The organism is Roseateles oligotrophus (assembly GCF_025717515.1).
In the GTDB taxonomy this organism is placed as follows: Bacteria; Pseudomonadota; Gammaproteobacteria; order Burkholderiales; family Burkholderiaceae_C; genus Paucibacter_A; species Paucibacter_A oligotrophus.
Map to the genome: position 1 here is coordinate 113,271 of NZ_JAJIRN010000007.1, position 114,084 is coordinate 227,354.

The window sequence follows — 114,084 nt, forward strand, 5'->3', positions numbered from 1 at the left end:
TGATGATGTCGGTGACCGACACGCATAGCAACTTCACCCTCGATACCAAGCTCAGCGCGCTTCTGCCTTCGTTCCAGGCCGTCGTCGACAAGCGCGACATCACCGTTCGCTAAGCATTCAGCCACACCTCGGGCTTGCCCAGCGACGAAGTCGGCTCGACCGCGATCAGAGATGCGGCAGACTTGCAGGCGGCCGCAGCGCTGATTTCGACGCAGCCTATGAGTAGCCTGCCCGGCAGCACATTCGCCTATGGTGCGCTCTCAATGCAAGCCGCCGGGGCGGCCGCAGAAATAGCGACGGGGCAGTCATTTTCGTCACTGTTGAACGACCGAATTCTGTCCCCATTGGCTATGAGCCACACCGGTTTCGTGGTGCCGAGCGCCAATTCCCTCAACCCGCGCGTGGCCGGTGGTCTCAGCTCCACAGCGGCCGATTACGGCAGCTTTATGGACATGCTGCTCAACAAGGGCGACGCCCGCAATGGGACCCATGTACTCAGTGCCGGCGCGGTGACGACAATGCTCACGCGCCAAGCCACCGATGGTGAGACTCAGCAGGATTACGGCATCGGCGTATGGTTAGGGCAGGCTGGAGAGGCTGATGTTCTTGCCGGCGGCGCAAGAGGTTTTCATAGCTGGATCGACATCGAACATAAATTGGTTTTTGTTTTTGCGACCGACAAGACCAGCATTGAAAACGTGATGCCTCTCACTTTGCAGATGCATCAAGCCATCCTGCAGGCAGTTGCGGTACCGGAGCCACAGACCTATGCGATGCTGCTTTTGGGCTTGGGCCTGATTGCCGGCCTCGCCCATCGCCGCTTGGGACCCCTGTAAATCCGGCCTAGGCTTGCACGCAGGACATCCAGCGATGCTCAAAGCCCCGGGACCGCGCCCAAGTCGCTGCGCGCGTTGTGCGGCAGGGGGGCGAAGTCGGGAAGAGCGGTTGTGCCGAGGCACTCCAGATCTTGCCGATAGATTCGTAATCAAATTGCGCATTCGACCCGATTACCCGCTGAATTTGGACGTCAGATATTTGCCCGTTGCAGTCGTCCGCCGCGCGAGATCGCCCGATGCTAGAAGGCTGGGTGCAGTCCTTTGATTTTGGCCAGCCAACGACTGCTGCTGGCGGCCGCTGCAATTGCGCATTTCGTTGCACGGTTGGTGGTCGGGGCCTCCGCATTAAGCGCTTGCCACGGCGGCATTAAGCCCAGCCAAGTGCATGCGCAAGAATCGGGTGGGCGAAGCGCGCCATAGTTCTGACAATGCAGACAGCCCAAGACTTTTGGCTGCCACAACATGTCACGCCCCTGATACCGGAAACCAAAAACCGGCTCGCGACCGTGGCTGCGGCTCTTCTTCGTGCCCGCCAATCAAGCGGGCGAACCCGAAACCCTGCGTGCCTGCTCAAACGCGCATCGCCGCTTCTATTGATAGGCAAACAGACATGCTTACCCCGAGCTACAAGATCCGACCTATTCGCGCTGAATTTCTGGATAAGGTCAGGACGCAAGGCCTTGACGACCTCGACCAGCCGGTGGAAAGACATATCGCCGTCGGCGGGGAACCCTGCCGAGATGTGTTGCGGGCGGCCTTGCCCGGTGAAGCCATCATTCTTGCCAGCTATTGCCCTTTCAGCATGCCGGGCCCCTACAAGGAATATGGGCCGGTCTATGTCCTTGCCGAGGCATCTACCGCCACGCCTGAGCTTGGCGTCCTGCCGATAGGCGCAGACACCGGCTACTTCGGCAAGGTCTTTGTACTGCGGGCCTATTCCAAAGCAGAGCGCATCGTCGATGCCTTGTTGACCACGCCAGAAGCAGCCGAAACCGGGTTGCGCCAGCTATTGGCCCAAGACCGTGTTGACTTTGTGTTGGCCAGATTCGCCGGCTACGGTTGCTATGGATGTCGGATCGAGCGGGCTTGATGACGGCCCGCCTATGTGTTTTTGCTGATGCGACTGTTGTACCTGCTGTACCTGCTACGCGCTGGTTTCATTGGGCATTTATCATATATTGCGAATCCCCCTCAAACTCCCGCAGGCCTCAACTGCTGCAGCTTCTCAAGTTCACTCTTCTCAAAGCCTGCGGGCCAACTCATTACTCGAGCCGGAATGAATATTCCGATCGATTACCTTGCCGTGCATGAAACGCCCTCGGTTCAGGCCTACCAGGCGCTGCGCCTAGGGTCTGGCCTCAGCGGCAAGACCGACGAGGCCGCAAGCCGAGGCCTGCCCAATACGCTCTTCGCGGTGCAGATTTTTCATGGAGCACAACCGGTCGGCATGGGGCGGGTGATCGGCGACGGGGGCTGTTTCTTTCAGGTCGTAGATATCGCAGTATTGAAGCCGCATCAGGGGCGCGGCCTGGGCAAACTCATCATGACCGAGATCCAGAAATACATCGAAACCCAGGTTCCCTTGAGCGGCTATGTCAGCCTGATGGCGGATGGCCGGGCGCAAGAACTGTATGCTCAATTTGGCTTCGTCAACACCGCGCCACGCTCTGTCGGCATGGCCTATAGGCGGCCCAAGCTCGGTGAGGCGAATACCGCTGCCTAACTCGGCATTTCGGCTGACACGCACCTCAGTCATTGCAGGGGTCCCATTTCCTCGCGGCCTTGCACGGGCCATTCACCACAAGCGCTCACTCAGAGCATGAGTCGCTTTCAATAAACATCACCGCCATGCACACAAAAGTCCAATCCATGTCCGATGGATACCTTGAACATGTCAACGTCACGGTCAAAAATCTGGATCAGACCACCAAATTTCTGCTCACCGCCATGCCCAATTGGCGCATTCGAGGTCGCGGAAAAATGGACTGGTTCGGGAAAGAAGTTCATTGGCTGCATGTCGGTACGCCGAGCAGCTACATCGCCTTGCAAAGTGGCGGGGAAGGCAGCGGCCTCAATTGGAAGGAGCCACAGGTCGGCATCAAGCACATAGGAATGGTCGTCCCCTCGCTCAGCGCGCTCATCGATCGCCTGAACGCTGCAGGGTATCAAGTTGATCACCTGGGCGCATCACACCCACATCGCAAAAGCGCCTATTTCATTGAGGCGGACGAGCTGCAGTTTGAGTTCATTGAGTATCTGTCCACCGTGGCAGAGGAGCGCAATGACTACACGCGATGATGCAGCTAGCCTGGAGTTGGCGTCAAAGTTCAATGACTGGGTATGCCCGGCGCCTCTTGATTGGGTGCCGAAGCTATGAGCAAAAGCCTCGTTTTCGCAAGGCCGGACGCTTCCCATCTGCGTGCAATGTTAGAAATACATTGCGACCCTAGGACCAATGCCCATAACCCATTTGGCCCACCCACGCCGGCAACTGCGCTTGCCCTCTTTGAAGGCTGGCTTGAACAGTGGGATCGAGAAGGCTTCGGCTATTGGGCCGTTTGCAGTTCCGCCACATCTCTTGAGGTGCTAGGTTTTGGCGGCATCATGCGCAAGCATATTGGGTCAAGGTTTGGTCTCAATTTGTACTTCCGCATTTCACCGCTTGTGTGGGGTCAAGGCCTAGCGTCGGCAATCGCCCAAGAGGCATTGTCACAAGCGTTCATCGGGCGCTGCGAACCGGAGGTGCTGGCTCTTGTTCGCCCCGCAAACACAATTTCTCGCCGTACGCTTGAGCGCGCAGGCCTTGGAGTGATTGACACGACGGACGATGTTCCTGGGCAGGAACCCAGCCTAATCTATCGAATCAGCCGGGAGGACTTTCAGCACAAGTACGACGCCAACCACTCGTCGGACCTGCCTCACAGCTCCGCTCAAATCTTGCGCGTCAGGCGATGAGTTCCCTCTCCTTCAGCGAAGGCTCCGGGCAACCTGCCGCTGCCCCCACTGCGCATCTGAATGGCAGAAACTGGTCGGGAGCATAAGGTCGCATCATCGCCTGCAAGCCGCGGTTGATCAAAACGGTCGGCGAACCGAACGGTTAGCTATGCGACGCTTGTTCGAACTGTCGGCATGGCTCAGGCCAGGACATCTCGCGGGCACTGACTGCGCGGCAACTCGGTGCCCATAGCGGGCATCCAGAATGCCTACCTCTAAGTCAACGATGCAGCGGTTGCTGGGCGTCATCGGCGCGCCACGCAGAACCTAGCACCAACCTATCGCTTTTCTGTCAGCGCAAGTACACCCCGTCCGTGCGGCAGTACTGTTGGCTGGGTGCAGCTTGCACCGTCGCAAACCAGAGTCCAACTGAAGAGCCTCCGACTCTGACCCCGCAAGCATTTGGTCATAAAGGAGATGCGGTACTCATCTCTTGATTTGATAATCTCCGCCGCAACTGGTTCATCGCTGAGCACACCGCGAGTTCCGCAGGCGTCATTCAGTTGTCGGCGGGCGCCCTGCACCGAGGTAATGCTGTTCAATCAGTGGCGGCTGGAGCAGGCGGTTCAATCAAGGGTGGATATTGGAGAAATCGAAACCGCTTGAAGCCTGCGCCGCACCCAAACCAAGGTCGCCGCGAGCCACAGTGCGGTAACGGCAGGTATCCATAAAGTGCTGGCGCTGTCGATCAATTCGAACCCCAACACCGGTTCCCAGCCAAGGCGTTGGGTCACCCATAGAGTCGCCGCGACCGCTGCGATAGCAGCGACGCCGTTGCGCAAGGCGGCATAGCCACGCGGCGCGAGCTGCGCAAGCAGCAGCAGCGGCGGCACGACGCCGAGCACAAGCAAGAGCTGCATCGCCTCGATGCCGAGATTGAAGGCCAGCAAGGCCTGCCCACGCTGGCTCCAGCTGAGACCAGCACCCGATAGGCTGATCGCAAACGCCAGGCCGTGCAGCAGACCAAAACCGCCCGCCATCAGCAGTTCGCCCTGCTTCAACAAAGGCCGCCATGCGTGCGCCGCAGCGACGATGATCGAAGCCGCCACGGCCACCTCGACCCAGGCCGTCGGCAATGCCAGCAAACCCGTGCTACCCAGCGCCAGGGTGAGCGTATGCCCCACAGTGAAGGCCGTCACCACGGCCGCCAGTTGCTTGACCGCTGGCCAGGGGCGACGCACACCGAGCCAGCGCCCGCCTGCCGCAGTCAATGGTGCGGCCAGTAGCAGGGTGAGCAAGAACAGCAGATGGTCGATGCCCTCGGCGATATGGCCGGCACCGCGCTTGAACAGGGCGACAAAGCTGGCCCCGGCGCGCTCGCGGCCAAGCACGACAGGCAGTGAGTTCTGGGCCGGGCCGAACTCGCCCAGCAGCAAGGGCGCTTGGCCAGACTGCCCCGCTTCAGCAACTTGCCCTGCCGCCCAGTCGTTACGCAAGTAAACCAGTGCGCGGTGCGTGCGCACCTCGTGAGTGATGGCGTCGTACAGCAGCGTGAATGAACGGGCGTCGCTGCCGGCGGGCGCACGCAGTTCTATCACGGCCTCCAGCTCTGCTGAGGCATCGTTGCCCACCACTGCCAAGCGCGGTCGCAGCACCTGCCAGCCTTGTTGACCGGAGCGCGCCCCTATATGGGCCAGCAGGTAGCGCGCCAAGCCATCACTCTGCTGGGCCAGCACCGTGCCGGGGGAGTCGACCAGCGGCTGGCCGTAGGCAAACTCCAGCCGGTTCAGCGGCAGTTGCAGCGTCAAGGTGACGCCCTGCGCCGTTGAATCGACCCAGAGGCGGCTCTCGGGCATCGGGTGTGCGGCAGCCAATGCGGCGCACACCCATAGCAGCAAGCCTATGACTTTACGAGCAGCAGCGGCCACCGTAATCCCCCGTCTTGTCACGCCAGATGGTGTGGAAGTGGATGTCATTGCTGACGATGATGCCGCGCTGCACAGAGAACTCTATCCATACGCGCGGCCCGTCCACGCGGAAATAGCTGCCCGAGGAGGTCACGTTGCCGCCGCCGGCGTAGGCCACATAGGTTTGCGCCAGCGCCGCGTCGCTGAGGTAAGCGCCGAGCAAGTCTTCGCTGTACTCGGATGCCTGGGTGTTCACATAGGACCGGATCAGCGTCTTGACCTTCTCCTGGTCAGCTGCCGACAAGGCGGTGTAGAGCAGGCCTCGGCCGCTGCTGCCGCTGGGGTAGGACTTCGGGTAGCTGCCGTCAATGCCGCCCGAACCATTGGCGCCGAACAGCAAGTCGGCATAGGTGCCGCTCAGCAAGGCTCCCGAGTAGGACGTCAACGTCGTGCCGAGACTGGCCGCTGCTGTGCGCTGGGCCAGCATCGGGTCGTAAGTCGCGCCGTTGATGGTGAACGATGCCTTGGGTTCGACGCCCAAAAACATGGGTGTCGGCGACTTGACGCTGCCGTTGAAGGCGAGGCTATAGGTCAGGTGGTGACCGGTCAGTTGCAATACCCAATAGCCAGTGGCCGAGGGCGTGCCAAGGAAGGCGATGTAGTAATTGCCGTTGCCATAGCCGCTGCCACCTCCAATCGATGCCAGGTAGTCGTCCGCCGCTTGCAGGCCTTGCCACAACGTGTTGCCGGTGCTGCCCAGAGCCGTGTTGATAAGGGCAGCTGCCGATGTCTTCTGCGCCGTGCTGAGGCTGCTCCAAGACACGCCGTTTCGCGCAGCAAAGCTGGCCGGCAGATTGGACCAGCGGCGCCCTGCGTCCAGACTCCAGCTTGCCTGCACCTTGGTTTGCTGCGTGCTGCTGAGCGTGGCGTAAAACGCCTGGGCTGCCGTGGTGACCACCGCGCTCAGTGCGCCGCTGGAGGTTGAACTGCTGCTGACCGTCAGCGTGGCGGCATTGCTCGTGGCCGAGCCGGCCGAGTTGCTGACCGTGACGGTGTACGGCCCTGCATGGCCTGCTGCAACGCTGGAATTGGTGTAGGTGCTGGCCGTGGCATTGGCAATCGCGCTGCCGTTGAGTGCCCACTGATAGCTCAGTGGCGCCGTGCCCGAGGCCGCCACGCTGAAGCTGGCGCCGCCGCCAAGCACCACCGTCTGGGAAACCGGCTGGGTGGTGATGGAAGGTGTGGTGGCGGTGCTGGCGGAGGTCACCGTCAAGGTGGCGGCCGAACTGGTCACACTGCCCGCCGAGTTGCTGACGACCACGTCATAGCTGCCCGCATCGGCCGTGCTCGCCGATGCCAGACTCAGGCTCGCCGCCGTCGCCCCGCCGATGGCACTGCCGCCCTTGCGCCATTGATAGGCCAGGGTGGCCGTGCCGGCTGCGGTGACCGAGAAGTTGACCGCCGCGCCCGCTTCAACCGTCAGCGATGCGGGCTGGGTGCTGATGCTGGGCGCCGTGTCGGCGTCGGCTGTCGTGCTTGCGCCGCCGCTGCCTCCACCACATGCGACCAGCGCGCTGACAAACACGGCGAGCAGCAAAGGCCAGCATCTCGCCAGGGGTCGGGGTACTTTTATCGAGACGGGAGAAAACATGGTGGACTCACTGACAACAAAGCGACCGCCGGATGGTGGTCGTGATGGATATACGCTCATCTCAACGGACTCGAAGAGTTGAGCAGTCTGAAACTGAGCCATCAATCGATGAAACGCAAGCCGGCCTGGATAAGTGGCACGCGCATCTCGTACATGTCCAGCCCGAGCAAGCCGGCGGCCAACTTGTCGCGCTTGCTGCTCTCAAGCGCTTCACGTGCAGTCGCCGCTTCCAGCGTCTTGGTGGCCAGCGCGGCGGGAACGCAGACCACCCCGTCGTCGTCGGCGACGATCACATCACCGGGGTTCACCAGCATGCCGGCGCAGACCACCGGAATGTTGACCGATCCAAGCGTCGCCTTGATCGTGCCCTTGGAGGAGATGGCCTTGCTCCAGACCGGGAAGCCCATCTCGGTCAGCGTCTTCACATCGCGAACGCCGGCGTCGATGATCAGCGCGCGGGCGCCACGGGCCATGAAAGAGGTCGCCAACAGATCGCCGAAATAGCCGTCCGAGCATTCGGAGGTGATCGCCGCGACGACGATGTCGCCCTCTTTGATCTGCTCGGCCGCGACATGCATCATCCAGTTGTCCCCCGGATGCAGCAGCACCGTGACCACGGTGCCGGAGACTTGGGCGCCGGCATAGATGGGCCGCATATAGGGCTTCAGCAGGCCGACACGCCCCATGGCCTCGTGGACCGTGGCCGAGCCGAGCTTGGCCAGCGCATCGGCGCTGCTGCGTTCTGCTCTGACGATATTGCGATAGACCACGCCGAGTTCGTACATCTCAAAGTCCTTTCTTTTTCAGTGCCGCGTCCAAGCGTGGGAAGACGCGGCGTGCATTGCCCTCGAACACCAACTGGCGCTCCGCATCCGTCAGGTTGGCCGTGGCCTCGACATAACGCCGGGTGTCGTCGTAGTAATGGCCGGTTTCGGGGTCGATGCCGCGCACGGCGCCGATCATCTCGCTGGCGAACAGGATGTTTTTGACCGGAATCACCTGGGTCAGCAGGTCGATGCCGGGTTGGTGGTAGACACAGGTGTCAAAGAAGATGTTGTTGAGCAGATGCTCTTGCAGCAGCGGCTTCTTCATCTCCTGCGCCAGACCGCGAAAGCGCCCCCAGTGGTAGGGCACGGCGCCGCCGCCGTGCGGGATCAGGAACTTCAAGCTTGGGAAATCCTTGAACAGATCGCTGGTCAGGCATTGCATGAAGGCCGTCGTGTCGGCATTCAGGTAATGCGCGCCGGTGGTGTGGAAACAGGCATTGCAGCTGGTCGAGACATGGATCATCGCGGGGATGTCGTACTCGACCATTTTTTCGTAGATCGGGTACCAGTGGCGGTCGCTCAGCGGCGGGCTGCTCCAGTGGCCGCCGGACGGGTCGGGGTTCAAATTGATGCCGACATTGCCGTACTGCTCAACGCATTTGACCAGTTCGGGGATGCAAGTCGCCGGGTCGACGCCGGGCGACTGCGGCAGCATGGCGGCCGGGATGAAATGGTCGGGAAACAGCTCAGCGACGCGCAAGCACAACTCGTTGCAAATCGCCGCCCAGGTGCTTGACGTCTGGAAGTCGCCGATGTGGTGGGCCATGAAGCTGGCGCGCGGGCTGAAGATGGTCAAGTCGGAGCCGCGTTGCTGCATCAGCTTGAGCTGGTTGTTAGCGATCGACTCGCGCAGCTCGTCGTCGCTGATTTTCAGCGAGCTGGCCTTGGGAGCCTGATCCTGATTCTTGAGGCAGGCGATCTGCAGATCGCGCCAGGCACCCAGGGCCGGCGGGGCGGTGGTGTAGTGGCCGTGTACGTCGATGATCATTTCGGAGGTCCTTGTTGCTTGAAAGGGCCTGCCAGGCCATCAATGTCCGGCAGGCCCGTCACGGTCAGAAGCTGTGGCGAATGCCGGCGCCAAGACCGGTCTGCGAATTGCCGGCTGCCGGACCGCTGCCCGCCGCTGCATTGCTGACCGACAAGGCCAGGGTGCCGTCGTTCGCCATCTGGCCGGCGGTCGCGTACAGCGCCGTGCGTTTGGACAGGCTGTAGGTGGCGCGCAGCGCATACAAAGTCGCCTGGTTGGGGCTGTTCTTGTAGTCCAGCTTGAAGACCTGGCCGTCGATGACCAGTTGCTGGTTGACCGTGTAGGAGGCGCCCAGATACCAGAGGTCGCTGCGCGGGGTGGTGAGGCTGGCATCGTTGTCGCGCGAGATCAGGCCGGCGCCGAGCTTGAGATCGGCCATCGGTTTGATCCAACCGGTCACGGTCGAGCGACGGTCCTTCATTGCGCTGCGGGTCAGGCCGGCAAAGGCGCCCGCGCCACCGCTGATCTCGTCGATCGCTGCGGTCAGGCCCCAGTTGCCGCCGTCATACTTGGCCAGCAGCGACCATTGGCGGCAGGCGCTGGTATCGGCGGCGTTCTCGCCCGCGCAATTGGTGCCCGCAGGGCTTGGGCCGGCGTTGACGGCATCGCGGCCGAAGCTGTAGGTGGCGCCGGCGGTGAAAGCGCCGAAAGTGCCGCGATAGGCGAGCACATTGTCAACGCGTGAATTGGGCAGATAGCTGTCCAGCGAGCCGGAGCCGAACATGGCGGGGCCGAGGATGTCGGCGTCGAGCTGCGACCAGAACAGCATCGAGTATTGGCGGCCCGCCGTTACGCTGCCCCAGGGCCCAGTAAGACCTACGAAGGCCTGCCGCCCAAAGGTCCGACCGCCTTGGTTGAGGGTGCCGGCGTCGACGCCGAAACCCTGCTCCAGAGTGAACACGGCCTTCAAGCCGTCGCCGAGATCCTCGCTGCCGCGAAAACCCAACCGCGACGGCGCCGAGCCGCCGGTCAGGCCGGGCATGCGGGTGATGCCGCTGCCCGTCGCTCCGACATTGCCGAGGTGTTCGACGGACGCGTCGATCAGGCCGTAGATGGTGACGCTCTGGGCTTGCGCGGCGCCGCCGGTCAGACCCAGCAGGGCCAGGGTGTAGAGGGATTTTTTCATCGGGTTGTCTCCTGTTTTAATATCAAGTGGTGAAGGGGGATTCGTGCTTATGTCGCGGATTTCTCGGGCTGATTCCAGTCCAGCGGGCCGGCATCCTTGCCGGCGACCGAGTACAGAGCCTTGGTGTTGCGACTGCGCTGGAAGACCTCCAAGGACTCGCCGCGCATCGCCGCGTAGATGTGCAGGTTGGAGACGCCGATGACGGCGCCCAGCTTCTCCAGCATGAAGAAGATCACGCCGTAATGAATCAGGCCGCGCCAGTCGCGGTTGCGCACCAGCGCACGCTCATCAACGGTCAGCCCGGCCTGCTCGAAGGCCAACTCCTGATCGGCCAAGAAGGCGGCGCGCACAGCGGGCTTGACCAGACCATGCAGAAATTGATTCAGCCGGTAGGCCTTGACGCTGCGTGCCAGCGTGAAAGGATGGGTTCCTTCCAGCGCCTCGGCACCCGCCAGCTGTGCCGCCATCTGCGCGCGGTGGCGTTGCAGCACGGCGGGCGGCAGCGCCTGTTCGACCGGTTCGTAGATCGCTGCAGCAATGCCGGTCATCGACGGCAAGTAGTAGGCGCGGTGCTGGCACCGCACCTGCGCCGCCAGCGCGCCGCGCATCACCAACCACATGATGACTTCGGCGCCCTCCAGGCCCCCCAGCGCGGCGTACTCGGCATGGCTGATATCGGCCAGCGACTCGGGGTCGGACTCGAACAGATCGAGAAAGCGCGCATCCCACTCTGGGTTGTTGAAGCCGGCGCGCTCGCCATGCACCTGGTGCGAGAGTCCGCCGGTGGCGACGATGGCGACCTTCAAGTCCTCGGGATAGCTCTCGATCGCGCGGCGCAGCGCTTGGCCGAGCTTGTAGCAGCGCCGGGCGCTAGGGATGGGAAACTGCAGCACGCCCATTTGCAGTGGCACCAGTTGCACCGGCCAGTCCGGCTCGTGCGGACACATCACGGAAAGTGGCGAGAAACAGCCGTGATCCAGCCCGCGGTCCTGAAAGAAGGACATGTCGAATTCTTCGCTCATCAGCGACTGCCCGATATGGGCGGCCAGCGCCGGATGCCCCTGGATGGGCGGCAGATCTCGCGCGCCGCCGCCCTCGTCGGCGACCGCCCATTGCTCGCCCACGCCCAGCGTGAAGGCCGAGTAATGATCAAAGAAAAAGGAGGTGACGTGGTCGTTGTAGATCAGCAGCAGCACATCGGGTTTGCGTTCCGCGATCCAGGCTTGTACCGGCTCGAAGGCCTCGAAGATGGGGGCCCAGACCGGGTCGTTGCGCTTGTCGCGGTCAAAGGCGAAGCCAATGGTCGGCGTGTGGGAGGCGGCAATGCCGCCAATGATTTGTGCCATGGTGGTGAGCTGAGGTAAAGCTTTAAACCAGCGGCTAGTACGAGACTGCTGCTGGGACTTCTATCGCTTATGGGTTGGCGTCCAATTTCGCCTTGATCCAGGCAAAAGCTTCCTGCACGTCGTAGTTGCCGCTGTGCCCAACCAGATATGGGAGCTTGAAGCTCAGGTCCTTGACGGAGGCGTCGCTCTTGATCGCGTAATAGAGCAGCGTTTGCATCGCGAACGCCGTGTCGCGGTCGACCATGCCGTGGCGCACATACCAGTAAGGCGCGCTATCGGCCGCCGTGTTCAGGTAGGCCAGCGGGTTGATCAGCTTGATCTGCTTGCCCAAGGTAGTGGAGCTCAGTGCCATGTACTGCGCGAAGCTCAGGCCGGTGTCGTCGGTGCCCGAGCCGTCGCCCAGTGCGGCGTTGTTGTTCCAGCTCCACTCGGAGTAGTTGGCGTAGCGCATGTCCGCCGGCCCGAACAGATTGGTCTCGCCGCTGATGTTCCAGATGCCAGTTGTAGCGTTCTTGTTGCCGGTGACGCCGACGGGGTCGAAGGCCACGGCGGTCTTCAGCGCCTGGTTGGCCGCCACATAGTTGACGAATTTGGCGTAGTCGATGCCGGCGACCGTCGCCGTCGTGCTTGAGCCGCTGAGCGTCAGCCAGTCATTGACGAGCGTGGTCGTGGTCGTCCCGCCGGGCCCGCCGCGCGTGGTGACGAAGTTGCCGCCGATTGCCGGCACGGTCGTGCCCTTGGCGATCTGACGCTCGATCTCTTGTTTGACGAAGGCTTGAGTGGCGTCTCGCAGGCCTTGTGCGGTCAGCGCCGAACCGTCGTCGGCCTTCAGGTTCAGGCTGCTGACGTAGGCGGCGAACTTGGCCGCGATCGCGGTCGAGGCAGCAGGCTGCTGGCCGGCCGAGTAGACCACGCCGCCCAGCGCACCGGTGTTCTTGTCGGATCGCACGGCGCTGTACTCGAACTCGTAGCCGATGTCCGCGTTGCCAAGGTTGTTGATCGGGCAGTAGGCGACGGCGGCAAACACATCGTCCTTGATCGTGCTGGTGGCTGCCGCGCCGCTGCCGGTGATGCCGGCGGCGCCGATTTCATCCAGAAAAGGCAGGAAGTCCGCGCTATTGCCGCTGGCCGAGACGGCCGCCGTCAAGCCGCCGCCGCCGCTGGTGCCGGTGACGACGATGCGCTCGGCGGAGCCGGGCATCAGCGTGTCATTCAAACGCAGGTAGCGAATGGCCGCCTTGGCGTCGACCACCGGCGCCGGCGCCTTGCCCATCCAGCGGCCGTCCTCTGCGACGATGCCGCGGCTGCGCGTACCGACGTTGATGAAGACGTAGCCTGCCTTCAAGGCCGCGCCGACGTTGTCGGTGTCGGTCGTGCTGACGAAGGCCTTGCCCTCGGTGATCGTGGTGGACACGGCGCTGGCCATCCAGCCGCTGTTGTTCACGAGAAAGTAGAGCGCGGCCTTCTGATCGCCGACCTTGTCCTCGGGCACCGAGACGATCATGGTCTGGTAGGCATTGGCATCGGTCAGGGTGCTGTTCGACTGTGTGAGCAGCGCCTTGATCGGCTTGGCGACGTAAACGATGCGGTACTGGCGCAGCTTGACGGCCAAGCCGTCGACCGTGATGTTGACCGTTGTGTACTTGGTCGCGTCGAACTTCAGCGCCAGGTCTTCGGCGTCGGTTGCAGCGACAACGACGGCGGGTTCCTCGGCGATGGCGTCCTTGCCGCCACAACCGACCAGCAGGCTGGCGGCAGCGAGCGCCAGGGCGTGGTGTTTGAAAGTGAGCTTGTTCATGGGTATCTCATGGCTTGGGTTCAGCGTGCAGCGGCTTGTTTGGCGATCAGCGCCTTGGCGTCTTCCAGCAACTTCGTGCCGTTCAGGCCCTTGCCGTCCATTTCCTTGGACCAGTCGGCCGAGAGCTTGTTGCCCAGCAGCTTCCAGTTCGCCAGCTCAGCGGCGGGGATGACGTTGGTGGTGTTGCGTGTGGTCAGCTTCTTGCCTTCGATGTCGGCCTGCAAAAAAGCCTTGCCGATCTGGCCCGACAGGGCTTGGCCGCTGTTGTTGTCGATGACCTTCTTCAGATCAGCAGGCAACGCCTCGTACTTGGCCTTGTTCATAGCGAAGACGAAGGTCGATGTATAGAAGGCCGGCTCGGCCGGATCGGTCTCGGAATGGAACTTGGCCAACTCTTGCAGCTTGACCGAGGGCACCACCTCGTAGGGCACGACGGCACCGTCGATCACACCCTTGGCCAGCGCATCGCCGACCTGCGGCACCGGCATGCTCACCGGCGTGGCGCCCAGCATGGCGATGAACTTGTTGGTCTGGCGGGTCGGCGCGCGTAGCTTCAGGCCGCGCAAATCGGCCATCGTGCGGATCGGCTTCGCTGCCATGTGGAAGACCCCGTCACCGTGCACATGAAAGGCCAGCGGCTTGACGTCCTTGAACTCGCTCTGGCCATGCAGTTGCATGTAGTCCCACAGCGCCCGGCTGGTGGCCTCGGGGCTCTGCATCATGAAGGGCAACTCGAAGGCTTCCAACGACGGAAAGCGGCCGGCGGTGTAGCCGGGCAGCGTCCACACCACATCGGCGACGCCGTCGCGCACTTGGTCGAACAGCTGCGGCGGCGTGCCGCCGAGCTGCATCGACGGATAGATCTGACACTTCATCCGATTGGTCGACTCGCGGGCGATCTTCTCGCACCAGGGCTGGATGAAGAGTGTGCTGGCGAACGAGGTGATGGGCAGGTGGAAGTGCAGCTTGAGCGTGACCTCCTGGGCCTGGGCGGGCAGAGCGGCGGCGGCGAGCAGGCCACCGGCAGCCAGGGCTTGGCGAAGCAATTTCATGGGGATGTCTCCTTGGTTTTTGGCTCTATGGCCGGGGGGTGTTCAGGTCAACAGATGCACCAGCCACAGCGTGGTGGCGGGGCAGGCGATCAACAGTGCCAGGCGCAGGCCGTCGGTGATCAGGAAGGGCACGACGCCCTTGTAGGTCTCGCTCATCGGCACGTCGCGAGCGAGGCCGTTCATGATGTAGACGTTCAGGCCCACCGGCGGGAAGATCATGCCGATCTCGCAGACGGTCAGGATCAGGATGCCGAACCAGAGCGCCTTGTCGGCAACGCCGAGACCGAAGAAGTCCATGCCCATGACGACCGGGAACAAGGTCGGCACGGTCAACAGGATCATGCTCATCTCGTCCATCACGCAGCCGAGCACGATGTAGAAAATCATGATGCCGGTCATCACCATTAGCGGAGGGAGCTGCAGATGGCCGACCAGATCGGATAGCTGGGCCGGCAGTTGCGACAGCGCCAGCGCCGCGTTGACCATGTCGGCACCAATGAAGATCAGAAAGATCATGCCGCTGGTCTGCGCCGTCGTGCGCATGGCAGCGACGAACTTGATGGCATTCATCTCGCCGCGCAGCAGCGTGATCACACAGGTCATCAGATTGCCGATGGCCGCGCCCTCGGTGGCGGTGAACAGGCCGCCGTAAATGCCACCGAACACCACCGCGAAGATGGCCAAGATGGGCCAGACCTTCAGCCCAGCTGCCAGCACCTCGGCGCGGGAGGCGGCCTGCGCCGTCGGCGCATGCTCGGGTTGCAGGCGCACGACGACGGCGATGGCCGCGATATAGCCGGCGGCGGCGATCAGTGCCGGCACATAGGCGGCCAGGAACATCTTGGTGATGTTCTGCTCGGTCAGGATGGCATAGACCATCAGCGTGACCGACGGCGGCAGCAGCACGCCCATGGTGCCGCCAGTGGCCAGCGCGGCGGTGGCGAGGCGCCCCGAGTAGCCGATGCGGCGCATCTGCGGATAGGCGACCTGGGCGATGGTTGCAGTGGTCGCCACCGTCGAGCCCGAGATCGAGCCGAAGGCCGCGCAGGCCAGCACGCCGGCCATCGCCATGCCGCCCCGAAAGCGCCCCAGCAGCGCGTTGGCAAAGTCGAACAGCGCCTTGGCCAGGCCGCCCTGCACGGCCACCGCGCCCATCAGCATGAAGAGCGGGATCACGGACAGGTCATACACCGCGACCCGCCCATACACCGCGCCACTCAAGTGGCCCAGCAGCGGGGACCAGCCGGACAGCACGATATAGCCCAGCGCGCCCGGGACAAACATCGCGATCGCGATCGGCACGCGCACGGCCATCAGCACCAGCATGGCGGCGAACATCGCCAAGCCTATCGACATCGTGCTCATTTCAGCACCTCACTCTTCGTGCTCAGCAAGTCCAGGCTCTGGACGGCGCCGATCGCCACGCACAAGGCCAACCCCGGCAGCATCAACACATAGGGGATCCACAGCGGCAGATCCATCAACATCGAGCGCTCGTGTGCCGCGTAGATGGATGCACCGCCGGCTGCCACGCGCCAAGTCACCAGCGCCATCACCCCGGTGTAGAGCAGCACGCCGAAGGCATCCATGCGGCGCTGGGTGCGGGCGCGGGCGCCGGCCGTGAAGAAATCGACGACGATGTTGGCGCGGCGGAACTGCGTGTAGGGCAAGAAGGAGGCCACCACCACCGCAGCACCGAGCTGCACCAGTTCCACGTCACCAAGGATGGGGTGGGAAAAAAAGGCCCGGCCGATCACGCTCACGCTCGTCATGCCGGCCACGGCGGTCAGTACCAGCGCGCCGATCGCGGCACTCGCATCGCACAGCCATTCCAGGCGGCGCATAACAGGCTTTTCGCCAGGCTTGTTTTGCATCAACATTGTCTCCTTCTTGTGCCGCCGCATGCCGGCCATTTGCAGGTGTTTGACTTCGGTCAAATCGCTTGGGATCGGAGTGTAGGAAGTGGGTCAAGCATCCGACAGATGCTGCACTCAGGGTCGCGATAACAGATGGTTATCATGGGTTGATGAAACTGACGAATCTGCGCGCCCTGGTGGCAGCCATAGAAGAAGGCAGCTTGCGCGCCGCCGCGAGGCGCATCGGCGTGTCGCAACCGGCGCTGACCAAGGCGATACGCGAGCTGGAACGCGAGTTGTCGACAACGCTGTTGTTGCGCTCGACCACCGGTGTTTTGGCCTCCGCCCAGGGCATGGTGCTCTATGAGCGGGCTCGCGCCGCCGAGCGCGAGCTGGCCCAAGCGGTGGAGCAGATCGAGCAGCTCGGCGGTCGCATGACCGGAACGCTGACCATCGGCGCGGTGCCGCTGGCGGTCATGCTGCTGGTGCCCGAAGCGCTACGAACTTTCGGCCGGGAATTCCCTCAGATTCAGCTGCGCATCTACGAAGAACTTTACATTGAGCAACTGACCCGGCTGCGCAAGGGCGAGGTCGATATCGCCCTGGGTCCGTTGCCCGAACATCTGCCGCCGGGCGAGTTCGCATCCGAGATCCTGATGCCTATTGACATGGTGGTCGTGGCCCGTCGGGGCAACCCACTGGCACGCTCCAGCTCGCTGGCCGAGCTGGCCGATGCTCCTTGGGTCTACACAGGTGCAAACGCCGATTCCGGTTATGCCAAGACCTTGTATGAGCGCCATGGCCTGAAGCCGCCGCCGGCTGGCGCACTTGTCAACTCGACCTTGGGTCTGCTGTCCATCGTCGCCAGCGGCAACTGCCTGGGCCTGCTGCCACGGCAGATTGCTACCCACCCCTTTGCCGGCCAGCATCTTGTGATCGTGCCGGTACGCGAAGGATCGCTGCAACTGACCTTGTGTGCCTTGGCGCGTACCGATGCTGCACTCAAGCCCAGCGTGCGGCATTTCCTCGCACATCTGCACCGGGCCGCCCATTTCCTCACCGGCGGATCAGTCACCACGCTGTAGCCTCGGCACGCGGGCAGAATACCGGTCATGACCTCAAAATCTCTGCGCGGCATCTGCTCAATGGCCACCCGTCAGTTGTTGACCGAACTTGGCGCATCCTTTTCAGAACACAGCGGCATGGTGATCGATATCGTCGCGGTAGGAGGCGTCGACGCGGCGCGACGTGTGCAGGCCGGCGAGCAGTTTGATGTCGTCGTGCTTGCCGCTGACGCACTCGATGGCCTGATAGCTGCCGGCCATCTGCGAGCCGATGGTCAGCGTGCACTGGTCGATTCGGCTGTGGCCATTGCCGTGCCGGCCGGCACGCCGCCGCCCGACATCGGCAGCGAGGAGGCACTGCGGCGCAGCCTGCTAACGGCTAATCGCATTGGCTACTCCACCGGCCCCAGTGGCACAGCGCTGCTGCGGTTGTTCGAGCGTTGGGGCCTGGCTGAGACCTTGGCTGGGCGACTGCTGCAGGCCCGGCCCGGCGTTCCGGTGGGCAGCTTGCTGGCCACCAGCCAGGTTGATATCGGCTTTCAACAATTGAGCGAATTGCAAGGTCTAGACGGCATCCACGTGCTGGGCGGTATGCCGCCAGGTCTGGAGATCGTCACCCGCTTCGTCGGCGCCGTCGGCAGCGCCAGCACGCAGGTTGACGCGGCGCAGGAGCTACTCGATTTCATGGCGGCACCGGCGCACACCGCGTTGAAACTGCGCCACGGCATGACGGCGCCAACACACTGATCAAAACGGTCATTGAACCGAGCATCAGCTACGCGGCGCGCGTTCGAATGCATTGCCCAGGGGTTCACCATGGCAGTTCGGTCGCGCAGGTCAATCGCAATAGTGCGCGACAGGTGACCGTCACCCCCGTAGTCGAACTTCGGCTTTGGGCACAAAGCTGACTTCCAAATTCATCGGGTAATCAGGTGGGCGGGGCGTTCTGGTTCGAAATCTTGGGCACCTCGGCGCAACTGCGCTACCCGCCCGATGCTGAGGGTCAGGCTTTGCCTATAGACTTGAGACCCCCGAGACCGCTCTCTGCAAGCTGGGTATCGAACATCAATCCGAAGACCTTGCGACTCTTGAATCCCATTCACTTTCGATTGTCGGCCGAGCTATGCTGGCAGACACTACGCTCGGGCCGCTGCGCCCGCTCATGCACCTCAACCAGGAGAACCCAATGACCGCAAATTCGAAAATGCTTGCTTTGCTTATTACCCTTGGCCTCGGTGCGGCTCAGGCGTCCGATGATCATGGCGGCCCGGTGCATCCGAAACCCTACACGCCCGGAGTCACGCTGAGCAAGGCCGTACAGGCCTCGATCACACCGGAACAATCGATCAAAATACTGCAAGCTGGCAATCAACGCTTCGCCGCTGGCCGCTCGCTGAAATACGACCACAAGCGCCATGTCCGTCAAACCGCGCTGGGCCAATTTCCTTTCGCCAGCGTGGTCGCTTGCATCGACTCGCGCTCGGCGCCCGAGCAGGTCTTCGACACCGGCGTTGGCGATATCTTCACTGCCCGCGTGGCCGGTTCCACCGTCAATGAAGACATGGTTGGCAGCCTGGAATATGCCGCCAAGGTCGGCGGTTCACGCGCCATCGTCGTGCTCGGTCATAGCAATTGCGGCGCTATCAAGGGGGCTTGCGACGATGTGCAGATGGGCAATCTGACCGGTTTGCTGGCCAAGCTGAAGCCGGCCGTCGAAGCTACATCAACATCGGGCGAGCGCAATTCCAAAAACTACAGCTTTGTGAACGACGTGAACGAGATGAACGTCAAACTCACCGTCGAGAAAATCCGCGCCACCAGCCCAATCCTGAAGGAGATGGAAGCCGCCGGGCAGATCAAGATCGTTGGCGCGGTGTACGACACCGCTACGGGCAAGGTGCACTGGCAATAAGCGGGCGGCCCCAAAACCTCGGCTTGCGTCCGGCTTATGAAGCCTCCGACGGGCCGCCGTCATTGGGGCCATTCGGGCGGGGCAAACGGCCCTTGCGCCGACCCTCTATGGCTGAAGCGGGCACATGGCCGTCAACTCAAGTTGAAAGCCATGGCCATGCCGCGTTTGCTCAGCCAAGCCGGGTCAATACATCTCTTTCGCCGCCGCCCTGACCTCCTTTAGCAGCAGCGCAGCTCCGGGCGACATCAGCTGGCTTTGGCGGGTGATGATGCCGAAGGCGTCCATCGTGCAGGGTAGCTCAATCGGCAAAATGCTCAGCACATTGAGTGAGGCGTAGTAACGTGCTACCTCTACGGGCATGACATGCAGCGAGTCGGTCTGTTGCAGCAGCGCGGTGATCAGGAGCAGTGCGGTGGTGTCGACCGCATTGGCCGGCGGCTCCAGCGCGGCGCGGCGGAACATCAGCTCCCAGCGGTGGCGCAATAAGCTGCCCGGCGGCGGCAATATCCAGGCCTGCGTGGCAAGGTCGGCCAGGGTGAGGTTCTTCTCGCCCAGCAGCGGGTGGCCATTGCGTGCCACCGCGCAGGCGGGCTCTATGGTCAACTCCTCATAGAGCAGACCGCTGGCCCCGTCTTCTTCAAGAATGCGCCCGATCATGAAGTCCAGGCTGCCGCGTTGCAGCAGGTCTAGCAAGACCTTGCTGGTCTCCATCTGCACGCCGATGCGAAGCAGCGGAGCGTCCAGTTTGGCGCGCGAGATCGCGCGCGGCAGCAGGCCCATCGCCGGCGTCATGATCACGCCCACCTCGACCTGACCGATCAGCCCGGCCTTCAGCGCCACGATGTCTTCATGCGCCAGCGACAGACTGGTCAAAGCCATGCGGGCGTGGCGGATCATCGTTTCGCCGTACAAGGTCGGCGTCATGCCGCGCGGCAAGCGCTCGAACAGCTTGACCTCCAGCATGTCCTCCAGGTCTTTCAGCTGCTTGGAGGCGGCCGGCTGCGTCATGCATAACTCTTCGGCCGCGCGGTGGATATTGCGTTGCTCGTCAAGCGCAATCAGCAACAGCAGTTGGCGCGTCTTCAGGCGGGCACGCAAAAACCAATTCGGGTTGGGGCTGGGGCTGGTGCTATCCATAAGGGTGGGCTCCAATTCAGGCCAGGTTGACGCGGTCCTTGGACAGAATCGTGGAAAGGTCATCGCCGGTTTCTTCCAGCTGCACGACGGTGGCCTGGCGCGCTCCGAGCGGGTCGCGGTTGCGCAAGGCGGTCAGGATGGCCTTGTGGCGCGGCAGCGAGAGCGCATGGGTATTGGGCATCTGGCTGCTCAAGATGATCGACTCGCGCAGGGCCAGCGACAGCATATTGCCGATATAGGCGAGCAGGTCGTTGCCGGTCGCCTCGGCAATGCGGCGGTGAAAGGCGAGATCTGGCTCCAGCAGCTCCTCGGTCGTGGTGGCGGCCTCCATGCCGGCATAGGCGGCGCCGATGGCCTGCAACTGCGCCTCGGTGGCGGCCTTGGCGGCCAGCGCGGCGGCGGCCGGCTCGAAGATGCGGCGCACTTCCAGCAAGGTGTTGACGAACTCCTGTTGCGGCTTGGCCTGGATCAACCAATACAGCACATCCGGGTCCAATAAATGCCATTCATTGCGCGGCCGCACGGTGGCGCCCGCGCGTTGCCTCGAGATCACCAGGCCCTTGGCCACCAGTACCCGGATCGCTTCCCGCAGCACCGGCCGGCTGACCTCGTAACGTTCCAGCAGAGCGGCCTCGGCCGGCAGCCGGTCGCCGGGCTTGAGCTCACCGCCGACGATGCTCAGACCCAGCTCGCCGACGATGCGGCCGTGCATGCTCTTGCCTTCGGGCTTGAGGCTGTAGGTGGAATGGTCGGCGCGGGATTTCATCATGGGCTGTTTTGATTTTCTCGGCGGCACGCTAACACATGGTCTCGGCGCTGCCTCTATTTGAAGACGGCGATGAAGCCGCCCTTGGCTTGAATCGTCAGCGCCAAGCCAGCCTTGGCCTGGACCGGCGCCTGCGCGAAGTCGCGCGCGCCTTCGCCATCGGTGATCATCAGCCCCTGGCGCTGCCCCAGAAAGCCCAGGTCCAACGTCAGCGTTTGCGGCAAGGCTTCGGCATTGATGCCGGCCACATACCAGCGCTTGCCGGCGCGCCTGGCGATCACCAGGCCCTTGCCCGGCTCACCCGTGATGAAACGGCTTTCGTCCCAGCGGCGCGGCAGCTGCTGCAAAAATTCCTTCACATAGGCCGGCACCGTCGCCATGCCTTCGGGCACTTCGGCGAAATGCTGGATGCCGGACAGCAGCAAGACCGCTTGGGCCAACTCGAAACCATTGCGGGTGGAGCGCTGGATATTGGGGATGTCGCCGAACACCATGGGCGTGAAATCCATCGGGTCGAACAGATTTCGCGCAAAGGGCAGCATCGCCAGATGGCGTGCGACAGCGTCCTGATCCTTTTGCTCGAAGGTGGTGAACTCGAAGCCCTTGACCGCCTCGGCCGTCATCAGATTCGGGTAGCTGCGGGCCCAGCCGCGCGGCAAGGTGGCGCCGTGGAAGTTGACCAGCAGGCCGTGCGCCGCCGCGTCGTTCAGGATGTCGACGTAGTACTGGATCATCGACCGGCCGTCGCCGGCGAAGAAGTCGATCTTCAGACCCTTGACGCCCATCGCGGCCAGGCGCGCGAATTCATGCCGGCGCTGCGCTGCGGTCAGCAAGGCGCTTTTGGGCGTGTACTCGGTTTTGTTCCAGGCGCCCGATGAGTTGTACCAAAGCAGGATGCCGACGCCCTTGCTGGCGCCGTAGTCGACCAGTTGCTGAATGCCCTCGTAGCCGATCTTGCGATCCCAGTCGGCGTCGATCAAGGCGTAGTTCCATTGCATCTCGGCGGCGTAATCGATAAAGCGCTTTTGCACCTCGAAGACGGTCGCGTCATCCTTCAGCAGCGCCCAGCTCCAGGCGGCATGGCCGGGCTGAATCTTGGCGGCGTCGAAGGCGATCGCCGGCGCGGCCAGGTCGGTGCCCAGCGTGGAGTCCATGACCGTACGCAACGGGCCGATGGCCAACACGCGCCAGGGCGTGGTCAGGGTGCAAGCAAACGCCGGGCCGTCCCAAGTTTGCTTACCCCCCTCGGGGGGCGGACGACGCTTTGCGTCGGCCTGGGGGCAGTCAGTTCCCACATCAGCCAGCAGGCCGCCGCCGGTGAAGACCTCGGCCGCCATCGGCTGGCCTAGCCGGTATTCGCCGCCCTCCGAGCTGGCCTGCAGGCGCGAGGCATGGAAGCTGCCGTCCATATGCGCCTCGGTCAGCGCAACCCAGTTGTCGCCGCTTTTGAACAGCGCCGGGAAGACCCAGCCCGCCGGTGAGGGCGAGGGCGTGCCGACGGCAATGTCCATCAGGTAATGCTCTTCATAGGCCGGGTTGACATTGGACCAGCCGGTCTGCGCGACCGACATCGGCTGCAGCCAGGCCCGCGTGTCCGGGGCAAAGCGAAAGCTGGTCGCCTCGGATTTGAAGCTCTTGCGGGCCAGACCCGCCTCGGCCACTCGGTAGCGAAAGGCGACGCCGTCGTTCGAGACCCGCGCCGTCAGCTCCATCTCTTGGCCGGCGGCATTGGCGACCCGCCAGTTCTGCTCATTGGCGCGGTAACTGATCTCGCTGCGCTTGCCCACCGCCAGCCGGTAATGCTCGGCATGTAGGCGCTGCGAGGAGCTTGAAAGCAGGCGCAGGCGCTGGCTTAGATCGGCACCTTCGAGTTGCAGGCCTAACTGTGATTCCAGGATGACAGGCTTGCCATCGCGCTGCACCGAATAGACCAGGCGCTGCTCGGGCGTGACGCGCAGCTGGAGGCTGAGGTGTTTGTCGGGGCTGCTGAGGGCGTTGGCCGCGATGGCGGGCGCCGACAGTACCAGGGCCAGCGACAGCAGGGCTGGGTGAAGCAAGGTGCGATTCATGAGTCCTTGGGGGGGGATTACGCTGCGTTCGCAGGGTCGTCGGCGAGGGGCTCGCCAAAATCAGGCAGGCCGTCGGCGCGCCAGCCGAAGGGCTGAACGCGGGCATGGCGGTTCGGGTCATTGAGCGGGTCGCCGACGATGTCGCGGTAGTTGCGCGCGTGGTAGACCAGCAGGTCGACGCTGCCGTCATGGCTGCTGCTGAAACTGTTATGGCCTGGGCCGAATTGGCCATTCGCCGACGCGAACACCGGCAGCGGCTCCTTTTGCCAGGCGGCCGGGTCGAGCAGATCGGCGTTCTCATCGGCCCACAGCAGACCCATGCAGTAATTGGCGTCGGTGGCGCTGGCAGAGTAGCTGATCAGCACGCGGCCATGGCGCTGCAGCACCGCCGGCCCTTCGTTGACCAGAAAGCCTATGCATTCCCAGCTCAACTCCGGTCGGCTCAACAGCACCGGCGCGCCCTTCAGCGTCCAGGGGTCGGCCAGCTCGCACAGATAGAGATTGGTGTTGCCGGCAATCGCCGGGTCTTTCTGCGCCCAGCTCAGGTAGCGGCGGCCCCGGTGGGCGAAGCTGGTGGCGTCGAGCGCAAAGCTGTCGATCGGCGTGATGAGCTGGCCGCGCTCGACCCATTCGCCTTGCAGCGGGTCGGCATGCAGGTTCTCCAGCACATAGATGCGCAGCTTCCAGATATCGTCCTTCTCGCTGGCCGCGAAGTAGATGATCCAGCGCCCGTCGATCCGGTGCAGCTCGGGCGCCCAAACATGCCAGCTCATTGGACCGGCCTCGTGCTTGCGCCAGATCAGCTGCGGCTGCGCGGCCGCCAGCGTCTCCAGGCTGTCGGCCGCCCGCAGCTCGATCGCATCAAAGCCGGGCAGCGACGCGGTGAAAAAGTAACGACCATCATGCAGTGACAGATGCGGGTCGGCGCGTTGCAGGATCAGGGGCTTGGTCCAGTTCATGATGAGGCGATGGCTTTCGTGACGATCACATTCCAAGAGGCGGCTTGCAGACGAACACGCAGCGTCTCGCCTTCGATGACGATGCCGGCGAGCGGCGCGGGCCGGACCTTGTCGGGCTCGGCCTCGGTATTGCAGGCTTGCAGGTCGGCGTGCTGCAACTGCTGGGCTTCGATCAGCCGCTGCTCGCCGCCCAGGCCGCGCAAGTTGACGGTCAAGGCCATCTCCTGCTCCAGATTGCGGTTGAGCAAAAAGATCGCCGTCTTGCCGCTGGCCGCCTCATGCACGACGCTGGCGCATAGATAGGGCAGCTCACCCTGCTTCGCATCGGTCCAGCCGGGCGAGCGAATCACCGCTCGCAGCACCATGCCATGGGCATGGCGCGCCGTCAGCGCAAAGGGGTGAAAGATGGTCTGGCGCCAGGCCGGCCCGCCGGGTGCGGTCATGATGGGCCCGATCACATTGACCAGCTGCGCCAGACAGGCAACTTTGACGCGGTCCGCATGGTTGATCATCATCGTCAGCATGCCGCCGATCAGCAGCGCATCCTCGACGTTATAGACCTCCTCCAGCAAACTCGGCGCCTGTGGCCAGCCTTCCTGCTTCATATGCTCGCCATGGCGGGCCCGGTACCAGACGTTCCACTCGTCGAAGCTCAGCATGATGCGCTTGGCGGAATGGCGGCGCGCCGCCACCGCGTCGACCACGGCAACCGTGGCCTCGATATAGCGCGCATTGCTTTCTATCTGCGCGAAGAAGCTCGCGGTGCTCGGGTCGTTCGGCGGTTTGACGAAATAGCTGTGCAGCGACAGATAGTCGACCACCTCGAAGCAATGCTCCAGCACCCGGTCTTCCCAGACGCCATAGCTCGGCATGTCGTAGGCGGACGAGCCGCAGGCGGCCAGTTCGATGCTGGCGTCGACCATCTTCATCAGCTTGCCCGTTTCCAGCGCCAGGCGGCCGTACTCATCCGGCGTCTTGCGGCAGATCTGCCAGGGCCCGTCCATCTCATTGCCCAGGCACCAGAGCTTGATCGCATGCGGCGCGTCCACGCCATGGCTGCGCCGCAGCTCGGAGCGCGTCGTGCCACCGGGATGGTTGCAATACTCCAGGTATTGACGCGCCTCGTCGGCGCCACGCGTGCCGAGGTTGACGCCGAACATCGGCTCCATGCCTTGCTGCTTGCACCAGCTCATGAACTCGTTGGTACCGACCTGGTTGGTCTCGGTCGAGAACCAGGCCAGGTCGAGCCGGGTCGGGCGCTGGTCATGGGGGCCGACGCCGTCCTCCCAGTCGTAGCCGGACATGAAGTTGCCGCCGGGGTAACGCACCAGGGTGGCACCGAGTTCCCGCGTTAGCCCGGCCACATCCTGGCGGAAGCCGTCGGCATCGGCGGTCGGGTGATCGGGCTCGTAGATGCCGGTGTAGACGCAGCGACCCAGATGCTCGACGAAAACGCCGAACAGGCGGCGGTCCAAGGGGCCGATTTCAAAATCGCGGTCTACGGTCAAATGCGCTTCAATCATCGTCTGGCCTTCTGCAGCGCCTTGTTGACGCGCTTTTCGATACTGGCCTGCACCTCGGCGATAGGCTTGCCCGAGACCATCAGATTGGCGATGTCCTCGCCGATCAGCAACTCGATTGCGCGCTGCGTTGGCACATTGCCTGGCATGCCGACGCCGGTCTCGGTGATCTCGGCCAGCTCGGCGCGCAGCGGCAGGGCGCGGAAGGCCTCGCTGCCCGCCACCGACCGGCGTACCGGCAGATGGCCGGTGCGTGACCATTCGGCGCTGTGCTCCCAGATGAATTTCAGCAGCTTGACGCCGGCGGCGCGGGTCTTCTCGTCGGCCGAACCGGCCTTGAACATCGCCCAGGCATGACCATCGGCGAACACTGCCTTGCGCTCGAATAACTGTGCAAACGGTCTGACCGCATAGCCGCCTTCGAAGGGCGATCCGGCGTTTCTGGATTCGCGCAGGTACTGGTCTATGGTCCAAGTGCCAACCACGCTGACGCCGGCCTCGCCGTTCAAAAACGCCTGGTTCGCGCCCGCATAGTCGAGATTGGGTTTGATATGACCCTCGGCATAGAGCTGCTGCATCAGGCTCAGCGCCTTGGTCACCGCCGGCTGATGCATATCGACCGACTTGCCGTTGGTGGCGAAGAGCCGGGCGTTTTGCTGCGCCAGCAGGGTCAGGAAGGTGCGATTGTTGGCGGCGGTCTCGTTGACCACGGCCCAGGCGAAGTAGGGCTTGCCGGTCTTGGCGCGGAACTGCCGCGCATGGGCCAGCAACTCCTCGGGCGAGCGCGGCAGCATGGGCTGCCCATCGGCGCCGAGCAGCTGGGCTTGGCCCATCAGCCGGGTGTTGATATGCCAGAGCCAGGCCCAGGTGTCGAAGGGCAAGGCATAACTGTCGCTTCCCGCGGGGCCGTCAAAACCGACGCCGCGGCGCGCATGGTCGGTGAAATCGGCAGTATCAATGCCGGCGGCCTTGAACTCGGCGTCGAGCGGCAGCAGCAGGCCGCGTCGTACATAGTCGCCTAGCGCCGACTCATGCATCACCGCCACCGTCGGCACATCCTTGGCGACCAGGCGGGCGGTCAGCTGGTCGTAATACGGCCCCCATTCGGCCACCTGCGTGCGCACATGGATGCCGTCGGTATTGGTGGCGTTGAACTGATTGACCAGGGTGGTGATGATGCCGCACTCGCCCAGGCCAAGGGCGGCGTCATTGACCGCGCCGTACTTGGCGTCGCAGCTGCCGAAGAAGCGCATCAGCGTGATCTCGGTCTTGGCTTCTTGCGTCTCGGTCTTGGCGCCGCAGGCTGCCAGCATCGTGAGCGTTAGCATGGCGAAAATTTTCAACAAGCTCATCATCATCAGCGCCCCGTGCCGGCCACGGCCGTGACCAGATATTTCTGGAAGAAGAAGTAGATGATCAAGACCGGCAGGCCGGCGAAGACCGCCTGCGACATCAAGAATCCCAGACCTTCGGACTGCGCGAAATTGGTCTGCGTGGACGCCAGGCCGCGGGTCAGCGTGTACATGTCCGGGTTGGTCGCGATCACCAGCGGCCACAGATAGTCGTTCCAGCAGCCGAGGAAGGTGAAGATGCCTAAAGTGGCCTGGGCCGGCAGCGTCAGCGGCAGGATCACGGTCAGAAAAGTCTTCAGCCGCGAGGCGTTGTCCAGCATCGCCGCTTCCTCCAGGTCCATCGGTATGGCCTTGAAATACTGCGTCATCAGATAGACGCCGAACGGTGCGGCCAGGCCCGGCAGGATCAGGCCGGCGAAGGTGTTCTGCAGATTCCAGTCCGAAAAAAGCCGGTGCAGCGGGATGAAGGTGGACTGCGGCGGCACCGCCAGGCCAAACATCACAATCGCGAATATCAGCTTGCGGCCCGGGAACTCGGTGCGAGCAAAACCGTAGCCCGCCAGCGAGGACAAGACCAGCACGCCCACCGTCTGGCACAGCGCCACCCAGGCGCTATTGCCCAGCCAGCGGAACACCTGCGAGCTTTGCACAATGTCCAAATAATTGGCCAGCGTATAGGGCGGCGCAAAGACCAGGTCGGTGCGGATCTGCAGCAGTTCATTGGGCTTGAAGGACAGGCCCAGCACCCACAGCAGCGGCAACATCCAGGCCAATGCCAGCAGGCACAGGCCCAGCATCAACAAGCGGTCAAACCAACCGCGTCGCAGCATGGCATTCATTGGCGAACTCCTTTGCGGTCACGCTCCAGCCAGAGCTGCAAGGACACGCCTATCAGCATCACCGCGAACAAGACCTGCGAGGCGGCGGTGGCGTAGCCCAGCGACAGCTGCATAAAGGCCTGTTCGTAGATGAATTGCACGATAGGCCGGGTGCTGTTGTTCGGCCCGCCATTGGTCATCAGCATGATTTGCGGAAAGACCTGGAACTCTCGTATCACCTCGATCACCGCAACCAGCACGATGGTACGGCTCAGGGACGGCAGGGTGATGCGGGTCAGCGTGCGCCAGCGGCTGGTGTTGTCCAGGGCGGCGGCCTCGTAGATATCACTCGGAATCTGCTGCAGCGCCGACAGGAACAGAATCATCGGCAGGCCGATGATCCACCACACCGTCACCAGGGCGATGGTCGGCAGCGCCAAGGCGTCGCTGCTCAGCAGCGCCATATCGGGCAGGCCCAGCTTGTTCAGAAATTGCGAGACCAGGCCACGCTCGGGCATCAGCGCTAACTTCCAGACCAGCGTGATTATGGTGACGGAGAACACCGAGGCGCAAAAAAAGGTGCCGCGCAAGAGCGCGCCGAGACGGCCGGGCCGGTTCAGCGCCAAGGCCAAGGCCAAGGACACGATGACGAAGATCGGCGTGCTGATCAAGACGAACTTGACGGTGTTCCACATCACCTGGTGGAAGACCTCGTCGCCGGCGAGCTGAACATAATTGTCCAAACCGACGTAGAAGCTGTCGTCGGACAAAAGGTCATGGTCATGCAGGCTGATCGCCATGCCCTTGGCCAGCGGCCACAGCACCAGCAGCGCATAGATGGCCACAAAGGGCAGCACGAACAAGCCGTTGGAAAGGCGCGAACGGCGCAGGCCGACGGCGCTCATGTCAAGTCGACGCGCGCATGATGGGCGCGGCCCTGGCTGTCGAACAGATGGGCCTCGGCCAGATCGACCGCGATGCCGATGCGCTCGCCGGGGGTTGGCTGGCTGCCGTTCAGGGTGATGGTTAGCGGGCTGCCGTCGTCCAGTTTCAGATGGGCCAAGGAGCGCTCGCCCAGAAACTCGACCATCTCGACCCGGCCGCTCATTGCGCTCTGGGCGCCGGCGGCGGCGGGGTGCAGGTTCTCGGGCCGCACGCCCAAGCTGAATCCGGCGTCGGCGGGCAGGCCCTGCAGCGGCACGCGGGTCGCGAGGCTGCCGCCGCCCGGGGTTTGCACGCGGCATAAGTCGCCTTCGCCGGCCACGCGCTGCACCGGGATGAAGTTCATGCCCGGCGTGCCGATGAAGCCGGCAACGAAGCGGGTAGCCGGGCGCCGGTAGACCTCGGCCGGCGTGCCGATCTGCTCGATCGCGCCGCCGTTCATTACCACGATGCGGGTGGCCAGCGTCATCGCTTCCAACTGGTCATGGGTAACGAAGATCATCGTGGCGCCGAGGCGCTGGTGCAGTTGCGCCAGCTCCAGCCTGGTGCGGCCACGCAAGGCCGCGTCCAGATTGGAGAGCGGCTCGTCGAACAAAAACAGGCCCGGCTCCTTGACCACCGCGCGGCCTATCGCCACCCGCTGGCGCTGGCCGCCGCTGAGCTGCCCCGGCTTGCGCGCCAGCAGCGGCGTCAGCTCCAGCATGCGGGCGGACTCGCTGATGCGGTCGTCGATTTCCGACGGCGGCAGGCCGATATTGCGCAGGCCGAAGGCGAGGTTGTCGCGCACCGTCATATGCGGGTAGAGCGCGTAGTGCTGGAACACCATGGCCAGATTGCGCTGGCCCGGCGCGGCATGGGTCACATCCTTGCCGCCAATCAGGATACGGCCGCCGCTGACTTCTTCCAGCCCGGCGACCATCCGCAGCAGACTGGTTTTGCCGCAACCGGACGGGCCCAGAAAGACGATGAATTCGCCCTGTTCGACGTCGAGCGATAGCTTGTCTATCACCTGCACGGCGCCGTAGCGCTTGCTGACTTGTTCTAATTTGAGTGCCGCCACTGTGTCTCCAAATCTTCTACTTGTGCTTTTAAAGCGAGGGCCAGCCGTCGGCGCTCCAGCGCAGCTCGTCGATGCGCAAATGCGGCCGGCCGCCGTCTTCGGCGTCATAGGCATGTCGGGCCAGCTTGTTGCCGAATACATCCTGGTGGCCGGGGCCCTTCCAGCGCGGCCCGCCGGCCTCGATCAGGCTGCCGCCACCGTCCAGCATAGGCCTGCCTTCGCGGTCCACAAAGGGGCCCATCGCCTGCTTGGAGCGGCCGACGCGGATGTTGTAGCTGCTGGCCACGCCGCGGCAGCATTTGTCATGCGAGACGAAGAGGTAGTACCAGTCGCCACGGCGGATCAGCGTCGGCGCTTCGATGCCGCCTGGGTGGTTCGCGATAAAGCGGGTTTCACCTTGCGGGCGCAGGCTGAGCGGGTCCAGGGCGGTGATGCGGATACCGCCCCAGAACGAGCCATAACTCAGCCAGACCCGGCCGTCGGTGTCGATCAAAACATCCGGGTCGATGGCGTTGAATTTGTCCGTTACGGCGCTGGCCAGCAAGATGCCTTCGTCCCGCCAGTCGCTGGCGTCGGCTGTGCCGGCGCTGGCTAGGCCGATGGCCGACACATTCTTGCCGAAGGTCGAAATCGAATACGCCAGCCAGAACTTGTCGCGATGCTGGAACAGCTTGGGTGCCCAGACGTCCAGGCCCTGGTGGGCCGGCACGGCGCTGTCCCACCAGGCGGGCCGATTCGCCGCGCTGAAGATGGGGGCCATGCGGCTCCAGTTCAGGCCGTCGGCGGAGCGCAGGCGCTGCAGCCCTTCGCCGGTGGCAAAAACATAATGCTCACCGCTGGCGGCTATCCACAGGCTCGGGTCGTGGGCCAGGGTGTCGCCCGTCAGCGGCTCGGCAGCAAGCTGCTGCAGCGTCAGCAACAGCAGCGTGGCCAGCCCGACGCGGGCCAGGCGTTTTTTCATTTGCCCCAACGCAGCACCATCGGGTCGAGCCGGCGGGCGGCGTCGAGCAGGCCGGCGCGGGTCTCGGCGCTCATTGCGGGGAAGGGGTGGCGCGGGGCGTCGCACTGGATCACGCCGCCCGCCAGCATCAAGGCCTTGGCGGCCAGAATGCCGGCCTGGCGGTTTTCGTAATTGATCAGCGGCAGCCAGCGGGCGTAATAGGCCACTGCCTCGTCGCGCCGGCCGGCGGCATAGGCGTCGACGATTTGCCGGATGCCGTCCGGGTAGGCGCCGCCCGTCATCGCGCCGGTCGCACCCGCGTCGAGGTCGGCCAGCAGCGTGATCGCTTCTTCGCCGTCCCAAGGGCCTTCGATGGCGGCTCCGCCGACGCGAATCAGCTCGCGCAGCTTGGCCGCAGCACCGGCGGTTTCGATCTTGAAATAGCAGACGTTCTCGATCTGCTGCGCCATCCGCGCCAGCAGCGCGACCGACAGCGGCGTGCCGGCGACCGGCGCGTCCTGGATCATGATGGGGATGTTGATCGCATCGGACAGGCGGGCGTAGAAGGATTCGATCTGCGGCTCGGCGACCCGGAAGGTGGCACCGTGGTAGGGAGGCATCACCATCACCATCGCCGCACCCATGTCCTGCGCCGAACGGCTACGCTCGGCGCAGATTTGCGTGCTGTAGTGGGTGGTGGTGACGATCACCGGCACGCGGCCGGCCACATGGGCAAGAATGGCGCGGGTCAGGGTCTGGCGCTCTTCGTCCGACAGCACAAACTGCTCGGAGAAATTGGCCAGGATGCACAGGCCGGTCGAGCCCGCGTCGATCATGAAATCAATGCAGCGCAATTGGCTGGGCAGGTCAAGGCCGCCGGCTTCGTTGAAGGTGGTCGGCACGACCGGGAATACGCCCTTGAAGCGTGGGGTGGGTGTGGATGTGATGGTCATTGGGTTGCTCGGGCGAAAGGTCTGTCAAAGCCGGTGTCGAATTAAAGTATGACTTTATATTTCAACAAATGGGTGAAAACCCCAATAAAACCGCTATTCAAGTGAAATAGTATTACTACTTTCGGCTTTGTGTCGGCCGGGTTCGGTGCGTCCCCTTTTGTTTTTGGAGTTCTTGATGTCCTCTTTCGCTCGCTATCCCAGCCTGCAAAATCGCAGCGTATTGATCACCGGTGGTGCGACCGGCATCGGCGCGACCTTGGTGGAACAGTTCACGCGCCAGGGCGCCCGCGTCGGCTTTGTCGACCTGGACGCCGCCAGCGGCGAGGCCTTGGCCGCCAAGCTGGCGGCAGGCTTGTCGGCGGACCAATTTGCGCCGCAGTTCCTGGCCGCCGACCTGACCGACATCGCCGCGCTGCGTGCCGCGGTCGAGCGCCTGCGCGCCGCGATCGGCCCGGTTACGGTGCTGCTGAACAATGCGGCCAATGACAAGCGGCAGGCCATCGAGCAGATCAGCCCCGAGTTTTGGGACGCCAGCCTGGCGGTCAATCTGCGCAGCCAGTTTTTCGCGGCCCAGGCGGTGATGGCCGATATGCGGGCGGCCGGCGGCGGCAGCATCATCAACTTTGGCTCCATCAGCTGGATGCTCAAGCAAGGCGGCATGCCGGCCTACACCACCTCGAAAGCAGCCATCCAGGGCTTGACCCGCTCGCTGGCGCGTGATCTGGGGGCGCATGGCGTCCGCGTCAACACGCTGGTGCCCGGCTGGGTGATGACCGAAAAGCAGATCAAGTTATGGGTTGACGAGGCCGCCAAGGCCGACATCGCCAAAGGTCAATGCATCAACAAGCCCTTGGAGGCCGAGCATATTGCCCATATGGCCTTGTTCCTGGCGGCCGACGACAGCGCGATGTGCACGGCGCAGGACTTCATCGTCGACGGGGGCTGGGCATGATGGCTGCGCAGCCGAGCGCCAGCCCGACCATCAGCCGGCGCGAGTTTGGGCAGATGCCTGACGGCCGCCCGGTGCATGAGTACACGCTGGACAACGGCGCCGGCCTGGTGCTCAGCGCCATCACCTATGGCGGCATCGTCACCGCGCTGTGGCTGCCGGACGGCGCCGGGCGGCGCGCCAATGTGGTGCTGGGTTTTGACAATCTGCGCGACTATCTGGAGCGCAATCCGCATTTCGGCGTGATCGTCGGCCGCTTCGGCAACCGCATTGCGCGGGGCCAATTCACGCTCGACGGCCACAGCCATCAACTGGATCTGAATGATGGGCCTAACTGCCTGCATGGCGGTGCGAGCGGCTTCGGCACGCGGCTATGGGAGGCCGAGATCGAGCCGGCTGGCCTTGCCGGCCATGGTCCGGCGCTGCTGCTGCGCTACACCAGCCCGGACGGCGAGGGCGGTTTCCCCGGGACGATGGCGGTCAAGGTGCGCTACAGCCTGACGGCCGAGCAGACCTGGCGCATCGACTACGAGGCAAGCTGCGACAAGCCGACCGTCGTCAATCTGACCCACCATGATTACTTCAATCTGGCCGGGCGCGGCTCGGCGATGAGTCAGCGCTTGATGATTGCCGCCAGCCGTTACACCGAGGTGGATGGGGGGCGCATTCCGACCGGCATCGCGTCGGTCGAGGGCACGCCCTTCGATTTCCGCCTGCCCTCCGAGATCGAGCCACGCCTGCGTCTGCCCCACCCGCAACTGCTCTCGGCTCGGGGCTTTGATCACAACTGGCTGCTTGATCACCCCTTCGATGGGGGCCTGCATTTGGCCGCCAGCCTGGAAGACCCGCTATCCGGCCGCAAGATGGAAATCCACAGCAGCGAGCCGGCGCTGCAGTTCTATTCCGGCAACTTCCTCGACGCCAGCTTGGTCGGCTCGGGCGGCGAGGCCTATAGACAGGGCGACGGCCTTTGTCTGGAAACTCAGCACAGCCCGGATTCTCCGAATCACGCCTCGACCGACCCGGACTGGCCGTCCACCTTGCTGCGGCTCGGCGAGGTCTATCGCAGTTGCACCGAGCATCGCTTTGGTGGTGGCAACATTGGCATTCCCGGCTGACGGTTTGGGCCCGAAACAAGAAGGTATTCACAATGACCGTACCCGTTCATGAATTGTCGATGACCGTGCTGATGACCCCCGACATGGCCAATTTCTCCGGCAATGTGCATGGCGGCACGGTGTTGAAGTTTCTGGATCAGGTCGCCTATGCCTGCGCGAGCCGCTACGCCGGCTGCTATGTGGTGACGCTGTCGGTCGATCAGGTGATGTTCCGCCAACCGATTCATGTCGGCGAGCTGGTGACATTTCTCGCCTCGGTCAACTACACCGGCTCTTCGTCGATGGAGGTCGGCATCAAGGTGCTGGCCGAGAACATCCGCAGCCAGCAGACGCGGCATGCGAATAGCTGCTTCTTCACCATGGTGGCGGTTGACGACGAGCGCAAGCCGGTGCCGGTGCGCGCGCTGCAGGTCGTGACGCCCGACCAGCAGCGGCGCCATGCCGCGGCCCTGGTGCGCAGGCAATTGCGCCAGGAGTTCAACGCCCGTTTCGAGGCCTTGCGCGCGCCCCCGGCCTGACTCGACGCCATTCGTTGCGGCCCGCCTCCGCTTGATCAAGCGCCCGAGGCTTGGGCGGGCTGGGGGTATTTTTCATCTGCGCATGAATTAGCTGGGCTAATCCATGCGCAAATATTTCTCGTTTGTCAGCGCGCCGGCGGCGGCGTGAAATGCGGGCTCGCCAACGATCACAGCAGCAGGCCCGCGAACATGACAAGCAAGCCCCAGGTCTACCCCTATATTCCGAACTCCGTGCCGGCCGTCAAGGCCGCGATGCTGGCCGCCACCGGCGCCGCCTCGGTCGAAGAGTTCTATGCCGATGTGCCGACCGAGTTGCGCATGGACCGGCCGCTGAATTTGCCGGCGCCGCTGCTGTCCGAGGCGCGCTTGAAGCGCCATGTGCAGGCCATCCTGGCGCGCAACCGGCATTGCGGCGAGGTCTTGAGCTTTTTGGGCGGCGGCTGCTACCAGCACCATGTGCCGGCCATCTGCGACGAGATCAACGGGCGCAGCGAATTCCTGACCGCCTATGCCGGCGAGCCCTATGACGACCATGGCCGCTTCCAGGCGCTGTGGGAATATTGCTCGATGATGGGCGAGCTGCTGAACCTGGACGTGGTCAGCGTGCCGACCTATGACGGCATGCAGGCCGCAGCCACCGCCTGCTGCATGGCGGCGCGCCACAGCGGGCGCCGCCTTGTGCTGCTGGCCGCCAACACCAGCGCCGACAAGCGCTCGCATATCAAGACCTATGGCCGCAGCGAGATCGACTTCGTCGAGGTCGCGTTTGATCCCATCACCGGCCTCTTGGACCGGGGCGACCTGCGCGCCAAGTTGAGCCAAGAGGTGGCGGCCCTTTATCTGGATGTACCGAATTACTTCGGCGGTATCGACGAGGGGCAGGCGATTGCCGGCTTGGTCAAGTCGGCCGGCGCGATGCTGATCGTCGGCGTTGATCCGCTCTCGCTTGGGGTGCTGACTCCCCCTGGAGACTATGGCGCGGACATCGTCTGCGGCGACATCCAGTCCCTGGGCATGCATATGAGCTATGGCGGCGGCCATGGCGGCTTCATCGCCAGCCGCGACGAGGAGGCCTTGCTGATGCAATACCCGTCGCGCCTGTTCGGCATCGCGCCGACCTCGGTGCCGGGTCAATACGGCTTTGGCGATGTCGCCTACCAGCGCACCTCTTTCGACAAGCGCGAGCAGGGCAACGAGTTTGTCGGCACGGCCGCGGCCCTGTGGGGCATCACCGCCGGGGTCTTCCTGGCCAGCCAGGGCCCGCAAGGCATGGTGGAGTTGGGCGAAGGCATCATGAAGCGCGTCGCCTATGCGCGCCAGCGCTTAAGCACCTTGCCCGGCCTGCGGCTGGCCCATCCCGGCGCTGTGCATTTCAAGGAGTTCGTGCTCGACTTTTCGGCCACCGGCAAGACGGTGGCCGAGGTGAACGCGGGCTTGCGCGAGCGTGCCATCTTCGGCGGCCATGATTTGTCCGAGGCCTTCCCCGCGCTCGGCCAGTCCGCGCTTTATGCCTTCACCGAGGTCCACAGTCAGGCCGATATCGATGCCTTGGTGGACGCCCTTCGCGAGGTCCTCGCTTCATGAATCCCGTCAATATGGAAAACATCTCCGCCCACCGCTTCACCGACGGCAAACCCAATCTGCGCCGCTACCAGCAAGCCCGCTGGGACGAGCCGGTGATCTTCGAACTCAGCCAGCCGGGTGAGCGCGCTTTGCTGACGCCCGAGCTGGAGCCGGCCATCGAAGCCGCCGCGCATGATGTGCTGTTCACGCTGCCGCCCGGCATGCGCCGCAAGCTGGCGCCCGCGCTGCCGGAGTTGAGCCAGAACCGCGTGCTGCGCCACTATCTGCGCTTGTCGCAGGAGACCTTGGGCGCCGACTTCAATGTCGACGTCGGCCAGGGCACTTGCACGATGAAGTACAACCCCAAGGTCAACGAACATCTGGCCCGCGATGCGCGCATGAGCGAGCTGCATCCGCTGCAAGACGAGAGCACGGTGCAGGGCATCTTGCATGTGATGCATGAGATGGAAGGCGTGTTGAAGGAGGTCTCCGGCATGGACGCGGTGAGCCTGCAGCCCCGCTCGGGCTCGCAGGCGATCTATGCCAATCTGGCGATGATCCGGGCCTGGTTCGAAGCGCGCGGCGAGGCTGGCGAGCGGGACGAGATCATCACGACCATCTTCAGTCACCCGTCCGACGCGGCCTGCGCCAAGGTCTTGGGCTACAAGGTCATCACGCTCTACCCGGATGCAGAGGGCTACCCCGATCTGGCAGCGATGCAGGCGGCGGTCGGCCCGCGCACCGCCGCGCTGATCATCACCAACCCGGAAGACACCGGCATCTTCAACGCCAAGATCCGCGAGTTCGTGGCCGCCGCCCATGGAGTCGGCGCGCTGGCTTGCTATGACCAGGCCAATGCAAACGGCCTTTTAGGCATCACCCGGGCGCGCGAGGCCGGTTTCGATCTCAGCCATTTCAATCTGCACAAGACTTTTTCAACCCCGCACGCCTGCGGCGGCCCTGCGGTCGGGGCCTGCGCGGTGACGGCGGCGCTGGCGCCGTTTCTCCCCCGACCCGTGATCGTCAAGGAGCCGGACGGTCGCTACCGCATAGAACAGGGCGGCGAGCGCTCGATCGGCAAGGTGGCGGCCTTTATGGGCACGGCCAGCATTGTCTTGCGCGCCTATGCCTGGGTGATGAATCTGGGCGCGGCGGGCCTGCGCGAGGTGGCCGAGATCGCGGTCTTGAACAACAACTACATGATGGCGCAATTGCTGAAGATTCGCGGCCTGTCGGCGCCTTATGCGCCGGGCAAGCGGCGTATCGAGCAGGTGCGCTACAGCTGGGCCGAGCTCTGCGCCGAGACCGGCGTGCACTCGGGTGATATCGGCCTGCGTGCCGCCGACTACGGCGTCCATTACTGGACCAGCCACCACCCCTATGTGGTGCCCGAGCCGGCCACCATCGAGCCGACCGAGTCTTACTCGCGTGCCGATCTGGATGAGTTCGCGCAGATCATGAGCCGCGTCGCCGACGAGGCCAGAGCCGACCCCGAGATGCTGCGCAGCGCCCCGCATAACTGCCCGACAAGGCGCATTGACGAATCCTGCCTGGATGACCCCAAGCGCTGGGCCATCACCTGGCGCGGCTGGCAGCGCAAGCTGGCCGAGCATGGCGTGGCCACGCCCACCGCGATGGACCGGGCATTTTGAGATGAACCCTCGCGTCGGCCTGATCATCAACCCGCTGGCGGGCGCCGGCGGCAAGCTGGGTTTGCACGGCAGCGATGGGCTGCACAGCGCAGCGGCCTCGGCCTGGTCCGGCGAGCGGGCCGCGCTGGCGCTGGCCGGCTTTGGCGCGGGCTTGGCGGTCGACTGGGTCAGCGGGCCGGGGGTGATGGGCGCGGATTTGTTGCGGGCCTTGGGAGCCGAACCGCAAGTGCTGAGTCTGGCGTCTGCCGGCTCCAGCAGCGCGGCGGACACGCGCGAGCTGGTGGCTCGGATGCAGCAAGTCGGCCTTGATCTGCTCTTGTTTGCCGGCGGTGACGGCACGGCGCGGGATGTGCTGGACGCGCTGGCCACCGACGCCGCGCTGCCGGTGCTGGGCATTCCGGCCGGGGTCAAAATGCAGTCGGCCTGTTTTGGCGTCAGTCCGGCGGCGGCCGGTCGGCTGGCGATGGGATTTCTGGCCACGCAGCGGCGCTGCACCGAGCCGCGTGAGGTGATGGATCTGGATGAGGGCGCGCTGCGCCAGGGTCGGGTCTTGCCTCGCTTGTACGGCTACCTGGCCACGCCGACCGACCCGCGCCTGTTGCAGGGACGCAAGACGCGCAGCGCGCCGGCCGACGCCGAGGCCGCAGCGGCCTTGGCGGCCAGCTTGTTGCCGCAACTGCAGCAGGGCTTGCATCTGATCGGGCCGGGCAGCACGACCTGGGCCTTGAAGTCGGCGCTGGGCCTGGCCGGTAGTTTGATTGGTGTCGATGTCGTCATTGACGGCCGCCTCTGGTTGCGCGATGCCAATGAGGCGCAGCTGTTGGAATTGCTGGCCGCCATGCCGGGGCGGGCGCGGCTGTGGCTGACGGCGATAGGTGGCCAGGGCCATGTGATCGGGCGCGGCAATGCGCCGCTCAGCGCCAGAGTCTTGCGCCAACTCGGCCCAGCGGCGTTGACGGTGTTGATGACGCCGACCAAGCTGCAAGCGATGGCGGGTCAAGGCGGCGGGGTGCTGCGCGTGGACAGCGGCTGCGCCGAGGTGGACGCCTTGTTCAGCGGCCCGGTGCGGGTGCTGACCGGGCCGCGTGATCGGGCGATCTTGAGATTGGTGGCAGAGTAGTCCCCGGCCCAAAGAATCAAACCGAAAAAATATCAAATTGGAGATGACGACGATGCAAGCAACAACACAAATGAGCGCCGGTGAACTGCGCGGCAAGGTGGCCTTGATCACCGGCGCCGGCTCCGGCATTGGCCGCGCCACCGCGCTGCTGTTCGCCGCGGAAGGCGCCCGCGTGGTGGTCTGCGATTTGAACGCCGAGGGCGCGGCGGCGACCGTGGGCGAGATCGAGGCGGCCGGCGGCGAGGCCTTGGCTGTGCAGGCGAATGTGGCGCTGGCCGCCGATTGCCAGCGCAGCGTGCAAGAGACGCTGGCCGCTTATGGCCGGCTCGATGTGCTGTTCAATAACGCCGGCATTACGCGGCGTGCGAATGTGGTGGACACCAGCGAGGCCGATTGGGACGCGGTGATGGCCGTCAACGTCAAGTCGATTTTCCTGATGAGCAAATACGCGGTGCCGGTGATGGTGAGCCAAGGCGGCGGCAGCATCATCAATTCGGGCTCCGGTTGGGGCCTGGTCGGCGGCAAGGACGCTGTTTCTTATTGCGCCTCCAAGGGGGCGGTGGTGAACATGACGCGGGCGATGGCGGTTGACCATGGGCCGCAGCAGATCCGCGTCAACAGCGTTTGCCCCGGCGACACCGACACCGCGATGCTGCGCAACGAGGCACAGCAACTCGGCCTGGCCGACATGGCGCTGGTCGAAGCCGGCAATGCAAGGCCGCTGATGCGGGTCGGGCAGGCGCGCGAGATTGCGCAGGTGGTGCTGTTTCTGGCCAGTGACCGCTCATCCTTTGTCACCGGCTCGGCCTATGTGGTGGACGGTGGCGGGCTGGCGGGTTCGGCCTGACGGGACTGCTCTGTGGCTTTGCATGACCTCAGACACAGCGGGTTTTCACTGCTGTTCTGAACGGCATGCCGGAAATATATTTGTCACATTCATAAATCATAACGTTTCAATTTACACATCATGCTCAATTGGGGAATCATCGGCGCCGGCAACATCTCGGGCGCTTTCGCACAGGGTTTGACGCAGACCGACAGTGGCGCGCTGGTGGCGGTGGCCAGCCGTGACGCCGTCAAGGCCCAGGCCTTTGCCGACAAACATGGCTCGCTGGCCTGTCCGCCACAGGCGCATGGCAGCTACGAGGCCTTACTGGCCGACCCGGCCGTGCAGGCGGTCTATATCGGCCTGCCGCACACCGAACATCTGCACTGGACGGTGCTGGCGTTGCGGGCCGGCAAGCATGTGCTGTGCGAGAAGCCGCTGGGCCTGAACCATGCCGAGGCGATGATCGCCTTCGACGAGGCCGAGCGGGCCGGCCGCCTGCTGATGGAAGCCTTTATGTACCGCTGCCTGCCGCAAACGGCCAAGCTGGTGGAACTGCTGCGCGCCGGCACCATCGGCGAGGTGCGCCACATCCAGGCCTCGTTTTGCTACAGCTCGACGCCGCGTGTCGGCTCGCGCACCTGGGAGGCCTCGCTGGCCGGCGGCGCGATTCTGGATGTCGGCTGCTATCCCGTCTCGATGGCGCGTTTGATTGCCGGCGTGGCGCAGGGCCAGCCCTTCGCCGAGCCGCTCAAGCTGACGGCGATGGGCAAGCTGCACGAGGGCGCCAGCGGTCCGGTCGATGAATGGGCCACCGCCACCCTGCTGTTCCCCGGCGACATCGTCGCGCAGCTGAGCACGGCGGTGCGCTTCGAGCAGGAGGAGTCGCTGCGCATTGGCGGCACGCAAGGTGCGCTGGTGGTGCCCAATCCCTGGTACGGTGCGGGCGCCGAAGCGGGCGAAAGCCGCATCGAGCTCTATGTGGACGAGGCGCTGGCGCAAAGCTGGACCATCCCAACCGATCGTGGCCTCTATGCCTACGAGGCCGATGCGTTTGCGCAGGCGGTGAAGGCGGCCGCTATTCCCCATCCGGCCATGAACTCTGCGGATTCGCTAGCCAATCTGGCCGTGATGGACCGCTGGCGTCAGGCCATCGGCCTGTCCTATCCCAAAGAAGCCGAAGCCGCCATGCAGGGCCGCCAAACGCTGGCCGGCCTGCGGCTCGCCCGCCGCGCCGATGCGCTGATGAGTTATGGCCAGGTGCCGGGGCTTGAGGGTAAGCCGGTGTCGCGCCTGATCATGGGTGTCGACAACCAGGAAAATCTCAGCCATGCGGCGGCGCTGTTCGATGACTACATCGAGCGCGGCGGCAATGCTTTCGACACCGCCTGGGTCTATGACTTCGAGGGTGGCCACAGCGAGGCGATTCTGGGTCAGTGGCTGCGAGCGCGCGGCATCCGCGACGAGATCGTCTTGATCGCCAAGGGCGCCCACACGCCTAACTGCACACCCGAAGGCATGCGCAGCGAGTTGGCCGAGAGCCTGGAGCGCCTGCAGACCGATCATGCCGACCTCTACATCCTGCACCGCGACAACCCCGAGGTGCCGGTGGGCGAGTTTGTCGAGGCGCTGAACGAGCAGCGCCGCCTCGGCCGCTTCAAGGCCTTTGGCGGCTCTAACTGGTCATTGGAGCGGGTGGCGCAGGCCAATGCCTACGCGGCGGCCAAGGGTCTGCAGGGTTTCTCTTTGCTCAATAACCAGCTCAGCCTTGCGCGCATGCAGGCGCCGATCTGGCGCGGTTGCGTGTCGGCCGGCGACCCGGCCTCGCGCCAGCGGCTGGCCGAGCAGGGGCTGGCCTTGTTCGCCTGGTCCTCGCAGGCGCGTGGCTTCTTCACCGACCGCGCCGGCCCGGATCGCCGTGAGGACGAAGAGCTGGTGCGTTGCTGGTATAGCGCCGCCAACTTCGAGCGTCGCGCCCGCGCCCAGAAATTGGCCGCCGAGAAAGGTGTGCAGGCGATCAATATCGCGCTGGCCTGGGTGCTGGCGCAGGCCTTCCCGGCCTTCAGCCTGATCGGTCCGCGCAGCATTGCCGAGACTGCCAGTTCGATGCGGGCCTTGAGCGTGCAGTTGACGGCCGAAGAAATGGCCTGGTTAGACCTCGCCGAGCAAGGATCACCGGCATGATGGCGGCATCTCAGATCAAGCCGACGGCTGTCGCCATCATCGGCGCCGGCGACATCTTCCCGGCCTATGCCAAGGGCCTGGCCCAGTTCGGCAATTTGCGTCTGATCGGCGTGGCCGACGCTAAGCCCGAGGCCGCGCAGAGTCGCGCCGCCGAGTTCGATCTGCCTTTGATGAGCCTGGATCAGTTGCTCGGCAGCGAGGCCGAAATCATCATCAACCTGACCCCGCCGCTTGCTCACCGGGCGGTTGGCGAGGCGGTTCTGAAGGCCGGCAAGCATCTCTATACCGAGAAACCGCTGGCAGGCAGTTTTGCCGACGGAGCCGCCTTGATGGAGAAGGCTGCTGCGCTTGGCCTGCGCATCGGCTGCGCGCCCGACACATTCCTGGGTGGTGCGGGCCAGGCCGCGCGCGCGCTGGTCGACGCAAACGGCATTGGCCGCATCGTCGCCGGCCAAGCCACGATGATGGAGCGCGGCCCCGATGACTGGCATCCCAACCCCGAGTTTTTCTACCGCCCTGGCGCCGGGCCGCTGATGGACATGGGCGTCTATTACCTGACGCAGCTGGTGCAACTGCTGGGCCCGATCACGCTCGTCAGCGGCTTGGCCCACACGAGTTGGCCGCTGCGGCAGATTCCGCGTGGCCCGCGCCAGGGCGAGCACATCAAGGTCGAAACGCCGACCCATCTGGTCGCCGGCCTGACGTTTGAGCAGGGCGCCTTCATCACGCTGAGCACCAGCTTCGATGTCTGGAAGCACAAGAGCAGCCATATCGAGTTGTTCGGCGAGCTGGGCAGCCTGGTGTTGCCGGACCCGAACCAGTTCGGCGGTGAGCTTGAGCTGTGTGTGGCCGATGGCGACTGGGCGGCGCAAGCGCCGCTGGCCTTCACCGGCCGGCACCGGGGCCTGGGCGTGGCCGAGATGGCCGATGCCTTGCGCAGCGGCCGGCCGCACCGCGCGAGCGGCGAGATGGCGTTGCATGTGCTTGAGGCGATGGACGCGATTCTGCGGTCGGCCGAGCAGCAGGCTCCGCTGGCGCTGCAGACCCGCTGCGCAAGACCCGACCCCGTCCCGGCCGGTTTTGCCGCCAGCCTTCAGATGCAGGAGCAATGCGCATGACTTCGAATCAAACCGGGGTTCGCATCGCCCTGCAGCTCTACACCGTGCGCGCCGTCGGCGATCTGGTGGCCCGACTGGAACTCGCGAAGCAGGTCGGCTATGCCTGGGTCGAGACCGAAGCCTTGCATGGCTTGAGCCGCAGCGACTTTGTTGCCGCGCTGCAGGCCTCGGGCCTGAGGCTGGCTTCCATGCATGTGGAAATGAGCGATCTGGCCGAGCGACTGGACGAGATCGTCGCCTCGCTCAAGGCCTGTGCCTGCACGCAGCTGGTGATGCCCTGGCTGGACGAGACCGAGCGGCCGCAGGACAGCGCCGGCTGGTTGGCCTTGGCAGCCACCTTGCAAGCCCATGCGCTGGTATTGCAGGGCCAGGGCATCACGCTGGCCTATCACAACCATGCCTTCGAGTTCGAGCGGCTTGGGCAAGACGGCCGCACGGTCTTGGAGACCTTGCTGGAGGCCGCGCCGAGCTTGCGCTGGCAAGCCGATGTGGCCTGGGTAGCCCGGGCGGGCGAGGCGCCGATGGCATGGCTGGAACGCTACGCCTTGCGCCTGCAGTCGGTGCATGTGAAGGACCTGGCCAAGCCTGGAGCCGAGTTGGGCGAGATCGAACAAGGCTGGGCCACGTTGGGCGAGGGGCGTCTGGATTGGCCGGCCTGGCTGCCTTGGCTGAGCCAGCGCGTGAACACCTTCATCGTCGAGCATGACCAGCCCAGCCAGCCGGCGCGCACCGCAGCGCAGGGCCTGCGCTATCTGGCCGGTCTTTTGGCCTAAAGAAGAATAGAAGAGGGCGACACCATGGCGAATCTTTCACTGCGCGGCCTGCGCAAAAGCTACGGAACGGTTGACGTGCTGAAGGGCATAGACCTGGAGATTGCCGACCGTGAATTCGTCTGCTTTCTGGGCCCCTCGGGTTGCGGCAAGTCGACGCTCTTGCGCTGCATTGCTGGCCTGGAAGCGATGCAGAGCGGTGAGCTGATGATTGGCGGCTTGCGCATGAACGAGGTGCCGCCGGCCGAGCGCGACCTCGCCATGGTGTTCCAGAACTACGCGCTCTATCCGCATATGACGGTGCGCAAGAACCTGTCGTTTGGGCTCTCGCTGCGGCGCTTCTCCAAGGCCGAAATCGACAGCCGCATCATCGAGGCGGCGCGCATGTTGCAGCTCGAAGCGCTGCTCGAGCGCAAGCCCAAACAGCTGTCCGGCGGCCAGCGTCAGCGGGTGGCGATAGGCCGCGCCATCGTGCGCAATCCGCGCGTGTTTTTGTTCGATGAGCCCTTGTCGAATCTGGACGCGGCGCTGCGCGAGAACACCCGCGCCGAGCTGGCGCGCCTGCACAAGGCGCTGCAGGCCACGATGATTTACGTCACGCATGATCAGGTCGAGGCGATGACGCTGGCCGACAAGGTGGTGGTCTTGAATCAGGGCCGCATCGCGCAGGTTGGTCGGCCCTTGGAGCTTTATCACAGCCCGGCCGATCTCTTTGTGGCCGGCTTCATCGGCACGCCAAGGATGAACTTTTTGCCGGCCCAAGCCTTGGCGACGTTGCAAGCCTTGTTGCAAGGCTTGTTACCACTGGAATTGCACGGCGCGGCGCAGACGCTTGGCATACGGCCCGAACATATTCGCCTGCTGGCCGCAGAAGACAGCGCCGCACACATCCAGGCTCGCGTTCACGGTGTCGAACGCCTGGGTGCGCAAAGCATGGTGCATCTGAGCGCGGGCCCGGATCAAAACCTGACGGTCTGTGTCGACGGTGGTCAACTGGTGCGCAGCGGTGATGCCGTCGGCCTGCAATTCGACTTGGAACACGTCCATGTGTTTGGCGCCGATGGTCGGGCCTTGCCGAGGCGCTTGAGCCCGGCCGTGCAAAGGGCGCTGGCGCAATGAATCTGTTGAACAGCCTTCGAGCCCTGCTGCTGTGCCTGTTCGGTGCCTGCACTGCTGCCGCCGCAGCCGAGTCGCAGTTGCTGCGTTTCGCGACCTGGGACGGCAGCGAAAGCCTCTTGATCCAGCAGCGCATTGCCGCCGCCTTCGAGGCCAGGCATCCGGGCGTGAAGGTGCAGATGGAAGCCTATGGCGGCGGCTACAACCAGAAGCTCTCGGCCGCTTTCGGCGCCAAGAACCCGCCCGATGTGATGTATATGTGGAACTTCCCGCAATACCAGCGGGTGCTGGAACCGCTGGATGACTATCTGGCCCGCGATGCCCGCATAGACCGCAGCGACTTCGTGCCGGGACTATTTCGCTTCGCGACGGTCGGCGATGCTGACGGCAAGACCCAGCGCATCTATGGAGTGCCGGCCGGCTTCACCGCTCAAGTGATCTATTACAACAAAGACATGTTTGACCACGCCGGCCTGGCCTATCCGCAGGAGGGTTGGAGTTGGGACGATCTGCGCCGCATGGCGATTCAGTTGCGCAAGCCGGCCACCAAGGCCTTCGGTTTCGGCCTCGATGTGAACCCCGACCCCTATGACTTTCAGAGTTATCTCTGGAGCGCCGGCGGCCGCATGTTGGGTCCGGACGGTGTGAGTGTGCAGGGCCATCTGAACGGCGCGCCGTCCAAGGCGATGTTCGCGATGCTGCTGGCGCTGCTGCAGCAGGATGTTGCGGCCACCTTGGGGCTGGGCGATGGCCGCAACCAGCGCCAGATGTTCACCTCCGACAAGGTCGCGATGCTGCTTGACGGCGCGGCTTTCCGGGTCGAGTTGGCACAGGACGGCAAGCGCTACGGCGTCGTCGGGTTGCCGAGCTTTCAGGGCCGGCCGGCGCAGAGCGTGGTCAGTGTGTCGGCGCTGGCGATGGCGCGTGAGTCCAAGCAAAAGGCACTGGCCTGGGACTTCATCCAATTCTTCAGCAGCGCCGAGGCGGTGCGTCTGCGCAGCAATGATCTGCCGGTGCTGCTGAGCGTGGCGGCGCAGCAGGGCTTGCAAGATGACCCTTTGGTGAGGCCTTTTTACGCGATGGTGGAAAGCATGAAGGAGACGCCCGCGCACTTGCTGAACCCACGTTGGATGCGTGCACAAGACGTGGTGCGCGACGCGATCCAGGAGGTTTTTCTCAGCAAGCAGGGCGACAGCGGCGCCATTCTCGACCGCGCCGCCATCAAGGCCGAGCGCAAGCTGCGCTGAGGGACAGGACCATGCATAAATCTCAATTGATGGACGCCCAGAGCGAGATGCTGATGCCGATCTCCGATCCGGTTCCTGGCAAGGCCAAAACGGCTGGCAAGCGGCGCGCCCGCTCCTGGTCGAGTTGGCTGCCCTATCTCTTCATCGCCCCCTGGCTGATCGGCTTTCTCGCCTTCACCGTCGGCCCCTTGCTGTACTCGCTCTATATGAGCTTTTTCGATTGGCCGCTGATGGGCGGCGAGCGTTTTGTCGGCCTGCAGAACTACCAGCGTGTGCTGTTCCAAGATGACGATTTCTGGGAGGCGCTGGGCGTGACGGCGCGCTTCGCGCTGCTCTATGTGCCGACCCATCTGGCCGCTTCCCTGGGCCTGGCGCTGCTCTTGAACCGGCGCTGCCTGGGCGAGGGTCTGTTCCGCACGATCTTCTATCTGCCCTCGATGCTGTCGGGGGTGGCGCTGGTCAGCATCTGGTCCTGGATCTATAGCCGCGAGTACGGGCTCTTGAACTATGCGCTGGCGCTGCTGGGCCTGCCGGCGGTTGATTGGCTGGGCAGCCCGGATTGGGCGATGAGCGCGGTGGTGATCGCCAGTCTGTGGAGTCTGGGCGGCACGATGCTGGTGTTTTTGGCCGGGCTGAAGGGCATCTCGGTCGAACTCTATGAGGCGGCCGAGATGAGCGGCGTCTCCAAGCTCAAGCAGTTCACTCACATCACCTTGCCGCTGCTCTCGCCGGTGATTCTGTTCAACCTGGTCACCACCTTGATCGCGGCCTTCCAGCAACTGACCATGGCCCTGCTCCTGACCGGCGGCGGCCCGATGAAATCGACCTATATGTTGGCCATGTATATCTACGACACCGCGTTCAAATACTTCGACATGGGCTATGCGGCGGCGATGTCCTGGCTGATGTTTGCGCTGATTCTGTTGCTGTCCGCCTCGGTGATGCGCTTCTCCAGCCTGTGGGTGTTTTACGAGAACGAAGTGAAGTCCGAGGCGCCCGCCGACAGGAGCGCAACATGATCAGCTTGGCCGCTCGCAGCCGCCGATTGGCCTTCTACAGCCTGATGCTGTTGCTGGTCTTGGCCTTCGCCGCACCGCTGTACTGGACCCTGCTGACCGCGCTGAAGGCCAAGAGCGAGCTCTATGCCTGGCCGCCGATTTGGTGGCCGGCCGAGCCGCGCTGGGGCAATTTTGTCGAGGCTTGGACAGCCCAGCCTTTTGCCGTCTTCCTGAGCAATTCGCTCTGGGTCGCGCTGCTGTCCACCATCGGCCAGATCTTTTCGTCCAGCCTGGTGGCCTATGGTTTTGCGCGCTTCGACTTCAAGGGCCGCAATGCCTTGTTCATGATCGTGCTCGGCTCGATGATGATTCCCTGGGATGTGAGCATGATCCCGCTCTATATGGAGTTCAACGCGCTGGGCTGGATCAACACGCTCAAGCCGCTGATCGTGCCGTCCTTCTTTGCCGCCCCGTTCTTCATCTTCTTGTTGCGTCAATTCATCTCGAGCATCCCGCGCGAGCTGGATGAGGCGGCGCGCATGGACGGCGCCAATGCCTGGCAGATCTACTGGCGCATTCACCTGCCGCTGATGGCGCCGGCGCTGGTGCTGGTCGGCACCTTCCAGTTCCTCGGCAGCTGGAACGACTATCTCGGCCCGCTGATCTTCTTGAATGATCAAAGCCTATACACGCTGGCCTTGGGCCTGGCCCAGTTCAAGGGCCTGCACTCGAACAATGTGACGGCGATCGCCGCGATGACGGTGCTTTTGTGCCTGCCGCCGCTGCTGTTGTTCTTCCTGGCCCAGCGCCACATCATGGACGGCGCCACCAGCGCGGCGGTCAAAGGTTGATTCGCGTGAACCTTCTATTGTTCGACCCCTACAAAGTTCCGTTCTCGCGCCGCGAGAGCTGGCTATGCGTTTCTTGGCTGGCCGAGGACGAGTCCTTTTGGCTGCGCAATCTGCGCGGCGGCGATGAGCATACCGATCTGGGTCGGCTGTTTCGCCTCAGCCCTATCGACGCTGCGGGCTTGCCGCTGCAAGGCGAGTGGACGCTGCGGCCCGAAGCCCTGAGCTTTCGCTGCGAGCAGGGCCGCCTCGAGCTGGCCTTCGCCGACGCCGACACGCTCGCGCTGACGGCCCAAGGCATCGGCCTGCGCCTGTCCCTGCAAAGCAAGCGTTATGACTATGCGCAGCGCTTGGCTGCTGCCGTGCATATCAGCTGCGCCACGCAAGACCTGTCGGCGCGCTTGATGCTGGGCGAGGGCGAGCTGCAGCTGGACGCGCCCTGGCAGGGCCAGCGCGCCGAGCGCATTGCCTGCGAGCTGCAGCCTAACCGGCAGGGCCGCATGACAGCGGCGCTGCATCTCTACCGGGTGCAGCCGCTGCGCCTGGACCTTGCCGAATTCGAGCCGGCGCAAGCCTCGGCCGCCGCCGACTTTGCCGACTGGCTGGCGCTGACCCTGGGCGTGACGCCGGAGCTTGAGGCGGCGCGCGAACTGGCCGCCTACATCACCTGGTCTTGCCTGGTGCCGGCCGAGGGTCAGCTGAAGCACCCGGCCATGTATATGTCCAAGAACTGGATGACGAATATCTGGAGCTGGGACCATTGCTTCAACGCCTTGGCGCTGGGTGCGGCACAGCCCGAGCTGGCTTGGCAGCAATTGGCGGTTTTGTTCGAACATCAACATGCCAGCGGTCGTTTGCCCGACTTCGTCAATGACCGCTATGCCTATTGGCGATTCACCAAGCCGCCGGTGCATGGCTGGACGGTCGCGCAGCTGCGCCGCATGGCGCCGGAGGCCTGGCCCGCTGAGCGCTGTGCGCAGGCCTATGGCTGGTTGGCCGCGCAGGCCGACAGCTGGTTGGATGGAACAGGGGAGGGCCTGCCCGCCTATGACCATGGCAACGACGCCGGCTGGGACAACGCCACCACCTTCCTCACCGGCACGCCGCTGCAAAGCCCCGATCTCAGCAGCTTTCTGATCTTGCAGATGGAGGAGTTGGTGGCGCTGGCTGACTTGCTTGATCGGCCCGAAGCCGCCGCGCAATGGCGCCAGCGCGCCGATGCCTTGTTTGAGCGTCTGATGGACAGGCTTTGGGACGGCGAGCGCTTTGTCGCGATCTGCGCAGGCGGCTTGCCGAGCGAGCCGGGCGCCGACAGCCTGATTGCCTTCATGCCGCTGCTCTTGGGCGAACGCTTGGGCCAGCGCCTGAGCGAGTCGCAGCGCCAATCCTTGCTGCAGCGCTTGTTCGAGCCGGGCCGTTTTTTCACCGCTCATGGTCTGGCGACCGAATCGCAGACCAGCCCCTTCTATCAGGCCGATGGCTATTGGCGCGGCCCGATCTGGGCACCGACCATGCTGCTGTTTGTCGACGCGATGGACCGCTGCGGCCGCGCCGATCTGGGCGACGAGCTGGCGCGGCGTTTCACCGCGATGGCGGCGCGTTCCGGCATGGCTGAAAACTACGACGCACAGACCGGCGCCGGTCTGCGCGACCCCGCCTTCACCTGGACCTCGAGCGTGTTCTTGCTGCTCGGCCATCGCCTTAAAGATTGCAGCCATGTCGAATCCCTTTGAGCTAACGCCAACGCCAACGCCGACCGTGACCCTGAAGACGCTGGTGCGCCACACCGGCCTCTCGCTGGGCACCGTGTCCAAAGCCTTGAAAAATGCGCCCGAGGTCAAGCCGGAGACGCGTGAACGCGTGCAGCGCGCCGCCGCCGAGTTGGGCTATAGCGTCAATCTGGCCGGCGTCAAGCTGCGCACCGGCAAGACCTACACGCTGTGCATCGTCTTGCCGGTCGAAGACGCCGAGCAGGACTTCAGCGACAGCGGCTATATGGCGCTGGTGTCGGGCCTGTATGCCGCGCTGGCCGGCAGTTACTACAGCCTGGTCGTGCACCCGCAGCTGCCCGGAGAAAGCCCGCTGGAAGGCCTGCGTCAGCTGGTCGAGTCGCGCCGCGTCGACGGGCTGATCCTGACGCAGACCCGCCCGCAGGACGAGCGCATCCGCTATCTGCTGCAGCAGGACATGCCTTTCGTCAGTTATGGCCGCAGCGAGTTGGCGCAGCCTCATCCCTGGTTCGACACCGATCACGAGGACATGGCCTATCAAGCCACGCGCCGGCTGATTGAGCGTGGCCACCGCCGCATCGCCATGCTCAACCCCAGCCCCGAGCTGATGTATGCGCGGCACCGCGAACAAGGCTACCGGCGTGCGCTGGCCTTGGCCGGGATTGAATTCGAGGCCGATCTGCTGCGCAGCTCGGGCCTGTCCGCCGGCGATGGGCGGCGCATCACGTTGGAGCTCAGCCAGCGAAAGCAGCGCCCGACGGCCTTTGTCTGCGCGAATGAATTCACCGCTTTAGGTGCCTTGTCGGCCTTTGCCGAACTGGGCTGGCAGGCCGGCCGCGAGGCGGCCGTGGTGGCCACCGACGACAGCAATATCAGCGCCTTTTTTGTGCCGCCGATCAGCACCTACTTTGCCTCCTTGCACCATGCGGGCCGCCAACTCGGCAGCCTCTTGCTGCGCCGCCTGGGCGGCGAGGCGGTGGAGCGTTTGCAAATCCTGGAATGCGCCGAATTGATCGAGCGCCAGAGCGACCTGGCGGTTGTGACCGGAGCCACAGAATGATGAAAACCATGCAAGGACCGGGGATCTTCCTGGCTCAGTTCGCCGGCGACGCGGCACCGTTCAACAGCCTGGACGGCATCGCCGCCTGGGCCGCCGGTCTGGGTTTCAAGGCCCTGCAAATTCCGAGCTGGGACGCGCGCCTGTTCGATCTGGCGCTGGCGGCCGAGAGCCAGAGTTATTGCGACGATCTGCGCGGGCGCTTGGCGGCTCATGGCTTGCAGATCAGCGAGCTGTCCAGCCATCTGCAAGGGCAGTTGCTGGCCGTGCATCCGGCCTATGACAGGCCGCTGGATGGCTTTGCCGCCGCTGCGGTGCGAGGCAATCCGGCCGCTCGTCAGGCCTGGGCGGCCGAGCAGCTGCGTCTGGCGGCCAAGGCCTCGGCCAGGCTGGGCCTGAAGGCGCACGCGACCTTTTCCGGCGCCTTGGCCTGGCCGTTTCTCTACCCCTGGCCGCCGCGTCCCCCTGGCCTCATCGATGAAGCCTTTGCCGAGTTGGCACGGCGTTGGACGCCGATTCTCAATGCTTTTGATGAGGCCGGCGTTGATGTCTGCTACGAGTTGCATCCGGGCGAAGACCTGTTCGACGGTGTGAGCTTCGAGCGCTTTCTGGACGCCGTGGGCCAGCACCCGCGCGCCTGCATTCTTTACGACCCCAGCCACTTCTTGCTGCAGCAGCTCGACTACCTGGCCTTCATCGACCTCTATCACCCGCGCATCCGCGCCTTCCACGTCAAGGATGCCGAGTTCCGCCCGAATGGCCGCCAAGGCGTTTACGGTGGTTATGCCGACTGGGCCGATAGAGCCGGGCGTTTCCGCTCGCTCGGCGATGGGCAGATCGACTTCGGCGCCATCTTCTCCAAGCTGACCCGCCATGGCTACCCCGGCTGGGCGGTGCTGGAATGGGAATGCTGCCTGAAGCACCCGGAGGACGGTGCGCGCGAGGGCGCGGCCTTTATTCAAAAGCAGATCATCCGTGTGGCCGAAAAGTCCTTTGATGATTTCGCTAACGCGGCAAGCGATCGCAGTGAGGTGCGCAGCATGCTGGGCCTACAAGCATGAGCGTCGATCAAAGTTACCAACGCCCTTTGCTGCTGGGCATGGTTGGCGGCGGCGAGGGCGCTTTCATCGGCGCGGTGCACCGGATTGCTGCGCGGCTGGACGGCGAGTTCGAGCTGGTGGCCGGCGCGCTGTCCAGCCAGCCGGAACGCGCCGCCGCCAGTGGCGCGGCGCTGGGTCTGGCGCCCGAGCGCTGCTACGCCGATTGGCGCGAGATGGCGCGCGTCGAGGCGGCAAGGCCGGACGGCATCGAGCTGGTCGCGATCGTCACGCCGAATCATCTGCATGCGCCGGTGGCGCGGGCTTTTCTGGAGGCCGGCATCGATGTGCTTTGCGACAAGCCGCTGGCCATCTCGGTGCAAGAGGGTCGCGAGCTGGCCGCCTTGGCGCAGGCCCGCAAGCGGCTGCTGGCGGTCAGCTACAACTACAGCGCCTATCCGATGCTGCGCCATGCGCGCGAGTTGGTGCGTGCCGGCGAACTCGGTGAGTTGCGCCTGATCCAGGTCGAATATGCGCAGGACTGGTTGGCCTTGCCAGTCGAGAAGGAGGGGCAAAAGCAAGCCAGCTGGCGCTGCGATCCGGCCTTGGCCGGGCCGGCCGGTGCGCTCGGTGATATCGGCACCCATGCCTATCAATTGGCCTGCTTTGTCAGCGGCCTGCGGGCGGTGGCCGTCTGTGCCGAGCTGAGCAGCTTTGTGCCGGGGCGGCGGCTCGATGACAACGCGCAGCTGATGCTGCGCTTTGCCGGCGGCGCCCGTGGTGCGCTGTGGGCCAGCCAGGTGGCGAGCGGTTGCGAGAACGCGCTGCGTCTGCGCATCTATGGCAGCAAGGCCGGGCTGGAGTTTGAGCAAGAGCAGCCCAATCGGCTGCGCCTGACCTGCCTGGGCGGCAGCAGCGAGTGGCTCAGCCGCGGCCGCGTCGACAGTGCGGCGGCCATTGCCGCCACGCGCCTGCCGCCCGGCCACCCCGAGGGCTATCTGGAAGCCTTCGCGCAGATCTACCGGGAGGCGGCCGAGCATATCCGCGCGCGCCAGCAGGGCCGCTCACCGGCCCCGCAAAGCCTGGCCTTGCCGCAAGTCGGCGATGGGCTGGCCGGTCTGCTCTTTGTCGACGCGGCGCTGCGCAGCCACCGCGCGGGCGGCATTTGGAGCCGGCTCGAAGCATCAATTGAGGAAGATGTGGGCCCCATGCCCACCCATGAGGAGATGGCGAAATGATTGAAATCGGGTGTAAACGCCAAGGCCAGTCCGGCCCCAGCCTGCTGGGCGATGTGGGCGGCAGCAATGTAAGGCTGGCCTGGCAGGGGGCGGCGGGCGCCGCGATCGAGCGGGTCAGGGTGACGCCTTGCGCCGACTTTCCCAATCTTACCGCTTGCATACAGGATTACCTGAACGGACTTTCTCGCGCCGGCCTGGCCGCACCGAGCCAGGCGGCCTTGGGGGTGGCCACGCCGGTGTTGCGGGACCGCATCAGCCTGACCAACCGCGACTGGAGCTTCTCCGCGCAAGCGCTGCGCGCCGAGCTGGACTTGAAGCGCCTGGTGGTGATGAATGACTTCACCGCCTTGGCGCTGGCCATACCGGCCTTGCCGGAGGCCGAGCTCTGGCATTGCGGCGGCCCCAAGCCGGGCGGCGCGGCTTGCGCCGGCGGCGCCATCGCCGTGCTGGGGCCGGGCACCGGCCTGGGCGTCTCGGGCTTGATCGCGACCGGCGAGCGCCAATGGACGGCGCTGCAGACCGAGGGTGGCCATGTCAGCCTGGCAGCGCAAAGCGAACGCGAGCATCGCTTGATCGGCCAATTGGCCAAGCGTTTCGGCCATGTGTCGGCCGAGCGGGTGTTGTCGGGGCCAGGCCTGCTCAATATGGTTGAGGCGCTGTGCGAGTTGGACGGCGTTGCGATGCCTCCCAAGCTGACGCCGGCGGCGGTGATTGCGGCGGCGCTGGGCTCAGATGCGCATCCCACGCAGCCGCAATGCGCCGAGGCGCTGGACATGTTCGGCGCGTTTTTGGGCGATGTGGCCGGAGACCTGGTGCTCTCGCTCGGCGCGCGCGGTGGTGTCTATATCGGCGGCGGCATGGTGCCGCGCCTCGGGCGTGAATGGTTGCAGGCCTCGCGCTTCAGGCTGCGTTTCGAGGCCAAGGGCCGCATGGCCGGCTATCTGGCCGATGTGCCCAGTTTGGTGATCGCCAGCCAGGAGCCGCCGGCCCTGCTGGGTGCGAGCCGCGCTTTATGAAGCCGCAGAGGCCGCCAGTGCCGCGCCGCCCAAAAAGCTTTTTGCCGCCTCCTCGGGGGGGCTGAGGCCTGAGCTCAACCCGGCGCGTCTGGACGAGGCGTGACCGTTCCCTTGAAAAGCCAATCAATCAAGCAAGCGCGCGGCCATCGCCGACCTGTGCTGGGTGGCTTTTTTCGTCCGTTTTTCCCTTCCTCTTCCCTTCCCAAAAGCAAAACATCTGGAGACATCATGATGAACAAGAGAAGCAAGACCGGTCTGTACCCAATCAATCCAATGCCGCAGCGCCTGCGCCTCAAGCAGGTCTGGATGGCTTGCGCGCTGCTGACGCTGAGTGCCTTGCCGGCGCTGGCTCAACAGGCCCCGGCAGCCGAAGACGCCAGCGCCGAGAAAAAGGACGCATCAAGCAGCCAGCTCGACCGCGTCGTCGTCACCGGCAGCACCGGCCTGAACCGCACCGTGCGCAACAGCTCGGTCGCCATCACCGTGGCCGACCGCGACGATCTGGACCGCAAGGCGCCGCGCTCGACCGCCGAGGCGATGGAGCTGATTCCGGGCATGTATGTGGAGGCCTCGGGCGGCGAGATGTCGAACAACTACTCGGTGCGCGGCATGTCGGGCGGCAACCAGCGTTGGGTGCAGCTGCAAGAAGACGGCCTGCCGGTTTTCTACTACCCGAGCTGGACTGCAGACGGCTTGGTCAAGCAGGAGATCGGCATCGACCGGCTGGAGGCGGTGCGCGGCGGCACCTCGGCGATTCTGACCACCAATGGCGCCGGTGCCACCGTCAACTTTCTGACCTATCGCAACAAGGCTGCGCCCGAGGGTGCCGTGCGCCTAACGACCTCGGACTACGGCACCAAGCGCATCGACCTGCGCTATGCGGGTGGCTTTGGCGACGGCTGGTTTGCCGGCGCCTCGGGCTTCTACCGCCGCGATGACGGCATCCGTAACCCCGAGTTCACCGCCAACTTCGGCGGCACGCTGCGCGCCCATCTGGGCAAGAAGATCGAAGGCGGCGAGTGGAGCATCAATGCCAAGCTGGTCGATGACCACAACACCTTCTATCTGCCGATTCCGGTTCAAGGCAAGGACAAGCCGCGCAGCCTGCCGGGCATCAATGCGAACTACGGCACCATGATCGGCCTGGACTCGGGCGTGCAGAACGTGCGCACCTCGCTGGTGCCGGGGACCTTCAGCCAACTGAACGATTCGCGCGACGGCTTTCACGTCAAGGCCAGCGCGATCGGTTACAGCTTCGAGAAGGCGCTCAGCAAGGAGCTGACGCTGCGCTCGAAGGGCCGCTACACCGACAGCGATGTGACGGCCAGCGTGGTGTTCTCCTCCAGCAACAACAGCCTGCGCCCGGCCGTCAACCGGCTCGATCCGAGCAAATTCGGCTATGTGGGCGAGATGCTTGACCGCTTTGCGGCGGCCTGCGGCGGTCAATGCACACCGGCGTTACGGGTGGTGTCGACGGGCGAGATTCTGTCCACACCGGCCCAGCTGAACGCCTTGAATGGCAATGGGCTTTTGTCCGACAACGTGCTGCAGGCCGACAAGCAGGCGCAGCGCGAGGCGGTCAACGATTTGTCGCTGAGCTGGAACACGGCGAGCAACAGCCTGACCGCAGGCCTGCTGGCCTTTGATACCCGCATCGGTCCGAACGGCAGCCCGGCCACCGCGCGCTTTGTCACCGATGTGCGCACGCATGCGCGGCGCATGGACATTGTGGCGCTGGACCCTTCCGGCAAGGTGGTCGGCGCGCATACCGAGAACGGCGTGCGGGAATATTCGACCTGGGGCGACGGTAACTCCACCATGCACAACCGCTCGACCTCGCTCTATCTGAATAACGAGTTCAAAGCGAGTGAGCGCCTGCGCCTGGACGCCGGTCTGCGCATCGAGCAGTACAAATACCGCGAGCAGCGCGCCGGTTACAACGAGTACACGGCGATTCCCGGCGCCTTCAAGCCCGGCTGCGATGTGGACAAGCTCGGCGACGCGGCCTGTGATGTGGACAACATCATCTCCAACAACCGCTGGGCCTACCCGACCAACGGCCAATACGAATCGATCCGCAACGATTGGCGCGAACCATCCTGGACCTTGGGCGGCAACTATCTGCTCAATGACAATATGGCGGTCTACGGCCGCTTCGCCAAGAGCTATCAGGCCACCGGCGATTTGCCGGTGACGAAAATTCAGTTCGCCGAGGCCGGCCTGCGCTACCAGGGCCATGGCTTCACCGGCACTTTCACCTTCTACAAGGCCGACTTCAAGGGCGACCCCAACTCGGCCGAGGTGGACAACGCACAGGTCGAGATGCGGCAAGGCGTGAAGTCGCATGGGCTGGAGTTCGAGCTGAACTGGCGCCCGGTCAAATGGGCGCAGCTGAACGCGGTCGGCGTGGTGCAACGCTCCAAGTTCAGCGTCAATGACCTGCGTGTGCTGCGCGGCTCGGGCACCGATCTGGAGGAACTGCGCAAGGAGGCGACCAGTTGGAACGGCAACCGCCCCGAGCGCACACCCGAGCTCAATTACACGATTGCCCCCAGTGTGTTCTTCAATGACAACAAGGGCGAGCTGACCTTGGGCTATCGCTACACCGGCATGCGTTTTGCCGATGTTTCAAATTCGGTGAAGCTGCCCGCCTACAGCACCTGGGACCTGAGCCTGCGCTATGAGCTGACGCCCAAGCTGACGCTCAATGCCAGCGTACAGAACCTCAGCAACGCGATCGGCCTGACCGAAGGCAATCCGCGTTCTGGCTTTGTGCAGGCGCCGGGCGGCAGCGACTATTACTATGCCCGCCCTATCTTGGGGCGTAACGCGCAGCTGTCACTGACCATGAACTTCTAAGGAGGATATCCATGTCGAATAAGCATTCAAGCACGCTTTGGGATCACCACAGCGCCGTGGCCGGTGCGCCGGCCGGCTTCACCATGCGCGGCTGTGTGCCGGCCCATCCGGACGGCGTCGAGGTGATGCTCGAGCGCTGGCAGGCCGGCAGCAGCGAGCCGCCGCACAGCCATCCCGGCAACGATATGACGGTGGTGGTGGAGGGGCAAATGCGCATCCAGTTCTTCAAGCGCGGCGAGGCTGGCGCCTTGCTGCCGGATGGTGCGCCGCTGACCCTCAATGCCGGCGAGACCGGCTATGTCGGCGCCGGGCGCATCCACGACGCCCAGTACTTGCAAGACTGCAAGCTGGTCTATGTGCATGAGCGAGCCTTCGGCTTCAAGCAAGAGGGCTGAGCTGATGCGCTCAGGGGGCCGGCGCTCAGTCTTGCTGGCTGGCAGCTTGGGCCTGGGCCTGTGATTGCAGAAAGGCCGCGAGCGCCTTGAATCGCGGCTGTTCGGCGGTCGCGCTGGAGGCGATCAACCAGTAGGCGCCGTCGGCTGCAATGGTCTGCGCAAAGGGCTGAATCAATCGGCCGCTGCGCAGATCATCTTCGATCAGGGCGAGCCGGCCCAGCGCCACGCCGCGGCCCGCCATCGCCGCCATCAGCAGTGCATTGCTGTCGTCGATGATGGGGCCACTTTGCACCTGCGCCTCGCTGACGTCGGCCGCCAGCATCCAGCGCCGCCAGTCGTCGACGCTGTCTTCATGCAGCAGCGGGTAATGCTTGAGTGCCTGCGGCTTGCTCAGCGGATGCTCGGGCCGTGCCAGCGAGGGGGAGCAGACCGGGCTCAGCTGCGTTCCGAACAGGCGCTGCGCCCACAGGCGCTCCGGCTTGTCGGGTTTGCCGCTGGTCCAGACGATGGCCGCATCGGCCGCGCCGCGTGCCAGGGCATCGCCTTGCGCCGTGTGATGCAGATGCAGCTCGATCTCGGGATGCGCGTCCCAGAACCGGGGCAGTCGCGGCATCAGCCAGCGGCTCGAAAAAGACGGCGTCACGGCCAGTTGAAGGCTGCTGCGGCTTTGCTGTTTGAGCTCGGCCAAGACTTGCTCGATGCGGTCAAAACTGCTCGACAACACGGCGAGCAGACGCGCCCCGGCGGCGGTCAAATGGACTTGGCGTGGCCGGCGCTCGAACAGTTGCAACTCCAATGCCTCCTCCAGCGCCCGCACCTGGTGGCTGACCGCCGCCTGCGTCACGCATAACTCCTGCGCCGCACGGGTAAAAGAAAGCTGACGTGCCGCGGCTTCGAAAAAGCGCAGGCCGCTGAGATGATGTTGGAGGTTTCGGCGCATGAGCGGCGATGCTAATGCATTGCCGCAAAAACTCTCAAATCAGACGTGTTTTGCCTGCTATCGAACAGATGCACGGCCGCCGCGGCCTATTGCTTGCTCAGATTTCATGCGCATGATGCCGGCCCGGTCGGCTTTGCGGCCAACTGATCATTCTTCAGGGTCAAGGCGTAGCCTCCGGCCGAGAAGCCCTGCCCGGGGCAGCCCAGCTATGGCTTGCCGCTGCTCTTCTTGCGCGCCGCCGTGAGCTTAGGCGTCGGTGAATGCGCAGGGGCCAGAAAGGCTGCACGCTGCTGGGCCTGCTGCTGGGCCTGTCGGCCGATGCTGCCGCAGACCAGATCACACAATTGGTAGACCGCAGGATCGGCGATGCGGTAGAAGGCGCTGGTGCCCCGGCTCTCTCTAGCCACCAGACCATGCTGCTGCAGAACGCTGAGGTGGCGCGACACATTGGCGGCGCTGAAGCCGCACAAATCGGCCAATTCACCCACCTTGCGCTCCTGCGTTCGCAAGAGATTGAGAATCTGCAAGCGTGTCGGCTCGGACAGCGCCTGAAAATAGGCTGCCACCTGCAGCAAGGCTTCCTGCGGTAGATCTTCCATCAGAGAACAGGCCCGGCCTGCGGCCGCAGCCAAGTTGTGATCGGCTTTCATTCTACTCAAGTAGTTGCGAATTGTTGTAGTTGACTATTTGCGTGATTACGCAAATAATGAAGTATGGATTGAATTTTGTCCACCCCCAATTCCTGTTTCTACCGAGTCGCCATGAGCCATAGCCGATACGCCTCAAACTTCCTGCATCGCATGCTGCTGGGCCTTGCCTTGTTATTTGCAATGACAGCACAGGCGCAGACGCAAGCACAGACCCCAGCGCTGGCCGGGCTCACCGTGCAGCCGGCCGCCAAGCTTCAAAGCGCCAGCTTCGACGCCGTGGTCGAGGCGGTGCGCCAGACCGTGGTGGCGGCCCAGGTGAGCGGGGCGATTCAACAACTCGAGGTCAAGGCCGGCGACCGCGTCAAGGTCGGTCAGGTTTTGTTGCGCATCGACGACCGCGCCGCCGCGCAGACCGCCGATGCGGCCGTGGCGCAGGGCGAGGCCTTGCGCGCCGCGCTGCATCTGGCCACGCGCGAATTCGAGCGCCAGCAATTGCTGTTCAAGCAGCAATTCATCAGCCAGGCGGCGCTGGATCAGGCCGAGAGCCAGTTCAAGGCCAGCCAGGCGCAGATGAAGGCGCAACTGGCTCAATTGGCGGTGGCGCGCACGCAAACCGGCTTGCATGTGGTGCGCAGCCCCTATGCCGGCGTGGTGGCCGAGTTGCCGGTGGCGGTCGGGGACATGGCGCTGCCGGGTCGCCCTTTGCTGACGCTTTATGACCCCGCGGCGCTGCGGGTCAGCGCCCATCTGCCGCAAAGTGCCGCCACCGCGCTGCGCCCCGACAGCGTGCTGGCGATCGAGATTCCCGGCTTGCCGGGGGGGGCGAAACAAAGGCTGACGCCCAGCCTTGTGCAGCTGCTGCCCAGCGTGGACGCCGCCACCCACACGATGGAGCTGCGCCTCGACTTGCCGGCCGGCATCGGCGGCGTCAGCCCCGGCATGTTCGCGCGGGTCTGGGTCGGCGATCGCCTGGGGGCAGAGCTCAGCGCAAGCGACTCAAGCCCATCAAGCGGCGCGGCACTGTGGGTGCCCCGCACGGCCCTGATCCGCCGCGCCGAGCTGGACGCGCTCTATGTGCTGGACAAAACCGGCAAGCCGCTGCTGCGCCAGGTGCGCCTGGGTGCCACGCAGGGCGAGCGGGTTGAAGTCCTCAGCGGCCTGAGTGCCGGCGAACGCATTGCCACCGACCCGGCCGCTGCGGCCCGGGTGCGCTGAAAGCCGATGATGGAATCAAATCGATTGGGTGTTTCCGGGCGCATCGCCGCCTTCTTCCAGGCCGCGCAGATCACGCCCTTGCTGGCCTTGCTGGCCTTGCTGCTGGGCGTCTTCGCGGTGCTGGTCACGCCGCGCGAGGAAGAGCCGCAGATCAATGTCACGATGGCCAATGTGCTGATCGCCTTCCCCGGCGCTGGCGTCGCTAATGTGGAGCAGATGGTCGCCACGCCGGCCGAGCAGGTGTTGTCGCAGATCGCCGGGGTCGAGCATGTGATGTCGGTCTCGCGGCCGGGCATGGCGATCCTGACGGTGCAATTCAAGGTCGGCGTGCCGCGCACCGAGGCGCTGGTGCGTCTCTATGACACCGTCAATTCCAACGCGGACTGGCTGCCCCAAGGCCTCGGCGTGCAGCCGCCGCTGATCAAACCGCGCGGCATCGACGATGTGCCCATCGTCAGCCTGACGCTGTTCAGCAAGAACCCCGAGATCGGCGCTTATGCGCTGGAGCGGGTGGCCCACAGCATGGAGATCGAACTCAAGCGCGTGCCCGGCACACGCGAGGTCAGCAGCATCGGCGGCCCCGGCCGGGCCATCACGATCGCGGTCGACCCGGCGCGGCTGAACGCTGCGGGCCTGACGATAGCCGACTTGCGCCAGTCCCTGCGCTCCGCCAATGCCGGCATGCCCCTGGGCGACTTGCTCGGTGCCAACCAGACGCTGGCCTTGGAAGCCGGGCCGTTTCTGCGTTCGGCCCAGGAGGTCGGAGAGTTGGTGGTCGGCATGCGCGATGCCAAACCGATACAGCTGCGCGATCTGGCCCAGATCAACGACGGACCCATCACGGCCTCGCGTTATGTCTGGCATGGTCTGGGCAAAGCGGCGGGTGCTGATGGCGGCGGCGACTATCCGGCCATCACGCTCGCGATCACCAAGAAGGCGGGTGAAAACGCGATCGATGTCGCCAATGCGGTGATGGCGCGGGTCGCGGATCTGCGCAACACCGTCATTCCGGCGGAGATTGAGGTTAGCGAGACCCGCAACTACGGCAGCAGCGCCAACGACAAGGCCATCAAGCTGATCCAGAAGCTGCTGTTCGCGACCTCGGCCGTGGTTGCCCTGGTCTTCATCGCGCTGGGCCGGCGCGAAGCGGCCATCGTCGGCGCGGCGGTGATCCTGACGCTGACCGTCACCTTGTTCGCCAGCTGGGCCTGGGGCTTCACGCTGAACCGGGTGTCGCTGTTTGCGCTGATTTTCTCGATCGGCATTCTGGTCGATGACGCCATCGTGGTGGTCGAGAACATCCATCGCCATCAGCAGTTATTCCCCGGCCGGGCCCTGAAGGACATCATTCCCGGTGCTGTGGATGAGGTCGGCGGGCCGACCATTCTGGCCACGCTGACCGTCATCGCGGCGCTGCTGCCGATGGCCTTTGTGTCCGGCCTGATGGGCCCGTACATGAGCCCGATTCCAATCAATGCCAGCATGGGCATGCTGCTGTCGCTGGCGATCGCCTTCATTGTCACGCCCTGGCTGGCGCGGATCTGGATGAAGGCTCATCCGCCCGGCAAGGCCGTCACAGCCGCCCCCGGCAAGGCGCCCGACTCGGAGGGCTTGCATGGCCTGAGCGCCAAGCTGGCGCCCTTGTTCGAGCGGATTTTCAAGCCGCTGCTGGACGCCCAGCGCGGCCAGCGCAGCCGTCGTTGGCTGGGTTTGGGCCTGGCCGCCTTGATCGGCTTTTCATTGCTGCTGCCGGCGCTCGGACTGGTGCGGCTGAAGATGCTGCCGTTTGACAACAAGTCCGAATTCCAGCTCGTCGTCGACATGCCGGCCGGCACGCCGCTGGAGCAGACCGCCGCGGTGATGCGCGAGCTCGGCGCCTATCTCGCCGAGGTGCCCGAGGTGGTTCACTACCAGGCCTATGTGGGCAGCGCCTCGCCGATCAACTTCAACGGACTTGTGCGTCAGTACTATCTGCGCGCGGGGCCGGAGCAGGGCGACATCCAGGTCAACCTGGTCGACAAGCACCAGCGCAACGAACAAAGCCATGCCATTGCGACGCGGCTGCGGCCCGCGCTGCAGCAAATCGGCCGCCGCCATGGCGCCAACGTCAAGGTCGTCGAGGTGCCGCCCGGGCCGCCGGTGCTGTCGCCCATCGTCGCCGAAATCTATGGGCCGGAAAGCGCCGGTCGCCAGCAGATGGCGGCCCGGGTGCGCGCGCTGTTCGAGCGCAGCGAGGGCCTGGTTGATGTGGACGACAGCAGCATCGCGGCCGCCCCCCGCAAGGTCTTGCTGGTGGACCGCCGCAAGGCCGCCCTGGCAGGGGTCACGCAAGAGGCGATCGTGACCACGCTGCGTACGGGGCTGGCCGGCGAGGCCGTCACCTATCTGCATGATCAGAGCAAATACCCGGCCGCCGTGCGGCTGCAACTGCCGGCCACGGCGCAAGGCGATTTGAACGCGCTGCTGTCGCTGACGGTGCGCTCGGACAAGGGCCGCTTGCTGCCGATCAAGGAACTCGTCACGATCAGCGACACGCTGCGCGAACAGCCCATCCATCACAAGGATTTGCTGCCGGTGAATTACGTCTTTGCCGACATGGCGGGTAAGGTCGACAGCCCGCTTTACGGCATGTTCGCGATGCGCAAGGGCCTGGCCGATATCGTCACGCCCGGTGGCGGCCGGCTGCTTGAATACTTCATCAGCCAGCCCAACGACGCCTACCGCGACTACGCGATCAAATGGGACGGCGAATGGCAGATCACCTTCGAGACCTTCCGCGATATGGGCTTGGCCTATGCGGTTGGGTTGGTGCTGATCTATCTGCTGGTGGTGGCGCAGTTCGGCTCCTACCTGACGCCGCTGATCATCATGGCGCCGATCCCGCTGACCATCATCGGCGTGATGCCTGGCCATGCCTTGCTGGGCGCGCAGTACACGGCCACCAGCATGATTGGCATGATCGCGCTGGCCGGCATCATCGTGCGCAACTCCATCCTGCTGGTCGACTTCATCAATCTGCAATTGCGCAATGGCATGCCGTTTGAGCGCGCCATCGTCAACTCGGCGATCACCCGTGCGCAACCGATCATGCTGACCGGGCTGGCCGCGATGTTGGGCGCCTTCTTCATCCTCGATGACCCGATCTTCAACGGCCTGGCGATCTCGCTGATCTTCGGCATCTTCGTGTCCACCGTGCTGACCCTGGTGGTGATTCCTCTGCTGTACTTCATCGCCTACCGCCATCGCCTCGACGCGCTGATCGATGGCGACAGTTCTTCCACACCCACCTCTTCTTCTCCCTCTTCACCTCAAGGAAATTGACATGAGCTCTTGGCAAATCGTACGCGTCGTCGCAGGCGCTTTCATTCTGTTGTCGCTCGCCCTGGGCGTGCCCGGCAGCCCGCTCTTCGTCTCGCAATGGTGGCTGGCCTTCACCGCCTTCGTCGGCCTCAACCTGCTGCAAAGCGGCATCACGCGCTGGTGCATGATGGAGACGCTGCTGCGCAAGCTGGGCGCACGCCCCGGGGCTTGAAGCCGGTCTTTGCTCACGCCCCGAAAAAAGCCTCCAGCAAGCCCAGATAGACCGCCACGCGGGTGCTCAGCAAGGGATTGCTTTCTGCGTTCAGCAGCAGCTCCGTGGTGATCACCGGTGTGCAGCCGCGTTTGCGGGCCAGCAGTTCGTCGATCGAGCCGTCCGCCGAATCGACAATCATGCCGCCATCCAGGCTCTCGCCGAAGCGGGTCTCGCCCTGCATCACCAAGGGCAGCGGGCAACGCTGCAGATAGGCCGCCACCCGCTGCGTGATCGGATGGGTGGCGGCGCCCGGCCCGGCCACGTAGAAATAGGACCCCTGCGCTTCAAAGCGGTAATCAGGCGCCTCGTAGACCGGATCTTCGTGCAGGTCCAGGACCGCCGCAGCCGGCGCCAGATCGGCCCGCTCCATCAGCCAGGCCGTGATGGCCTTGGCCTCGGGGCAGATGGCTGCCTCCGAGCGACCCAGCCAATGCTCGCTATCGGACACGCTTTGACCGGCCGGACCATAGCGCTGATGCTGCTGATAGCCCCAGGGATTGAGCAGCGGCAGCAGCAGGATGGGGCGCGTCGAGGCGTGAGCGATGAGGCGGTCGACATGCTCGGCCAAGGCGATCGCACCGGCCGGTTCGCGCCCGTGGATGCCGGCGATCAGCACCGTTTTCGCCTTGGCCCCGCTGGCATAGGCATGGATGGGCAGCGGCGCGCCGCTGTCCAGCGCCTGCTCGGCAATCTGATGCCTGGTCCAACCGGCCTCGACCAGGCGCTCATAGGCGGCGAGCAGTTCGGCCACGGTGGGGCGGCCGTCCTTGGCCAGCGGCCTCATGATTTTCTTCTCATCAATGTCGGCCTTCTCAATCGCTGAAATTAGTCGCCTGCGCAGCCTTCACGCGAACGATTTCGGCGGGCTTGAATCGATCACCAAAGGCCGCCGCCAGTTGTTCGCTGCGCTGGATAAAGCGCGGCAGGCCCATCGCATTGATGAACTGCAGCGCGCCGCCCTGGAAAGGCGCAAAGCCCCAGCCAAAGATCGACCCGATATTGGCATCCGCCACCGAGCGCAACACGCCTTCCTCCAGGCAACGCGCCGCCTCATTGGCCTGCGCGAACATCAGCCGGTCCATCAACTCGGCCTGCTCCGCTTGGCTAGCGGCCAGCGGGTAATGTTCGGCCAAGCCGGGCCACAGGGTCTTGTCGCCTTCGCGGTAGTCATAGAAGCCCAGTCCGGCCTTCTTGCCGATGCGGCCGAGCGCGCACATCTGCCGCAGCACGCTCTCACCGGGATGTTCGACATAACTTTGACCTTCCGCGGCCAGATCCTTGCGGGTCTGGTCGGCCACATGCAGGCCCAGGCTCAGCGACACCTCATCCTGCAGGGCCAGGGGCGGCATGGGCATGCCGGCCTGCAAGCCCGCTTGCTCAATGGCCCTGGGGTGCACGCCTTCCTTGAGCATGGCCAGGCCTTCCATTACATAGGTGGCGAAGACCCGCGAGGTATAGAAACCGCGGCTGTCGTTGACGACGATGGGCGTCTTGCCGATTTGCAGCACGAAGTCGAAGCTCCGCGCCAGGGTTTCGTCCGAGGTCTGCGCACCGACGATGATTTCCACCAAGGGCATCTTGTCCACCGGCGAAAAGAAATGCAGGCCGATGAAGTTCGCCGGCCGGCTGCTCGCCCGCGCCAGCCCGCTGATCGGCAGCGTCGAGGTGTTGGAGGCAAAGACCGCATCGGCGCTGATCACGGCCTCGGCCTGTTGCGTCACCTCGGCCTTGACCGCCCGGTCCTCGAAGACCGCCTCGATGAGCAGATCACAGCCGGCCAGCTTCGCGTAATCGGTGGTCGGCGTGATCAAGGCCAGCAGCGCCTCGCGCTTCTCGGGCGTGCTGCGGCCCTTTTTGACGGCCTTGTCGAGCAGGCCTTGGGAATAGGCCAGGCCGCGCAAGGCGGCGGCCTGCGTGCTGTCCAGCAGCACGACTTCGATGCCGGCCTTGGCAGCCGCATAGGCAATACCTGCTCCCATCATGCCGGCGCCCAAAATCCCCAGCTTGCCGACCTTGGTGGTGGCAAAACCAGCGGGGCGCGACTGGCCCTTTTTGATGGCGGCCAATTGATACCAGAGCGTGCCGATCAGATTGCGCGACTCGGGGCTGATCGCGCAGGCGGCAAAGTAGCGTGACTCGATCGCGAGGGCCGCGTCGAAACCGACCACGCCGCCTTCGAACACCGAGCTCATGATGTGGGTGACGGCCGGATAGTTGCCGAAGCTCTTGGCGCTGGCCATCGAGGGCGCGACCGCGAACAGCTGTGCCGCGGCCGGCGTGCGCGAGTCGCCGCCGGGGTAGCGGAACTTGGGTAGGTCCCAGGGCTGCTTGGGGCGCGGGTTGGCCAGGCACCAGGCCCTGGCTTGCTGCAATGCTTCGTCCTTGCTGGCCGCCAATTGGTTGACCAAGCCGCTGGCCAAGGCCTGGGCAGCGCGGACCTCGGTGCCCTCGGCCATCCATTGCAAGGCCTGCTGCATGCCGACCAAACGCGGCATCCGCACGGTGCCGCCGCCACCGGGCAAGAGGCCCAGCTTGACCTCGGGCAGCCCGAGCTGGGCCTTGCCGTCATCGACAACGATGCGCCAATGGCAGCCCATCGCGATCTCCAGGCCGCCGCCCAGACACATGCCGTGAATCGCGGCCACCACCGGCTTGCCGCATAGCTCGAGCCGGCGGATGAAGGCCTTCAGCTGCATCGATTCATCGAAGGCTTCTTGCGCGCTGCCGATGGCCCAGAGCCTGTCCACATCGGCGCCGGCCAGAAAGTCCTTCTTGGCCGAAGTCAGGATCAGGCCCTTGATGGCCGGGTCGGCCTCCAGGCGGTCGACGATTTCGGCCAGCGGGCCGGCCATCGCCTCATTGAGGATATTCATCGGCCGGCCGGCCGAGTCCATGGTGGCGACGAGGATGCCGTCGTCGCCGAGCAGGGTCGTGATGTCTGAAGTCATGTCGATGGCCTCCGTCAAACTCGTTCGATGATGGTCGCGATACCCATGCCGCCGCCGACGCACAGCGTCGCGCAACCGGTGGAGAGATCGCGCCGCTCCAACTCGTCGAGCAGGGTGCCGAGGATGATGGAACCGGTGGCACCGAGCGGGTGACCCATCGCAATTGCGCCGCCATTGACGTTGACCCGCTCGAGGTCAAGGCCCAGATCACGCGCCGTCTGCAGCGGCACGACGGCGAAGGCCTCGTTGATCTCCCACAGGTCGATGTCGGCCGCCACCATGCCGGCGCGGGCCAGCGCTTTGCGGCAGGCCGGCGTGGGGCCGGTCAACATGATGGTCGGCTCCGAGCCGACCACCGCCATGGCGCGAATCACCGCGCGGGGCTTCAGCCCGGCCTTGGTGCCGCCGGCGGCGTTGCCCATCAGCATCAGCGCCGCGCCGTCCACGATGCCCGAAGAATTGCCGGCATGGTGGACATGGTTGATGCGCTCGACGGTGGTGTATTTCCTCAGAGCGGTGGCATCAAAACCCATGCCGCCCATCATGGCGAAGGAGGGCTCCAGCTTGGCCAATGTGGCCGGCGTGGTGTCAGGGCGAATGGTCTCGTCTTCGGCCAGCATCAGCAGGCCGGCGATGTCGTACACCGCTTGCACCGAGCGGCCGAAGTAGCCGGCGGCGCGGGCGGCTGCGGCCAGCCGATGCGAGCGGGCCGCAAAAGCATCGACCGCGGCGCGGTCAAAACCGGCCAGCGTGGCGATCAGATCGGCGCCGACGCCTTGCGGCACGAAGCCGAGTTTCTGGTTGATGCGCGGGTCCATGAACCAGGCGCCGCCGTCGCTGCCCATCGCCCAGCGGCTCATCGATTCGACCCCTCCGCCGACGACCAGATCCTCGAAACCGCTGGCCACCTTGGCCGCCGCCAGATTGACCGACTCCAGGCCCGAGGCGCAAAAACGCGACTGTGTCATGCCGGCCACCGACTGCGCCCAATCGGCGTCGAGCACGGCGGTGCGGGCGATATCGGCGCCTTGCTCGCCCAACGGCGTCACGCAGCCGAGCACCAGGTCGTCGACCATTGCGGTGTCCAGCTCATTGCGCCGCTGCAGCGCTTTGAGCAAACCGCGCAGCAGCCAGACCGGCGTGGCTTGGTGCAGGCCGCCGTCTTTTTTGCCCTTGCCACGCGGCGTGCGCAGATGGTCGTAGATGAAGGCTTGGTTCATGGCTTTTTTTCACCCTGTAGATTCGCGGAAGCTCTCACATATAACGGGAGGCGAGTTCTTTCATGATCTCATTGGTGCCGCCGTAAATGCGCTGCACGCGCGCGTCGGCATACAGCTCGGCGATCGGGTACTCCATCATGTAGCCATAGCCGCCAAACAGCTGCAGGCATTCGTCCATCACCTTGCATTGCAGATCGGTCACCCAGGCCTTGACCAAGGCGGCCCGGGCGGGGTCCAGCGTGCCGCTCAAATGCGCCGTCATGCAGGCGTCGACAAAGGTACGCGCGGCCAGCACATGGGACTGCACCTCGGCGAGCTTGAAGCGGGTGTTCTGAAAGTTCCAGATCGGCTGGCCAAAGGCCATCCTCTGCTTGGTATAGGCCAAGGTATCGGCCAAGGCGCGCTCCATCGCGCCGATCGCGCTGACGGCGATGATCAGCCGCTCCTGCGGCAGCTCCTGCATCAGCTGTATGAAGCCCTGGCCCTCCTGGCCGTTTTCGCCGCCTAACAGGTTCTCCACCGGCACCCGCAGCTCATCAAAGAAAAGCTCCGAGGTGTCTTGCGCCTTCATGCCGATTTTTTCAAGATTGCGGCCGCGCTGGTAGCCGGGGCGCAATTTGCCGTCGGCGTCTTCCACCTCGACGACCAGCAGCGAGATGCCTTTGGCGCCTTGCGCCTTGTCGGTCTTGCAGACGACGATGAGCAGATTGGCCGTTTGCCCATTGGTGATGAAGACCTTCTGGCCCGACAAGACATAGTGATCGCCGTCGCGGCGGGCCAGCGTTCGCACGCTTTGCAGGTCGCTGCCGGTGCCGGGTTCGGTCATCGCGATGGCGCCGATCAACTCTCCGGTCGCCATCTTCGGCAGCCAGCGCTGCTTTTGCGCCTCGTTGCCGTGATGCAGGATATAGGGCGCCACGATGGCCGAATGCAGGCCGCCGCCAAAGCCCGACAAGTTGGCCCGACCCTGTTCCATCAGCATCACCGCGTCATGGCCGAAGTCGCCGCCGGCGCCGCCATAGGCCTCGGGCATGGACATGCACAGCAGGCCCTGGCGGCCGGCCTCGCGCCAGGCCTCCGCGCCCATCACGCCGGCGGCGCGGAACTCGGCCGCACGCGGCACCCAACGCTCGCGGAAAAAGCGCGCCGCCGATTCCTGCAGCATGCGGTGTTCTTCGGTGATCCAAGCGGACGGAAAGAGTTCGATGGCCATGATGATGCTGCCCTGGTTCGGGGTTGATGGGGTCGCTGCAAATTGTCTGTGCATGCTAAAGCGTTCTGCTTGCGCTTTGGCAGGACTTGATAACTTCGAGTTGCCGACCTCCGCGCAGTTCTAGCCGACGTATCTGAATTCAGGATATTTCCTCGGACATAAGTGATACGAAGCCGCATCGCTCTGTCCTTACATTGAATCCACCCGGCGGAACTCACAAGCGGTTCAGCAGTGGCGAGGACTTCTCGCCCAAGCGCTGCCGGTCAATATAAAAACGGACATTCCATGAGACAGAAAAAATTATCCTGGTTGATTCAAGCAATCTTCGTCATGCCGGCCATCGGCACTAACGCCTTGGCGCAGCAGGCAGCGCCCGCCGCTCCGAACAACCCGAGCGCGCCGAATGCGCCGAAAGCGGAATTGGAAGCAGTGGTCGTGACCGGCATCCGCGCCTCGGTGCGCAGCGCGCTGTCGACCAAAGAAATGTCTAACAGCATGGTGGAAGTGATCGCGTCGGAAGACATCGGCAAGCTGCCCGACACCACCATCGCCGAGTCGCTGGCCCGCCTGCCCGGCTTGTCCGCCGGCATCGACCGCGGCAATGCCAGCCAGATCGTGGCGCGTGGCCTCGGCCCGCGCTTCGTCGGCGCGACGCTCAATGGCCGCGAGTTCGCCTCCAGTGAGCCCGACCGCGCGGTGCGCTTCGAGATGTTCCCGTCCGAATCGGTGTCGGGTGCTACCGTCTACAAGACCCAGTCGGCCGAGCTGATCGAAGGCGGCATTGCCACCACCATTGACTTGCAGACCGTCCAGCCCTTGGCCTACAAGGAGCGCCAGTTGGCGCTGAAGGCCGACGCGCTGTTTTACCAAATGGGCAGCAAGATCGACGGCGCCAAGACCACGGCACCGCGCCTGGGCGGCATCTATGTCGACCAGTTTGCCAACCGCACCGTCGGCGTGGCGGTGGCCTTCAGCTACTACGACCAGCCGTCGCTGGAAGACCGGGTCGAGAGCTGGAGTTTCAATGAAGACCATTCCGCCGATATCACCGGCGACGGCAAGGTCGACAAGACCCGCTGGGGCTTCCAGACCGGCATGAAGAAGGGCAGCAACAAGCGTTCCAGCGCCACCGGCAAGCTTGAGTACAAGCCCAATGCCAACCTCGCCATCACCGGCGATGTCTATATGGCCAGGTCCAATATCGAAGAGCCGGCGTTGACCCATGTTCAAGACGGCATCGGCAACTGGGATGGCTGGCAAAGCGGCAATTTCAGCAATGTCAAGACCGATGGCGGCTACGTCACGGCGGCAACGGTCAAGGACGTCACCCTGCAGACGCTGAACTCGCTGTGGAAGCAGGACATGAAGAATTTCGCCACCGGTTTGAACGGCAAGTTCAAGACCGATGGCTGGCAGCTCGATGCCGATATTGCCCATTCAACCGCAAGCCGTGACACGCTGTGGTCGGCTGTTGAATTGAAGAACCTGAAGTCCGGCGCAACAACGTTTGACTTCGGCAAAGACCAATGGATGAGCTATTCGTCCAGCCAAGATACCGGCAATCCGGCCAACTATTCGAACCAGGTCAGTGAGACCTGGGGCCCGACCAAGGGCGGCCGACTGGACGACAAGTTGGACTCCCAGCAACTGAGCGCCAGCCGCCTGGTGAGCTGGGGCGATGTCAACAAGATCAAGTTCGGCGCGCGCGCCACGCAGCGCGAGAAGTCCTACGAAGCGATCTCCTGGAACCTCGGCTCGACGGCGACGATTCCCACTTCGGGCTTCCAGCGCGTGACGGTCGATGGCCGGCCCGACTTTGTCGAGTTGGTCGGCGGCTTCGCCGATGCCGTGGGCAAGTACTTCGGCCCAGCAGCCTTGAGCTCGGAGGGCCGCAGCTCGACCGATGCCAATCTGGTGCAAGACAATTGGCGGGCGAAAGAGAGCAATTCGGCCGTTTACGCCCAGGCCGATCTGGCCGGCCAGACCTTCGGCGGCATGAGCTACCGCGGCAACGCCGGCCTGCGCGCCATCCACAGCAGCCAGACCGGCTATGGCTATGAGCAGCGCAATGGCGGCAAGCCCAGCGCCGTCTCCGATGGCACCAGCTACACAAAGTTCCTGCCCAGCATGAACTTGATCCTGAATCTGGATGAAGAAGAAGTGAACCAGGTCCGCTTCGGACTGGCGCGTGCGATGTCGCGCGCACCGCTGGACGTGATGAACAACGCCCACACGGTCACCATCGATCCCAAGGGCATAGACCCGACCATCGTGAGCGGCGGCAACCCGCGACTCAAGCCGATGATGGCGGACCAGATCGACCTGACCTTTATGCGTTTCTTCGGCAAGGGCAGCTTGGTCTCGGCCGGTCTGTTCTACAAGGAGATCAGCGACTACATCGGCATCGCCTCGGTCAAGGGCAGCTTCGAAGGCAAGCCGGCCTATTTCACCCAACAGGTCAACCGCGACGGCGGCCATGTGCAGGGCTTCGAACTGGTCTATCAGCAGGCCTTCACCACCTTGCCGGCGCCGTTCAACGGCCTGGGCTTGCTGAGCAACTACACCTACTCCGACAGCAATATCAAGGAGAACGGTGACCGCAGCGGCCAGAGCTTCAGTCCCATCGCCACCAACGGTTTGATGAAGCACAACGGCGGCCTGACGCTCTGGTACGAGCATGACGGCTTCGAGGCACGCCTGGCGGCCAACTACCACTCGGCGTTCAACCGCGCCCCGACCTGGGACTCGACCGCCTTCCAGCTCAACGGTGCGGAAACCTGGGTGTCCTTGAACCTGTCCAAGCAGATCACGCAGCAGATGCAGGTTCGCTTCGGGGTCGAGAATTTGACCAATCAAAAGGTCATCTACACCGATCCGATGAATGCCTACCACCAGACTAACTTCCAGTTCGGTAGGCGCTTCAATGTGGGGCTTTCTTTCAAGCTCTAAGCCTTGCCGTGGCCCTCAGCGATATGAAATCCTTGGGGGCGCTTAGAAGGTGGCCCGCCTCCCAGCCACCTCCTGCAGCGCCTGCAGCATGGCGGCGGCGGCGGGGGATAACTGGCTGTTCTTGCGGGTCACGATGCCGTAGGAATCCATTCTTATGCCGAGATCGAAGGGCAGCACGGTCAGCAGGCCGGTATCCAGATAGGCCTGCACCAACTCGACCGGCAGGGCCACGACCATATCGCTGCCCATCAATAAATTCGCGACCACGGGCAGCGCCACGGTTTCCACCAACTCGGCCGGCGGATCCAAGCCTTGCGCCAGAAATAGCGCGGTCAGGCGGTCACGCAGGATGCTTCCGCTGGGCGGCAAGATCCAGCCCGTGCCGACCAGATCGCCAAGTTGCAGATCCGGATGCTTGGCCAAGGGATGGGCGGCGCGCGCGATCAATTGATGGGGCTCATCATTGAGGGGTTCGAAATTGAGTGCGGCGGCCGAATCGGCGTCAAGAATGCGGCCTATCACCAGGTCCAGCTCACCCGCACGCAAGCGCTGTATCAACAGCTTGCTGGCGTCCACCGTGATCGACACATTGACCCTGGTCTGCCGGGCCTTCAACAGCTTGACGGCCTCGGGCACCAGCGCGATCGAGGGCGTCATCACCGTGCCGACCGCCACCCGCCCGCTCATGCCCGACTGCAACTCCATCACCTCTTGATGGGCGGCATCCATCTCGGCCAGCGCGGCGCCTGCGCGGCGGATCATCACATCGCCATAAAGCGTTGGGGCGACACCGCGCGGCAAGCGCTCGAACAGCTGCACGCCCAGCGCATGCTCCAGCTCGGCCAGCAGCTTGGAGGCGGCCGGCTGAGTCAGGTTGGCGGCTTGCGCCGCGTGCAGGATGGACCCATGCCGGCCAAGTTCCACCAGCAGCACCATCTGCCGCAGTTTCAGGTGAGAACGAACGAAGCGGTCTGAGGGTTGGGTCAATCGGGGGGCGCTCATGGGGGCAGTGTAGGCCGTCGAGATTCGAAGGACCGAAGCGGCTAATCGTGATAAAGCTGACTGCGGCCGCCGTCGATCAAGATGTCGGCGGCGGTGATGAAACGGGCCTCATCGCTGGCCAGGAAGAGCGCGGTGTAGGCCACTTCGATCGGTTCGCCCAAGCGTTTGACCGGCAGCAGCTCGGCCTGGCGCTGGGCCTCGGCGTCCGGGTCGGCAAAGCCGGCCAGCCAGGCCTGGTTCGACTCGGTCATGATGAATCCGGGCGAAATCGAGTTGACCCGCACGCCGCGGCTCGCGTATTCGATGCCCAGCGACTTGGTCAAGCCCAGCAGCGCATGTTTGGCCACCGGGTAGGGGAAGCAGCCGGGAATGATGCGGTGGCCATGGACCGAGGCGATGTTGACGATGCTGCCCGCGCCCTGCATCAGCATATGCGGCAGGGCGGCGCGTGCGCAATGCCAGGCGCCGTCCAGGTCGACCGCAAAGCAGCGCTGCCATTGCTCGGGCGTCATCAAGAGCGGGTCGGCAAACACATTCATGCCGGCGTTGTTGATCAGGATGTCGAGCCGGCCGAAGCGCCGCACCGCCTGCGCCATCATTGCGTTGACGGCGCCGGCATCGGCCACATCGGCCTGCACGAACAGGCAGCGGCCGTCCGTCCGGTCAGCGCCCAGCTCGGCACGCAAGTCGGCAGCCGCTTCGTCATCGCGGTGGCTGTTGATGACGACAAAGGCACCTTCGGCCAGAAACAGTCGGGCGATGGCGCGGCCGATGCCGAGCGTGGAGCCGGTCACCAGCGCGACCTTGTTTTGCAGTCTGAGGGTCATGGTTTTTGTTGGATTGTTGCGTCACTCGGGGACAGCGCGCGCCAGGCATCGAGCACCGGCAAGGCCTGACCCTTGAAATCGAACAGGGTGGTATTGGATACGGCGTTAGGTCCGGCTTTGGCATCGCTCTCTCGTAGCGCCCAGCCGACGCCGGGCGTGGCGATCATCACCGGGTCCCAATAGAGCAGGCCCAGCACACGCGGCTCGCGTTTGAGCAGATCGAACAGCTCGCGCATGAAGTCGCGCTGGCCCTTGGGTGAGCTCATCAAAGGCGGATAGGGGCCGTTGTCGCTCAATTGGCCCGGGCTGCCGTCCGGCAGTGTCGGGCTCCAGTTGAAGCCGACTTCCATCAAGAGCAGGTCCTTGTCGTAATGAGTGCTGACCGCGCGGCTGAAGGCGGCCATTTGGGCGGCCGTCTTCCGGGTCCAGAAGGGGTAGTAGGACGAGCCAATGACGTCCCACTCGACGCCGTGCGCCTGGGCCTGATCAAACCAGTCGCGGTACTTGGCCAGATTGCCGCCGTCGTCCAGATGCAAGACGATCTTGCTCTTAGGCGCCACCGACTTGACCGCCGCGTGGCCGGCGCGCAAGAGCGCCGCCAAGCCGGGCCAGCCCTGCGCGCCGGGTGGCGATATCGCGCCGTAAGGGTAGAGCATGCCATGCTCGATCTCATTGCCCAGCGAGATGAACTCGGGGCTGGTGCCCTGGGCTTGCAGGGCCAGCATGACCTCGCGGGTGCGCTCGAACACCAGCTCGGCCAAGCGAGTGCGCCGCGCCGCTTCGTCCGCTAAGGGCTGCAACTCGGCGCGCCATTTTGTCGGCAGACCTTGTGTTTTGGAGTTGGTCCAGAAGTCGCTGTAATGCAGGGTCAGCTGAATCTGCATCTGCAGCGCCTTGGCGCGGCGCGCCATGCGCAGCAGATCGGGCAGATCCATCGAACCCTCGGGCCAGTAATAGCCTTCGGCGCCGCTGCCCGGGCCGGGGCTGTCGTAGAGCCGCAGGCGGGCGATGTTGTGTCCGTTGGCAGCCAGGATTGCGAGGGCATCGCCCTGCCGACCCTGGCGGTCAAAGTAGCGCGCGCCCTGCGCCTCCATCAGCGGCAGCACGGAAACATCGCCGCCGGCTAAAAAGGGCGCTGCCTGGGCCGCGGAGCAAAGCAGCAGCGCGGCCAGCAGGCAGTTTGGCCATTTACACACGCTTGCCACCGCGCGCTTTCAGCTGGTCCAGCAGCACGGCGGCCAGCAGGATCAGGCCGCGCATCAGATATTGGTAGAAGGCATCAACGTCGAGCAGGTTCATCACGTTCTCGACCGTGCCCATGATCAGCACGCCGATCAGCACGCCGAAGATGCGCGCCCGCCCGCCCTGCAGCGAGACGCCGCCCAGCACGCAGGCCGAGATCACATCGAGCTCGAATCCTTGGGCCGAATTGGGCTGGCCGCTGGTGATGCGCGAGGCCAGAATCAGGCCGGCCATCGCCGTCACCAGACCCTGCAGCAGGAAGATCCAGACGCGCAGCTTTTCGACCTTGACGCCGGCCAGCCTGGCTGCTTCCGGGTTACCGCCAATCGCCAGCGTGTTGCGCCCGAACACGGTGTGGTTCAGCAGCACGCCGAAGACCAGGAAGCAGGCGGCGCAGACCCAAATCGGCAGTGGCAGACCCAGCAGCCTTGCGTCGCCGAAGGCGATGAAGCCTTCGTCGGCAATGCCTACCGCCTGGCCCTTGGAGACGATGAAGGCGAGGCCGCGCACCATCAGCATGGTGGCCAGCGTGGCGATCAAGGCATTGACCTTCAAATAGGCGATCAGCACGCCATTGCCCGCGCCGATCAAGGCGCCCGCCAACAGGCCGCCGCCGACCGCCAGCGTCACGCTTTGGGTATGTTCCAGGATGATGGCGCCGAGCACGCCGGCGAAGGCGATGGTGGAGCCGACCGAGAGGTCGAAGTCACGCGAGGCCAGGCACAGCATCATGGTGCAGGCGACCATGCCGATCTGTGCCACCGACAGCATCAGGCCGACGATATTGGCGGCGGAGAAAAAGTTCTCGACGCTGAGGGCCAGCACGATGAACAAGAGGCCGTAGCCCAAGGTCATGCTGTGCTCGGTCAGCCAGGCGCGATTCAGGGACGATGTCTTCATGGGGGAGCTATTCCGTACAAATAAAGTGTTACTGAATCAGGCCAGGTCGGGCAGGGCAAGGCGAAGCACGGCGGTCTCGCTGGCGGCAGCTCGGTCCAGCTCGCCGCTGATGCGGCCTTCGCGCATCACGATCACGCGGTCGGCGATGCCCAGCACCTCGGGCAATTCGCTGGAGACCACGATCACGCAGCAGCCGCTCTCGGCCACCTCGTGGATCAGCTTGTAGATTTCATTCTTGGCGCCAACGTCGATGCCGCGGGTCGGCTCGTCCAGGATCAGCACCTTCAGGCCCGGCTCGGCCAGCCAGCGCGCCAGAATCACTTTTTGCTGGTTTCCGCCAGACAGCAGGCGGATCTCCTGCTCGCGGTTCGGGGTCTTGATGCGCAAGCGCTGGATGAAGGCATCGGCCAGCGCGGCCTCTCTGGCATGGCGCAGGAACAATCCGCCGAGCAGGTCATGGCGACGGCAGCTGATATTGATGTTCTCGGCCACCGAAGACTCCGCCAGGATGCCTTGCTCCTTGCGGTCCTCCGGGCACAGCACGATGCCGGCTTCGATCGCGGCCGACGGACCCTTGGCCGACACCGGCTGGCCGTCCAGCAAGACCTGACCCTGAGCGCGCGCATCGGCGCCGTAGAGCAGGCGCATCAGTTCGCTGCGGCCCGCGCCGACCAGGCCAAAAAAGCCCAGCACCTCGCCGCCGCGGACCGCAAAGTCCAAGGGCGCGGCGAGTCGCTCGCCCAGCATGCCGCGCACCTGCAGCCGCTCCTGACCCAACTGGCGCGGGCGGTAGTCATAGATGTCGTTGACCTCGCGGCCGACCATATCGCTGATCAGCCGCTCACGCGGCACCGCCGCCATCTCCGGGTGGGTGGCGACCTTGCGGCCGTCGCGGAAGATGGTGCAGCAGTCGCACAGCGCGTACAGCTCTTCCAGCCTGTGCGAGATATAGATGATGGTTTTGCCGGCGGCGCGCAAATCCTTGACCAGCCGGAACAAGACCTCGCTCTCGCGATGCGAGAGGCTGCTGGTCGGCTCGTCAAAGGCGATCACCTGCGCGTCTTGTAGCACCGCTTTGCAGATCTCGGCCATCTGGCGCTGCGCGATCGACAGATCGATCAGGCGCGCATTGGGGTCGAGCTCAACGCCGATTTCGGCCAGCCGCGCGGCCACCATCGCGCTTGCCGCGCGCTTGTTGACGAAGCCAAAGCGCTGCGGCAGGCGGCCCAGCAAGACGTTCTCGGCCACGGTCAGCTCGGGCACATATTGCAGCTCTTGATGGATGACGGCGATGCCGGCGGCGATCGCGTCGGCGGCGCAGGTGAAGCGGCATTCCTCGCCGTTCAACAGCAGGCGGCCACCGTCGGGCCGGTACTGGCCGCCGAGGATTTTCAACAGCGTTGATTTGCCGGCGCCGTTCTCGCCCAAGAGGCCATGGACCTGACCGGCGCGGGCCTCGAAGCTGACACCATTGAGTGCCTTGACGCCAGGGAAAATCTTGCTGACCTGATCGAACTGAAGGCTTGGAATTGCGGTGCTGGAGGGCATATTTCGTAGCAGAAAAGATGGGTACGAACTACAGGCCCAGCTGCTTGCGCAGTTCGACTTGATTCTGGCGGGTCATCAAGGTGCCGCTGGTCAGGGTGAGGGCGGCGGGCGCTTGATTGGTGGTGATCCACTGGTACATATTCGCGGCGGTCTCGTAGCCATGGCGCTTGGGGCTGATCAACACGGTACCGAAGAAGGCGGTGGCGACCGGCTTGGTGAATTCGTTCAACGCGGTCTGGCTGCCGCCGATGCCGATGCCGATCAAATCGTCCTTGCGGATGCCGCGGCCTTCGCCGGCACGCACGGCGCCCAACACCGCTTCGTCATTCAGGCCCACCGCCACCCAATGCTTGAATTTGGGGTTTTTGGTGAAGGCGATATTGGCGGCGTTGAACGCGTTTTCGGTGTCGGTCTTGGCCTGCGGCGCGGCTATCACATTGGCGGGGGGCAGGCCGGCGGCCATGAGCGCATCGACGGCGCCCATGGTGCGCTCGCGCCCGGTCGGCAGTTGGTCAAAGGCCACGCGCAGCGCGGCGACCTCGTTCAGGTTCCAGCCGCGTTTTTTGATTTCTTCCAGCAGACCAAGGCCCACCTGTTTGCCGATCTCGTAACCCGAGATACCCATATGCGGGATCGAGGCGATCGCTTTGCCGGCGCCGTCAAGCAATTGGTCGTCGACCGAGATGACCTTCAAATCATGGCGCTTGGCGGCGCGGGCGACTGCCGCACCCAGCTTCACATCGGGCGCGCAGATGACAAAGCCCTGGGCTTTTTGGGCCGCCAAATTGTCGATCGCGGCCATCATCTTCTCGCCATTGGGGATGCCGATCTTGACCAGGGTGAAGCCTTTGTCCTTGGCCGCCTGCTCGGCATATTTCCATTCGTCCTGGAACCAGGGCTCTTCGGCTTGCTTGACCAAAAAACCGATCTTGACCGGGTCGGCTGCCCGGGCCAGCGGCGCCAGCGTCAGCATTGCGGCAGCGGTCAACAGCGGCGTGGCCCAGGCCAGCAAGGTGTTCTTGTTTCTCATGTCATGTCTCCTATCGTTGTATTGGTTCCGCACCGGCCTTCAGGCGCCGGCGGGCTGGTCATCGAAGAGCGCGTCCGGCAGGCCGCGCACCAGCGGCAGGCGAAGACCGAACAAGCTGCCGGAGCCGGGTAGGCGCTCCAGCTCTTCGCGGCTTTGGTCGACTCTGGCGGTACTCACCATCAATTGATCCATCAACTCGCCGCCAAAGGCCGGGCAGGTGCTGTTGTTGGCGGCTACGCGAACGACGCGCATGACCTGACCCTCGGGCGAATACTGGACCACCCGGCCGGCACCCCATTGGGCGTTCCACAGGCTGGCGTCGCTGGCGATCACCGAACCGTCCGGCCAGGCATGGGCAGGCTCGACTTGGGCGAACGGGCGGACGCGGGCGACCTGTGCGCTCTCGGCGTCGTAGTCGCATTGCATGATGGTCTGGCTCAAGGTGTCGCAGAAGTACATCGTGCCGCCGTCGGGGCTGAAGCAAATGCTGTTGGCAATCGCCACCGCCGGCAGGGCCAAGCGGCGCAGGCCATGCTGCATTGAATATTGGTAAAAGCTGCCGATCGGCCGTTTGTCGCTGGCCTGGTTCATGGTGCCGAAGACAAAGTAGCCGCGCCGATCGGTGCGGCCATCATTGATGCGGGTGCGCGGCTCGGCCGGGTCCACGGGCACCAGCGACTGTATCGTTGGGCTGACGCTGCCGCTCGCCTGAGCATCCGCCAGGGTCGCCAAGCACAGGCGCTTGGCCAGTCCCAGCAGCAGGCGGCCCGAGCGGCAATGGGCGAAGCTGCCGAGCCGGTCCGGCAGTTTGGCCGTCAGGGTTTGCGAAGCGCCGGGTGTCCAGGCGTTCAGGGTCGAGGCCTCGATGTCGGTCCACCACCAACGCTGCGTTGGGGCATGCCATTGCAGGCCCTCGCCCAGCGTGGCGCTCTGGGCGAGCATGGGCTGGGCCAGATCGGCTTCGGCGGGGCGGTTCGGATCGATGGGTGTGTCGTTCGACATGGCGGCTGGCTGTTTCGAATTGCGGGCGAAAGAGGAGGGGGCGGGATCTTTGTCTTGCAACAAGGACGCCAAGTTAACGGGCTTCGCTATATTCAACAAATGCTTTATTCGTGAGGAGCTATACGAATATGCGTATGGCTACCCGGTTCAGGGCCGCAGGCTCCAACGGTAGACCGGAATCAGGCTGACTTGGCGCAACTCGGCCAATTGGGGCGCGCCTTTGAAGTCGGGCCGGTGCTCGCGGGGCAGGTAGATCGGGGCATCGGCGCGCAAGGGCAGCACGCTGAGATGGAGCGGGCCTTTTGCCTTGGCGTTCAAACTCTTCAAGCCAATTTGCCAGGCTTGGCCGTTGTAATACCAGTCATCCAGCATCTGGGTGCCGGCAAACAGGCGGGAGATATCGCCGACGAAGTCGATCTGCATCAGCACATCGTCGACGCCTTTCAACACCGCCTCGGGCAGTTCGATCTTCCAGGCCGCCGCCGCCTTGAAGCTCTCCGGGCTGGGCTGCAAGGCGGCTTTTGCGAGGCCGCCGATCTGTATCGGCGGGGCCGCCTGAGCTTCGCGCAGCGCGCTGATTCGGGCTTGGGGCTGACGCTCCAACTGCTCGGCTTCCAAGACCTGGAAGATGCCGTCACGGTGCACCGATTTGAGCGCCAGGCTGGACTTCGGCAGCTGGCTCAGCGCCGGGTAGACGGCGATGCGGAAATGCGGATCACCGGCGGACAAGAGCTCCAGCCCGGCGGCGGCGAAATGGCTGCTTTGCGCGCTGAGCAGCAAGCGGCGCTGGCCGGCCAGCTCGCCGATCGACAACTGCTGCGTCTGCTCCGGTGTCAACACCAGCAAGGTCACCAGACGGGCACCGGGGCGTTTGATGGTTAGGGCGGCGTCGCTGCCGGGCTGCAGCCGGTCCAGCACCAGCTTGCCGTCTATCACTTGGCTGCGGGCCTTGCTGGAATTGGCTGCCTTGATATGGGCAGCGCTGGCCGCATCAAAGCCCAGCTCGACCGGGATGCCGGCCTGGGCGGAGAACACATAGACCAGGCCGTCCTTGCCGGCGTCCAGCCTTGCCACCGGCTGCGCGGTGGCGTAGCGCAGGCGGGTGCCGGCCAGGTCCAGATTGATCGGCCAGAGAAAATAGGCGCCGTCGGCGACATCGACCGCCTGTTGCGGGAATTGCAAGGTTTCCGTCGTGAGTTTGACCGAGAAACGAATCTGCTTTTGTGTCGGCATCGCGTATTGCCGCACATGGTTGTTGAAGAACAGAAAGCCGCTGTCTCCATTGGCGCGCACCGCCCAGCGCGGCGTCTGCAGCTCGGCGGCGTTGGCCGGCGTCAGCGCCGGCTTGCGCACCGTCATGGTCGCTAGCTCGGCCCCAAAGTCCCGCAGAAAATAGTGAAAAGGGCGCAGCTTGGCCAGCACCGGGCGCTGCTGGCCGTCGGGCCCGAGCGGGGCGTTGAAGTCATAGTTGATCGCGGGCGTGTCGTTGTAGCCGCCGCTCAAGCTGCTTTCTTCCAGCGTGCTGACGCCGTTCACGCCGAGTGGATTGCGCCCACCGTGGAACATGTAATAGCCCATCAAATTGACGCCCGAGCCCAGCTGCACCGGCAGCATTGAGGCGATATCGTCAGGTGACACCAGCGTGCGGCGGCGGTACATGGCCGGCAGGCCGGCGCCGTATTCGGCGCCCAGAAAAGGCGTCAGGCCGATATCGCTTGCGGCGGTGCCCGGCGCGCTGGCGGCGGTCTGCGCGCCGAGGTCTCCCGAGACCCGGCTGTCGAAGCGAAAGGCATAGGTTTCCTTGGGCGGCAGCTCGGTGGTCGAGTTGCCCCAGGGCTCATCCGGGTAACCGCCGAAGACGGGCGTTACTTCGCCGGAGGGGTAGACCGTGTCGTCCCAGCCGGTGACGGTGTAGAGCGGCGCGTCCATGCCGGCTTGGCGCGCCAGCCGTTTGAGCTCGCTGATATGGGCCGCGCCCTGGCCGGGGCCGTTCAGGTTGTATTCGTTCTCCAGCTGAATGGCGATGACCGGGCCACCGTCTTTCCACAGCTGGCCCTTGAGCTGCTGGCCGATCTGGCCGTACAGGCGCTCGACCGCCTTCAGGTACTGCGCGTCGTTGCCGCGTGTGGGCATGGCCGCCACAACCCAGTCCGGGATGCCGCCGAAGCGTGCCTCGGCATGTGCCCAGGGGCCGACGCGCACCACCACATCAAGGCCGACCTTGTTGGCTAACTGCACAAAGCGACGCAGGTCGCGATTGCCGCTCCAGACAAAGTGCCCGTCTTGCTCTTCATGGTGATTCCAGATCACATAGCTGGCGACGATGTCGATGCCGGCCGACTTCATCTTGCGCAGCTCGGCCTCCCAGCTGTCGGCCGGGCTGCGGCTGTAATGGAACTCGCCCATCACCGGCAGCCAGGGTTTGCCATTGCGGGTCAGGTATTGGTTGTTGGCGCCCAGCGTCTCGCCCTTGGGAGAGACCGCGCTGCCAAGCTGGAGGTGACCGGTCAAGGGCACCGGAACCGGCGCGCTGGCGTCGATCTGCAGCAGCGTTTGGGCCGGGCTCAGGCCGCTGATCAGGGTGCTCAACAGGCCCACGGCCAGCGTCACGGCATTTTTTTGCTGCTTGTTCATGTTGTTGTCTCTGTATTTTTTGTTTTGTTGCCGACAAGGCGGTGCTTACAGCCCGCGCCAAGCCTGCACAAAGTCGCGCGCGCGTGCGGCCACGGTGGCGGCCGAGTAGCCCGGTGCGTACAGCGCCGAGCCGAGGCCGAAGCCGCTCGCGCCGGCCTGCACATAAGGGCTCATCGTCTGCGGCGTCACACCGCCAACCGGCAGCAAGCGCAGCGTCGGCGGCAGCACCGCGCGCATGGCCTTCAGGATTTGCGGCGTGACCAACTCGGCGGGGAACAGCTTGACCGCATCGGCGCCCGCATCGGCGCAGGCAAAGGCCTCGGTGGGTGTGGCCGCTCCGGGGACGCAGAACAGGCCGTCGGCCTTGGTTGCGCGGATCACGGCGGTGTCGGCATGCGGCATCACGATCAGGCGGCCGCCGGCGTCGCGCACCTTGCGCGCGGCGTCCACGCTCAAGACCGTGCCGGCGCCCAGCAAGGCGTCGTCGGGCAGGCAGCGCGAAAGCAAGGCGATCGAATCGAGCGCTTGCGGCGAATTCATCGGCACCTCGATCAGGCGGAAGCCTTCTTGATACAGCGCCAACGCGATCGCCTCGACCTCGGCAGGGCGCACACCGCGCAGTATGGCGACCAGGGGCAGGGCGGCAAAGGCGCGGTCAAACAGGGAGCAAGTCATGGTTCTATTTGGTCCAATTTATGGGGGGAGCCGCAGCCAACCGGCGCTTTGCGCGAGCCGCCACAGGCCGGCGGGTGCGGTGTTGTCCAGCGTCAAATCGGCGGCGCAATCAAAGGCGCGCAGGCCCTGGGCGTAGCGAGCGCAAAGACCGGGCTCGCCGATCAATAGCAGCGGCGCTTGCGCCAAGCCCCGCCGGTCGCGCCAGGCCAGACCGGCGCGCAATTCGTGGCCGATCAAAAGCCCGGACATATAGTCGGCCAGCGCAGCGGCCGCCAATTCGCCCGTCAGGCCGAGCGTGCGCACGGCAAACAATTGATGGCTCAGGCCCAGCTCGCCCTGCTCGCGGGCGGCCCGCAGGCCGGCGAGAAAGGCACTTGAGTCGCTCGCGACATCGACCGGGGGCATCAGTCGCCCTAACACCGAATGTTGACGCAGCAGGGCAAACAACTCGCCGGTCATATGGGTGGCGAAACCGCGCAGTTGGCTGTCTCGCAGCTCGGCCCATTTTGAATGCGTGCCCGGCATCACGATGCAGGCCGCATCGGCCAACTGCGGGTGCTGCTGCAAGGCGCCGAAGACCTGCGTCTCTTCGCCCCGCATCACATCTGGCGGCTGGCCAGCGGCTTGCTGGAGCAGGCCGGGCAGGATGCGCAGGCTGCGTCCCTGGCCGAACTCCACCGACACGGTCTGCGCGGCCAACGCGGCTTCGTTGGCCGGGCAGGCCGCATAAGGCGCCTCGCGCCAGCCATGTTTGGCGCCGACCATGCCGCAGGCCAGCAGCGGCAATCGCGGGTTGGCTTGCAGCCAGTCGCCGGCAATCTGCTGCAGCGCTTGCACATAGGCCAAGGCCCGGCCGTCCATCACGCTGGCGCCCATCGCGCTGCTGCGGCTGGCGAGGGTCAGGCCTTGCCCGTCGAGCAAAAAGGCGCGCAGGCCGCTGCTTCCCCAGTCGAGTGCGAGCAGGGCGGCCGATTCCATTGGGGCTTGGCTCACCACTCGGCCACGCTGCCGTCGGCATGGCGCCACAGCGGGTTGCGCCAATCGGGGGCGTTGCGGCTGGCCTCGATGACGCGGGCCTCGTCGATCTCGACGCCCAGGCCCGGCTTGGGCAGCGGCTTGATATAGCCGCCTTCGATCAGGAAGTCTTGCTTGTTCGACACATAGTCCAAGAGCTCGCCGCCCTTGTTGTAATGGATGCCCATGCTCTGCTCTTGCAGCACCGCGTTGTGCGAGACGAAGTCGACCGCCAGGCAGGCCGCCAAGGCGACCGGGCCGAGCGGGCAATGCGGCGCCAGCGCCACGTCATAGGCCTCGGCCATGGCGGCGATCTTCACGCATTCGCTGATGCCACCTGCATGCGAGAGGTCGGGCTGGACGATGGCGATGCCGCCCTGCTCGAACACCCGTTTGAATTCGAAGCGCGAGTACATGCGCTCGCCGGCGGCCAGCGGGATAGCCGTGTGTTCGGCCAAACGCGGGTAATGCTCGGCCTGCTCGGCCAAGACCGGCTCTTCAACAAACAGCGGCCGGTAAGGCTCCAGCGCGCGCAGCAAGACCTTGGCCATAGGCGCGGCGACGCGGCCATGGAAGTCGATGCCGAACTCGATTTCATTGCCGAAGGCGGCGCGGATTTCGGCGATGCGGCCGACCGCGGCATCGACGGCGGCGGCGCTGTCAATCATGCCGAACTCTTCGGTGCCGTTCATCTTGAAGGTATCGAAGCCACCGGCGCGCAGGCGCCGGATGTCATTGATCACATCGGCCGGGCGGTCGCCGCCGACCCAGGAATAGGTCTTCATGCGATCGCGCACCAGGCCACCCAGCAGCTGATAGACCGGCACGCCCAGCGCCTTGCCCTTGATGTCCCACAGCGCCTGGTCGATGCCGGCGATGGCGCTCATCAGAATGGCGCCGCCGCGGTAGAAGCTGCCGCGATACATCAGCTGCCAGAGGTCGTTGATGCGGGCCGGGTCCTGGCCGATCAGCAGTGGCGCGAACTCCTGGACGGCCGTCTCGACGGTACGGGCGCGGCCCTCGATCACCGGTTCGCCCCAGCCAACTATCCCTTCGTCGGTCTCGATCTTCAGAAGCATCCAGCGCGGAGGCACTCGGTACAGGGTGAGCTTGGTAATCTTCATGGAGCTGTGGGCAGTCAGGAAACAGCCTTCAGCTTAAGTCCGCGAGCTACATCGAAAGTATCATTTTTAAGCGTATATCTATGCTCTATCGAGATAGCTGCAAGGCGCTGGTCGCGCTCAAGAAAGAGCAGCGCCGCCCCGAGCTTTCAGTCTCTGACCTGCGGCGCCATCAAAGGCAGGGTGACGTGCACGCTCGTCCCCTCGCCCGGTGCGGACTCGACTTGCAATGAGCCACCCAGGGTTTTGTTGACCAGGTTGTCGATGATGGACATGCCTAGGCCGCTGCCACCTTTGCCGATCTTGGTGCTGAAGAAGGGAATGAAGAGCTTTTCCAAGGTTGCCGCGTCCATGCCTCGACCGTTATCCCGGCAACTGATACGCACATGATTGGGCCCGGCCGCCTCGGCGCTGATTTTCAATACGCCGCCTTGTTCCATGCCGTCAAATGCGTGCAGGTAGGCGTTATTGATCAGGTTGGTCAAAACTTGGCCAAGCGGGCCGGGATAACTGTCAAGTTCGATGCCGTTGGGGATGTTCAAGTCGATCCGGTGCGGCTGCAGGCTCAAGCTGGGTGCCAGCGCCTCCAGCAACTCTTGGACTGAGGTACGCAGATCGAAACGGCGTCGCTGCTCGCTGGCTTGGTCGGTGGCCACTTGGCGGAAGCTTTGCATCAAGTCCAGTGCGCGTTCCAGGTTGCGCACCACCAACTCGCTCCCCTCGCTGACTCGGCCGACAAATCGTTCCAGCTCAATGCGTTTGAGCCCACCCGCTGCCATCGCCTGTGCAAACTCCTTGGCCAAGGCCGCGACGGTATTGGCGCTGATCAGGCTGTTGCTCATCGGCGTGCTCAGCTCATGCGAGACGCCGGCCGCCAGCGTGTTCAGCGTCGCCCGCGCTTGGCTGCGGGTCAATTCCTCCTGGGATTGGCGTAGTTTCAGCATTGCCTCCTCCAGCTCGGCCCCGCGCTGCGCGACGCGCTGCTCCAAGGTACTGTTGAGCTCCAACACGCGCGCCTCGGCCTCTTTGCGTTCACCGATCTCAACCATGGTGCAGGCGATCGTCAGCGCCCGACCCCGAGCGTCTCGGCGCAAGACCTTGCCGCGTGCCGAGACCCAAATCCAGCGCCCATCCACATGGCGGCGGCGGAACTCGACCTGATAATTCGCGCGCTCACCGCTCAGATGCTTCAGCAGCGTTTGTTTGAGCATCGCTACATCGTCCGGGTGGCAATCCGTTTGCCAGTCGTAGCCTGTTTTGACGGCGTAGGCCTTTGGATCGAGCCCGCCGATTTCGGCCCATCGTTCGTTGACCCGCATCTCATCGGTCTCGAAGTTATATTCCCAGCTGCCGGCGCCGGTGCCTTCGATGACGTTCTGCAGGCGTTGGCGTTCATCGAGCAAATTGTGCTGCGCCAGCAGCAGCGAACGCCTGCCCCGCTGCAAGTGGCGCGCGGCGAACATCAACAACAGCGTGCACAGCAAACCCGCCCCCAGTACCCAGTTGGCGTGGGCCTTGGGCAAGGCCGCAAAGTAGGCGGGCCGCGGATGCAGAACCACCTGCCATTTGCGCCCGGCAACCGCCAGCGACTTGATCCGGTCACCGGCCTGAGCCGCCAATTCAGCGACAGAACCGTCGGCGGTCAAGGCGCGCAAGTCACTGTCGGGGCCGATGCCGGTGTAGATCGGCTTACTCAAAGACATCGCCTGGTCATAGACCAGCAAGTCCAGATGTCCGTCGTTGGCGTGGCCGGCGGCGTGTTGCAACAGCAATGGCAATTCGATCACCACCGCCAAATAAGCTCGAGCCTTGACTGACCCGGTGCCGTCGGGCTCGCCCAAGACTGCCGCTGTGATGGCAAAGCCAAACGAGGCCGAGGCCTGTATGTCGCCGCGCAAGATCCGAAAGCTTTCCGACGCCACCGGCTCGGCAAGGCTGGCGGCCTTCAATTTGGAGGCCATGCGCAGCGGGTCGGCGCCCAGATTGAAGCCCAGGGCTGCCCCTTTCTCGGGCCAGGCATAGAGCACCGGAACATAGTCGTCGCGCGCGGGCGCCGTCAGCCAGGCGCCGGTCTTTTCGTCCGGCTCCACGATCCGGTAGTCCTGCAAACCCTGGGCTCGGGCGCTGGCTTCAAATTGGGTGCGCTCGGCGCCCATCACGACCGGCTGCCACTCCAGCACCTGCACGCTGGGCAATTGGCGGGTCAAACCCTGTGCGTAATGGTTGAAATCCTTGCGCTGCAATTGGGGCTGCAGTTCCAGCATCAGGCCGCCATTGCGAGCGACCTCGACGGCACGCGTCAACTCCAGCTCCACCGAGCTCAGCACCGTCTCGACCGTCGCGCTGAAAATTTCCTCCCGGCGCAGGGCCTCCGCCTTGCGCAGCGACTGGTAGCCCAGATAACTGATGGCGCTGCCGGCAAGGGCTATGGTCCCGATCAGCAGGACATCAAGCAGACCAGGGCGGAGGGTCTGGCCGCGGCTTGCGGTTTTGGCAATGGCTGAATTCTTCATGATTCAGCCGGAGTTTAGAGTGGCGGTCCGATCCTCTGCCGAAATTTTTGACTCAGCAAGCTACCGATTGCAGGCCATGCAGCGCCAGTTGCTGCCGCCTCAATCGCCGGGCAACTTGGGTATTTTCAGGCAGGGGTTGCTCGGCTCTTGGCGACTCTTCAGCCGGTAGATCACTTCGCGCTCGATGGCTTCCACATTGGCGGCCGGATCCAGTTGCACGGGCTGACCCTTGAGCACCTGTTCGAAGAAATGGCAAACATGCAATTGGCCGTTCATCGCCCCCTTACCGAACACCTCATGATCCTCATCCTTCTTGCCCAAGGGCCCCATCCGACTCAGGTCGACATAGGTCGCCAATGGCGCCAACGCATCTTCGGTGCCAAGGCCCAGCGCATGCCTGCCGGGTATGCGTCCATCGGTGGAACGCAAGAGCACATGGTCATCGGCGTTCAGCGTCACATAGACCTTCTCGCGCTGGGCCAGCCGGTTCAGCCAGACCGAATGGCCGACATCATCGGCATCCGGTTGCGAGAACAGCAGCGCCGAAAACAAACCCTTGACGCCCGGCCAATAGCCCTTCTCAACCGCCTTCTCGACCACGATGGAGCCCATGCTGTGCACCAGCAGCGCCATCTTCTTGGCTTTTGGTTGAGCGGTCTGGTGCTTGATCAAGGCCTCCAGCACCAGACCCAAAGCCTTCGCTGCCGCCTCGGTATGGCTGAGTGGCAATTCGCGGTCAAGAAAATGCAGCCCCTCGAACGCGGAATCCCAGTTGAACATCAAGACCTTGGCGTCATAGCCCAGTTCCAGCTTGTGAACCGCCAGGCCCTTGGTGAAAGTGCCGCCCTTGAGGCTCTTGCTCGGCTCCTTGCCGCGCCCATGCACGAACAGGATCACCGGTTTATTGGCGGCCTCCAGGTTGTGCAGCGCCGCGTCGAGTTGGTCGATCCGCCAGGCCTTCCCATCCGATGTGTACAAAGGCGTGTCGGCATTGAAATGAAGTTTGGACATGAGATCTCCTGCGCAGCAATGGTTTGAGAAGGACCTGGACTGACTCGGCGGACAAGGATAAGACCGGCAGCGACACAAACGAACCGAGGCAAACCCTGCCTTGCTTGGCGGTATGGCCAGGGCTTTTGATAAAGCCCAAGCAAGATGAACTATTGCCGTCGGGTTACGCTTGAGCCCAGTCAAGGAGTGGTCATGGACTATTTCGTACGCGATGAACATGTGCAGCGTTGGGACGCCGAACTGGCCGCCGAGCCGGCCGCCGCGCGTCGGCTGGACTTGCTCTTGTTTTTGAGCTGGCACCTGCGCCAACGTGATGGCAGGCGAGCGCTGTTGTTGGCCGAACAGGCGCGCCGACTCTTGAGCGACGAGCCGCCCACCGATCCGCCCGCCCAGCAGCCCGCATTGATGCGCCTGTTGCTGGTCGAAGCCGAGGTGGCGCTGTTCAGCCGTGGGCCGGTGGCGGCGCGCGCCACCGTCGAGCGGCTCGAACAGCGCTTGCAAGCCTGGCCCGAGCCCTTGATATCTATTGACCTGTGCATCTTGTCGGCCTTGTTGGCCAATGTGGAAGGCCAACCGCTGCAAAGCGACCTGATGTGGCGCATGGCCATCGACTTGGCCGGGCAAGCGCGGCAGCCATTGCGCGAGAAGCTGGCCGAAGTGGAGTGGCATCTGTCCATCAGCTACCGCAATCCGCTTGAGGGCAAGGCTCGCTTTGAGCAGATCCAGGTCGAAGCCGCCGCGCCGACGCTGGTGATGGCGCGATGGCTTGAATGGCAGGGCACGCTGGCGGCGCAGGCCAGCGAGTATGGGCGCGCGGCGGCGCTGCGCTTTCATGCCTTTGATGAAGCGATGGAGTTTGGGCAAATTCAATGGGCGGTGGCCGCCGCCAGCAATGCGGCGGATGCCTTGAATTGCCTGAACGAGCATGAATTGGCGCTGCAATGGGTGGAGCGGGCGATTGCCTTGGCCCGTAGCCGGCATTGGCTGATGTTCTTGGGCCATGGCTTGAGTCAGATGGGCGAAACCTTGCGGCGTCTGGGCAGGCTGGACGCGGCCGATGAATGTTTGCAGGAAGGCTTGCAATTGCTGGGCGAGTTTCCGCTGCAGCGCCGGCAGTTGATTGCGATCAAATACCGCGCCGACCTGCGCCTGGATCAAGCCAGGCCCGACCAAGCCCTGCTGGAATTTGCCGCGCTGCAGCAGGCCGCTGCGGCTCAGCAATATCCGGACATGCTCGTCCATGCGCATCGCGGCCAAGCTCAGGCTTTGGCGCTGTTGGGCCGTATTCAGGAGGCCGAGGCCGAGGCGCAAGAGGCGCTGAGCCTGGCGCAGCAGACCCGCCATCTGCTGCGCCAGGTTGAATGCCTGCGTGCGCTGGCCGGCCTGCATGCGCTATACCCGCAACTCGCCCCTCCGCCCGAGCTTCAAGCGGCCAGTGCGGGCCTGCACTATCTGCTGCAAGCGCTGGAACTGGCGCACAGTATTGAGGGCTATTGGGTGCCCGGCGAACTCTGGGAGGCCTTGGCCGAGGCGCATGCGCAGCTGGGGGATATGGGCCAGGCCTACACGCTGGCCCGGCAGGCGGCCAAGGCCAGGCGAAAGGCCCAGGACGATGGCGCCAATCAGCGTCTGACGGTGATGCAGGTGATGCACCAGACCGACCGGGCTCGTGCGGAGGCCGAGCATCAGCGCAGCCTGGTGCATGAGCAAAAGCAAAGGGCCGACGCGCTGGAGCAAAGTCAGGCCACCCTGGAGCGCCTGAGTGCGATGGGCTTGGACATCACCAGCAACCTTGAACAGCGCGCCGTGATGCGGGCGCTGGCAAGGCATATGAGCGGCCTGTTGACGCTCGACGCCTTGGTCTTGGCCCAGCTGCAAGAGGATGGCCAACAGCTGCGCCTGCTGCGGGTGACTCCGGGCGGGCAATGCAGCCCTATGCCCGACTTGGCCTTGAGCGATGCGGCCTCGCCGCTGGCACGCGCCGCACGCGAGGCCGAAAGCTGCGGCCGCTGCGCACCCCTGCTGGTGGGGCGGCGACTGTTGGGCGTCTTGGCGGTCGAATCCGGTGCCCGGACCGAGTTCGATGAGGCCGAACGCTTGCTGTTTCGCAGCCTTTGCGCCTATGCCTCGATTGCGCTCGATAACGCGCAGGCCTATCAGCGTCTGCGCGATGCCCAAGCGCAACTGGTGCAGCAGGCCAAGTTGGCGGCGCTGGGCAGCTTGGTGGCCGGCGTCGCGCATGAGTTGAACACCCCGATTGGCAATTGCCTGATGGCGGCCAGCACATTGCAACAGCGTACCGAAGCGATTGCCCAGCAGGTGGATGCTCAGGCGCTCAAGCGCAATGAGCTGACGCAATATTTGGATAGCGCGAGCCAGTCGTCCTTGCTCTTGATGCGCGGCCTTCACAAGGCCGCAGAGTTGGTACAGCGCTTCAAGCAGATTGCCATCGATCCCGGCAGCGAATCCCTGCAGGCCTTTGAATTGCTGCCGCAATGCGAGCTGCTGCTGAGCAGTCAGCGCGGCTTGTTCGAGGCGGCGGGCGTGCGACTGAATCTGCAAGTGCCCCCCGGCCTGCATGTGGTGAGCTACCCGGGCGTCTTGCTGCAGGTGCTGGGGCAGCTGCTTGAAAATGCCTTGCTGCATGGTTTTGCCGGGGGCAGAGCCGGCCAGCTGACGCTGCGGGCCCAAGGGCAGGGTGACGCGAAGCTGCTGCTGCAGGTCATCGACGACGGCATTGGCATCGCGCCCGAGCATCTTGACCGAATTTTCGAGCCCTTTTTCAGTACCCGCTTTGGCCAAGGCGGCAGTGGCCTGGGTTTGCATATCTGCCACAACCTTGTCACCGCCTTGCTGCAAGGCAGCATCAAGGCGGTGAGTGAAGCCGGCCAAGGCAGCCGCTTCGACATCACCCTGCCGCTACAGCCGCCGAGCGCGGCGGCGGCGGACCTTGCTCCGGATTGAAAATCGGTCAATTCCGCCCTTACGGGGCCAGATAGGCGGGCTTTTCGAGCGCTTGCGGAGCAATTTGCCCCTTATGCTGAGCGCCTTACCCAACCCTCTTCACGCTAGCCCCGACTCAGCATGAAACGAACGCCTTCGCCGACCGTCGAATTCAGCGTCTCGGATGAGCAACTCGCCGCCTTTGAGGCCGATTTGGCGGGGCTGCAGGGCGAAGCCAAATTGAGCGCCGAGGTCAAGCTGGCCTGGCATTTGCGTCTGCGTGACAGCCGCCGCGCGCTGGCGCTGGCCGAGGCGGCGCAGGCGCAATTGAATTTGCCCGGCGTCAAGCGCAGCCCAGCCCGGCAAAAGCGCGAGGCCGTTTTGCAGGCGCGTCTGCTGCTGGTGCAGGCCAAGGTCAGCATGCTGAATGCCGAACCGGCCCAGGCCAAAGCGCTGGCCCAGCAGGCCGAAAACATCTTTGCCCTGCAGGGCGACCATATCGGCGTCGGCGACGCGCTCTGGATCAGTTGCTACAGCCTGCTGACCGTGGCGAATGACGCGGCCGTCGACACCTGCCTGGCATGCGCCATGGAGCAATACCGCCTGGGCGGCGATACCGGGCGCGCCAGCGCCGCGCAGGCGCGCCAACTGCTCTGCGCGATCTTTCGCGACCCGGCCGGCAAGCGCGCGCAGTTTCTGCAGGAATTTCCGCTGGACGGCGACTATCCGGAGGTCGCTCGGCCCTGGATCTGCAGCGGCCGCAGCGTGATTGCGATGCTGACCGAAGACCCCGCTTCGGCGATCAAGAAGGCCCGCGATATGTACGCGGCCAGCGCCGTTTACGGCAATATCCGGCTGATGTTGCAGGCGCTGATAGACACCGCTAAGGCCTATGTGCAGCTGGGCGATCTGGACGGCGCCTTGGAGGCCAGCGAGCGCTCGCTGAGCCTGGCGCGCCCGACCGGCTGGCCGCATAGCCTGGGCTTTTGCCTGCTCGGGCTGGGCGAGTTGATGCGCAAGCTGGCGCGCCATGAGGAGGCCCTGCTCTATCTGCAGGAAGGCCTGCAGGTGATGAGTAACTTGAGCAGCACCCGCGATTACCGCCTGGGCCTGCGCTCGCTCGCCCAGCTCAGGCTGGACATGGGCGATCCGGCGGCGGCGCTGGAACAATTCGAGCGCTGCGAGCACCGCAGCAACGAGCCCGATCTCCTGATTTCGCTGTGCTGCGGACAGGCCGAGGCCTTGCTGCAGTTGGACCAGATCAGCTCCGCCAATGCCAAGGCCGAAAGGGCCTTGGCATTGGCGTGCCAGCACAGCAATGGCCTGGGTCAGATCGACGCCTTGAGCATGCTGGCGCGCCTGGCCATTGATCCCGCGGCGGCGCTGCAATGGCTGAATCAAGCGCTGACGCTGGCCGAGGGTCTCAGCGGCTATGTCATCACGCCGGAACTGCTCAGACAGGCCGCCGCTGCCCATGCCGCCTGCGGCGACTTCGCCAGTGCCTACCGGCTCGGCCTGGCGGCCGATGCGGCGCTGAAGAGCAGTCAGACCGAAGCCATGCGCAAGCGTGCGCTGGCTTTGCATTTGCGCCATGAGCTGGACCGGGCCCATGCCGAGACCGAACATCAGCAGCAACTCGCGCGGACCGAGGCCAGGCGCGCGGCCGCCCTGCAAGAAAACAGCGACACGCTGGAGATCTTGGGCGAGGTCGGCCGCGAGGTTACCTCCAGCCTCGATGAGGCGGCTATCTTCGAGGCCTTGTACCGCCATGCAAGCCGTTTGCTGGACACCAGTTTTTTTGGCATCGCGCGCCTGGATGAAGCCGCCGGGGAGGTGCAACTGGTCTATGCGATGGAGGGTCAACAGGCCGTACCGCTGAAGAGTTATGTGCTGGATCACCCCGGCTCGTCATTCGCCCGCTGCGCGCGCGAGCAGCGTGAGCAGATCATCGAACTGAATGACCGGATCGGGCGCGTACCGGCGGTGGCCGGCACGCAGGAGTCGCTCAGTCTGCTCTACTTTCCGCTGCGCGTCGGCGAGCGCCTGCTTGGCGTGATGTCGGTACAATCGCCCAGGGCCAAGGCTTACCGCGAGCGCGAGTTGGCGATCTTCCGGGCGCTCTGCGGCTATGGCGCAATCGCGCTAGATAACGCGCAAGCCTATCGGCTGGTGGAGGCCGCGACGGCGGCCAAGGGGCAGTTCCTGGCCAATATGAGCCACGAAATCCGCACGCCGATGAATGCGGTGCTGGGCATGCTGAAGCTGCTGCAGAACACCGCGCTGGACCCACGCCAACTCGACTACACCGTCAAGGCCACCGGCGCCGCAAAGTCGCTGCTGGGCCTGATCAACGACATCCTGGATTTCTCCAAGATCGACGCCGGCAAGATGACGCTGGACCCGCAGCCGCTGCGGCTTGACCAGCTCTTGCGCGACCTGTCCGTCATCATCTCAACCAACTTGGGCAAGAAGCCGGTCGAGCTGCTGTTTGACATCGACCCGCAGCTGCCGCCGATTCTGATCGGCGACGCGCTGCGCCTGCAGCAAGTGCTGATCAACTTGAGCGGCAACGCAATCAAGTTCACCGCCGCCGGCGAGGTCGTCATCAGCATCCGGCAAATCGGGCCGGTGCAGAACGGCCAAGTGACGCTGCGCTTTGCTGTGCGCGACAGCGGCATCGGCATCGCGCCTGAGAACCAGCAGCATATTTTCAGCGGCTTCTCGCAGGCCGAAGCCTCGACCAGCCGGCGCTTCGGCGGCACCGGCCTGGGCCTGTCGATCTCCAAGCGTCTGGTTGCGCTGATGGGCGGCGAGCTGGCGCTGGACAGCGTCTTGGGTCAAGGCAGCACCTTCCACTTCGGCCTGACGATGGCCATCGCCGAAGCCATGCCCGAGACCCCTGTCGACGACGATTTTGAAGCCCTGCCGGCCGACTTCAGCGTGCTGGTGGTCGACGACAACGCGCTGGCGCGCGAGCTGCTGGAACATATGGCGGCGTCCTTGGGCTGGCGGGTCGATACCGCGGCCGACGGCCAGCAAGCGCTCAAGCGGATGGAGGACAGACGCGCCGCCGGGCTTGCGCCCTACCAGACCGTTTTCATGGACTGGGAAATGCCCGGCATGGATGGCTGGGAGACGATGGCAAGGATGCGCGCCAACGGCGGCAGCGCAGCGGGCGACGAGATACCGATCACGGTGATGGTGACCGCCCATGGGCGCGAGCGGTTGGCCGAGCGCAGCGCCGAGGAACAGGCCCGCCTGAACGGCATTCTGGTCAAGCCGGTGACGGCGGCGATGCTGCTCGACATGGTGCGCGCCGCGCGCGCCGGCCACAGCAATCTGCGCCGAGGTGATCGCGCCGGCAGCGCCCGCGTGCGGCCCTTGCAAGGCCTGCGCCTGCTGCTGGCCGAGGACAATGAGTTGAACCAGCAGGTCGCCCAGGAGCTGCTGGAAGATGCCGGCGCCAAGGTGCGCATTGCCGGCGATGGCCGGCAGGCGGTGGAGCTGTTGCGGGCCTTGCCGACCGGCTTCGATCTGGTGCTGATGGATCTGCAGATGCCGGTGCTCGATGGCTTCGGGGCGACCCGCTTGATCCGCGAAGAACTGGGCTTGCAGGACTTGCCCATCGTCGCCATGACCGCCAATGCGTCGGCCTCGGATCGCGCCGAATGCCTGGCCGGCGGCATGAACGAGCATGTCAGCAAGCCCTTCGAGCTGGACGCGCTGGTGCGCGTGCTGCGCAAACTGACCGGGCGCCAGCTGCCGCCCGCCGCCTCGGCCGCTGCGCCGCCCCAATTTGCCACGCTGGCCCTGCCGGCCGAACTCTGCGCACGCGCCGCAGCAAAGGGCATCCATGTGCAAGCCGCGATCGACCGCTTCCTGGGCAAGGTCAGCCTCTACCAGCGCATGGTGGACTCATTTGCCGGCTCCTCCGCGGCGCTGCCCGGCCAGCTGCGCGAGTGGCTGGGCCAAGCCGATGCCGATGCCGACGCAGATGACGCCAGCCTGAGCAAGGCCCGCATGGCCTTGCACAGCCTGAAGGGCTTGGCCGCCACGCTCGGCGCGGAGGCGCTGGCCGCCCTTGCCGGGGCGGGCGAAAGCATGCTGAAAGAGGCGCAAACACCGAGCGCCGCCTGGGTCGACGAGCTGGAGCGGGTGATCCAAGAAGGCAGCGCCGAGCTGAAGGTTTTGGCCATGGAGGTCGCTCAATGGGCGGCCCAGGCCAAGGCGGGAAAGCCCGCCTGAATCGGCGTATTTTTCGCATTCAACCGCGCATTCGACACGCTATGCTGGTCAACGGCCATCTGGGCTGCTTTCATTCCTTTCTTGCCTTCTTTTCAACTGGAGATCTCGATGAGCGATGCGACGTTGTTTGAAAAACTCGGTGGTGCGGCAGCAGTGGATGCGGCCGTGGATATCTTTTATCGCAAGGTGCTGACCGACCCCGGCATCTCGGCCTACTTTGAGTCGGTCGATATGGATAAGCAGCGCGCCAAGCAAAAGTCCTTCCTGACGATGGTGTTCGGCGGCCCCAATAGCTATACCGGCAAGGACATGCGCACTGCCCATGCCCCCTTGGTGCAGCGCGGCCTGAATGATGCTCACTTCGACGCGGTGGCTGGCCATCTGCAGGCCACGCTGGCGCAGCTCGGTGTGGCGCCCGATCTGATCGGGCAGGTGATGGGGCTGGCCGGCAGCACGCGTAACGACGTGTTGGGCCGTTAGGTCGCTTGCCATGACCCTGCACCTGGACGGGGTCGAGTACGCGGTCAACGCGGGCGAAAGCGTGCTCGATACCTTGCTGCGCCATGGTGTCGAGCTGCCCAATGCCTGCCGGCGCGGTGTCTGCCAAGCCTGTTTGCTGCGCAGTCTGGATCAGCCGCCCCGCCTGGCCGATGCGCAGCGCGGCCTGCGCGACACCTTGCGGCAGCAGGGCTTCTTCATGGCTTGTCAATGCCCGGCCGAGCCGGAGCTGAATCTCGCTTCGCCGCAGAGTGCCGAGCTGTTTCAACCCGCTTTGGTCATTCATAGCGAAGCGCTCAGCGCGAGCGTGCATTGCATTCGCTTGCAGCCTGAGCAGGCGCTGCCCCATCAGGCCGGGCAGTTTTTGAATTTGCGCCGCGCCGACGGGCTGGTGCGAAGCTACTCGATCGCCAGCGTGCCGGCGCTCGAACCCTATATCGAGTTGCATGTGCAACGCCGCCAGGGTGGTGCGATGTCGCAATGGCTGGCCGATGGTTTGCAGGTCGGCCAGAGCATCGAGATCGCCGGCCCCAACGGCAATTGCTTCTATTTGCCCGGCCGCGCGCAGCAGTCCTTGCTGATGATCGCCACCGGCACCGGCGCGGCACCCTTGCTGGGCATCGCCCGCAGCGCCCTGTTGAGCGGCCATGCGGGCAATATCCATTTCTATCACGGCAGCAGCAGCGAGGCCGGTTTCTACTGCCGGGCGCAGTTGCTGGCGCTGGCGGCACAACATGACAAAGTTCACGTTCACTTTTGCATCTCGGGCGAGGCCGCGCCGGCTCCTTGCGAAAGCGGCCGGGCGCTCGACATTGCGCTGCGCCAGCATCCCGAATTGAGTGGTTTCCGGGTCTTTTTATGTGGTGCGCCGGAGATGGTCAATAGCGCCAAGAAAATGGCCTATCTGCATGGCGCCGCGATGCAGGATATTTACGCCGACCCGTTCGAGAACAGGGACCTGAGGCAGATCGCCCGCCCCTGAGAGAATCGGGGATGGATTTGTTTTTGAACGATGAGGATTTCGCCAAGCTGGAGGCCGCCGTAATCTCGGCAGGCGCAAAGGCCGATAGGGCGAATCGGGTGGCGCTGGCCTGGCATTGCGTCTATTCGCGGGCCGAATGGCTCTCATTCATTCAGCGCTGTTCCAAGGGGCTGCGCACACCGCGCCCGCCACGGTTCAGTACATCGGTAGCAAACCGAAGGTTCAGTGATGGCTGAATTGTTCTCAAGTCATGTCGAAGCGAAAAGAATGACGCAGCACATGCGGCGTGCAGGGGGGGTGATGCCGGCACGGCGGCAGGCCCCAGCCACCCCAGCGAACGCATGCGTCAGGCCATCGACTCGCCTCGGCACCGTGGAGCCTGCATTGCATGGGGCACTACATCGAGAAACTATCGAAGGCGGGTCTCGGGGAAATCGGGATTAAATAACCCGGCCAGCAGGCGGCACAATCGGCCTCAGACGCCGAAATTTCGGCGCCCACAAAAAATCATCGATGAATTCAGAAGCCCCAATTCGAAAACAAGCACGCGCACCTCGCGATGGGTGTGGCTGCGGATTTTGATTTTTTGAACAGCCTCGTTAGCTATCATGATCCACGCGCTGCGTAGTGCTACGGCTGACGATGACCTTGCGATATGCGATGTTCTGCGCCGATCAAACACTCCATGCCGATCAAACAAGGCGGTAGATTCGCGATGAGTTCGGCCAGTTTGGCGTGCGGCACCGCGGGCTGGAGCAATTCGGACTTGCCGGCCTCGTTGACGCCGTCGAGGGTAAACATGTTCTTGGCAAGATCAATGCCGATAGTCAGAATAGCCATGGGCTTCCCGTTCCGAATCAATCCATCAATGATGATGAGAGATTGAACTTCCCGTCTTGCTTCTTTGATGCAGTTTGCCGGAGTGCGGCTAGTTTGGGGCGGGTATTCTCTTTGATTCGTTAGGCCTCAAATCCAATGCCCTCTACACAATCACAGCGCAACTGGCTTTTTTCGCCGGCGGGCTTGCTCCTGTCTGTAGCCGTGCTCTCGGGCGGCATCGCATGGTGGCTTATTGCATTGCCCGTGTTGACCTTCTCCAACGTAAAGAGCCACTCCACCCACTTTCCTCAAGTATTCCTGCATGCGGTGAGTGGCACGGTCATGCTCGTCATCGGAGCGATCAATCTCTACCTTGGCGCAAGCCGCCGGCACTTTCGTTTTCACAAGCCGCTTGGGTTGACGTACCTGCTTGGTGGAAGCATTGGCGCAATCAGCGCAATCGTCCTTGCCCTCGGTAATGGTCACAGTAAGCCGAGCACAGGGTTTGCATTCCAACCGACCCGGGCGGACGATCTCGGCTGGGCGCTAGCCACGCTCGGGGCGGCCTGGCTGGCGTGCTCAGCCATGGGATATCGAGCCGCGTTGAACCGGCGGTTTCCGTCCCACCAGGCTTGGATGATTCGAAGTTACGTGTTGGTTTGGTCGTTCGTCCTCTGTCGCTTGATTGGACAGATTCCGTCCTTCCCTCAACTCGGGAGTGGAGGCGCAATTGCGTGGCTGTCATGGACAATTCCTCTGCTGGTCTGCGAGATTTCACTCCAATGGGAGAGCGGCAGTCGGCAGAAAGGCTCGGAGCGGCGCAATGAGACCTAATGAATCGTTCGAACGGGCTCGCAGTGGACCCTCAGTTCAGACTCTCATTGCATTCCTCATTCGCAGTTCGCCGATCCCAGCGCGGCTTCGTTAGGGCTCTATGCTGGTTGAACGTACCGCCTTCTTTTCGTGCTCTCCGCAGCGGTGCTTCGAGGAGGTTCAGACCCCACGACTAATGCAGCACATCGCCAGCCCATTGATTCGGTTTGTGCCCGTGGAACCGAAGTCTTTGCCTATGCGATGGGAAGAGAAGGAATACCTCGTCTCCACTCGACTCTTCGGCTTGCTGCCAATGGGCCGGCAGTGGGTCAATATTTCGGGGCGGGACCGCTCGATCGAGGCCGGCCGCTTCTGCGTAGAACTCCGAGACAACGGGCGTGGAACCCTCATGTCCAAGTGGGACCATCGCGTTACCATCCAGGCCTCGGGGCAAGGCTGCAGCTATACCGACCGAGTGGAAATCAACGCTGGTGTTCTCACGCCGCTTGTCTGGCTGTTCGCCTGGTTCTTCTATCGCCACCGTCAGCGCCGTTGGCAAGCTCTTGTCGCCAGTGGGTTCAGTTATGAGTAGCCATAACGCGTATTTAGAGCGAATAGGCAATAGCAATGTTGACGCTGGTGTCCGCCGCTCGCGGCAACCGTTAGGGCGCGCACATGCCTTCGGAATCGCCCATGGCTGCATCTGATGTAGACGCACTCTTCACGGGTTCAATTCCGCAGCTGTACGACGAGTACATGGTCCCATTGATTTTTGAGCCATACGCTGTTGACCTCGCATCCCGCGTGGCAATGCGCCGGCCCTCATGTTTGCTGGAGATCGCAGCAGGGACCGGTGTCGTGACACGGCACCTCGCAAATGCTCTGGGGCCCGAAGTTCGAATCATTGCGACCGATCTCAATCCCGCGATGATTGACCGGGCAACCGCCGTCGGCACGAGCCGTCCCGTCGAGTGGCGACAAGCCGACGCCATGCAGCTTCCGTTTGCTGACGCGACATTTGATGTGGTCGTCTGCCAGTTTGGCGCAATGTTCTTTCCCGACAAGCCAAAGGCGTTCTCCGAAGCCAGGCGCGTCTTGCGTCCGGGAGGGGCCTTCATCTTCAATGTGTGGGACGCGATTGAGCAGAACGAGTTCGCGGAGGCCGTCACGTTCACGCTGCAGCAGATGTTTCCCGAAGATCAGCCTCGCTTCATGGCTCGAACTCCCCATGGCTACAACGACATCGAAGTGATCGCACGGCATCTGCTCGAAGGCGGATTTTCTCGTTCGCCGGTGATTACCACCCTGGCGGCGAAGAGCCGCGCAGCATCGCCCAAAATTCCCGCAATCGCTTACTGCCAAGGCACCTTGCTCAGAAGCGAGATCGAATCGAGAAGTGCTTCCCGACTTATTGAGGCAACCAACGCAGCCGTAGCGGAAATCGGCAAAAGGTTCGGTGATGGCGCCGTCGAGGGGAAAATTCAAGCCCATATCGTCATCGCCGAACGATAGCAGCCGGAGAGGGTGGAATGAACAACGAGCAGTTGTATATGTCCATTGATGAACAGGCCGAAGCCTTGGCGAGCGCCGGTTTCTTTCGGGTTGAACAGATTCTTCTCAAAGGCGGTTTGGTACTGCACCGAGCAAGCTGAGCTGGGCATTTCACCGAAGGGGCGACGATGGCGCACAAGGTCTGCGTGCCTGGCCAACGACACCCGCGCTGTCTTGTCGCTATATGCCCGGTTATGAATGGCGTTATGTCGATGGCCGGTCGAATCAACTACGCAGGTTGGTTCGCGGTAGACTGAGACCCCCACAAGCCCTCGCTTCATTTGGGCCCTTGAATACCTATCCGCTGCTTGCAGCTCAGCTTTGACCTCGGCCGTTATCAAATTCAATGAACAAGTCAGCACTCCCACGCACCGGCGAAAAGGTTACTTTGCGCAGACTTCATCTGCTTGATCTGGCAGCGTTTCAATCGTATCGACATGATGCAGAGCTGGGCCAATATCAGGGTTGGTCGGCACAGTCTGACGAGGAATCTGCTGAGTTCATCTCTGAGATGAGCGGTGCCGCGCTCTTCGTCCCTGGGATTTGGGTGCAAGTCGGGATCGCTGATCGGGTGTCGAATTCACTTGTAGGTGATATCGGCATCTGCGTCTCCGCAGACGGGACTGCGGCAGAAATCGGGTTCACGCTTGACTCAAAGGCGCAAGGGCAGGGCTTTGCTACCGAAGCCGTACGCGAGACCATCGCCCTGCTTTTCGAAACCACTGCGGTGGCAAAAGTTGTCGGCATCACAGACCAGCGCAATATCTCGTCCATCAAGCTGCTTGAGCGAATCGGCATGCAAAGAGTGGAGACGGTCGAAACGCTTTTTCGGGGGCTTCCTTGCGTCGAGTACACCTATATGGCTTTGCGCGAATGAGGGCTAATCCGGCATTTAAACTGACCCGCAGCGACGGTTCTTTTCAGACATCCATCCAGCAATGAATATCGAATCGATTCAGCAGTTGCGGGACTACTTCGGTCAAGCGCAGGAGCGTGCGGTGAAGAAGGAGATTGCCTTTCTCGACAAGCACTGCATCGACTTTATTCGCCTGTCACCGTTCGTGATTCTGGCAAGCTCGGACGCCGATCACAATATGGATGCATCGCCGCGGGGTGGCGTGCCGGGCTTTGTGAAGGTTTCGCAGTCTGGTGAGTTGCTGATTCCAGAGGCGCCCGGCAACAACAGAATCGATACGCTTCAGAACGTGTTTGTCACCCGCAAGTTGGGTTTGATCTTCCTCATTCCAGGCTTCAATGAAACCTTGCGGGTCAATGGCTCGGCGAGCCTGTCGTTTGCAGCGGAAGATCTCGAGGTCTGCAGGGATGAAAAGCGTTCACCGAAGGCTGTGATCAAAGTCGTTCCGCAAGCGGCCTATCTGCATTGCGCCAAGGCTTTTTTGCGCGCGAAGCTGTGGCGGCCAGAGGCGCAGCTTGATCGTGAGGTTTTGCCCAGCGCTGGCAAAATGATCAGCGATCAAACAGGACTCACGGTTCCCGATGAGTCGCGGGAAGCGATGGAGTTGCGTTACCAGCCCGACCTTTGAATGAGGCCTGGCGATTCGGTCAACCGGCCTTCTGGCAACGCTGCTGAATCAAAAGGTCGAGCGAATGAGAAGAATCGACGCCTTGCTGTGTTCGCTGGAGCCCCAAGTCGCGGGCCATGCGGCCGAGATGTTCGGCGTGTTGAGCGACCCAGCTATCTATGAATTTGAAAACTCTCCGCCAGCGTCGGCGCAGTGGCTGGCAGAACGGTACGCGCGGCTTGAGCGGCGGGCTTCGGCCGACGGCAGTGAGACCTGGCTGAATTGGATTGTTCGCCTGCCCTCAGGGGAAGCGGCGGGCTACGTCCAGGCGACGTTGCTTCAAAATGGCCGGGCACTTGTGGCCTACGAACTTGCCAGCCGATTCTGGCGCCGGGGCATCGGTCGTTGTGCAGTTGTTGCCATGCTTGATGAGCTTCAATTCAAATACGATGCTCGGCTGTTTGTCGCTGTGCTCAAAAGCGCTAACTATCGATCACATGGGCTGCTGCAAAGCCTCGGATTCTGGCCTGCATCGCCGTCGCAGTCCTTGGAATTTCAGCCAGAATCCGGCGAAATGGTCATGATGAGGACCACGGTGATTCGCAAAATAGAGCCTTAGCCTAAATGCTGACTCAAGCGGACTCACCATGAGCGGCGATTGGGGCCAGAATTTGCGGGCGAGGTCGGTGTCAAATTGGCTTTTCAAAGCCCCAGCCAGGGGCTGCGCGTGATCGACACCCCCAGCATATAGGCCAAGAGCAGCAGCGAGCCGATATAGGCGAGCAAATGGAACTTGTTGCTGCCCATGGCCAAGTGGGCGCAGACGGTGTAGGCCGCCAAAGCCAGTAACTTGGCGAGCAGCCAGCCGTCACGCAAGAACGGGTTCAGATACAGCAGCACCCACAGACTCAAGCCGGTAATGGTCAGCAAAAAGTCGATGCCAAACACCAATGTGCGTATGCGGTCGTCCATGACCCAGCCTGCGCCGAAATGGAAAGCCAGGCCGCGGACCAAAAACATGGCAACGCTAAACCAAGCCAGCACCGCGTGTATCTGGCCCATCTGAAAATCGAACGAATACCCCATTGGCTTGTCACCCTCCTAAGGGCGAGAGCTTGGCCAGCGCGCAGCGCGCTGTCAAGCCGGGCTTGCCATGAGTGTGCCGGTGGCTTGGTAGCGCCAGGCGTACAGGGGGGGGCTTTCAGTGGCCGGCGCCCTTGATTTTTTCGCGTCTTTTCGCGAGGGTCAAAAAAAGCCCTACAAACCAACACATCGGACAGCCGCGCAGCAGCAAAACGGCAGCGACCAGGGCCAGGCCGGAGCCCAGCGGGCCAAAGCTGTTGAAGTGCAAAGCGGCAGCGATCAGCGCAAAGGCCACTGCGCCGCGCAAGAGATGAATCGGAACCGAGCTGCTACAAAACATGGTCTAGTCGTCCTTGTTAGGTTCGAGTTTGCGCGGCTCGAGCGCGCCGTCTTTCATCCAATAGCCGCTGGCCATCAAATGCTCGCGCACCTGCGCACGCGCCCGGTGCAGGCGGCTCTTCACCGCCTCCAGGCTGAGCCCCAATTGCGCCGCCACTTCCGGCGCGGTCAGTTCATGCACGTCGCGCAGCAACAAGACCTCGCGGTAGGGTGGGGTCAGCCGCTCCATCGCACGCACCAAGTCGAGCCGCAGATCGGTCGGCACGGCCACTGCGGCGGGCATGTCTTGCGGCCCCAACTCGTCCAGATCCTCCGCCTTGCTGCGCAGGCGGAACAGCCGGTAGCACTCGCGCTCGACGATGCGAAACATCCAGGTCGCGAAGGTGGCTGCGGTGCGCAGCGCGCCGATCTTGCGGTAGAGCTGCCAAAGCGCAATCTGCACCGCGTCCTCGGCATCCTCGGTGGTGGAACAGGTACGGCGGGCGAAGCGCTTCAGGTCCGGCTGACAAACGCTCAGCAAGCTGTCGACGGCGCCCGCCTCGCCGCGTGTCGCGGCCTCGATCAATTGCGCTTCGGCACGGATCATGGTTCTATTTCTCCAGGTAGCGGCGGCCGGCCATCGCACAGGCCGGGCAGAAGCCGACAAAGGCGGTCAGCACCATTGTGGCGGCGGTGGCGATGGCCAAATAGCTCGCGAACCCTGTCGTAAGGCCGCCGAGTATGGCCGCGGCGATGGCGATACCCATCGCGATACGGATGGCGCGCTCCCAATTGGGCAGATTGCGTTTGAGGAAAAACATGGTGAAAAAGTCCTGGGTTCAAGTGGATGACCTGGACCTAGAGGCGCAGCGCTTCGAAAAGGATTCAAAAAAGGTCTTGACCAGCAAAAAAACTTCAGCTGGATCCAAGTAGCCTGCCGGCCCAAGGCCACGAAGCTTCCCTGCGTCTGGACTTCTTGACTGTTGGACCTCCTGCAGGCTTACAAACAGTCCGGTCGCTGTGGGCACAGAGCGTTCTGGCTGATCGAGGCGGGCAGGGCCGGTTTATTGCGCTTGATTGAGCGCCTGAATGCGGGCGCGGACTTTGAACTCTCCGGCGCCAGCCACAGCCTTCGGTAAAGTTCAAAGCCTCTCCGCTCGACGCTGCCTTAGCCATGCATCAATTCGAACTCCTCGCTGAACTGCCTGCGGCCGAGGCCTTCAAATCGCTCTACGACACCACAGGCTGGGGGCCCGCCTCGCGCGACGCGGCGTTTTACCAAGCCGCGCTGGCCGGCTCTTGGCGGGTGCGCGCGGCCTATGCCGAGGGGCAATTGATCGGTTTTGTGCGCGCCATCTCCGATGGCCATCTGCACGCCTTCATCACCGAGATGATCGTGCGCCCCGAGTTCCAGGGCCAAGGTGTCGGGGCGGCCTTGCTGGGCGCCATCATGGCCGATTGCCGGGCCGCCGGCCTGAGCGATATCCAGCTGTTTTGCGCCAAGGGCAAGTCGGCCTTTTACCAACGCCATGGCTTTGTCAGCCGCCCGGCCGATGCGCCGGGCATGCAGTTCAATCCGCAAGGGTAAGCCGCCTTGCCGAAATCGTCTTGCCTTTGGGAGCGCGGTCGCTATAGTCGGCCCGGGCAGGAATGGCCTGGCCGCTCTACTGTTTTGAAAGGCTCACCTTGAAGAACGCAAAAACTCTGAAATCGCTGGCGGCCGGATTAGCCCTGCTGGGCTCAAGTGCGCTCTTGCTGGCGCAAGCGCCGGCCCAGACGCCAGCATTGACCCGCACCGTGGTCGCCACTGCCGATGTGTCGGTGCCGAACCGGCAGGCGGTGATCGCGCGGGTTGAAGTGGCGCCGGGCGGCGTGGCCGGTTGGCATACCCATTCCGGTGATGAAATGAGTTATGTGATGGAGGGCGAGGCGGTGCTCTTGATCGCCGGCCAGCCGCCGCGCCATGTGGCAACAGGCCAGGCTTTTGTGGTGCCGGCCGGCGTCGTGCACAGTGCTCGAAATGAAGGCAGTGTTGCGGCCAAGCTGGTCGGCGTTTATGTGGTGGAGAAAGGCCAGCCCTTGGCCTCGCCGGCTACGGCGCCGGCGCCGTAGCGATCAAGAGCCCAACTGCTCTGCGGCCCTTGTCAATTGCCGCGCCGATTCGGCCATCTCCGCATGCAGCCAATCGCACAACATGCGCAGCGCCGGCTCCTCGCGAAAAGCCGGCGGGTAGACGATGTGATAGCGGCGCTGGCTGGCGCCTTCCATCGTGGGCCCGGGTAGGCGCTGCAAGCGACCTTCCAAGAGCGCGTCGGCGGCCAGCAGTTCGCGCACCAAGGCCACGCCCATGCCTTGCTCGGCCGCTTGCACCAGCAAGCCGCCGTCATTGAAGCTGGCGGCCGGCACGATGCTGCAAGCCAGGCCGGCTTTGGCAAACCATTCCGTCCACTGCTCGGCGTCACCGAGCAGCGCTTGATCGGCCAAGGTCTGCCAGCTTGCGCCGTCCAAGCGTTGCGCCAAGGCCGGTGTAGCGACGACGATTTGGCGTGACTCCATCAGCACTTCATTGACTAGGCCTGGCCACGGCCCCACCCCTTGACGCAAGGCCAGATGAAACCCCTCTGCGTCCAGATCGATCACGCGCTGCAGCGTGAACAGCTTCAGCGTGATGTCCGGATGCGCGGCCCGCCAGCGGCTCAAGCGAGGCATCAGCCAGCGCTGCGCAAACGAGGGTGTGCAAGTGATGTTGAGGCTGCGCATCGCGCTGCCGTCGGCCGCGCTGGCGGCGCGCAGACCCAGATCCAACTCGGCCCAGGCGCGCTCCACGGCGGCTTGCAAGGCGCTGCCGGCGGGATTGAGCTGGATGCCGCGGCCCGCCCGCTCGAACAGCGAAAAGCCCAGCTGCGACTCCAGCGCACGGATTTGCTGGCTGACGGCGCTGTGCGTCAGGTGCAGTTGCTCGGCCGCGGCACGCACGTTTTGCAGGCGGGCGACGGCGCGAAAGGCGGCCAGGTATTGCAGCGGTAGACGGGGTGGATGGCTCATCTGGAAAGTTTAACTGCCCAGAACGGGCGGAAATTCGCGCTATTCAGCGGTGGATTGAAAACATACGATGCCCAGCAAGTGATTCGACCGACGCATTCCCGCCCTGAAGGAGCCCCAGCGCATGAGCCCGCACCGCCTGATGACCGCCACCCTCGTGATTGCCGCTTTGGCAGCGAGTACTCAATTGCCGCAGGTTTTCGCTACCGACATACCCGCACCGTCGCCTTCGGCCAAGTCGGCCGAGGGCAAAGATCCTGCTCAGCCCGCAGCCTGGAGCGAGCATCAGGTGGCGACGCCCGACGGGCTGCTGGCCTACACCAGCATAGGCCAGGGCCCCGTGTTGCTGGTCATCCCGGGTGGGCCGGGCGGCAGCGGCTATGGCCTGCGCAGCCGCTTCCTGCCGCTGGCCAAGCAATTCAACATCATCCTTGTCGACAATATCGGCCGGGGCCGCTCGGCCCGCCTGGCCGACCCTGCGCGCTACACGGTGGAGCGCGATGCGCAAGACATCGAGCACCTGCGCCGCTTTCTGGGCGTCAAGACGCTGGCGCTGTATGGGCATTCTTATGGCGGCCTGGTGGCGCAGGCCTACGCCGCACAGCATCCGCAGGCGGTGGACCATCTGATTCTGGGCAATACCTTGCATGGCGAGCAGAGCTGGCAGGCGCAGATCGATGGCTTCAAGGATTGGCTGCGCCGCCATCACCCGGAGCGTTGGCAGCGGGTGCTGGAACTGCGCGAGCAGGGGCAGCTGACCGGTAGCGCCGAGGGTCAGGACTTGTTCGGCGAGGTGCTCGACGCCTTGTACTGGGCCAATCGGGCGGCGGAGCGCCCCAAGTCGGCCGCCAGCGGCGACCCGCGTGACGCGATGAACAAGGCGGTGTATTTTGCGATGCTGGGGCCCGACCCGGAGTGGCGGGTTGGCGGAACGCTTCGAGGCGTCGAGTTGCTGCCCAGATTAAAGTCCGTCACCGCACCGACCTTGTTGCTGACCGGTCGCTTTGACCCGGTGGCGCCGCCCAGCGTGATGGGTGAGATGCGGCAGGCCCTGGTGGCCAGCGCGGGGGCCAGCGCCTTGGTATTCGAGCATTCCGGCCACCGGCCATTTGTCGAGGAACCCGAGGCCTGGGCCAAGGCCGTGGGCGACTTTTTGCAACGCAGCGCTAACTGAATATGTCCATTCACCTTGACCCAGAATCTGTCATCCAAGCCCAGTTGGATGCTTACAACGCCCGCGATATGGCCGCCTGGCTTGCCACCTATGCGCCGGACGCCAAACAATACGCCTATCCCGGCGTCTTGCTGGCCAGCGGCCATGCCGAAATTCGCGCCCGCATGACGGCGCGTTTCACCGAAACCAATCTGCATGCACGCCTGCTCAGCCGCAAGGTCTTGAAGACCGCCGAGGGGGCGACGGTGATCGATCATGAAACCATCACGCGGACCTTCCCCGAGGGGCCGGGTGAGCTCGATATGGTGGCCATCTACGAGGTGGCGGGCGGGCTGATTCGCTCCGGGCTGTTCATCGGCGGAGAGGCGCGGCTGATTGACCCGTTTTAGAAAGTCGCTAGCGCAAACGCCATTCCGCCAAACCCTTCAACCAGACGGATGCCGACTGTTGCAACCAGCTCTGGGCTGGCGGGTCGGCACGCAGATAGGTATTCAAGAACGCAATGCTGATGTGCTCCACCGCGACGCCGGCCTCCTGGTTGCCCTTGTCCAGCAGCGTGGGCGGCGGCGCCGCGCTCATGATGGTGTTGTGTTGACCGGGGCCATGGCTGGCCTGGCTTGGCGCACGCCTTGCCATGCCCCCTCCGGCTGGCTCGTTAGGTGATTCGGCCATGCCGCTCGCACCCGCCAGCGCGGCGTGGCTGGGGCTGTTCAAAAGCAGCAGGTATTTGTGGGTGTCTGGCGGCAATTGTTCAAAGAACTGGTGGCGCTCGGCGGGCGAGTTGAGCAGGCCGTTGAGATCGGCGGCGCCGCGCGAGTTGATCGCCAGCAGGGGCAAGTTCGCGGGCAGCGTCGCGATTGCCTGGGTGGCTTCCGAGCGAGTCAGGGCGGACGGACTCAGCATGACGACGGCCCGCGCCCGGTCCCCGGACAAGGGCTCCAGCCCGGCGGCCCAGGCCAGCGCGGTGGCGGCGCCCAGGTCATAACCGAGGACGGCGATGCGGTCTGCATCGATGCGCCGCCATAGGCCGTCACCGCCGGCGTCAGCTCCCGCTGCGCGCAGCTTGGCCTCTTTGATTGCGCCCAGCAGCATGCGCAGCCGTGCTTGCAGCAGTTGGGGCTGTTGATGCTGCAAGGCCAGCGCCTTGAAATCGGCCGAGCGGGCCAAGTCCGAAGACCAAGCCGTTTGGTCGGCCGCCAGCGCTTGGAAACTCAAGACCGCATAGCCGGCGCGGGCCCAGGCATAACGCCAATGCGCACCGGCTTGGGCCGACTCGCCCAGGCCGGGCAGATAAACCAGCAGGGGCAAACGGTTTGGCCCGGCAACCGGCGCTGCCAGGACGGTGGTCAGCGGCTCGCCGTTGACCACCCATTGCTGGCTTGCCACGCTCAGCTCGACCGTGGAGGGCTGCGCGCTGGCCGGTCTGGGCGCCCCGGGGTAGCCGCGTGCGGCCAGATCCAAGGCGCGCTGCTGGGCGGCCGAGGCGTCCTGGCGCGGCGCGTAGGGCGATGGTGGATGGCGTGGCCCGGCGCAGGCCAGCAGGCCGAGCGTGCATACGGCGAGCAAGATCAGCTTTGGCAAGCCAGTGGGTTCGATACGGCAATGTTCGGGCATGGCAGGTTCCGGGCCTTCGGCTATTCGTTCTGCGTTGCTTTGATCTGCACCGCGTCAACCCGCACGGCCGTGACCTTGAAGCCGGGGATCTTGCCCGTTGGGTCGAGCGCGCTGCCGGTCAAGACATTGGCGGCCGCCTCCCAATAGCAGAACGGCAGAAAGACCTGACCCCGGCGCACCTCGGGGCTGATCTGCAGCAGCGCCTCGACCTCGCCATGGCGTGAGCTCATGCGTATCGCCTGCCCCTCATGCAGGCGCAGGCCGGCGGCGTCTTCGGCATGCATGCTCAGCAGGGGCGCGGGCGACAAGGCGTCCAGCACCTCGGCCCGCCGCGTCATCGCGCCGGTATGCCAATGCTCGAGCACGCGGCCGGTGCTCAGCACGAGCGGGAAGTCGTGGTCGGGCTGCTCGGGGCCGGGCATGAAGCTGGCCGGTACCAATTGAGCCCGGCCGCTGTGGGTCGGAAAACTCTGCTCGAAGATGACGGCGTGGCCGGGCTCGCCCTCACGCGGCGCCGGCGTGACCACCGCCTCTTCGCGCCTCAATCTCGACCAAGGCACGCCGGCCAGCGGCGCCATCACTGCGCGCATTTCTTCGAACACGCGCGCCGTCGGGGCCTCGGCCGCCAACTGGCCATCGCCATCCGCCGTTTGCCAATAATGCCAGCCCAGGCCGATGCGCCGCGCCAGTTGTTCGATGATCCACAAATCCTGGCGTGCCTGCCCCGGCGGCGTCAGTGCCGGCCGGCCCAGCTGTATCAGCCGGTCGGTATTGGTGTAGCTGCCCCATTTTTCCAGCTGCGCCGAGGCCGGCAGAATCACATCGGCGAGCAGCGCGGTTTCGGTCGCGAAGATGTCTTGCACGACCAGATGCTCAAGCCTTGCTAAGGCCGCACGCGCATGGTCGAGGTCGGGGTCGGACATGGCCGGGTTCTCGCCCTCGATGAACATGCCCTTGATGCGGCCTTCATAGGCGGCATGGATGATCTCGACCACGGTCAGACCTGGCTGCGGGTCCAGCGGCGTGGCCCACAGCGCCTCGAAATGCTCGCGCACCTCGGCCAAGGCGATGCGCTGGTAATTGGGCATCATCATCGGGATCATGCCGGCGTCCGAGGCGCCCTGCACATTGTTCTGACCACGCAGCGGATGCAGGCCGCAGCCGGGGCGGCCGATCTGGCCGGTGATCATCGCGAGCGCGATCAGGCAGCGGGCGTTGTCGGTGCCATGCACATGCTGGCTGATGCCCATGCCCCAGAAAATCATCGCGCTCTTGGCGCTGGCATAACGCCTCGCCACAGCGCGCAAGACCTCGGGCGCGATGCCGCAGATCTCGCTCATGCGCTCCGGCGTGCACTCGGCCACCGAAGCCTTCAAGGCCTCGAAACCATTGACCCGCGCGGCAATGAAATCCGGATCGGTCAAACCCTCGGCAATGATCACATGCAGCAGCGCATTCAGCAACGCCACATCGGTGTCGGGCCGGAAGGCCAGATGGTGGGTGGCAAAGCGGGCCATCGGCGCGCGCCGGGGGTCGGCGACGATCAGTGTCGCGCCGGCCTTGACGGCGTTCTTGATGAAGGAGGCCGCGACCGGGTGGTTGCTGCTCGGGTTGGCGCCGATCAGCAGGATCACTTCCGCATATTGGGCGTCCAGCACCGGGTTGCTGACCGAGCCGGAGCCCAGGCCTTCGAGCAAGGCGGCAACCGAGCTGGCATGGCACAGGCGCGTGCAATGGTCGACGTTATTGGTCGAGAGGCCTTGGCGAATCAGCTTCTGGAACAGATAGGCCTCCTCGTTGCTGCCCTTGGCGGAGCCGAAACCGGCCAGTGGGCTGGCCGCGCCGCTGGCGTGGGAATCGAGCAAGCGGCGCAAACCGGCGGCGGCAAGGTCCAGCGCTTCTTCCCAAGTCGCCTCGCGGAATAGCGCCGACAAAGCCAACTCACCGCGCCGCACGCGGGCTATGTCGGCGGGGTCTTTGGCCACGCCTTCGCGGCGGATCAAGGGTGTGGTGAGGCGCTGATCGCTGGACACATAGTCATAACCATAGCGGCCCTTGACGCATAGGCGCCCCTGATTGGCCGGGCCATCGCGGCCGATCGCTTCCAGAATCTTGTTGTCCTTGACCCGGTAGCTGAGCTGGCAGCCGACGCCGCAATAAGGGCAGACCGAATCGACGACCGCGTCGGCGGCCTGCAGCGCGGCGCCATTGGCCGGCGTCAGTGCGCCGGTCGGGCAGGCTTGCACGCATTCGCCGCAGGCCACACAACTGCTGCTGCCCAGCGCCTCATCGGCGTCGAAGCTGATGCGGGTGTCGGCGCCCCAGCCGGCAATGCCGAGCACATCGTTGACCTGCTCGTCGCGGCAGGCGCGCACGCAGCGCATGCATTGGATGCAGGCGTCCAGTTGCACGGTGATCGCCGGGTGGCTGCGGTCGGGGGCCGGTGCGGCCGGCTTGGCGAAGCGCGCTGGGCCAACGTTCAGCGCCTCGCACCATTGCGTCAGCTCGGAATTCAGCGTGTGGGCCTCAGCAGGCGCCTTGGCGGCGAGCAGTTCCAAGACCATGGACTGGCTGCGCCGCACGCGTTGATTGTTCAGGCTGATAGCCATGCCTTCGCGCGGCTGCCGGCAACATGACGCCGCGAGCGCCCGTTCGCCGTCAATCTCGACCACGCAGGCGCGGCAATTGCCGGCCGGGTTCAGGCCATCCTGGTGGCACAGCGTGGGGATGCTGAAACCCTGGCGCCGCGCGGCGCTCAGAATTGTTTCGCCGGCTTGGGCCTGCAGGGCCTGGCCGTCGAGGCTGAAGTTGATCTCACTCATGAGCGGCTCCGGCGCTGAACTCTTGCGGGAAATAGCGCATCGCGCAGCGCAATGGGTTGGGCGCGGCCTGACCGAGACCGCAGATCGACGCATCGGCCATCACCGCAGCCAGATCCTCCAGCAGTGCTTGATCCCAGACCGGCTGACGCATCAACTCGACGGCTCTTTGCGTGCCTTCACGGCAGGGCACGCATTGACCGCAGCTCTCATGCTCGAAGAACTCCATCGCATTGAGGGCCAAATCGCGGGCGCTGTCCTGGTCAGAGAAAACAATCACCGCGGCCGAGCCGATAAAGCAGTCATGGGCTTGCAAGGTGTCGAAGTCCAGCGGCACATTGGCAAGGCTGGCCGGCAGCATGCCGCCCGACGCGCCACCGGGGAAGTAACCATATAGCCGGTGACCCGCCAACATGCCGCCGCCGTACTCATCGACCAATTCCTGCGCGGTGATGCCAGCCGGCGCCAGGTAGACGCCGGGTTTGTTGACCCGACCCGAGAGCGAAAACGAGCGCAGGCCTTTGCGGCCGTGCCGCCCTTGGTTCGAGAACCAATCGGCACCGCGCTCCAGAATGGTCCGCACCCAATGCAGCGACTCGATATTGTGTTGCAAGGTCGGCCGGCCAAACAGGCCGCGCTCGGCCACATAAGGCGGGCGCTGGCGCGGCCAGCCGCGTTTGCCCTCGATCGATTCGATCATCGCCGACTCTTCGCCGCAGATATAGGCGCCGGCGCCGCGCCGCAGCTCGATCGTCGGCAGGCCGCTGCGCAAGGCTTGCAAGGCCGCAATCTCTTCGCTCAGCACTTGGCGCAGCGCGTGATATTCGTCGCGCAGATAGATGTAGATGGCCTCGGCGGCTACGCAATGCGCGCCGATCAACATCCCCTCCAGAAATTGATGGGGTTCGCGCTCCATGTAGTAGCGGTCCTTGAAGGTGCCGGGTTCGCCCTCGTCAATATTGACGGCCATCAGCCGGGGCGCGGCTTGTGCGCGCACGATGGACCATTTGCGCCCGAGTGGAAAGCCGGCGCCGCCTAGGCCACGCAGGCCGGATTCGCTGAGCGTGTGAATCGTCGCGTCAATGCTGCGTGCGCCAATCAGTAACTCATCGAGCAAGCGGTAGCCGCCCAGGGCCAGATAGCCTGCAAGAGGCTGGTAGGCGGGGAGCGGGTCTTGGTGCTGGCCTTGTTGCAGCAGCTTGAGGGCTTCGGCCGCCGTCGCATGCCCGAGTGGCCGCTGACCGATGACGGCGACCGGCGCCTGTTCACAGCGCCCGACGCAGGGCACCTCGATCACCCGCACGCCGCTTTGCTCGGCCAGCAAGGTACGCAGTTCGAGGCTCAAGCCGGCGCTGCCGGCGATCGAGCAGCCGAGTGAGGTGCAAACGCGCAAGCTCAGCGGGGCAGGGGCTTGCTCGCCCTCGTAGACGATGTCGAAATGGTGATAAAAACTCGCCACCTCATGAACCTCGGCCTGCGAGAGCTTCATGGCCTCGGCCAGCGCCGCCAGCATGTCGACGCTCAGATGGCCTTGTGCATCTTGAATCCGGTGCAGATGTTCAACCAAGAGATCCCGTCGCCTGGGGGCATCGCCGAGCAGCGCCCGCATGGCTTCGATCGCGCTAGGGCTGGCTTGGCGGCCACGCAGGCCGCCACCTTTGGCGGGGCGGCGGCTGGTTTCGGTATGGATGGGGATGACGACGTTCATGCCGGCATTGTGCCGCTTGAATCGGGCCCCGGAGCGGCGAGGCAGGCTGCGATACTGGGCGGATTACAAGGAGTTTCAGACATGGAGACATTGACGATTGCGGTCGACGCCCGCGGCGTGGCCCACATCACAATGACGCGGCCGGAGGTGTTCAATGCCTTCAACGAGGTGATGATTTCGGAGTTGACGCAGGCCGTTGGGCATTGCATCGCCGATCCCGGCGTGCGCGTGATCGTGCTGGCAGGTGCCGGCAAGGCCTTCAGCGCCGGCGCCGATATCGAATGGATGCGCCGTGCGGCGGCGTCCGAGCAGACCAATCTGGCCGATGCCCGGCGCTTCGCCGAGATGCTGCGGCAACTGGCCGAATGCCCGAAGCCGACCCTGGCCCGTATCCAGGGCCTGGCCTTGGGCGGCGGCGTGGGCCTGGCCTGCGCCTGCGATATCGCCATCGCGACCGTCGACGCAAAGTTCGCCGTCAGCGAGGCGCGCTTTGGTATCTTGCCCGCGGTCATC

General features: G+C 64.1%; 99 protein-coding genes and 2 pseudogenes (2 of these 101 running past the window's edge). 52 read left to right on the top strand and 49 right to left on the bottom strand.

Annotated features, from left to right (window positions below; translation table 11 throughout):
• The 7 genes and pseudogenes from LNV07_RS16075 to LNV07_RS16105 form a co-directional block, all read left to right on the top strand.
• Positions 1–113, top strand: the 3' portion of a protein-coding gene (locus LNV07_RS16075; RefSeq protein ID WP_263572179.1) for a serine hydrolase family protein. The gene continues 418 nt to the left of window position 1, outside the view; 113 of the gene's 531 nt are visible here — the last part of the coding sequence; its start codon lies off the left edge, out of view; its stop codon occupies positions 111–113.
• Between the two features lie 18 nt (positions 114–131).
• A pseudogene (locus tag LNV07_RS16080) lies at positions 132–674 on the top strand (serine hydrolase domain-containing protein); the annotation flags it as partial.
• A 45-nt stretch (positions 675–719) separates the two neighbouring features.
• Positions 720–836: a PEP-CTERM sorting domain-containing protein gene (locus LNV07_RS16085; RefSeq protein WP_263572459.1), complete on the top strand. Its 117-nt coding sequence runs from the start codon at positions 720–722 to the stop codon at positions 834–836.
• Positions 837–1,221: 385 nt separating this feature from the next.
• Positions 1,222–1,926, top strand: a complete 705-nt coding sequence (locus LNV07_RS16090; RefSeq protein ID WP_263572180.1) for a DUF1203 domain-containing protein — start codon at positions 1,222–1,224, stop codon at positions 1,924–1,926.
• A gap of 186 nt (positions 1,927–2,112) precedes the next feature.
• Positions 2,113–2,559 (top strand): GNAT family N-acetyltransferase, encoded by a 447-nt coding sequence (locus tag LNV07_RS16095; protein ID WP_263572181.1) that lies wholly within the window; start codon positions 2,113–2,115, stop codon positions 2,557–2,559.
• A 125-nt stretch (positions 2,560–2,684) separates the two neighbouring features.
• Positions 2,685–3,134, top strand: a complete 450-nt coding sequence (locus LNV07_RS16100) for a VOC family protein (RefSeq protein ID WP_263572182.1) — start codon at positions 2,685–2,687, stop codon at positions 3,132–3,134.
• 75 nt (positions 3,135–3,209) lie between these two features.
• Complete coding sequence (locus tag LNV07_RS16105; protein WP_263572183.1) at positions 3,210–3,791, top strand: GNAT family N-acetyltransferase; 582 nt, start codon at positions 3,210–3,212, stop codon at positions 3,789–3,791.
• Between the two features lie 605 nt (positions 3,792–4,396).
• Here the strand turns inward: LNV07_RS16105 and LNV07_RS16110 are convergent.
• From LNV07_RS16110 to LNV07_RS16155, 10 genes are all read right to left on the bottom strand, one after another.
• On the bottom strand, positions 4,397–5,626 hold the full coding sequence (locus LNV07_RS16110; RefSeq protein ID WP_263572184.1) for a HupE/UreJ family protein: 1,230 nt from the start codon (positions 5,624–5,626) through the stop codon (positions 4,397–4,399).
• A 52-nt stretch (positions 5,627–5,678) separates the two neighbouring features.
• Entirely contained in the window at positions 5,679–7,328 is a 1,650-nt protein-coding gene (locus LNV07_RS16115) for a DUF3500 domain-containing protein (RefSeq protein WP_263572185.1), read from the bottom strand.
• 101 nt (positions 7,329–7,429) lie between these two features.
• Positions 7,430–8,113 carry a 4-carboxy-4-hydroxy-2-oxoadipate aldolase/oxaloacetate decarboxylase gene (ligK, locus tag LNV07_RS16120; protein ID WP_263572186.1) on the bottom strand — a complete coding sequence of 228 codons (684 nt, stop codon included), beginning with the start codon at positions 8,111–8,113 and terminating at the stop codon, positions 7,430–7,432.
• Position 8,114: 1 nt separating this feature from the next.
• Positions 8,115–9,143 carry an amidohydrolase family protein gene (locus LNV07_RS16125; RefSeq protein WP_263572187.1) on the bottom strand — a complete coding sequence of 343 codons (1,029 nt, stop codon included), beginning with the start codon at positions 9,141–9,143 and terminating at the stop codon, positions 8,115–8,117.
• A 64-nt stretch (positions 9,144–9,207) separates the two neighbouring features.
• Positions 9,208–10,308, bottom strand: a complete 1,101-nt coding sequence (locus LNV07_RS16130; protein ID WP_263572188.1) for a porin — start codon at positions 10,306–10,308, stop codon at positions 9,208–9,210.
• A gap of 47 nt (positions 10,309–10,355) precedes the next feature.
• Positions 10,356–11,654, bottom strand: coding sequence for a gallate dioxygenase (locus LNV07_RS16135; RefSeq protein WP_263572189.1), 1,299 nt, complete (start codon positions 11,652–11,654; stop codon positions 10,356–10,358).
• 67 nt (positions 11,655–11,721) lie between these two features.
• Positions 11,722–13,452, bottom strand: coding sequence for a subtype B tannase (locus LNV07_RS16140; protein ID WP_263572190.1), 1,731 nt, complete (start codon positions 13,450–13,452; stop codon positions 11,722–11,724).
• 20 nt (positions 13,453–13,472) lie between these two features.
• On the bottom strand, positions 13,473–14,504 hold the full coding sequence (locus LNV07_RS16145) for a TRAP transporter substrate-binding protein (RefSeq protein ID WP_263572191.1): 1,032 nt from the start codon (positions 14,502–14,504) through the stop codon (positions 13,473–13,475).
• A 42-nt stretch (positions 14,505–14,546) separates the two neighbouring features.
• Positions 14,547–15,869, bottom strand: a complete 1,323-nt coding sequence (locus LNV07_RS16150) for a TRAP transporter large permease (RefSeq protein WP_263572192.1) — start codon at positions 15,867–15,869, stop codon at positions 14,547–14,549.
• Positions 15,866–16,378: a TRAP transporter small permease gene (locus LNV07_RS16155; RefSeq protein ID WP_263572193.1), complete on the bottom strand. Its 513-nt coding sequence runs from the start codon at positions 16,376–16,378 to the stop codon at positions 15,866–15,868. Before LNV07_RS16155 ends, LNV07_RS16150 begins: the two co-directional genes overlap by 4 nt.
• Before the next feature lie 152 nt (positions 16,379–16,530).
• Between LNV07_RS16155 and LNV07_RS16160 the strand changes: the two genes are divergently transcribed.
• From LNV07_RS16160 to LNV07_RS16170, 3 genes are all read left to right on the top strand, one after another.
• Positions 16,531–17,445 carry a LysR family transcriptional regulator gene (locus LNV07_RS16160; protein ID WP_263572194.1) on the top strand — a complete coding sequence of 305 codons (915 nt, stop codon included), beginning with the start codon at positions 16,531–16,533 and terminating at the stop codon, positions 17,443–17,445.
• Positions 17,446–17,472: 27 nt separating this feature from the next.
• Positions 17,473–18,171 (top strand): substrate-binding domain-containing protein, encoded by a 699-nt coding sequence (locus tag LNV07_RS16165; protein WP_263572195.1) that lies wholly within the window; start codon positions 17,473–17,475, stop codon positions 18,169–18,171.
• A gap of 457 nt (positions 18,172–18,628) precedes the next feature.
• Positions 18,629–19,336, top strand: coding sequence for a carbonic anhydrase family protein (locus tag LNV07_RS16170; protein ID WP_263572196.1), 708 nt, complete (start codon positions 18,629–18,631; stop codon positions 19,334–19,336).
• Positions 19,337–19,519: 183 nt separating this feature from the next.
• On the opposite strand, the gene LNV07_RS16175 is transcribed toward LNV07_RS16170, so the two are convergent.
• Genes LNV07_RS16175 through LNV07_RS16225 form a run of 11 tightly spaced genes read right to left on the bottom strand, consistent with a single transcriptional unit; the run spans position 19,520 to position 31,852 of the window.
• Positions 19,520–20,473 carry a LysR family transcriptional regulator gene (locus LNV07_RS16175; RefSeq protein WP_263572197.1) on the bottom strand — a complete coding sequence of 318 codons (954 nt, stop codon included), beginning with the start codon at positions 20,471–20,473 and terminating at the stop codon, positions 19,520–19,522.
• 16 nt (positions 20,474–20,489) lie between these two features.
• Positions 20,490–21,239 (bottom strand): FadR/GntR family transcriptional regulator, encoded by a 750-nt coding sequence (locus LNV07_RS16180; RefSeq protein WP_263572460.1) that lies wholly within the window; start codon positions 21,237–21,239, stop codon positions 20,490–20,492.
• A gap of 56 nt (positions 21,240–21,295) precedes the next feature.
• Positions 21,296–23,308 (bottom strand): glycoside hydrolase family 97 protein, encoded by a 2,013-nt coding sequence (locus tag LNV07_RS16185; RefSeq protein WP_263572198.1) that lies wholly within the window; start codon positions 23,306–23,308, stop codon positions 21,296–21,298.
• Positions 23,309–23,325: 17 nt separating this feature from the next.
• Positions 23,326–24,267 (bottom strand): glycoside hydrolase family 43 protein, encoded by a 942-nt coding sequence (locus LNV07_RS16190; RefSeq protein ID WP_263572199.1) that lies wholly within the window; start codon positions 24,265–24,267, stop codon positions 23,326–23,328.
• Entirely contained in the window at positions 24,264–25,790 is a 1,527-nt protein-coding gene (gene arfA / locus LNV07_RS16195; protein ID WP_263572200.1) for an arabinosylfuranosidase ArfA, read from the bottom strand. The genes LNV07_RS16190 and arfA overlap by 4 nt, the downstream gene beginning before the upstream one ends.
• A complete protein-coding gene (locus LNV07_RS16200; protein WP_263572201.1) occupies positions 25,787–27,115 on the bottom strand; it encodes an extracellular solute-binding protein in 1,329 nt (442 codons plus the stop codon). Before LNV07_RS16200 ends, arfA begins: the two co-directional genes overlap by 4 nt.
• A gap of 29 nt (positions 27,116–27,144) precedes the next feature.
• Entirely contained in the window at positions 27,145–27,978 is an 834-nt protein-coding gene (locus tag LNV07_RS16205; protein ID WP_263572202.1) for a carbohydrate ABC transporter permease, read from the bottom strand.
• The gene (locus tag LNV07_RS16210) at positions 27,975–28,862 is read right to left on the bottom strand and encodes a carbohydrate ABC transporter permease (protein WP_263572203.1); all 888 of its coding nucleotides are present in this window, start codon (positions 28,860–28,862) and stop codon (positions 27,975–27,977) included. The genes LNV07_RS16205 and LNV07_RS16210 overlap by 4 nt, the downstream gene beginning before the upstream one ends.
• Entirely contained in the window at positions 28,859–29,959 is a 1,101-nt protein-coding gene (locus tag LNV07_RS16215; protein WP_263572204.1) for an ABC transporter ATP-binding protein, read from the bottom strand. Before LNV07_RS16215 ends, LNV07_RS16210 begins: the two co-directional genes overlap by 4 nt.
• Positions 29,960–29,987: 28 nt before the next feature.
• Entirely contained in the window at positions 29,988–30,920 is a 933-nt protein-coding gene (locus LNV07_RS16220) for an arabinan endo-1,5-alpha-L-arabinosidase (RefSeq protein WP_263572205.1), read from the bottom strand.
• On the bottom strand, positions 30,917–31,852 hold the full coding sequence (locus tag LNV07_RS16225; RefSeq protein ID WP_263572206.1) for a dihydrodipicolinate synthase family protein: 936 nt from the start codon (positions 31,850–31,852) through the stop codon (positions 30,917–30,919). The genes LNV07_RS16220 and LNV07_RS16225 overlap by 4 nt, the downstream gene beginning before the upstream one ends.
• A 175-nt stretch (positions 31,853–32,027) precedes the next feature.
• On the opposite strand from LNV07_RS16225, the gene LNV07_RS16230 reads away from it, so the two are divergent.
• The 21 genes from LNV07_RS16230 to LNV07_RS16330 all read left to right on the top strand — a co-directional run bounded on the left by LNV07_RS16230 (position 32,028) and on the right by LNV07_RS16330 (position 57,211).
• A complete protein-coding gene (locus LNV07_RS16230; protein WP_263572207.1) occupies positions 32,028–32,804 on the top strand; it encodes an SDR family NAD(P)-dependent oxidoreductase in 777 nt (258 codons plus the stop codon).
• Complete coding sequence (locus tag LNV07_RS16235; RefSeq protein WP_318013741.1) at positions 32,801–33,919, top strand: aldose epimerase family protein; 1,119 nt, start codon at positions 32,801–32,803, stop codon at positions 33,917–33,919. Before LNV07_RS16230 ends, LNV07_RS16235 begins: the two co-directional genes overlap by 4 nt.
• Positions 33,920–33,951: 32 nt before the next feature.
• Positions 33,952–34,437, top strand: coding sequence for an acyl-CoA thioesterase (locus LNV07_RS16240; RefSeq protein WP_263572208.1), 486 nt, complete (start codon positions 33,952–33,954; stop codon positions 34,435–34,437).
• A 189-nt stretch (positions 34,438–34,626) separates the two neighbouring features.
• Positions 34,627–36,021 carry an aminomethyl-transferring glycine dehydrogenase subunit GcvPA gene (gene gcvPA / locus LNV07_RS16245; RefSeq protein ID WP_263572209.1) on the top strand — a complete coding sequence of 465 codons (1,395 nt, stop codon included), beginning with the start codon at positions 34,627–34,629 and terminating at the stop codon, positions 36,019–36,021.
• The gene (gene gcvPB, locus LNV07_RS16250; protein ID WP_263572210.1) at positions 36,018–37,652 is read left to right on the top strand and encodes an aminomethyl-transferring glycine dehydrogenase subunit GcvPB; all 1,635 of its coding nucleotides are present in this window, start codon (positions 36,018–36,020) and stop codon (positions 37,650–37,652) included. Before gcvPA ends, gcvPB begins: the two co-directional genes overlap by 4 nt.
• 1 nt (position 37,653) lies before the next feature.
• Positions 37,654–38,772 (top strand): ATP-NAD kinase family protein, encoded by a 1,119-nt coding sequence (locus LNV07_RS16255; protein ID WP_263572211.1) that lies wholly within the window; start codon positions 37,654–37,656, stop codon positions 38,770–38,772.
• Between the two features lie 52 nt (positions 38,773–38,824).
• Positions 38,825–39,619 carry an SDR family NAD(P)-dependent oxidoreductase gene (locus LNV07_RS16260; protein ID WP_263572212.1) on the top strand — a complete coding sequence of 265 codons (795 nt, stop codon included), beginning with the start codon at positions 38,825–38,827 and terminating at the stop codon, positions 39,617–39,619.
• 120 nt (positions 39,620–39,739) lie between these two features.
• Positions 39,740–41,782: an aldo/keto reductase gene (locus LNV07_RS16265; RefSeq protein ID WP_263572213.1), complete on the top strand. Its 2,043-nt coding sequence runs from the start codon at positions 39,740–39,742 to the stop codon at positions 41,780–41,782.
• On the top strand, positions 41,779–42,900 hold the full coding sequence (locus LNV07_RS16270; protein ID WP_263572214.1) for a Gfo/Idh/MocA family protein: 1,122 nt from the start codon (positions 41,779–41,781) through the stop codon (positions 42,898–42,900). Before LNV07_RS16265 ends, LNV07_RS16270 begins: the two co-directional genes overlap by 4 nt.
• Positions 42,897–43,673: a sugar phosphate isomerase/epimerase family protein gene (locus tag LNV07_RS16275; protein ID WP_263572215.1), complete on the top strand. Its 777-nt coding sequence runs from the start codon at positions 42,897–42,899 to the stop codon at positions 43,671–43,673. Before LNV07_RS16270 ends, LNV07_RS16275 begins: the two co-directional genes overlap by 4 nt.
• 24 nt (positions 43,674–43,697) lie before the next feature.
• Positions 43,698–44,789, top strand: a complete 1,092-nt coding sequence (locus LNV07_RS16280) for an ABC transporter ATP-binding protein (protein WP_263572216.1) — start codon at positions 43,698–43,700, stop codon at positions 44,787–44,789.
• Entirely contained in the window at positions 44,786–46,033 is a 1,248-nt protein-coding gene (locus LNV07_RS16285; RefSeq protein WP_263572217.1) for an ABC transporter substrate-binding protein, read from the top strand. The genes LNV07_RS16280 and LNV07_RS16285 overlap by 4 nt, the downstream gene beginning before the upstream one ends.
• Positions 46,034–46,044: 11 nt before the next feature.
• Positions 46,045–47,052: a carbohydrate ABC transporter permease gene (locus tag LNV07_RS16290; protein ID WP_263572218.1), complete on the top strand. Its 1,008-nt coding sequence runs from the start codon at positions 46,045–46,047 to the stop codon at positions 47,050–47,052.
• Positions 47,049–47,882: a carbohydrate ABC transporter permease gene (locus tag LNV07_RS16295; protein WP_263572219.1), complete on the top strand. Its 834-nt coding sequence runs from the start codon at positions 47,049–47,051 to the stop codon at positions 47,880–47,882. Before LNV07_RS16290 ends, LNV07_RS16295 begins: the two co-directional genes overlap by 4 nt.
• 5 nt (positions 47,883–47,887) lie before the next feature.
• A complete protein-coding gene (locus tag LNV07_RS16300) occupies positions 47,888–49,612 on the top strand; it encodes an amylo-alpha-1,6-glucosidase (RefSeq protein WP_263572220.1) in 1,725 nt (574 codons plus the stop codon).
• The gene (locus tag LNV07_RS16305; protein WP_263572221.1) at positions 49,596–50,669 is read left to right on the top strand and encodes a LacI family DNA-binding transcriptional regulator; all 1,074 of its coding nucleotides are present in this window, start codon (positions 49,596–49,598) and stop codon (positions 50,667–50,669) included. Before LNV07_RS16300 ends, LNV07_RS16305 begins: the two co-directional genes overlap by 17 nt.
• On the top strand, positions 50,669–51,727 hold the full coding sequence (locus tag LNV07_RS16310) for a sugar phosphate isomerase/epimerase family protein (RefSeq protein WP_263572462.1): 1,059 nt from the start codon (positions 50,669–50,671) through the stop codon (positions 51,725–51,727). The genes LNV07_RS16305 and LNV07_RS16310 overlap by 1 nt, the downstream gene beginning before the upstream one ends.
• Positions 51,724–52,941, top strand: a complete 1,218-nt coding sequence (locus tag LNV07_RS16315) for a Gfo/Idh/MocA family protein (RefSeq protein WP_263572222.1) — start codon at positions 51,724–51,726, stop codon at positions 52,939–52,941. The genes LNV07_RS16310 and LNV07_RS16315 overlap by 4 nt, the downstream gene beginning before the upstream one ends.
• On the top strand, positions 52,938–53,957 hold the full coding sequence (gene glk, locus LNV07_RS16320; protein WP_263572223.1) for a glucokinase: 1,020 nt from the start codon (positions 52,938–52,940) through the stop codon (positions 53,955–53,957). The genes LNV07_RS16315 and glk overlap by 4 nt, the downstream gene beginning before the upstream one ends.
• A gap of 228 nt (positions 53,958–54,185) precedes the next feature.
• On the top strand, positions 54,186–56,816 hold the full coding sequence (locus tag LNV07_RS16325; protein WP_263572224.1) for a TonB-dependent siderophore receptor: 2,631 nt from the start codon (positions 54,186–54,188) through the stop codon (positions 56,814–56,816).
• An 11-nt stretch (positions 56,817–56,827) separates the two neighbouring features.
• A complete protein-coding gene (locus LNV07_RS16330; protein ID WP_263572225.1) occupies positions 56,828–57,211 on the top strand; it encodes a cupin domain-containing protein in 384 nt (127 codons plus the stop codon).
• Positions 57,212–57,236: 25 nt separating this feature from the next.
• Here the strand turns inward: LNV07_RS16330 and LNV07_RS16335 are convergent, their stop codons facing one another.
• Together LNV07_RS16335 and LNV07_RS16340 are read right to left on the bottom strand one after the other, a co-directional pair.
• The gene (locus LNV07_RS16335; protein ID WP_263572226.1) at positions 57,237–58,151 is read right to left on the bottom strand and encodes a LysR substrate-binding domain-containing protein; all 915 of its coding nucleotides are present in this window, start codon (positions 58,149–58,151) and stop codon (positions 57,237–57,239) included.
• 206 nt (positions 58,152–58,357) lie between these two features.
• Positions 58,358–58,750 (bottom strand): ArsR/SmtB family transcription factor, encoded by a 393-nt coding sequence (locus tag LNV07_RS16340; protein ID WP_263572463.1) that lies wholly within the window; start codon positions 58,748–58,750, stop codon positions 58,358–58,360.
• A 162-nt stretch (positions 58,751–58,912) separates the two neighbouring features.
• Here LNV07_RS16340 and LNV07_RS16345 point away from each other — a divergent pair, with 162 nt between their 5' ends.
• Genes LNV07_RS16345 through LNV07_RS16355 form a run of 3 tightly spaced genes read left to right on the top strand, consistent with a single transcriptional unit; the run spans position 58,913 to position 63,548 of the window.
• Entirely contained in the window at positions 58,913–60,016 is a 1,104-nt protein-coding gene (locus LNV07_RS16345) for an efflux RND transporter periplasmic adaptor subunit (protein WP_263572227.1), read from the top strand.
• 9 nt (positions 60,017–60,025) lie between these two features.
• The gene (locus LNV07_RS16350) at positions 60,026–63,337 is read left to right on the top strand and encodes an efflux RND transporter permease subunit (RefSeq protein ID WP_263572228.1); all 3,312 of its coding nucleotides are present in this window, start codon (positions 60,026–60,028) and stop codon (positions 63,335–63,337) included.
• A 1-nt stretch (position 63,338) separates the two neighbouring features.
• Entirely contained in the window at positions 63,339–63,548 is a 210-nt protein-coding gene (locus tag LNV07_RS16355) for a YgaP family membrane protein (RefSeq protein WP_263572229.1), read from the top strand.
• A 13-nt stretch (positions 63,549–63,561) separates the two neighbouring features.
• Here the strand turns inward: LNV07_RS16355 and LNV07_RS16360 are convergent, their stop codons facing one another.
• Genes LNV07_RS16360 through LNV07_RS16375 form a run of 4 tightly spaced genes read right to left on the bottom strand, consistent with a single transcriptional unit; the run spans position 63,562 to position 68,971 of the window.
• Positions 63,562–64,374, bottom strand: a complete 813-nt coding sequence (locus LNV07_RS16360) for a M14 family metallopeptidase (RefSeq protein ID WP_263572230.1) — start codon at positions 64,372–64,374, stop codon at positions 63,562–63,564.
• A gap of 28 nt (positions 64,375–64,402) precedes the next feature.
• On the bottom strand, positions 64,403–66,538 hold the full coding sequence (locus tag LNV07_RS16365; protein WP_263572231.1) for a 3-hydroxyacyl-CoA dehydrogenase NAD-binding domain-containing protein: 2,136 nt from the start codon (positions 66,536–66,538) through the stop codon (positions 64,403–64,405).
• Positions 66,539–66,552: 14 nt separating this feature from the next.
• The gene (locus LNV07_RS16370; RefSeq protein ID WP_263572232.1) at positions 66,553–67,758 is read right to left on the bottom strand and encodes an acetyl-CoA C-acetyltransferase; all 1,206 of its coding nucleotides are present in this window, start codon (positions 67,756–67,758) and stop codon (positions 66,553–66,555) included.
• Positions 67,759–67,792: 34 nt separating this feature from the next.
• The gene (locus tag LNV07_RS16375) at positions 67,793–68,971 is read right to left on the bottom strand and encodes an acyl-CoA dehydrogenase family protein (RefSeq protein WP_263572233.1); all 1,179 of its coding nucleotides are present in this window, start codon (positions 68,969–68,971) and stop codon (positions 67,793–67,795) included.
• A gap of 285 nt (positions 68,972–69,256) precedes the next feature.
• Between LNV07_RS16375 and LNV07_RS16380 the strand changes: the two genes are divergently transcribed.
• Positions 69,257–71,920, top strand: a complete 2,664-nt coding sequence (locus tag LNV07_RS16380; RefSeq protein ID WP_263572234.1) for a TonB-dependent receptor — start codon at positions 69,257–69,259, stop codon at positions 71,918–71,920.
• 42 nt (positions 71,921–71,962) lie between these two features.
• On the opposite strand, the gene LNV07_RS16385 is transcribed toward LNV07_RS16380, so the two are convergent.
• From LNV07_RS16385 to LNV07_RS16445, 13 genes are all read right to left on the bottom strand, one after another.
• A complete protein-coding gene (locus tag LNV07_RS16385; protein WP_263572235.1) occupies positions 71,963–72,922 on the bottom strand; it encodes a LysR family transcriptional regulator in 960 nt (319 codons plus the stop codon).
• 41 nt (positions 72,923–72,963) lie between these two features.
• A complete protein-coding gene (locus LNV07_RS16390) occupies positions 72,964–73,749 on the bottom strand; it encodes an SDR family oxidoreductase (RefSeq protein WP_263572236.1) in 786 nt (261 codons plus the stop codon).
• Entirely contained in the window at positions 73,746–74,945 is a 1,200-nt protein-coding gene (locus LNV07_RS16395; RefSeq protein WP_263572237.1) for a glycoside hydrolase family 53 protein, read from the bottom strand. Before LNV07_RS16395 ends, LNV07_RS16390 begins: the two co-directional genes overlap by 4 nt.
• The gene (gene araH / locus LNV07_RS16400) at positions 74,938–75,891 is read right to left on the bottom strand and encodes an L-arabinose ABC transporter permease AraH (RefSeq protein ID WP_263572238.1); all 954 of its coding nucleotides are present in this window, start codon (positions 75,889–75,891) and stop codon (positions 74,938–74,940) included. Before araH ends, LNV07_RS16395 begins: the two co-directional genes overlap by 8 nt.
• A 36-nt stretch (positions 75,892–75,927) precedes the next feature.
• Positions 75,928–77,439, bottom strand: coding sequence for an L-arabinose ABC transporter ATP-binding protein AraG (araG, locus tag LNV07_RS16405; protein ID WP_263572239.1), 1,512 nt, complete (start codon positions 77,437–77,439; stop codon positions 75,928–75,930).
• 28 nt (positions 77,440–77,467) lie between these two features.
• Positions 77,468–78,469 carry an arabinose ABC transporter substrate-binding protein gene (locus LNV07_RS16410; RefSeq protein ID WP_397545574.1) on the bottom strand — a complete coding sequence of 334 codons (1,002 nt, stop codon included), beginning with the start codon at positions 78,467–78,469 and terminating at the stop codon, positions 77,468–77,470.
• A gap of 39 nt (positions 78,470–78,508) precedes the next feature.
• The gene (locus LNV07_RS16415) at positions 78,509–79,471 is read right to left on the bottom strand and encodes an SMP-30/gluconolactonase/LRE family protein (protein WP_263572240.1); all 963 of its coding nucleotides are present in this window, start codon (positions 79,469–79,471) and stop codon (positions 78,509–78,511) included.
• 147 nt (positions 79,472–79,618) lie between these two features.
• Positions 79,619–82,105 (bottom strand): beta-galactosidase, encoded by a 2,487-nt coding sequence (locus LNV07_RS16420; RefSeq protein ID WP_263572241.1) that lies wholly within the window; start codon positions 82,103–82,105, stop codon positions 79,619–79,621.
• A gap of 45 nt (positions 82,106–82,150) precedes the next feature.
• The gene (locus LNV07_RS16425) at positions 82,151–82,780 is read right to left on the bottom strand and encodes a 2-dehydro-3-deoxy-6-phosphogalactonate aldolase (protein ID WP_263572242.1); all 630 of its coding nucleotides are present in this window, start codon (positions 82,778–82,780) and stop codon (positions 82,151–82,153) included.
• A gap of 18 nt (positions 82,781–82,798) precedes the next feature.
• Positions 82,799–83,773: a 2-dehydro-3-deoxygalactonokinase gene (locus tag LNV07_RS16430; RefSeq protein WP_263572243.1), complete on the bottom strand. Its 975-nt coding sequence runs from the start codon at positions 83,771–83,773 to the stop codon at positions 82,799–82,801.
• The gene (dgoD, locus tag LNV07_RS16435) at positions 83,770–84,918 is read right to left on the bottom strand and encodes a galactonate dehydratase (protein WP_263572244.1); all 1,149 of its coding nucleotides are present in this window, start codon (positions 84,916–84,918) and stop codon (positions 83,770–83,772) included. Before dgoD ends, LNV07_RS16430 begins: the two co-directional genes overlap by 4 nt.
• Positions 84,919–85,064: 146 nt before the next feature.
• Positions 85,065–87,428: a CHASE domain-containing protein gene (locus LNV07_RS16440; RefSeq protein ID WP_263572245.1), complete on the bottom strand. Its 2,364-nt coding sequence runs from the start codon at positions 87,426–87,428 to the stop codon at positions 85,065–85,067.
• A gap of 99 nt (positions 87,429–87,527) precedes the next feature.
• The gene (locus tag LNV07_RS16445; RefSeq protein WP_263572246.1) at positions 87,528–88,439 is read right to left on the bottom strand and encodes an alpha/beta hydrolase; all 912 of its coding nucleotides are present in this window, start codon (positions 88,437–88,439) and stop codon (positions 87,528–87,530) included.
• A gap of 192 nt (positions 88,440–88,631) precedes the next feature.
• On the opposite strand from LNV07_RS16445, the gene LNV07_RS16450 reads away from it, so the two are divergent.
• The 5 genes from LNV07_RS16450 (at position 88,632) to LNV07_RS16470 (ending at position 97,343) form a co-directional block, all read left to right on the top strand.
• A complete protein-coding gene (locus LNV07_RS16450; protein ID WP_263572247.1) occupies positions 88,632–91,403 on the top strand; it encodes an ATP-binding protein in 2,772 nt (923 codons plus the stop codon).
• Positions 91,404–91,523: 120 nt separating this feature from the next.
• Positions 91,524–95,627 (top strand): response regulator, encoded by a 4,104-nt coding sequence (locus LNV07_RS16455; RefSeq protein ID WP_263572248.1) that lies wholly within the window; start codon positions 91,524–91,526, stop codon positions 95,625–95,627.
• 108 nt (positions 95,628–95,735) lie between these two features.
• A complete protein-coding gene (locus LNV07_RS16460; RefSeq protein ID WP_263572249.1) occupies positions 95,736–96,107 on the top strand; it encodes a group I truncated hemoglobin in 372 nt (123 codons plus the stop codon).
• 10 nt (positions 96,108–96,117) lie between these two features.
• The gene (locus tag LNV07_RS16465; protein WP_263572250.1) at positions 96,118–97,107 is read left to right on the top strand and encodes an FAD-binding oxidoreductase; all 990 of its coding nucleotides are present in this window, start codon (positions 96,118–96,120) and stop codon (positions 97,105–97,107) included.
• An 11-nt stretch (positions 97,108–97,118) separates the two neighbouring features.
• A complete protein-coding gene (locus LNV07_RS16470; RefSeq protein WP_263572251.1) occupies positions 97,119–97,343 on the top strand; it encodes a hypothetical protein in 225 nt (74 codons plus the stop codon).
• A 424-nt stretch (positions 97,344–97,767) separates the two neighbouring features.
• Here LNV07_RS16470 and LNV07_RS16475 read toward each other — a convergent pair.
• A pseudogene (locus LNV07_RS16475) lies at positions 97,768–97,947 on the bottom strand (IS110 family transposase); the annotation flags it as partial.
• A 135-nt stretch (positions 97,948–98,082) separates the two neighbouring features.
• On the opposite strand from LNV07_RS16475, the gene LNV07_RS16480 reads away from it, so the two are divergent.
• From LNV07_RS16480 to LNV07_RS16510, 7 genes are all read left to right on the top strand, one after another.
• Complete coding sequence (locus LNV07_RS16480) at positions 98,083–98,760, top strand: DUF2306 domain-containing protein (RefSeq protein ID WP_263572252.1); 678 nt, start codon at positions 98,083–98,085, stop codon at positions 98,758–98,760.
• 175 nt (positions 98,761–98,935) lie between these two features.
• On the top strand, positions 98,936–99,331 hold the full coding sequence (locus tag LNV07_RS16485; RefSeq protein ID WP_263572253.1) for a hypothetical protein: 396 nt from the start codon (positions 98,936–98,938) through the stop codon (positions 99,329–99,331).
• A gap of 101 nt (positions 99,332–99,432) precedes the next feature.
• On the top strand, positions 99,433–100,251 hold the full coding sequence (locus tag LNV07_RS16490; protein ID WP_263572254.1) for a class I SAM-dependent methyltransferase: 819 nt from the start codon (positions 99,433–99,435) through the stop codon (positions 100,249–100,251).
• A gap of 17 nt (positions 100,252–100,268) precedes the next feature.
• Complete coding sequence (locus LNV07_RS16495; RefSeq protein ID WP_263572255.1) at positions 100,269–100,391, top strand: hypothetical protein; 123 nt, start codon at positions 100,269–100,271, stop codon at positions 100,389–100,391.
• Positions 100,392–100,636: 245 nt separating this feature from the next.
• Positions 100,637–101,167, top strand: a complete 531-nt coding sequence (locus LNV07_RS16500) for a GNAT family N-acetyltransferase (protein ID WP_263572256.1) — start codon at positions 100,637–100,639, stop codon at positions 101,165–101,167.
• 61 nt (positions 101,168–101,228) lie between these two features.
• A complete protein-coding gene (locus LNV07_RS16505; RefSeq protein WP_263572257.1) occupies positions 101,229–101,834 on the top strand; it encodes an MSMEG_1061 family FMN-dependent PPOX-type flavoprotein in 606 nt (201 codons plus the stop codon).
• Between the two features lie 64 nt (positions 101,835–101,898).
• Complete coding sequence (locus LNV07_RS16510; protein WP_263572258.1) at positions 101,899–102,432, top strand: GNAT family N-acetyltransferase; 534 nt, start codon at positions 101,899–101,901, stop codon at positions 102,430–102,432.
• Between the two features lie 83 nt (positions 102,433–102,515).
• On the opposite strand, the gene LNV07_RS16515 is transcribed toward LNV07_RS16510, so the two are convergent.
• From LNV07_RS16515 to LNV07_RS16530, 4 genes are all read right to left on the bottom strand, one after another.
• The gene (locus LNV07_RS16515; RefSeq protein ID WP_263572259.1) at positions 102,516–102,875 is read right to left on the bottom strand and encodes a SirB2 family protein; all 360 of its coding nucleotides are present in this window, start codon (positions 102,873–102,875) and stop codon (positions 102,516–102,518) included.
• Between the two features lie 139 nt (positions 102,876–103,014).
• The gene (locus tag LNV07_RS16520) at positions 103,015–103,191 is read right to left on the bottom strand and encodes a hypothetical protein (RefSeq protein ID WP_263572260.1); all 177 of its coding nucleotides are present in this window, start codon (positions 103,189–103,191) and stop codon (positions 103,015–103,017) included.
• A 48-nt stretch (positions 103,192–103,239) separates the two neighbouring features.
• The gene (locus LNV07_RS16525; protein ID WP_263572261.1) at positions 103,240–103,821 is read right to left on the bottom strand and encodes an RNA polymerase sigma factor; all 582 of its coding nucleotides are present in this window, start codon (positions 103,819–103,821) and stop codon (positions 103,240–103,242) included.
• A gap of 4 nt (positions 103,822–103,825) precedes the next feature.
• Complete coding sequence (locus LNV07_RS16530; protein WP_263572262.1) at positions 103,826–104,035, bottom strand: DUF2892 domain-containing protein; 210 nt, start codon at positions 104,033–104,035, stop codon at positions 103,826–103,828.
• Between the two features lie 353 nt (positions 104,036–104,388).
• On the opposite strand from LNV07_RS16530, the gene LNV07_RS16535 reads away from it, so the two are divergent.
• Together LNV07_RS16535 and LNV07_RS16540 are read left to right on the top strand one after the other, a co-directional pair.
• The gene (locus LNV07_RS16535) at positions 104,389–104,802 is read left to right on the top strand and encodes a GNAT family N-acetyltransferase (protein ID WP_263572263.1); all 414 of its coding nucleotides are present in this window, start codon (positions 104,389–104,391) and stop codon (positions 104,800–104,802) included.
• Between the two features lie 98 nt (positions 104,803–104,900).
• Positions 104,901–105,326: a cupin domain-containing protein gene (locus LNV07_RS16540; protein WP_397545575.1), complete on the top strand. Its 426-nt coding sequence runs from the start codon at positions 104,901–104,903 to the stop codon at positions 105,324–105,326.
• A gap of 3 nt (positions 105,327–105,329) precedes the next feature.
• Here LNV07_RS16540 and LNV07_RS16545 read toward each other — a convergent pair whose 3' ends face one another.
• The gene (locus tag LNV07_RS16545) at positions 105,330–106,259 is read right to left on the bottom strand and encodes a LysR substrate-binding domain-containing protein (RefSeq protein ID WP_263572264.1); all 930 of its coding nucleotides are present in this window, start codon (positions 106,257–106,259) and stop codon (positions 105,330–105,332) included.
• A 121-nt stretch (positions 106,260–106,380) separates the two neighbouring features.
• Here LNV07_RS16545 and LNV07_RS16550 point away from each other — a divergent pair, with 121 nt between their 5' ends.
• Complete coding sequence (locus LNV07_RS16550; RefSeq protein ID WP_263572265.1) at positions 106,381–107,430, top strand: alpha/beta hydrolase; 1,050 nt, start codon at positions 106,381–106,383, stop codon at positions 107,428–107,430.
• A 2-nt stretch (positions 107,431–107,432) separates the two neighbouring features.
• Entirely contained in the window at positions 107,433–107,819 is a 387-nt protein-coding gene (locus LNV07_RS16555) for a nuclear transport factor 2 family protein (protein WP_263572266.1), read from the top strand.
• Positions 107,820–107,826: 7 nt separating this feature from the next.
• Here the strand turns inward: LNV07_RS16555 and LNV07_RS16560 are convergent, their stop codons facing one another.
• The 3 genes from LNV07_RS16560 to LNV07_RS16570 are packed head-to-tail and all read right to left on the bottom strand — an operon-like array spanning position 107,827 to position 113,571.
• Positions 107,827–109,044: an alpha/beta hydrolase gene (locus LNV07_RS16560; RefSeq protein ID WP_263572267.1), complete on the bottom strand. Its 1,218-nt coding sequence runs from the start codon at positions 109,042–109,044 to the stop codon at positions 107,827–107,829.
• 20 nt (positions 109,045–109,064) lie between these two features.
• Complete coding sequence (gene fdhF / locus LNV07_RS16565; RefSeq protein ID WP_263572268.1) at positions 109,065–111,866, bottom strand: formate dehydrogenase subunit alpha; 2,802 nt, start codon at positions 111,864–111,866, stop codon at positions 109,065–109,067.
• Complete coding sequence (locus LNV07_RS16570) at positions 111,859–113,571, bottom strand: NADH-ubiquinone oxidoreductase-F iron-sulfur binding region domain-containing protein (RefSeq protein ID WP_263572269.1); 1,713 nt, start codon at positions 113,569–113,571, stop codon at positions 111,859–111,861. Before LNV07_RS16570 ends, fdhF begins: the two co-directional genes overlap by 8 nt.
• Before the next feature lie 81 nt (positions 113,572–113,652).
• On the opposite strand from LNV07_RS16570, the gene LNV07_RS16575 reads away from it, so the two are divergent.
• A protein-coding gene (locus LNV07_RS16575; RefSeq protein ID WP_263572270.1) for an enoyl-CoA hydratase-related protein crosses the window boundary here: on the top strand, positions 113,653–114,084 show its 5' portion. 351 nt of this gene lie beyond the right edge of the window; only the first 432 of its 783 coding nucleotides appear in the window; its start codon is at positions 113,653–113,655; its stop codon lies beyond the right edge, outside the window.

Excerpts from the sequence above, each read along its gene's own strand:
- LNV07_RS16360 (WP_263572230.1), bottom strand. The coding sequence starts at position 64,374 with ATGAGGCCGCTGGCCAAGGACGGCCGCCCCACCGTGGCCGAACTGCTC.
- LNV07_RS16235 (WP_318013741.1), top strand. The coding sequence starts at position 32,801 with ATGATGGCTGCGCAGCCGAGCGCCAGCCCGACCATCAGCCGGCGCGAG.
- LNV07_RS16550 (WP_263572265.1), top strand. The coding sequence starts at position 106,381 with ATGAGCCCGCACCGCCTGATGACCGCCACCCTCGTGATTGCCGCTTTG.
- LNV07_RS16440 (WP_263572245.1), bottom strand. The coding sequence starts at position 87,428 with ATGAAGAATTCAGCCATTGCCAAAACCGCAAGCCGCGGCCAGACCCTC.
- LNV07_RS16345 (WP_263572227.1), top strand. The coding sequence starts at position 58,913 with ATGAGCCATAGCCGATACGCCTCAAACTTCCTGCATCGCATGCTGCTG.
- LNV07_RS16310 (WP_263572462.1), top strand. The coding sequence starts at position 50,669 with ATGAAAACCATGCAAGGACCGGGGATCTTCCTGGCTCAGTTCGCCGGC.
- LNV07_RS16315 (WP_263572222.1), top strand. The coding sequence starts at position 51,724 with ATGAGCGTCGATCAAAGTTACCAACGCCCTTTGCTGCTGGGCATGGTT.
- LNV07_RS16190 (WP_263572199.1), bottom strand. The coding sequence starts at position 24,267 with ATGAACTGGACCAAGCCCCTGATCCTGCAACGCGCCGACCCGCATCTG.
- LNV07_RS16350 (WP_263572228.1), top strand. The coding sequence starts at position 60,026 with ATGGAATCAAATCGATTGGGTGTTTCCGGGCGCATCGCCGCCTTCTTC.
- LNV07_RS16115 (WP_263572185.1), bottom strand. The coding sequence starts at position 7,328 with ATGTTTTCTCCCGTCTCGATAAAAGTACCCCGACCCCTGGCGAGATGC.
- fdhF (WP_263572268.1), bottom strand. The coding sequence starts at position 111,866 with ATGAGTGAGATCAACTTCAGCCTCGACGGCCAGGCCCTGCAGGCCCAA.
- LNV07_RS16485 (WP_263572253.1), top strand. The coding sequence starts at position 98,936 with ATGCAGCACATCGCCAGCCCATTGATTCGGTTTGTGCCCGTGGAACCG.
- gcvPA (WP_263572209.1), top strand. The coding sequence starts at position 34,627 with ATGACAAGCAAGCCCCAGGTCTACCCCTATATTCCGAACTCCGTGCCG.
- LNV07_RS16125 (WP_263572187.1), bottom strand. The coding sequence starts at position 9,143 with ATGATCATCGACGTACACGGCCACTACACCACCGCCCCGCCGGCCCTG.
- LNV07_RS16545 (WP_263572264.1), bottom strand. The coding sequence starts at position 106,259 with ATGAGCCATCCACCCCGTCTACCGCTGCAATACCTGGCCGCCTTTCGC.
- LNV07_RS16495 (WP_263572255.1), top strand. The coding sequence starts at position 100,269 with ATGAACAACGAGCAGTTGTATATGTCCATTGATGAACAGGCCGAAGCC.
- LNV07_RS16570 (WP_263572269.1), bottom strand. The coding sequence starts at position 113,571 with ATGAACGTCGTCATCCCCATCCATACCGAAACCAGCCGCCGCCCCGCC.
- arfA (WP_263572200.1), bottom strand. The coding sequence starts at position 25,790 with ATGATTGAAGCGCATTTGACCGTAGACCGCGATTTTGAAATCGGCCCC.
- LNV07_RS16100 (WP_263572182.1), top strand. The coding sequence starts at position 2,685 with ATGCACACAAAAGTCCAATCCATGTCCGATGGATACCTTGAACATGTC.
- LNV07_RS16385 (WP_263572235.1), bottom strand. The coding sequence starts at position 72,922 with ATGAGCGCCCCCCGATTGACCCAACCCTCAGACCGCTTCGTTCGTTCT.
- LNV07_RS16175 (WP_263572197.1), bottom strand. The coding sequence starts at position 20,473 with ATGGATAGCACCAGCCCCAGCCCCAACCCGAATTGGTTTTTGCGTGCC.
- LNV07_RS16355 (WP_263572229.1), top strand. The coding sequence starts at position 63,339 with ATGAGCTCTTGGCAAATCGTACGCGTCGTCGCAGGCGCTTTCATTCTG.
- LNV07_RS16140 (WP_263572190.1), bottom strand. The coding sequence starts at position 13,452 with ATGAACAAGCTCACTTTCAAACACCACGCCCTGGCGCTCGCTGCCGCC.
- LNV07_RS16330 (WP_263572225.1), top strand. The coding sequence starts at position 56,828 with ATGTCGAATAAGCATTCAAGCACGCTTTGGGATCACCACAGCGCCGTG.
- LNV07_RS16095 (WP_263572181.1), top strand. The coding sequence starts at position 2,113 with ATGAATATTCCGATCGATTACCTTGCCGTGCATGAAACGCCCTCGGTT.
- LNV07_RS16135 (WP_263572189.1), bottom strand. The coding sequence starts at position 11,654 with ATGGCACAAATCATTGGCGGCATTGCCGCCTCCCACACGCCGACCATT.
- ligK (WP_263572186.1), bottom strand. The coding sequence starts at position 8,113 with ATGTACGAACTCGGCGTGGTCTATCGCAATATCGTCAGAGCAGAACGC.
- LNV07_RS16220 (WP_263572205.1), bottom strand. The coding sequence starts at position 30,920 with ATGAAAAAACGCCTGGCCCGCGTCGGGCTGGCCACGCTGCTGTTGCTG.
- LNV07_RS16375 (WP_263572233.1), bottom strand. The coding sequence starts at position 68,971 with ATGGCCATCGAACTCTTTCCGTCCGCTTGGATCACCGAAGAACACCGC.
- LNV07_RS16255 (WP_263572211.1), top strand. The coding sequence starts at position 37,654 with ATGAACCCTCGCGTCGGCCTGATCATCAACCCGCTGGCGGGCGCCGGC.
- LNV07_RS16525 (WP_263572261.1), bottom strand. The coding sequence starts at position 103,821 with ATGATCCGTGCCGAAGCGCAATTGATCGAGGCCGCGACACGCGGCGAG.
- LNV07_RS16105 (WP_263572183.1), top strand. The coding sequence starts at position 3,210 with ATGAGCAAAAGCCTCGTTTTCGCAAGGCCGGACGCTTCCCATCTGCGT.
- LNV07_RS16500 (WP_263572256.1), top strand. The coding sequence starts at position 100,637 with ATGAACAAGTCAGCACTCCCACGCACCGGCGAAAAGGTTACTTTGCGC.
- LNV07_RS16270 (WP_263572214.1), top strand. The coding sequence starts at position 41,779 with ATGATGGCGGCATCTCAGATCAAGCCGACGGCTGTCGCCATCATCGGC.
- araH (WP_263572238.1), bottom strand. The coding sequence starts at position 75,891 with ATGAAGACATCGTCCCTGAATCGCGCCTGGCTGACCGAGCACAGCATG.
- LNV07_RS16460 (WP_263572249.1), top strand. The coding sequence starts at position 95,736 with ATGAGCGATGCGACGTTGTTTGAAAAACTCGGTGGTGCGGCAGCAGTG.
- LNV07_RS16465 (WP_263572250.1), top strand. The coding sequence starts at position 96,118 with ATGACCCTGCACCTGGACGGGGTCGAGTACGCGGTCAACGCGGGCGAA.
- LNV07_RS16285 (WP_263572217.1), top strand. The coding sequence starts at position 44,786 with ATGAATCTGTTGAACAGCCTTCGAGCCCTGCTGCTGTGCCTGTTCGGT.
- LNV07_RS16335 (WP_263572226.1), bottom strand. The coding sequence starts at position 58,151 with ATGCGCCGAAACCTCCAACATCATCTCAGCGGCCTGCGCTTTTTCGAA.
- LNV07_RS16110 (WP_263572184.1), bottom strand. The coding sequence starts at position 5,626 with ATGCCCGAGAGCCGCCTCTGGGTCGATTCAACGGCGCAGGGCGTCACC.
- LNV07_RS16505 (WP_263572257.1), top strand. The coding sequence starts at position 101,229 with ATGAATATCGAATCGATTCAGCAGTTGCGGGACTACTTCGGTCAAGCG.
- LNV07_RS16200 (WP_263572201.1), bottom strand. The coding sequence starts at position 27,115 with ATGCTAACGCTCACGATGCTGGCAGCCTGCGGCGCCAAGACCGAGACG.
- LNV07_RS16470 (WP_263572251.1), top strand. The coding sequence starts at position 97,119 with ATGGATTTGTTTTTGAACGATGAGGATTTCGCCAAGCTGGAGGCCGCC.
- LNV07_RS16150 (WP_263572192.1), bottom strand. The coding sequence starts at position 15,869 with ATGAGCACGATGTCGATAGGCTTGGCGATGTTCGCCGCCATGCTGGTG.
- LNV07_RS16185 (WP_263572198.1), bottom strand. The coding sequence starts at position 23,308 with ATGAATCGCACCTTGCTTCACCCAGCCCTGCTGTCGCTGGCCCTGGTA.
- LNV07_RS16510 (WP_263572258.1), top strand. The coding sequence starts at position 101,899 with ATGAGAAGAATCGACGCCTTGCTGTGTTCGCTGGAGCCCCAAGTCGCG.
- LNV07_RS16370 (WP_263572232.1), bottom strand. The coding sequence starts at position 67,758 with ATGAACCAAGCCTTCATCTACGACCATCTGCGCACGCCGCGTGGCAAG.
- LNV07_RS16380 (WP_263572234.1), top strand. The coding sequence starts at position 69,257 with ATGAGACAGAAAAAATTATCCTGGTTGATTCAAGCAATCTTCGTCATG.
- LNV07_RS16295 (WP_263572219.1), top strand. The coding sequence starts at position 47,049 with ATGATCAGCTTGGCCGCTCGCAGCCGCCGATTGGCCTTCTACAGCCTG.
- LNV07_RS16390 (WP_263572236.1), bottom strand. The coding sequence starts at position 73,749 with ATGACCCTCAGACTGCAAAACAAGGTCGCGCTGGTGACCGGCTCCACG.
- LNV07_RS16515 (WP_263572259.1), bottom strand. The coding sequence starts at position 102,875 with ATGGGCCAGATACACGCGGTGCTGGCTTGGTTTAGCGTTGCCATGTTT.
- LNV07_RS16230 (WP_263572207.1), top strand. The coding sequence starts at position 32,028 with ATGTCCTCTTTCGCTCGCTATCCCAGCCTGCAAAATCGCAGCGTATTG.
- LNV07_RS16210 (WP_263572203.1), bottom strand. The coding sequence starts at position 28,862 with ATGAGCGCCGTCGGCCTGCGCCGTTCGCGCCTTTCCAACGGCTTGTTC.
- LNV07_RS16415 (WP_263572240.1), bottom strand. The coding sequence starts at position 79,471 with ATGTCGAACGACACACCCATCGATCCGAACCGCCCCGCCGAAGCCGAT.
- LNV07_RS16365 (WP_263572231.1), bottom strand. The coding sequence starts at position 66,538 with ATGACTTCAGACATCACGACCCTGCTCGGCGACGACGGCATCCTCGTC.
- LNV07_RS16450 (WP_263572247.1), top strand. The coding sequence starts at position 88,632 with ATGGACTATTTCGTACGCGATGAACATGTGCAGCGTTGGGACGCCGAA.
- LNV07_RS16275 (WP_263572215.1), top strand. The coding sequence starts at position 42,897 with ATGACTTCGAATCAAACCGGGGTTCGCATCGCCCTGCAGCTCTACACC.
- LNV07_RS16555 (WP_263572266.1), top strand. The coding sequence starts at position 107,433 with ATGTCCATTCACCTTGACCCAGAATCTGTCATCCAAGCCCAGTTGGAT.
- LNV07_RS16455 (WP_263572248.1), top strand. The coding sequence starts at position 91,524 with ATGAAACGAACGCCTTCGCCGACCGTCGAATTCAGCGTCTCGGATGAG.
- LNV07_RS16425 (WP_263572242.1), bottom strand. The coding sequence starts at position 82,780 with ATGACTTGCTCCCTGTTTGACCGCGCCTTTGCCGCCCTGCCCCTGGTC.
- LNV07_RS16560 (WP_263572267.1), bottom strand. The coding sequence starts at position 109,044 with ATGCCCGAACATTGCCGTATCGAACCCACTGGCTTGCCAAAGCTGATC.
- LNV07_RS16180 (WP_263572460.1), bottom strand. The coding sequence starts at position 21,239 with ATGAAATCCCGCGCCGACCATTCCACCTACAGCCTCAAGCCCGAAGGC.
- LNV07_RS16240 (WP_263572208.1), top strand. The coding sequence starts at position 33,952 with ATGACCGTACCCGTTCATGAATTGTCGATGACCGTGCTGATGACCCCC.
- gcvPB (WP_263572210.1), top strand. The coding sequence starts at position 36,018 with ATGAATCCCGTCAATATGGAAAACATCTCCGCCCACCGCTTCACCGAC.
- LNV07_RS16490 (WP_263572254.1), top strand. The coding sequence starts at position 99,433 with ATGGCTGCATCTGATGTAGACGCACTCTTCACGGGTTCAATTCCGCAG.
- LNV07_RS16445 (WP_263572246.1), bottom strand. The coding sequence starts at position 88,439 with ATGTCCAAACTTCATTTCAATGCCGACACGCCTTTGTACACATCGGAT.
- LNV07_RS16165 (WP_263572195.1), top strand. The coding sequence starts at position 17,473 with ATGACCTCAAAATCTCTGCGCGGCATCTGCTCAATGGCCACCCGTCAG.
- LNV07_RS16090 (WP_263572180.1), top strand. The coding sequence starts at position 1,222 with ATGCGCAAGAATCGGGTGGGCGAAGCGCGCCATAGTTCTGACAATGCA.
- LNV07_RS16325 (WP_263572224.1), top strand. The coding sequence starts at position 54,186 with ATGATGAACAAGAGAAGCAAGACCGGTCTGTACCCAATCAATCCAATG.
- LNV07_RS16410 (WP_397545574.1), bottom strand. The coding sequence starts at position 78,469 with ATGAGAAACAAGAACACCTTGCTGGCCTGGGCCACGCCGCTGTTGACC.
- LNV07_RS16130 (WP_263572188.1), bottom strand. The coding sequence starts at position 10,308 with ATGAAAAAATCCCTCTACACCCTGGCCCTGCTGGGTCTGACCGGCGGC.
- LNV07_RS16265 (WP_263572213.1), top strand. The coding sequence starts at position 39,740 with ATGCTCAATTGGGGAATCATCGGCGCCGGCAACATCTCGGGCGCTTTC.
- LNV07_RS16530 (WP_263572262.1), bottom strand. The coding sequence starts at position 104,035 with ATGTTTTTCCTCAAACGCAATCTGCCCAATTGGGAGCGCGCCATCCGT.
- LNV07_RS16225 (WP_263572206.1), bottom strand. The coding sequence starts at position 31,852 with ATGACCATCACATCCACACCCACCCCACGCTTCAAGGGCGTATTCCCG.
- LNV07_RS16340 (WP_263572463.1), bottom strand. The coding sequence starts at position 58,750 with ATGGAAGATCTACCGCAGGAAGCCTTGCTGCAGGTGGCAGCCTATTTT.
- LNV07_RS16170 (WP_263572196.1), top strand. The coding sequence starts at position 18,629 with ATGCTTGCTTTGCTTATTACCCTTGGCCTCGGTGCGGCTCAGGCGTCC.
- LNV07_RS16205 (WP_263572202.1), bottom strand. The coding sequence starts at position 27,978 with ATGAATGCCATGCTGCGACGCGGTTGGTTTGACCGCTTGTTGATGCTG.
- LNV07_RS16480 (WP_263572252.1), top strand. The coding sequence starts at position 98,083 with ATGCCCTCTACACAATCACAGCGCAACTGGCTTTTTTCGCCGGCGGGC.
- LNV07_RS16085 (WP_263572459.1), top strand. The coding sequence starts at position 720 with ATGCATCAAGCCATCCTGCAGGCAGTTGCGGTACCGGAGCCACAGACC.
- LNV07_RS16535 (WP_263572263.1), top strand. The coding sequence starts at position 104,389 with ATGCATCAATTCGAACTCCTCGCTGAACTGCCTGCGGCCGAGGCCTTC.
- LNV07_RS16290 (WP_263572218.1), top strand. The coding sequence starts at position 46,045 with ATGCATAAATCTCAATTGATGGACGCCCAGAGCGAGATGCTGATGCCG.
- glk (WP_263572223.1), top strand. The coding sequence starts at position 52,938 with ATGATTGAAATCGGGTGTAAACGCCAAGGCCAGTCCGGCCCCAGCCTG.
- LNV07_RS16280 (WP_263572216.1), top strand. The coding sequence starts at position 43,698 with ATGGCGAATCTTTCACTGCGCGGCCTGCGCAAAAGCTACGGAACGGTT.
- LNV07_RS16145 (WP_263572191.1), bottom strand. The coding sequence starts at position 14,504 with ATGAAATTGCTTCGCCAAGCCCTGGCTGCCGGTGGCCTGCTCGCCGCC.
- LNV07_RS16305 (WP_263572221.1), top strand. The coding sequence starts at position 49,596 with ATGTCGAATCCCTTTGAGCTAACGCCAACGCCAACGCCGACCGTGACC.
- LNV07_RS16160 (WP_263572194.1), top strand. The coding sequence starts at position 16,531 with ATGAAACTGACGAATCTGCGCGCCCTGGTGGCAGCCATAGAAGAAGGC.
- LNV07_RS16260 (WP_263572212.1), top strand. The coding sequence starts at position 38,825 with ATGCAAGCAACAACACAAATGAGCGCCGGTGAACTGCGCGGCAAGGTG.
- araG (WP_263572239.1), bottom strand. The coding sequence starts at position 77,439 with ATGCCCTCCAGCACCGCAATTCCAAGCCTTCAGTTCGATCAGGTCAGC.
- dgoD (WP_263572244.1), bottom strand. The coding sequence starts at position 84,918 with ATGAAGATTACCAAGCTCACCCTGTACCGAGTGCCTCCGCGCTGGATG.
- LNV07_RS16155 (WP_263572193.1), bottom strand. The coding sequence starts at position 16,378 with ATGCAAAACAAGCCTGGCGAAAAGCCTGTTATGCGCCGCCTGGAATGG.
- LNV07_RS16420 (WP_263572241.1), bottom strand. The coding sequence starts at position 82,105 with ATGAACAAGCAGCAAAAAAATGCCGTGACGCTGGCCGTGGGCCTGTTG.